87 protein-coding genes (1 of these 87 cut by a window edge) are annotated in these 98,900 nt (G+C 60.2%); 40 read left to right on the forward strand and 47 right to left on the reverse strand.

The genetic code is table 11. The features are described from left to right. The 4 genes from ACIQV9_RS11825 to ACIQV9_RS11840 all read left to right on the forward strand — a co-directional run. Positions 1 to 737 carry the end of an efflux transporter outer membrane subunit gene (locus ACIQV9_RS11825; RefSeq protein ID WP_403101310.1) on the forward strand. It extends 775 nt beyond the left edge of the window, so 737 of the gene's 1,512 nt are visible here — the last part of the coding sequence; its start codon lies beyond the left edge, outside the window; the stop codon is at positions 735 to 737. A 204-nt stretch (positions 738 to 941) separates the two neighbouring features. Next, on the forward strand, positions 942 to 3,134 hold the full coding sequence (locus ACIQV9_RS11830; RefSeq protein WP_403101312.1) for an FUSC family protein: 2,193 nt from the start codon (positions 942 to 944) through the stop codon (positions 3,132 to 3,134). Beyond that, complete coding sequence (locus ACIQV9_RS11835) at positions 3,124 to 3,324, forward strand: DUF1656 domain-containing protein (RefSeq protein ID WP_403101314.1); 201 nt, start codon at positions 3,124 to 3,126, stop codon at positions 3,322 to 3,324. Before ACIQV9_RS11830 ends, ACIQV9_RS11835 begins: the two co-directional genes overlap by 11 nt. Before the next feature lie 11 nt (positions 3,325 to 3,335). Continuing rightward, a complete protein-coding gene (locus tag ACIQV9_RS11840; protein WP_403101316.1) occupies positions 3,336 to 4,199 on the forward strand; it encodes an efflux RND transporter periplasmic adaptor subunit in 864 nt (287 codons plus the stop codon). Between the two features lie 46 nt (positions 4,200 to 4,245). Here ACIQV9_RS11840 and ACIQV9_RS11845 read toward each other — a convergent pair whose 3' ends face one another. The 3 genes from ACIQV9_RS11845 to ACIQV9_RS11855 all read right to left on the reverse strand — a co-directional run bounded on the left by ACIQV9_RS11845 (position 4,246) and on the right by ACIQV9_RS11855 (position 6,101). Further along, positions 4,246 to 4,644 (reverse strand): DUF4440 domain-containing protein, encoded by a 399-nt coding sequence (locus ACIQV9_RS11845; RefSeq protein ID WP_403101318.1) that lies wholly within the window; start codon positions 4,642 to 4,644, stop codon positions 4,246 to 4,248. A 134-nt stretch (positions 4,645 to 4,778) separates the two neighbouring features. Further along, positions 4,779 to 5,603, reverse strand: coding sequence for an SDR family oxidoreductase (locus ACIQV9_RS11850; protein WP_403101320.1), 825 nt, complete (start codon positions 5,601 to 5,603; stop codon positions 4,779 to 4,781). Between the two features lie 33 nt (positions 5,604 to 5,636). After that, entirely contained in the window at positions 5,637 to 6,101 is a 465-nt protein-coding gene (locus tag ACIQV9_RS11855; protein WP_403101322.1) for a multidrug transporter, read from the reverse strand. Positions 6,102 to 6,267: 166 nt separating this feature from the next. Here ACIQV9_RS11855 and ACIQV9_RS11860 point away from each other — a divergent pair, with 166 nt between their 5' ends. Then, positions 6,268 to 9,018: an RHS repeat domain-containing protein gene (locus tag ACIQV9_RS11860; protein ID WP_403101324.1), complete on the forward strand. Its 2,751-nt coding sequence runs from the start codon at positions 6,268 to 6,270 to the stop codon at positions 9,016 to 9,018. 84 nt (positions 9,019 to 9,102) lie between these two features. Here ACIQV9_RS11860 and ACIQV9_RS11865 read toward each other — a convergent pair whose 3' ends face one another. The 13 genes from ACIQV9_RS11865 to yaaA all read right to left on the reverse strand — a co-directional run bounded on the left by ACIQV9_RS11865 (position 9,103) and on the right by yaaA (position 27,264). Next, the gene (locus ACIQV9_RS11865) at positions 9,103 to 10,554 is read right to left on the reverse strand and encodes a mannose-1-phosphate guanylyltransferase/mannose-6-phosphate isomerase (protein WP_403101326.1); all 1,452 of its coding nucleotides are present in this window, start codon (positions 10,552 to 10,554) and stop codon (positions 9,103 to 9,105) included. A gap of 209 nt (positions 10,555 to 10,763) precedes the next feature. After that, on the reverse strand, positions 10,764 to 11,417 hold the full coding sequence (locus ACIQV9_RS11870) for an alginate O-acetyltransferase AlgF (protein WP_042932354.1): 654 nt from the start codon (positions 11,415 to 11,417) through the stop codon (positions 10,764 to 10,766). 17 nt (positions 11,418 to 11,434) lie between these two features. Then, positions 11,435 to 12,610 (reverse strand): alginate O-acetyltransferase, encoded by a 1,176-nt coding sequence (locus tag ACIQV9_RS11875; RefSeq protein ID WP_403101329.1) that lies wholly within the window; start codon positions 12,608 to 12,610, stop codon positions 11,435 to 11,437. 11 nt (positions 12,611 to 12,621) lie between these two features. Next, positions 12,622 to 14,187 carry an MBOAT family O-acyltransferase gene (locus ACIQV9_RS11880; RefSeq protein ID WP_403101332.1) on the reverse strand — a complete coding sequence of 522 codons (1,566 nt, stop codon included), beginning with the start codon at positions 14,185 to 14,187 and terminating at the stop codon, positions 12,622 to 12,624. A 213-nt stretch (positions 14,188 to 14,400) separates the two neighbouring features. Beyond that, on the reverse strand, positions 14,401 to 15,525 hold the full coding sequence (locus tag ACIQV9_RS11885; RefSeq protein ID WP_403101334.1) for a mannuronate-specific alginate lyase: 1,125 nt from the start codon (positions 15,523 to 15,525) through the stop codon (positions 14,401 to 14,403). 7 nt (positions 15,526 to 15,532) lie between these two features. Continuing rightward, positions 15,533 to 16,981, reverse strand: a complete 1,449-nt coding sequence (locus ACIQV9_RS11890) for an alginate O-acetyltransferase (RefSeq protein ID WP_403101335.1) — start codon at positions 16,979 to 16,981, stop codon at positions 15,533 to 15,535. 10 nt (positions 16,982 to 16,991) lie between these two features. After that, the gene (gene algG, locus ACIQV9_RS11895; protein ID WP_403101336.1) at positions 16,992 to 18,581 is read right to left on the reverse strand and encodes a mannuronan 5-epimerase AlgG; all 1,590 of its coding nucleotides are present in this window, start codon (positions 18,579 to 18,581) and stop codon (positions 16,992 to 16,994) included. A gap of 26 nt (positions 18,582 to 18,607) precedes the next feature. Next, positions 18,608 to 20,095: an alginate export family protein gene (locus ACIQV9_RS11900; protein ID WP_403101338.1), complete on the reverse strand. Its 1,488-nt coding sequence runs from the start codon at positions 20,093 to 20,095 to the stop codon at positions 18,608 to 18,610. Next, on the reverse strand, positions 20,092 to 21,498 hold the full coding sequence (algK, locus tag ACIQV9_RS11905; RefSeq protein ID WP_403101340.1) for an alginate biosynthesis TPR repeat lipoprotein AlgK: 1,407 nt from the start codon (positions 21,496 to 21,498) through the stop codon (positions 20,092 to 20,094). The genes ACIQV9_RS11900 and algK overlap by 4 nt, the downstream gene beginning before the upstream one ends. Positions 21,499 to 21,507: 9 nt before the next feature. Next, on the reverse strand, positions 21,508 to 22,677 hold the full coding sequence (locus ACIQV9_RS11910) for a PilZ domain-containing protein (RefSeq protein ID WP_403101342.1): 1,170 nt from the start codon (positions 22,675 to 22,677) through the stop codon (positions 21,508 to 21,510). Positions 22,678 to 22,713: 36 nt separating this feature from the next. Further along, positions 22,714 to 24,195 (reverse strand): mannuronan synthase, encoded by a 1,482-nt coding sequence (gene alg8 / locus ACIQV9_RS11915; RefSeq protein ID WP_403101344.1) that lies wholly within the window; start codon positions 24,193 to 24,195, stop codon positions 22,714 to 22,716. A 163-nt stretch (positions 24,196 to 24,358) separates the two neighbouring features. Then, a complete protein-coding gene (locus ACIQV9_RS11920) occupies positions 24,359 to 25,675 on the reverse strand; it encodes a nucleotide sugar dehydrogenase (RefSeq protein ID WP_219095791.1) in 1,317 nt (438 codons plus the stop codon). 809 nt (positions 25,676 to 26,484) lie between these two features. Further along, positions 26,485 to 27,264 carry a peroxide stress protein YaaA gene (gene yaaA, locus ACIQV9_RS11925; RefSeq protein ID WP_403101346.1) on the reverse strand — a complete coding sequence of 260 codons (780 nt, stop codon included), beginning with the start codon at positions 27,262 to 27,264 and terminating at the stop codon, positions 26,485 to 26,487. A gap of 254 nt (positions 27,265 to 27,518) precedes the next feature. On the opposite strand from yaaA, the gene ACIQV9_RS11930 reads away from it, so the two are divergent. The 6 genes from ACIQV9_RS11930 (at position 27,519) to ACIQV9_RS11955 (ending at position 32,877) form a co-directional block, all read left to right on the forward strand. Next, positions 27,519 to 28,643: a polysaccharide deacetylase family protein gene (locus ACIQV9_RS11930; protein WP_403101348.1), complete on the forward strand. Its 1,125-nt coding sequence runs from the start codon at positions 27,519 to 27,521 to the stop codon at positions 28,641 to 28,643. Between the two features lie 348 nt (positions 28,644 to 28,991). Beyond that, on the forward strand, positions 28,992 to 30,386 hold the full coding sequence (locus ACIQV9_RS11935; RefSeq protein ID WP_109628080.1) for a PhoH family protein: 1,395 nt from the start codon (positions 28,992 to 28,994) through the stop codon (positions 30,384 to 30,386). A gap of 239 nt (positions 30,387 to 30,625) precedes the next feature. Continuing rightward, positions 30,626 to 31,099, forward strand: a complete 474-nt coding sequence (gene moaC, locus ACIQV9_RS11940) for a cyclic pyranopterin monophosphate synthase MoaC (RefSeq protein WP_403101350.1) — start codon at positions 30,626 to 30,628, stop codon at positions 31,097 to 31,099. Then, the gene (moaD, locus tag ACIQV9_RS11945) at positions 31,096 to 31,338 is read left to right on the forward strand and encodes a molybdopterin converting factor subunit 1 (protein ID WP_403101352.1); all 243 of its coding nucleotides are present in this window, start codon (positions 31,096 to 31,098) and stop codon (positions 31,336 to 31,338) included. The genes moaC and moaD overlap by 4 nt, the downstream gene beginning before the upstream one ends. A gap of 1 nt (position 31,339) precedes the next feature. Then, positions 31,340 to 31,792 (forward strand): molybdopterin synthase catalytic subunit MoaE, encoded by a 453-nt coding sequence (moaE, locus tag ACIQV9_RS11950; RefSeq protein ID WP_403101354.1) that lies wholly within the window; start codon positions 31,340 to 31,342, stop codon positions 31,790 to 31,792. 308 nt (positions 31,793 to 32,100) lie between these two features. Next, entirely contained in the window at positions 32,101 to 32,877 is a 777-nt protein-coding gene (locus ACIQV9_RS11955) for an ABC transporter substrate-binding protein (protein ID WP_403101356.1), read from the forward strand. A gap of 133 nt (positions 32,878 to 33,010) precedes the next feature. Here the strand turns inward: ACIQV9_RS11955 and ACIQV9_RS11960 are convergent, their stop codons facing one another. From ACIQV9_RS11960 to ACIQV9_RS11980, 5 genes are all read right to left on the reverse strand, one after another. Beyond that, positions 33,011 to 33,652, reverse strand: a complete 642-nt coding sequence (locus ACIQV9_RS11960; RefSeq protein ID WP_403101358.1) for a transcriptional regulator — start codon at positions 33,650 to 33,652, stop codon at positions 33,011 to 33,013. A gap of 90 nt (positions 33,653 to 33,742) precedes the next feature. Then, complete coding sequence (locus tag ACIQV9_RS11965; RefSeq protein ID WP_403101360.1) at positions 33,743 to 34,870, reverse strand: NAD(P)/FAD-dependent oxidoreductase; 1,128 nt, start codon at positions 34,868 to 34,870, stop codon at positions 33,743 to 33,745. A 137-nt stretch (positions 34,871 to 35,007) separates the two neighbouring features. Continuing rightward, positions 35,008 to 35,955, reverse strand: coding sequence for an ornithine cyclodeaminase family protein (locus ACIQV9_RS11970; RefSeq protein ID WP_403101362.1), 948 nt, complete (start codon positions 35,953 to 35,955; stop codon positions 35,008 to 35,010). Positions 35,956 to 36,082: 127 nt separating this feature from the next. Continuing rightward, on the reverse strand, positions 36,083 to 37,570 hold the full coding sequence (gene rhlB, locus ACIQV9_RS11975) for an ATP-dependent RNA helicase RhlB (protein ID WP_403101364.1): 1,488 nt from the start codon (positions 37,568 to 37,570) through the stop codon (positions 36,083 to 36,085). Positions 37,571 to 37,655: 85 nt separating this feature from the next. Beyond that, complete coding sequence (locus tag ACIQV9_RS11980) at positions 37,656 to 38,312, reverse strand: alpha/beta hydrolase (protein WP_403101365.1); 657 nt, start codon at positions 38,310 to 38,312, stop codon at positions 37,656 to 37,658. Positions 38,313 to 38,781: 469 nt separating this feature from the next. Here ACIQV9_RS11980 and ACIQV9_RS11985 point away from each other — a divergent pair, with 469 nt between their 5' ends. The 4 genes from ACIQV9_RS11985 (at position 38,782) to ACIQV9_RS12000 (ending at position 42,940) form a co-directional block, all read left to right on the forward strand. Further along, a complete protein-coding gene (locus ACIQV9_RS11985) occupies positions 38,782 to 39,810 on the forward strand; it encodes an amino acid ABC transporter substrate-binding protein (protein WP_403101367.1) in 1,029 nt (342 codons plus the stop codon). 65 nt (positions 39,811 to 39,875) lie between these two features. Further along, positions 39,876 to 41,057: an amino acid ABC transporter permease gene (locus ACIQV9_RS11990; protein WP_403101369.1), complete on the forward strand. Its 1,182-nt coding sequence runs from the start codon at positions 39,876 to 39,878 to the stop codon at positions 41,055 to 41,057. Between the two features lie 10 nt (positions 41,058 to 41,067). After that, positions 41,068 to 42,165, forward strand: a complete 1,098-nt coding sequence (locus ACIQV9_RS11995) for an amino acid ABC transporter permease (protein ID WP_403101371.1) — start codon at positions 41,068 to 41,070, stop codon at positions 42,163 to 42,165. 10 nt (positions 42,166 to 42,175) lie between these two features. Further along, positions 42,176 to 42,940: an amino acid ABC transporter ATP-binding protein gene (locus tag ACIQV9_RS12000; RefSeq protein ID WP_007944823.1), complete on the forward strand. Its 765-nt coding sequence runs from the start codon at positions 42,176 to 42,178 to the stop codon at positions 42,938 to 42,940. A gap of 142 nt (positions 42,941 to 43,082) precedes the next feature. On the opposite strand, the gene ACIQV9_RS12005 is transcribed toward ACIQV9_RS12000, so the two are convergent. Continuing rightward, entirely contained in the window at positions 43,083 to 43,541 is a 459-nt protein-coding gene (locus ACIQV9_RS12005) for an REP-associated tyrosine transposase (RefSeq protein WP_403101373.1), read from the reverse strand. A 210-nt stretch (positions 43,542 to 43,751) separates the two neighbouring features. Here ACIQV9_RS12005 and ACIQV9_RS12010 point away from each other — a divergent pair, with 210 nt between their 5' ends. Next, positions 43,752 to 44,411: a FadR/GntR family transcriptional regulator gene (locus ACIQV9_RS12010; protein WP_403101375.1), complete on the forward strand. Its 660-nt coding sequence runs from the start codon at positions 43,752 to 43,754 to the stop codon at positions 44,409 to 44,411. Further along, positions 44,401 to 45,702: a CynX/NimT family MFS transporter gene (locus ACIQV9_RS12015; RefSeq protein ID WP_403101377.1), complete on the forward strand. Its 1,302-nt coding sequence runs from the start codon at positions 44,401 to 44,403 to the stop codon at positions 45,700 to 45,702. Before ACIQV9_RS12010 ends, ACIQV9_RS12015 begins: the two co-directional genes overlap by 11 nt. On the opposite strand, the gene ACIQV9_RS12020 is transcribed toward ACIQV9_RS12015, so the two are convergent. The 7 genes from ACIQV9_RS12020 to ACIQV9_RS12050 all read right to left on the reverse strand — a co-directional run bounded on the left by ACIQV9_RS12020 (position 45,703) and on the right by ACIQV9_RS12050 (position 52,957). Next, complete coding sequence (locus ACIQV9_RS12020) at positions 45,703 to 46,353, reverse strand: DUF1120 domain-containing protein (RefSeq protein ID WP_403101379.1); 651 nt, start codon at positions 46,351 to 46,353, stop codon at positions 45,703 to 45,705. A 78-nt stretch (positions 46,354 to 46,431) separates the two neighbouring features. Continuing rightward, positions 46,432 to 47,055 (reverse strand): DUF1120 domain-containing protein, encoded by a 624-nt coding sequence (locus ACIQV9_RS12025; RefSeq protein WP_403101381.1) that lies wholly within the window; start codon positions 47,053 to 47,055, stop codon positions 46,432 to 46,434. A gap of 81 nt (positions 47,056 to 47,136) precedes the next feature. After that, the gene (locus ACIQV9_RS12030) at positions 47,137 to 48,279 is read right to left on the reverse strand and encodes a DUF1120 domain-containing protein (protein ID WP_403101383.1); all 1,143 of its coding nucleotides are present in this window, start codon (positions 48,277 to 48,279) and stop codon (positions 47,137 to 47,139) included. A gap of 10 nt (positions 48,280 to 48,289) precedes the next feature. Next, a complete protein-coding gene (locus tag ACIQV9_RS12035) occupies positions 48,290 to 50,755 on the reverse strand; it encodes a fimbria/pilus outer membrane usher protein (RefSeq protein ID WP_403101385.1) in 2,466 nt (821 codons plus the stop codon). A 117-nt stretch (positions 50,756 to 50,872) separates the two neighbouring features. Continuing rightward, on the reverse strand, positions 50,873 to 51,589 hold the full coding sequence (locus tag ACIQV9_RS12040; RefSeq protein WP_403101387.1) for a fimbria/pilus chaperone family protein: 717 nt from the start codon (positions 51,587 to 51,589) through the stop codon (positions 50,873 to 50,875). 51 nt (positions 51,590 to 51,640) lie between these two features. Further along, a complete protein-coding gene (locus tag ACIQV9_RS12045) occupies positions 51,641 to 52,261 on the reverse strand; it encodes a DUF1120 domain-containing protein (RefSeq protein WP_403101389.1) in 621 nt (206 codons plus the stop codon). Positions 52,262 to 52,327: 66 nt separating this feature from the next. Then, positions 52,328 to 52,957, reverse strand: a complete 630-nt coding sequence (locus ACIQV9_RS12050; RefSeq protein WP_403101391.1) for a DUF1120 domain-containing protein — start codon at positions 52,955 to 52,957, stop codon at positions 52,328 to 52,330. A gap of 354 nt (positions 52,958 to 53,311) precedes the next feature. Between ACIQV9_RS12050 and ACIQV9_RS12055 the strand changes: the two genes are divergently transcribed. From ACIQV9_RS12055 to ACIQV9_RS12070, 4 genes are all read left to right on the forward strand, one after another. Further along, positions 53,312 to 53,944: a response regulator gene (locus ACIQV9_RS12055; RefSeq protein WP_403101393.1), complete on the forward strand. Its 633-nt coding sequence runs from the start codon at positions 53,312 to 53,314 to the stop codon at positions 53,942 to 53,944. 110 nt (positions 53,945 to 54,054) lie between these two features. After that, positions 54,055 to 54,525 (forward strand): nuclear transport factor 2 family protein, encoded by a 471-nt coding sequence (locus ACIQV9_RS12060; protein ID WP_403101395.1) that lies wholly within the window; start codon positions 54,055 to 54,057, stop codon positions 54,523 to 54,525. Between the two features lie 40 nt (positions 54,526 to 54,565). Continuing rightward, complete coding sequence (locus tag ACIQV9_RS12065; RefSeq protein ID WP_403101397.1) at positions 54,566 to 54,877, forward strand: GIY-YIG nuclease family protein; 312 nt, start codon at positions 54,566 to 54,568, stop codon at positions 54,875 to 54,877. A gap of 88 nt (positions 54,878 to 54,965) precedes the next feature. Further along, positions 54,966 to 55,901, forward strand: a complete 936-nt coding sequence (locus ACIQV9_RS12070; protein WP_403101399.1) for a glutathione S-transferase family protein — start codon at positions 54,966 to 54,968, stop codon at positions 55,899 to 55,901. A gap of 157 nt (positions 55,902 to 56,058) precedes the next feature. On the opposite strand, the gene ACIQV9_RS12075 is transcribed toward ACIQV9_RS12070, so the two are convergent. Continuing rightward, positions 56,059 to 56,409 (reverse strand): glutaredoxin family protein, encoded by a 351-nt coding sequence (locus ACIQV9_RS12075; RefSeq protein ID WP_403101401.1) that lies wholly within the window; start codon positions 56,407 to 56,409, stop codon positions 56,059 to 56,061. Further along, entirely contained in the window at positions 56,409 to 57,413 is a 1,005-nt protein-coding gene (gene yejK / locus ACIQV9_RS12080) for a nucleoid-associated protein YejK (RefSeq protein ID WP_010463075.1), read from the reverse strand. The genes ACIQV9_RS12075 and yejK overlap by 1 nt, the downstream gene beginning before the upstream one ends. A gap of 394 nt (positions 57,414 to 57,807) precedes the next feature. Between yejK and ACIQV9_RS12085 the strand changes: the two genes are divergently transcribed. Further along, the gene (locus ACIQV9_RS12085; protein ID WP_007905514.1) at positions 57,808 to 58,089 is read left to right on the forward strand and encodes an HU family DNA-binding protein; all 282 of its coding nucleotides are present in this window, start codon (positions 57,808 to 57,810) and stop codon (positions 58,087 to 58,089) included. A gap of 203 nt (positions 58,090 to 58,292) precedes the next feature. On the opposite strand, the gene rlmF is transcribed toward ACIQV9_RS12085, so the two are convergent. The 5 genes from rlmF to ACIQV9_RS12110 form a co-directional block, all read right to left on the reverse strand. Continuing rightward, complete coding sequence (gene rlmF / locus ACIQV9_RS12090) at positions 58,293 to 59,315, reverse strand: 23S rRNA (adenine(1618)-N(6))-methyltransferase RlmF (protein WP_010463074.1); 1,023 nt, start codon at positions 59,313 to 59,315, stop codon at positions 58,293 to 58,295. 229 nt (positions 59,316 to 59,544) lie between these two features. After that, positions 59,545 to 62,391 carry a valine--tRNA ligase gene (locus ACIQV9_RS12095; protein ID WP_403101404.1) on the reverse strand — a complete coding sequence of 949 codons (2,847 nt, stop codon included), beginning with the start codon at positions 62,389 to 62,391 and terminating at the stop codon, positions 59,545 to 59,547. Positions 62,392 to 62,668: 277 nt separating this feature from the next. Next, a complete protein-coding gene (locus ACIQV9_RS12100; protein ID WP_403101406.1) occupies positions 62,669 to 63,055 on the reverse strand; it encodes a DNA polymerase III subunit chi in 387 nt (128 codons plus the stop codon). An 8-nt stretch (positions 63,056 to 63,063) separates the two neighbouring features. Then, positions 63,064 to 63,492: a DNA polymerase III subunit chi gene (locus ACIQV9_RS12105; RefSeq protein ID WP_403028546.1), complete on the reverse strand. Its 429-nt coding sequence runs from the start codon at positions 63,490 to 63,492 to the stop codon at positions 63,064 to 63,066. A gap of 60 nt (positions 63,493 to 63,552) precedes the next feature. Then, on the reverse strand, positions 63,553 to 65,043 hold the full coding sequence (locus ACIQV9_RS12110) for a leucyl aminopeptidase (RefSeq protein WP_403101408.1): 1,491 nt from the start codon (positions 65,041 to 65,043) through the stop codon (positions 63,553 to 63,555). Positions 65,044 to 65,350: 307 nt separating this feature from the next. Here ACIQV9_RS12110 and lptF point away from each other — a divergent pair, with 307 nt between their 5' ends. From lptF to pdxJ, 8 genes are all read left to right on the forward strand, one after another. After that, positions 65,351 to 66,469 (forward strand): LPS export ABC transporter permease LptF, encoded by a 1,119-nt coding sequence (lptF, locus tag ACIQV9_RS12115; protein ID WP_403101410.1) that lies wholly within the window; start codon positions 65,351 to 65,353, stop codon positions 66,467 to 66,469. Beyond that, positions 66,462 to 67,523: an LPS export ABC transporter permease LptG gene (gene lptG / locus ACIQV9_RS12120; RefSeq protein WP_403101412.1), complete on the forward strand. Its 1,062-nt coding sequence runs from the start codon at positions 66,462 to 66,464 to the stop codon at positions 67,521 to 67,523. Before lptF ends, lptG begins: the two co-directional genes overlap by 8 nt. A gap of 170 nt (positions 67,524 to 67,693) precedes the next feature. Continuing rightward, on the forward strand, positions 67,694 to 69,493 hold the full coding sequence (gene lepA, locus ACIQV9_RS12125) for a translation elongation factor 4 (protein WP_219095818.1): 1,800 nt from the start codon (positions 67,694 to 67,696) through the stop codon (positions 69,491 to 69,493). Positions 69,494 to 69,498: 5 nt separating this feature from the next. Further along, complete coding sequence (gene lepB, locus ACIQV9_RS12130; protein WP_403101415.1) at positions 69,499 to 70,353, forward strand: signal peptidase I; 855 nt, start codon at positions 69,499 to 69,501, stop codon at positions 70,351 to 70,353. Between the two features lie 184 nt (positions 70,354 to 70,537). Beyond that, positions 70,538 to 71,227 carry a ribonuclease III gene (gene rnc, locus ACIQV9_RS12135; RefSeq protein WP_010463056.1) on the forward strand — a complete coding sequence of 230 codons (690 nt, stop codon included), beginning with the start codon at positions 70,538 to 70,540 and terminating at the stop codon, positions 71,225 to 71,227. Continuing rightward, positions 71,220 to 72,122, forward strand: coding sequence for a GTPase Era (gene era, locus ACIQV9_RS12140; protein ID WP_008151577.1), 903 nt, complete (start codon positions 71,220 to 71,222; stop codon positions 72,120 to 72,122). The genes rnc and era overlap by 8 nt, the downstream gene beginning before the upstream one ends. A 166-nt stretch (positions 72,123 to 72,288) precedes the next feature. After that, positions 72,289 to 72,972 (forward strand): DNA repair protein RecO, encoded by a 684-nt coding sequence (gene recO / locus ACIQV9_RS12145; RefSeq protein WP_010463052.1) that lies wholly within the window; start codon positions 72,289 to 72,291, stop codon positions 72,970 to 72,972. A 47-nt stretch (positions 72,973 to 73,019) separates the two neighbouring features. Further along, a complete protein-coding gene (gene pdxJ, locus ACIQV9_RS12150; protein ID WP_403101418.1) occupies positions 73,020 to 73,766 on the forward strand; it encodes a pyridoxine 5'-phosphate synthase in 747 nt (248 codons plus the stop codon). A gap of 128 nt (positions 73,767 to 73,894) precedes the next feature. On the opposite strand, the gene mltF is transcribed toward pdxJ, so the two are convergent. Next, positions 73,895 to 75,355 carry a membrane-bound lytic murein transglycosylase MltF gene (gene mltF / locus ACIQV9_RS12155; protein WP_403101420.1) on the reverse strand — a complete coding sequence of 487 codons (1,461 nt, stop codon included), beginning with the start codon at positions 75,353 to 75,355 and terminating at the stop codon, positions 73,895 to 73,897. A gap of 274 nt (positions 75,356 to 75,629) precedes the next feature. Here mltF and purL point away from each other — a divergent pair, with 274 nt between their 5' ends. Both purL and ACIQV9_RS12165 read left to right on the forward strand, forming a co-directional pair. Beyond that, positions 75,630 to 79,526, forward strand: a complete 3,897-nt coding sequence (gene purL / locus ACIQV9_RS12160) for a phosphoribosylformylglycinamidine synthase (RefSeq protein ID WP_403101422.1) — start codon at positions 75,630 to 75,632, stop codon at positions 79,524 to 79,526. 5 nt (positions 79,527 to 79,531) lie between these two features. Continuing rightward, positions 79,532 to 79,843 (forward strand): NGG1p interacting factor NIF3, encoded by a 312-nt coding sequence (locus ACIQV9_RS12165; RefSeq protein ID WP_403101424.1) that lies wholly within the window; start codon positions 79,532 to 79,534, stop codon positions 79,841 to 79,843. 191 nt (positions 79,844 to 80,034) lie between these two features. Here the strand turns inward: ACIQV9_RS12165 and nagE are convergent, their stop codons facing one another. The 7 genes from nagE to ACIQV9_RS12200 form a co-directional block, all read right to left on the reverse strand. After that, on the reverse strand, positions 80,035 to 81,750 hold the full coding sequence (nagE, locus tag ACIQV9_RS12170; protein ID WP_403101426.1) for an N-acetylglucosamine-specific PTS transporter subunit IIBC: 1,716 nt from the start codon (positions 81,748 to 81,750) through the stop codon (positions 80,035 to 80,037). Positions 81,751 to 81,796: 46 nt separating this feature from the next. After that, complete coding sequence (gene ptsP, locus ACIQV9_RS12175; RefSeq protein ID WP_403101428.1) at positions 81,797 to 84,310, reverse strand: phosphoenolpyruvate--protein phosphotransferase; 2,514 nt, start codon at positions 84,308 to 84,310, stop codon at positions 81,797 to 81,799. 150 nt (positions 84,311 to 84,460) lie between these two features. Continuing rightward, positions 84,461 to 85,483 (reverse strand): SIS domain-containing protein, encoded by a 1,023-nt coding sequence (locus ACIQV9_RS12180; protein ID WP_403101430.1) that lies wholly within the window; start codon positions 85,481 to 85,483, stop codon positions 84,461 to 84,463. Further along, the gene (gene nagA / locus ACIQV9_RS12185; protein WP_403101432.1) at positions 85,464 to 86,570 is read right to left on the reverse strand and encodes an N-acetylglucosamine-6-phosphate deacetylase; all 1,107 of its coding nucleotides are present in this window, start codon (positions 86,568 to 86,570) and stop codon (positions 85,464 to 85,466) included. The genes ACIQV9_RS12180 and nagA overlap by 20 nt, the downstream gene beginning before the upstream one ends. A gap of 31 nt (positions 86,571 to 86,601) precedes the next feature. Beyond that, entirely contained in the window at positions 86,602 to 87,333 is a 732-nt protein-coding gene (locus tag ACIQV9_RS12190) for a GntR family transcriptional regulator (RefSeq protein ID WP_403101434.1), read from the reverse strand. A 468-nt stretch (positions 87,334 to 87,801) separates the two neighbouring features. Next, positions 87,802 to 88,305, reverse strand: a complete 504-nt coding sequence (locus tag ACIQV9_RS12195) for a murein L,D-transpeptidase family protein (RefSeq protein ID WP_403101437.1) — start codon at positions 88,303 to 88,305, stop codon at positions 87,802 to 87,804. 69 nt (positions 88,306 to 88,374) lie between these two features. Further along, positions 88,375 to 88,926: an NUDIX hydrolase gene (locus tag ACIQV9_RS12200; protein ID WP_403101440.1), complete on the reverse strand. Its 552-nt coding sequence runs from the start codon at positions 88,924 to 88,926 to the stop codon at positions 88,375 to 88,377. A gap of 146 nt (positions 88,927 to 89,072) precedes the next feature. Here ACIQV9_RS12200 and ACIQV9_RS12205 point away from each other — a divergent pair, with 146 nt between their 5' ends. The 5 genes from ACIQV9_RS12205 to purT all read left to right on the forward strand — a co-directional run bounded on the left by ACIQV9_RS12205 (position 89,073) and on the right by purT (position 92,453). Next, positions 89,073 to 89,672 carry a CoA pyrophosphatase gene (locus ACIQV9_RS12205; RefSeq protein WP_403101442.1) on the forward strand — a complete coding sequence of 200 codons (600 nt, stop codon included), beginning with the start codon at positions 89,073 to 89,075 and terminating at the stop codon, positions 89,670 to 89,672. A gap of 54 nt (positions 89,673 to 89,726) precedes the next feature. Then, complete coding sequence (locus ACIQV9_RS12210; protein ID WP_403101445.1) at positions 89,727 to 90,251, forward strand: gamma carbonic anhydrase family protein; 525 nt, start codon at positions 89,727 to 89,729, stop codon at positions 90,249 to 90,251. Then, entirely contained in the window at positions 90,248 to 90,460 is a 213-nt protein-coding gene (locus ACIQV9_RS12215; RefSeq protein ID WP_403101448.1) for a DUF1289 domain-containing protein, read from the forward strand. Before ACIQV9_RS12210 ends, ACIQV9_RS12215 begins: the two co-directional genes overlap by 4 nt. 244 nt (positions 90,461 to 90,704) lie before the next feature. Then, positions 90,705 to 91,172 carry a preQ0 transporter gene (locus tag ACIQV9_RS12220; RefSeq protein WP_010463021.1) on the forward strand — a complete coding sequence of 156 codons (468 nt, stop codon included), beginning with the start codon at positions 90,705 to 90,707 and terminating at the stop codon, positions 91,170 to 91,172. 99 nt (positions 91,173 to 91,271) lie between these two features. Then, positions 91,272 to 92,453 (forward strand): formate-dependent phosphoribosylglycinamide formyltransferase, encoded by a 1,182-nt coding sequence (gene purT, locus ACIQV9_RS12225; protein WP_403101451.1) that lies wholly within the window; start codon positions 91,272 to 91,274, stop codon positions 92,451 to 92,453. Between the two features lie 112 nt (positions 92,454 to 92,565). Here purT and ACIQV9_RS12230 read toward each other — a convergent pair whose 3' ends face one another. The 3 genes from ACIQV9_RS12230 to ACIQV9_RS12240 form a co-directional block, all read right to left on the reverse strand. Next, the gene (locus ACIQV9_RS12230) at positions 92,566 to 93,882 is read right to left on the reverse strand and encodes an MFS transporter (protein WP_403101453.1); all 1,317 of its coding nucleotides are present in this window, start codon (positions 93,880 to 93,882) and stop codon (positions 92,566 to 92,568) included. 490 nt (positions 93,883 to 94,372) lie between these two features. Then, positions 94,373 to 95,605 carry a transporter associated domain-containing protein gene (locus ACIQV9_RS12235; RefSeq protein WP_403101455.1) on the reverse strand — a complete coding sequence of 411 codons (1,233 nt, stop codon included), beginning with the start codon at positions 95,603 to 95,605 and terminating at the stop codon, positions 94,373 to 94,375. A 12-nt stretch (positions 95,606 to 95,617) separates the two neighbouring features. Beyond that, on the reverse strand, positions 95,618 to 96,430 hold the full coding sequence (locus tag ACIQV9_RS12240) for an inner membrane protein YpjD (protein ID WP_403101457.1): 813 nt from the start codon (positions 96,428 to 96,430) through the stop codon (positions 95,618 to 95,620). Positions 96,431 to 96,640: 210 nt separating this feature from the next. On the opposite strand from ACIQV9_RS12240, the gene ffh reads away from it, so the two are divergent. The 3 genes from ffh to rimM all read left to right on the forward strand — a co-directional run. Continuing rightward, positions 96,641 to 98,017 carry a signal recognition particle protein gene (ffh, locus tag ACIQV9_RS12245; RefSeq protein WP_003209589.1) on the forward strand — a complete coding sequence of 459 codons (1,377 nt, stop codon included), beginning with the start codon at positions 96,641 to 96,643 and terminating at the stop codon, positions 98,015 to 98,017. Positions 98,018 to 98,267: 250 nt separating this feature from the next. Continuing rightward, positions 98,268 to 98,519: a 30S ribosomal protein S16 gene (gene rpsP / locus ACIQV9_RS12250; protein WP_010463010.1), complete on the forward strand. Its 252-nt coding sequence runs from the start codon at positions 98,268 to 98,270 to the stop codon at positions 98,517 to 98,519. Between the two features lie 5 nt (positions 98,520 to 98,524). Beyond that, positions 98,525 to 98,900: ribosome maturation factor RimM (gene rimM, locus ACIQV9_RS12255; RefSeq protein WP_403101460.1), on the forward strand; the 376-nt coding region annotated here is incomplete at its 3' end.

The following is a 98,900-nucleotide window of genomic DNA, read 5'->3' on the forward strand; positions in this document are numbered from 1 at the left end:
CAGCCCTCGCCGGGAAAGGCCCGGGCGAGGGTGCGCAGTTGCAACGACCCACGCTGTCGTTGGCCGCACCACTGAAACTGCCGTCGGCGCTGCCCGCACAATTGCTCGGTCAACGCCCGGACGTGGTTGCCAGTCGCTGGCAAGTGGCGGCGCAGGCGCGTGGCATTGATGTCGCCCACGCCGGTTTCTACCCCAACGTCGATCTGGTCGGCAGCCTCGGGTACATGGCCACCGGCGGCGGTGCGCTGGAGTTTTTGACCGGCAAGAAACTCAATTACAGCGTCGGCCCGGCGATCTCGCTGCCGATCTTTGACGGCGGTCGCTTGCGTTCGGAACTGGGCGAAGCCTCGGCCGGGTATGACATCGCCGTGGCCAGGTACAACCAGACGCTGGTCAACGCGCTGAAAAACATCTCCGACCAGTTGATCCGCCGCGAGTCCATGGACAAGCAGCAAACCTTCGCCGCCGAGTCGGTGGCCACTGCGCAGAAGACCTACGACATCGCGATGATTGCCTGGCAGCGCGGCCTCACCGACTACCTCAACGTGCTCAACGCCCAGACTTTGTTGTTCAAGCAGCAGCAGGTTCAGCAGCAGGTTCAGGCGGCGCGGCTGAGTGCGCATGCCGAACTGGTGACGGCGCTGGGTGGCGGGCTGGGTGCGGGGAACGATGTGCCGGAAGACAGCCGTACCGCCGCACCGAAAACCCCGGTCCTGCTTAAGAACCTCTCGAATTGAACACGATGTTTCAGATTCATCGGCCTTTGTGGCGAGGGGGTTTACCCCCGTTGGGCTGCGCAGCAGCCCCAAAAACTGCCATCGCGTTTTTTCAGGCACAACGCATTCACCGGTTTCGCGACTGCTGCGCAGCCGAACGGGGGTAAATCCCCTCGCCACAGGATTTCGCTTGATTGAAATTTCATAACTAATGAGCAGGATCTAATGACTCCCTCGCCCGCACCTCTGCGCTGGCTGTATTCCCTTGAGTGGCGCCGGGGTTTCTTCGACTGGGCACGCAGCGACGGCGTGACCTGGGTCTACATTTTCAAGGTGCTGATCGCCGCGTTCCTGACCCTGTGGCTGGCGATGCGCCTGGAATTGCCGCAGCCGCGCACGGCGATGATCACCGTGTTCATTGTCATGCAGCCGCAAAGCGGTCAGGTATTTGCCAAGAGTTTTTATCGCTTTCTGGGGACTTTGGCCGGGTCGGCGGTGATGGTGGCGCTGATTGCCCTGTTCGCCCAAAACACCGAACTGTTCCTCGGCTCGCTGGCGATCTGGGTCGGCCTCTGCTCGGCCGGTGCCGCGCGATATCGCAACTTTCGCGCCTACGGGTCTGTGCTCGCCGGGTACACCGCCGCGATGGTCGGCTTGCCTGCGTTGGCCCACCCGGACGGCGCGTTCATGGCGGCGGTCTGGCGGGTGCTGGAAATCTCCCTGGGGATTCTCTGCGCCACCGTGGTCAGCGCCGCCATCCTGCCGCAAACCGCCAGCGCGGCGATGCGCAACGCTTTGTATCAGCGCTTCGGCGTGTTCGCTTTGTTCGTCACCGATGGCCTGCGCGGTCGCAGCAAACGGGAGGCTTTCGAAGCCAGTAACGTGCGCTTTATCGCCGAAGCTGTCGGGCTGGAGGGGCTGCGCAGCGTCACCGTGTTCGAAGACCCGCACATGCGTCGACGCAACGGACGACTGAGTCGCTTGAACAGCGAATTCATGGGCATCACCACTCGGTTCAACGCCTTGCACCAATTGCTCGAACGCTTGCGCAGCAGCGGCGCCGACCATGGGGTGGCGGCGATCAAACCGGGGTTGCAGGACCTGGCGGAATGGCTCGACGGCTTCAGCGGTCGCGCCTTGACCAGCCCCGACGCTGCACGTCTGGCCAGCGCATTGGCGACCTACAAGGAAAACCTGCCTGCGCGGGTTCGCAGCCTGCGGGCAAGCTTTCAGGAAAGCGATCCGAGCGACGCCGAGCAGCTCGATTTCCACACCGCCTACGAATTGCTCTATCGCTTCGTCGACGAGTTGCACAGTTATGCACAGACCCACGCTTCGCTGGCCGATCACAGCCATGCGCGGGAACAATGGGACGAGCCGTTCACCCCGCAAACCAACTGGATGGCCTCGGCCGCATCGGGGATTCGCGCGGCGTTCATTCTGGTGGTGCTGGGCAGTTATTGGGTGGCAACGGCGTGGCCGAGCGGGGCAACGATGACCTTGATCGCCGCTGCCACTGTCGGCCTTTCCGCCGCGACGCCGAACCCGAAACGCATGGCCTTCCAGATGGCGTGCGGGACGTTCCTTGGGGCACTGATCGGCTTCGTCGAGATGTTTTTCATCTTCCCGTGGATCGACGGTTTTCCATTGCTGTGCGTGATGCTCGCACCGGTGATCGTGCTCGGTTCGTTCCTCACTTCACGGCCGCAATACGCCGGTGTCGGACTCGGCTTGCTGATCTTCTTCAGCACCGGTTCGGTGCCGGACAACCTCACCGTCTACAACCCTTACGCGTTCATCAACGACTACATCGCCATGGTGCTCGGCATGCTGGTGTGCGCGGCGGCCGGGGCGATTATTTTGCCGCCGAACAGCCGCTGGTTGTGGCGCCGACTCGAACAGGATTTGCGCGGGCAAGTGGTGTATGCGATCAGCGGCAAGCTCAAGGGCCTGGCGTCGAGTTTCGAAAGCCGTACCCGGGACTTGCTGCATCAGGCTTACGGCCTCGCGGCAGGTCAGCCGCAGGTGCAACGGGACTTGCTGCGCTGGATGTTCGTGGTGCTGGAAGTCGGCCACGCGATCATCGAATTGCGCAAGGAACAGGCGATTCTGCCGGTGCATCCGGCCTACGCCGAATCCCAGCCGTGGCGCCAGGCGATCCGCGTGATGGGCCGCTCACTGGTGCGGCTGTTTCTGCAACCGAGCCAGAGCAATCTGGAGCGCGGATTGATCGCGGTCGACCATGCCATCAGCCGCGTGCAAGCCACCGACGAACCGTTCGCGCCGCACTTCGACACCTCCGCGTTGCGTCGGGTGAAGAGCTACCTGCACTTCATTCGCACCTCGCTGCTGGACCCGCAATCACCGCTTGCCGCATATGTGGAAACCAAACCCCAAGGACTTGAACATGCCTCGTGAAATCGCCTTCCACGGCGTGTACATGCCCACCATGACGCTGATGTTTTTCATCGCCGCAGCGCTGGCCTGGACGCTGGACCGATTCCTGTCCGGGTTCGACCTGTACCGTTTTTTCTGGCACCCGGCGCTGCTGCGCCTGAGCCTGTTTACCTGTCTGTTCGGCGCCCTGGCGCTGACTGTCTACCGTTGAGAACGCTCCTCATGAAAAAGCTTTTCAGCCTGCTTGCCACCCTGCTGGTGCTGGCTCTCGCGATATGGATCGGCCGCACCCTCTGGGTGCATTACATGGACACGCCGTGGACCCGCGACGGTCGGGTGCGCGCCGACATCATCAACGTCGCCGCCGACGTCACCGGGGAAGTGGTGGACGTGCCGGTACGCGACAATCAACAGGTGAAGAAGGGCGACTTGCTGATGCGCATCGACCCCGAGCACTACCGCATCGCGGTCAAACAGGCGCAGGCGCTGGTGGCCTCACGCAAGTCAACGTGGGAGATGCGCAAGGTCAACGCCCATCGCCGCGCCGACATGGATGCGTTGGTGATCTCTAAAGAAAACCGCGACGACGCCAGCAATATCGCCGACTCGGCTCTGGCCGATTACCAGCATGCCCAGGCGCAACTGGAAGCCGCTGAACTGAACCTCAAGCGCACCGAGGTCCGTGCTGCGGTGGACGGCTATGTCACCAACCTGAATGTGCATCGCGGCGACTACGCGCGCATCGGCGAAGCGAAAATGGCCGTGGTCGATATGAACTCGTTCTGGGTGTATGGCTTCTTCGAGGAAACCAAACTGCCGCACGTGCGCGTAGGTGATAAGGCCGACATGCAGTTGATGAGCGGCGAAGTGTTGAAGGGGCATGTGGAAAGCATTTCTCGCGGCATCTACGACCGGGATAACCCGGAAAGTCGCGAGCTGATTGCGGATGTGAACCCGACGTTCAACTGGGTACGCCTGGCGCAGCGAGTGCCGGTGCGGATTCATATTGATGAAGTACCGGAGGGGGTGCTGTTGGCGGCGGGGATTACCTGTACCGTTGTCGTTAAATCTGCGGCTGGCGAGTAACCCTGTGGCGAGGGAGCAAGCTCCCTAGCCACATCAGGCGACCGTGTCAGCCCTTGCAAAACGTCTCATGCAAATGCCGCCAAATCACCTTGCCACCGGCCTGCTTCTCAAACACCACCGTCGACCGGCGATCAGAGTGCAAGCCGCTCGCATCTTTCTGCTGCTCGCGATAGCCAACCACCGCGCCACCGTCGTACAGCGCGACACCCCGTAAATCGCTGAGCTCAATCCTGAAGCCGAGCTTCCTTCCGCCTGCCAGCAGGAACAACTCGTTCAACGCCGCAAAATCCAGCACCCGGCCCAATGGCGAGATCATGGAAAACTGTGGCGAAAAACGGGTCAGCAGGCGTTCAAGCGCGGACTCGTCCTGGTCCTCGGCCAGCCATTGTTCGATGGCGACATGGGCCTGGATCACTTCGTCGAAGTATTCGGTGTAGTCGGTCATGGTTGTTTCCTGAATTTATGCAGCGTCTGGTCCGACGTCTTCGCGGGCAAGCCTCGCTCCTACAGGGATGGGCAAATATTGCGAACGACGCGAGCCTGGAGCGAGGCTTGCCCGCGAAGAACGATAACGCGGTCCTAGAGTTGCCCCTTTAACCCGAACCGCTTCATCAACCCCGCCTCCAACAACCCTTTAGGCAGCAACCCCGCCAACAACGGCAACGCCCGGCTGCCGTTGCCCAGGCGTATCAGACGCGGTGGTTTGCCCTGCTGCACAGCCTTGAGCAAACCTTCGGCAAACTCCTTGGCCGGCGTCGGTTTGTCCTGAGAGGCCTTGGCCCGCGCACGAATGCCTTCGCGCAGTGGAAACCACGGTGATTGCTCGGTAATCAGTTGCTCTGCCTCATGCCCGGCATTCTTGGCGAAGCTGGATTCGATCGCACCCGGCTGCACTTCCATTACGTGCACACCAAATGGTGCCAACTCCATGCGCAATGCGTCGCTCAATGCATGGACAGCGGCTTTCGAGGCGCAATACGCACCGGCGAACGGCGTGACCAACACCCCGGAAACGCTGCCGATGTTCACCACAATCCCTTTGGCCCGACGCAGCACCGGAAACAGTGCGCGGGTCACACCGACAATCGCAAACACATTGGTTTCGAACTGCCGCTGCATGGCTGGCACACCGCCGTCGAGCAGCGGCCCCATGGCGCCATAACCGGCGTTGTTGATCAGCACATCAAGGCCGCCATGTTGCTGATTGATGCGTTCGCTCAACTGTTCAAGCGCCGCGCCGTCATTGACGTCCAGCTGCACGGCAGTGAAACCGGCGGCGGCTAACGCGGCCACGTCTTCAACCTTGCGGGCGCTGGCCCAGACTTCGTAGCCGGCACCTTTGAACACATCGGCGAGGGCGCGGCCAATGCCGCTGGAGCAACCGGTAATCAACGCAACGGGCATGGCGCGGTCCTTGTGCAAAAAGAAGTAAGGGGATCAGTCGGAGAAACTACCCTGCAAACGCTCGGCGCGAAACTCCAGGGTTTGCGGGCGATAGCCGGGGCGCAGCGGCGGCAGGGGCAAGCAGTCTTCCCAATTGGCGCCGGCCTGCAATTCGCCGGGGCCGCGATAGCGTGGGGCGGCGTATTGATTGTCGGCCAGATTGACCGTATCGCCCGGTGCATACGCGGCGACACGCCAGCGCAACTCGGTCAGCGGCACATCGTTGCCGTTGTTCATGGTCAGCTGCAATGGCCGGTCCGCCGGGCAGTGTTCGGGCGCGTAGATGATGCGCAACTCCAGGCGCGCCAGTTGCTTGACCTCGCGGTTGTCCATCCAGATCACCCACGTCGCCACTAGACCCAGGCCGATGGCGGCCGCCACAGAGACGGGCAACGCCTTGGCCGGGTAGCGCAGTAATAAAATCAGCCAGGTGATGACCAGCAGCACGCCGATGAACATGTTTGAACGCTCCTTGAACTCATGGCCACCATCCTACCGAACGGCTGCGGGAATGGACATTCACGGATCAACCGCGATCACCATTGGTCGGTACTGTAATTTCTGACAGTAGCGGTGCCTGACCACGAGCGGTTAGATAAGTGCAGGCAAACAGAGACGAACCGGCATGCAGACTTCGGCAGTAGGAATGCACTACAACACACCCCGATTGTTCGCCGTCGATCCGCGAGGGCTGCCGGTTCGTTCGGTTGATTATTGGCGCGAGGTCGAAGGTGCCCCGGCCCAGGCTCGCATCAACCGCACCTTGCACAATGCCGCTGGGGTCGCGGTAAAACAGTGGGACCCACGACTCTGGCGGCTACAGCAACAAGATCCGATGACGCCCGCCAATCTCACGACCGTGCATTCGCTGACCGGTCATCCTGTCTGTACGGTCAGTGTCGATGCCGGCTCACAGATCAGCCTTCTCGGCCAGGCCAATGAAGTGCTGCAAGGCTGGGACAGTCGCGGTACCCGACGCGAGATTCGCTACGACGACCGGCTTCGTCCCGTGGCAGTGTTTGAGCATGTCGCCACGCAACCATCCCAATGTGCCGAACGTATGGAATATGGTGGTGCCGATCCGGCTAACCGCGATCGTAACCAATGCGGGCAGTTGATTCGTCAGGACAGTCCCGGCGGGACCGTGCTGTTTGAGGCGTTTGCGATCACCGGTCAATGCACCCGGCACATTCAGCACTTCACCCTCGACGCCGTTGCACCGGATTGGCTGGAACCGATAGCCGATCGACAAGAACTGCTGGAGCCGGGCGAGAGTGCCGTTTCGACGTGGCGTTACGGTCCGCAGGGAAATGTGCTGGAAACGGTCGATGCCCGGCAGAACTGCCAGGCCTTCGCCTTCACTCTGGATGGCAGGCTGCACCAAAGCGCCTTGAAGCTGGCCGGCAAAACCACTTGGCAAACACTGGTCAGCGAGATCGAGTACAACGCCGACGGACAGACCCTCAAAGAAGTGGCGGGTAACGGCGTACGAACAACGCTCACGTATGACCCCGAGGATGGTCGGCTGATGGAGCGGCTAGCGGACAGTGATCGAGCCGGACTGCTGCAGCATCTGTTCTACACCTATGACCGGATGGGCAACGTGCTGAGTATCGAAGACAAGGCGCTGCCGGTGCGTTACTTCAACAACCAGCGTATCGATCCCGTCAGTCGCTTTATCTACGACAGTCTCTATCAGTTGATCCAGGCGTTTGGCTGGGAGGCGGGCGGTCCCAACCAGGGGCCCGAATCGGTCGGTCGCACTGATCCGGCGGCGGTCAGCAATTACCAGCAGCACTACCACTACGACGAGGGCGGCAACCTGCTGAAGCTGATACATGTCGGCGCACAAACCCCCGGCCGTGAACTGACCGCCGCGCGTTACAGCAATCGCTGCCTGCCCTGGCGAAACGGCGTGCCGCCGACCGAAGCAGATATCGCCGCCGCATTCGATGCCAACGGCAATTTACTGGAGCTGGATCAGGGGCGCTTACTGACCTGGGATTTGCGTAATCAGTTGCACTCGGTCTGCCCGGTGGAACGCGATTCCGGACGCAACGACTGTGAACACTATCTCTATGATGGTGCTGGCCTGCGGGTGCGCAAAATTCGCTCGTTGCAGACCAATGCCCGAACCGTAGTGGCTGAAGTGCGTTACTTAAAAGGATTGGAACTTCGCACCAACAGCAGCACCGGTCAGGTGCTTCAGGTCATCACCGCGCAGGCCGGTCTGAATACCGTACGGGTGTTGCATTGGGAAAGCGCTCCGCCGTCCGGCGTCAACGATCAGTACCGCTACACCCTGGTCGATCACCTCAACTCCTGCACCGTGGAACTGACCGACGATGCGCAAAGCATCAGCCGGGAAGTCTTCTATGCCTTCGGTGAGACAGCCTGGTTTGCCGGTGCGGACGTGATTGACGTCGACTATAAAACCATTCGCTATTCCGGCAAGGAGCGGGATGCGACGGGGCTTTATTACTACGATTTTCGGTACTACGTGCCCTGGTTGTTCCGTTGGCTTAATCCGGACCCCGCGAGGGATGTGGATGGAGTAAATCTATATCGAATGGTACGTAACAACCCGATAACGTTTTTTGACGAACAGGGTAAAGAATCCAAGTCCAAAACCTCCTTGGACAGCGCTGGGGCTATCTTTGAAAGTTACAAAGATGGCTATAGCGAAACGGACAGAAACCTTCCTTTTCAGATGATGGCCGATATCACGGATAACAAATTGAAATTCAAAACGACTAAAGCATCACCAGGAGTGCTTGAAAAGACTAAAACCAGACGCTTCACATTGAGGCATTACACCGTCTCTGGAACTCAAGGCGACGCGCCCCCGTTTACGGAAATATCGTCAAACTTTTCGCTCGTACATAAACAAGTGAAGACTTTAGGTGGAAAGGGAGGGAATACAAACGAAAAGGACTGGACGAAGGCCGGAAATAGCGCTTTTACCTTTTTTCTCCTGGCGATAGATGGAGAGGTGAACGAGCGTAAATTCCTTGGAGGCATGACTCATTATGCCGATTACGATCTTGAGGATGATGAGGCGATGAAAGCTGCACTGGGGGCAGATTTCGAGAAAGTAGAGTTTTTTGCTTCCCCTGATGTGCTGGATCCCAAGCATTCTTCGGACCTGTCCAAGGTTCCGATGGTGAAAGGACGTTTGAAAGATTTGAAGGCGCTACTGTTGGGGAATTCGGAGATTTCTCCCGTACAAGTAGGAAGAATGGATTCGAAGGCGTTACTCAATCAAATTGATAACGCGTTTGGTGGAAGCCTTGAGATAAAGATTCCGGGCTCGATAAAAGTCAAAACGTGGCATAGAAAAACAACTATGCCAGCGATTGGTAAAAAGGCAGCATGATCAAGCAAAAAAGCCCCCGCCCAACCCGCTGCGGATAGGGAAAACGCAGCGGACTGGACGAGGGCTTCTGGTTTCACTTAACGATTATTGCGCGATGGTTTTCACCGACACGCCGCGTTCAACCGGGGTGGAGCGACCGTAGATATCTTCAAACCGCTCGATATCGTCTTCGCCCAGGTAGCTGCCCGATTGCACTTCGATGATCTCGAGCGGAATCTTGCCCGGGTTGCGCAGACGGTGAACCGAAGCGATCGGGATGTAGGTCGACTGGTTTTCGCAGAGCAGGAACACGTTTTCGTCGCAGGTCACTTCGGCGGTGCCGCTGACCACGATCCAGTGTTCGGCGCGGTGGTGGTGCATTTGCAGGGACAGGCACGCGCCCGGTTTGACCGAGATGTGCTTGACCTGGAAGCGGCCGCCCATGTCCACCGAGTCGTAGGAACCCCACGGACGATAGACTTCGCAGTGGTTCTGGGTTTCGCTGCGGCCCTGTTCGTTGAGGGTGTTGACCATCTGTTTCACGCCTTGGACCGAGTCCTTGTGGGCGATCATCATGGCGTCCTTGGTTTCGACGACCACGATGTTTTCCAGGCCGATAACCGACACCAGTTTGCCGTTGCCGTGAATCATGCAGTTTTTGCTGTCCTGGATGACCACGTCGCCTTTGGTGACGTTGCCGTTGAGGTCTTTTTCATTCACTTCCCACAGCGACGCCCAGCAACCGACATCACTCCAGCCGGCAGTCAGCGGTACGACGCAGGCGCGCTGGGTTTTTTCCATCACCGCGTAGTCGATGGAGTTGTCCGGGCAGCAGGCGAAGGTGGCTTCGTCGAAGGTGATGGTGTCGGCATCTTGCTCGCTGCGCTCAAGGGTCAGTAGGCAGGTGTCGTAGATGTCCGGGTCGTGCTTTTTCAGCTCTTCCAGGAAACGGCTGGCGCGGAACAGGAACATGCCGCTGTTCCAGAAGTAGCCGCCGGACTGGACGAACTCGGTGGCGCGTTTGACGTCAGGCTTTTCGACGAAGTGCGAGACACGGCTGACGCCTTCGGGCAGCAGCGAGTCGGCGGTCGACTTGATGTAGCCGTAACCGGTTTCCGGTTTGGTGGCCGGTACGCCGAACAACACCATTTCGCCATTTTCCGCAGCGACGGTGGCCAGGGCCAGCGCACGTTGCAAGGCTTTCTGGTCATCCAGCACGTGGTCGGCCGGCAGCACCAGCATCAACTCGTCACGACCTTCGTTGACCAGCATCATCGCGGTCAGGGCCACGGCCGGCGCCGTGTTGCGGCCGAACGGTTCCATCAGGATGCGCTGGGTTTCCAGTTTACGGTTGCTCAGCTGCTCATTGACGATGAAGCGGTGGTCTTTGTTGCAGACCACGATCGGGGTGTCCATGCCTTCAAACACCAGGCGTTCCAGGGTTTGCTGGAACAGCGTGTGTTCGCCGGTCAGGGCGAGGAACTGTTTAGGGAATTGCTTACGCGAAAGCGGCCAAAGACGTGAGCCGCTACCACCTGACAAGATCACCGGAATCATGTTGTTACTCCTTGAAAATCGAATGGTTCAGAGCTACTGCGTTCTGTCGTTTCACTCTTGTTCTTATTCCGTATCCCGACTGACACCTCGGTCCCTGTGGGAGCTGGCTTGCCTGCGATGGCATCACCTCGGTCTGTCTGCTGCACCGAGTCGTCTGCATCGCGGGCAAGCCCGGCTCCCACAGGGAAATGGTCAACCGGGCAAATGTGTTAGCGCGTCGAAACCGGGCGTTTTACCCAGACTGGCGACAGGCTGCTGCCTTTACCGGTGACGTACAGCACGGCGGCTTCACCGCGTTCCAGGGCAACCGGTTTGACGTCGCCGACTTTGGTGGCGCCGTCGTACAGGGCCAGGCTGACTTTGACCGGGTTGATTTCACGTTCGCCACGGCCTTTGGCCGCTACGGACGGAACCACTTCGGTCTTGCCATCAGCGGTTTTCAGGGTCAGGGCCTTGTCGCTGAGGTTCTGTACGCGAACCAGGGATTTCTGCTTGTTCTTGAACGGCGGCTCTTCGATCAGTTGTGGCGCGCCGCTGGCGTTGTTGACCAAGGTGTAATAGTGGTCGCCGGCCAGTTTCACCGGCAGGGTCTGGCTACCGACCTTGGCGCTGTAGTCGCCGCCCGGCATGAAGCTGAAGTCGGTGCTGGACAGCGGCGCGACTTCGGCCAGGTTGGTGCTGCCGACGGTGGCGCTGACTTCAGCGTTACCGGCGTTGTAGACACGTACGAAGCTCGAACCTTTCGGTGCGGTCGGGCCGTAGAGTGCGGCGTCGCCAGCGAAGGCGGACATCGACAACACGCTCATGCCAGCAACGAGTGCGAAGGTCTTGGCGAGACGGCGAGGAGTAGTAGTGAAAGTCATGGTAGTACCTCTCTCTTTCAGTTTTGCGCCCGGTCGGGCGTCTCGGATTTAGTGTTTGCGGCTACGTTTTGTTGGCGGGCGCCGGCTTCTTTGAGCTCTGCGACCCACTGCGGGTCGGCGTCGCCGATTTCGTTGTTCACAGGCAGATAACGTTCAGGAAACTCCCAGATCAGCACCTGTGGCGGGCTGTTCTTGAAAGCATCACTTTTCAGGTAGCTGAGCATCGGCAGAATCGGGCCGTGGCCGTCTTCGGCGTAATTGACTACGTCGCTGTTCAGCGCTTGTTTCAGCGCGCCGACGAAGTTCCAGTTTGGGTTGGCGCTATAGCTGGTGCCGATCAGGGCCACCGGCACTTCGGTATTGGCGAACAGCGCGTCATCACCGGCAGGCTGGTCTTGCGCCACCACGGTGTTGCGCTTTTGCAACGGTTCAGTCTTCGGCATCAGGTTTTCGAACAGCGGGTCCAGCGGCAGGAACAACCGCAGGTCGCCCTTGTGCGTGACTTTCTCCGCAGGTTCGGTGACGAAGCGTTGCGGCTCGCCACTGAGCGGGGTTTTCTCGGCAATGGTTTTGGCCAGGGTCTCGGCGGCGATTTGCGCGCCTTCCGGGGTCCAGTGGGTGTCGGTGCGCAGGAACACCTGCTGACCGTCGAGCTTGGCTTTCAACATCGGGCCGAACAGGTCGGGTGCGATGATCTTGTTGGCCGCCACACGAGCGTGGAAGTCTTCATAGAGGTTGGCGTGAATGCTCGAAGGCTTCACTTCACCCAGGTGTTCCGGGTACAGGCGGGTCTTGGCCGGCACGATCGCCATCACCAGTTTCACGCCTTTGGCTTTGAGTTCCTGGCGCACGCCTTCGACCAGCGCGTAGTTGCCTTGCAGGTTCAACTCTTCGTTGACGATCGGGTTGAACTCTTCATCGCTGTACAACCACTGATCGCGACCGAGCACGACGCCCGGACGACCTTCGTTGAACAGTTTGAAATCCAGCGCGGCCCAAAGGTTGGTGCCCAGGCGCTTGATCGGGAACTCTTCGTCGTAATGGGTTTCCACGGCTTTGGCCCAGCGGCCGTTGAGCACCGTCGCATCGGCGTTCGTGCTGAAGCCGAAGAAACTGCGCGTCGACCACAGGCCCAGCACCAGCAGGGTCACCATGAACAGGGCGATGTAGAAGATACGTAATGAGCGGGTCATGGTCAGATCCCTCAGAACTGGAAGTAAAGGAACGGCGAGAAGCTTTGCGCCGAGAGTTTGAAAATCGAGGCAATGAACAGCACCAGTACCAGCGTGCGCATCACGTAGCGCGACCAGTCCGCCGTCCAGTAAGCCGGTTGCACGGTGGCTTCAACGCCGACGGTGTAGCCAGGCTCGTGGATGCTGGCCGGGTTGTCGCCCGGTACGGCTTTGATCATTCCAGGCTGGGCAGCGGCCGGGCCATCGGCCTCGACGTTCACCGCAGGCTTGGTCTTCTCAGGCGGCAGGTTGCTGTAGAAGTCGCGGATGCCGAAGAACGCCAGGGTCATGTACGCCACCACCAGGGTCGCCACTTGCAGGCCGGTGAGGCTGGCCGCGTTGAGTTCCGACAACGACCATTCGCCGAAGCTGAACATCGCGCCGTACATGCGACCGGCGACGTGCAGGTTTTCCGAGCGGAAGATCACCCAGCCCATGACCACGAGCAGGAAAGTCAGTGCCCAGCGGATCGGGTTGATGCTGCGTGGCGAGGTGTTCAGGCCCAGCGCTTTTTCAATTGCCAGCCACATGCCGTGCCAGGCGCCCCAGATGATGTAGGTGATGTTCGCGCCGTGCCACAGACCACCGAGCAGCATGGTCAGGAACAGGTTGCGATAGGTCATCAGCGTACCTTTACGGTTGCCGCCCAGCGTGATGTACAGGTAGTCACGCAACCAGGTCGACAGGCTGATGTGCCAGCGACGCCAGAACTCGGTGATCGACTGGCTGATGTACGGCTGTTTGAAGTTTTCCATGAAGCGGAAACCCATCATCAAGCCCAGTCCGATGGCCATGTCGCTGTAACCGGAGAAGTCGAAATACAACTGCGCGGTGTAGGCGAGTGCTCCGAGCCAGGCATCCCCCGTGGTCGGGTTCTGCAAGGCGAAGCAATGGTCGGCCACCACCGCCAGTGTGTCGGCGATGAAGACTTTCTTGATGAAACCCTGCATGAACCGCGTGGCACCTTCGGAGAACTTGTCGAGGGTGTGGGTGCGGTTGTTGAACTGGTCGGCCAGGTCACGGAAACGCAACACAGGGCCGGCGATCAAGTGCGGGAAGATCGCCACGAACGCCGCAAAGTCGATCAGGTTGCGGGTCGCCGGGGTGTCACCACGGTAGACGTCGATGATGTAGCTGATGGACTCGAAGATGTAGAACGAGATCCCGATCGGCAACAGCACGTGGGTCAGGATGAACGGCGACAGACCAACGGAGGTCATCATCGCGTTGATGCTGTCGACGCCGAAGTTGGCGTACTTGAAGTAGCCGAGGATGCACAGGTCGACGCCCACGCCCAGGAGCAACCAGCGTTGAGCCGGTTTGGTCCGAACGCCTGCGGCACCGACTTTGAGGCCGATCCAATAGTTCCACAACGTGACGGCTGCGAACAGCGCAAGGAAGTCCACACGCCACCAGGCATAGAACACGTAGCTGGCGAGCAGCAGCAGCAGGTTGCGATAGCGTATTCCGCTTAAGTAGTACATGCCGAGAAAGATCGGCAAGAACAAAAACAGGAACACGTTGGATGAAAATACCATCCCGGTCTCTCCATGTTTAACCAACAGTCAAGGGCCAACGGCCCCCCCAAACCCCCCACCGAAAACTGGGGGATGTATTGCATTCAAATCCACGCGCGGTCCCTGTAGGAGCGAGGCTTGCCCGCGAAGGCGGAGTGTCAGTCGACATCATTGGTGAATGTCAGACCGCCTTCGCGGGCAAGCCTCGCTCCTACAGGGGTTCTGCGTTTGGCTCTAGGAGCCTTTTTTGCCTTTCTCATTCGCCGGGTCGTAGACCTTGGTCAGGTCACCCCCGAGTCGGAAGGTCTTGAACGGCTGCATCTCGTGTTTTTTCTCGAGCACATCCGGCGAGCAGGTGTAGAGCGTGCAGAACGGTTCGAGCCAGGCGAATTTCGAGTCCTCTTTCAGGTCGGTCATGTCCTGTTCTTTACCGTTCTTGTTCTCGAAGCTGCTCGGGTCTTCGACACCCGCGAGCACTCGATCACCCAGGCGTTTCAATGCGCCGTTGTTTTCCTGACGCAAGTCCACACCGTTGACCTGAGCGAAACTGGCGATCATCGCCAGCGGCGGCAGGGCGTAGTTGTGGTAGGCGAGGGCGCGTTGCTGGCGCTTCAGTTCGTTGGGCAGGAAACCCTGGGCGTCAATCTGATTGGCGCCGACCTTGTATTCCTTCACCGCCCAGTCGAACAGGTCGCGGCGGTTGGTGGCGATGGACGTTGCCATCACCGACCAGGCGGACCAGTACGAGTGGTTGTTGGTTTTTTCCAGCGGCAGGTTGTCCCAATCGCTGACCACCTGATCGGCCATTTTGCTGAACCAGGCTTCGATCAATTGCGACTCTTGCTGATGGTTCGCCAACGGATGCGAGTCGGAGAACTTCAGGCGAATGTAGGAAGACGCCATGCTGCCCAATGCCCATTTGCGCATGGACTTACCGGTGTGGTTGAAGTCCTTGGACATCAACGCATCGGCCTTGGCCCAGGCGGTCAACCAGTTCAGCGTGCATTCCAGTTGTTCCGGACGACCGTCACGCATGTACTGCATCACGCGCTTGCTGGTGCCGCGCTCAATCTTGGTGATGTCGGCCGTGGTGTCGCGGAAGGCTTTTTCCGAGGCTTCGTTCAGGGTCGAACGGGCCTTGTCGGAGCCTTCGTATTTGCTGCGAAATTGCAGCGAGCCGGTGTACGGCGTCGGCATGGCGTCACAGCCTTCGCTCTTGTCGCCGGTTTTGACTTTTTCAATCGGCGCGAAGTACCCCTGTGGCGGGCGCAGTGGCGCGGCGGCCTGAGTCGCACCGGCAAACATGGCCAGGCTCAACAGGGACGGTGCGATCAATCTTTTCAAAGTTCGGGTTTGCATAGTTGCCTCATTGCCCGGTCTGGGCGGTACGCTGCCCAGCGCCAGGGAACACGTTGCGTTTGCAGATTTTCGCTTCGACTTTCTGTGGCGTGGCACCCGCTTCAGGGCCCTGGATTTCGACGGCCAGCAGATTCTGCGTGGCCCAGTCTTCGTCCGTACGCAACTCAAAGGCAAAGCGCCCGTCGGTGTCGGAAGTTTCCGGTTTTTCGATTTTGATGTCCTCGTGGCGACCGTTCATGTACCAGAGGGTGGCTTGCAGAGTTTTCACCGACGGATCGGCGAAGCGGATGTCGACCTGGTGACTGCCGTTTTGCAGGTTCAGGTTCTTGCTGTTGACCATCAATTCGTTCTTGCCCGGTTTCAACGTGGTGCTGCCGGTCATCTGTGCATCCTTTCCTTCGCAACCGTTGTCCAGCAGCGCCATCATCTGGCGGTAGATGGTTTCCTGGTCGAGGCGATAGAGCGGCGAGAATTCCCAGATCAGAATCTTCGGCGGCTTGGTCTGGAACTCTTCGCTGCCCAGGTACTGCAGCATCGAACCTTCCAGGCCACCGCCGGGGAACGCCACGTTGAGGATGTCGGCGCCGATGGCCTCTTCGAGGAAACCGGCGAAGTTGTAGTTCTTGCCACTGTGGCTGGTACCGACCAGGGTGATCTCTGGATTGCCGGAGTCACTGAACAGGTCGCCGTCAGCTGCTTCGCCCTTGGGCTCGGTGGTGAACTGATCCATGTACTGGATCGCGTAGCTGGTGCCACAGAGTTGACCGGCCATGTTGTGTAATGTTCCGGTCTTGCCCATGCGACCCGACTTATGGCTCTCGAATTCGCGCTTGGGAATGTCAGCGAACTCAGGCAATTGCTTGATTTTCTCGCCGACGATTTTCGCCGTGCGCTGGGCGCCATACGGCGTCCAGTGTTGGTCGCCGCGGAAGTAGAAGTCGTGGGCCGGCAAGGTGTCGGGCAGCGATTCGTTGGTCAGCGGCGACAGGTCCGGAACCACATAACCCATGGCGGCAAAACGCCCGAGCATGGTCTTGTAGTTCTTCAATGCCTTGTCGAAATCGAATTTGGCTTTGTCTTCCGGATTGAGCTTGTTGCGGTTCACCAGGCCACGGGTCGGCTGGTAAACGACGACCAGTTCGATGCCTTTGCTCTTGAACGCATCGTGCAACTCTTTCATGCGTTTGTAGCCGGCGGGCGTGGTGTCGAATTCGGTGCGCAAGTCTTCCTGGGTACGGAACAACCAGTCGCCCTGAGCCTGCACCAGCGTGGTGAAGTTCTGCTGATAGCGCGTGGTGTAGTTCTTCGCGTCGTGGGCTGCGGGGCACAGGTTGCAGCACGGTTCGGCACTGAAGGCCGGTGCTTTGGCTTCATCGGCACGGACGCCGGCGCTGGCCGCGAGAATGCCGGCGGTCAGGGCCGACAGGCTGAGTAATTTGATCAAGTGTGGGTGCATAAAATTATCCTCAGTCCTGCATTTCGGTCTGGCGTTCGACAGGGTCGATCAGCACGGCTTTCTGCTGGCGCACCAGCAGGTCGAGAATTTCATCCTGGCGCTCGCCAAGAATCCCGTTGAAGCTGATGCCACTGGATTTGGTCGGCGCGAGCATGGACACGCGATACAACTCGACGCTCAGCGGCGAGTCGATGGACAGCGGTCCGCTGCCGTTGCCGGCCAGTTCGCCGCCGACGATGATCAGCGAGACCTGGGCGTCGAACGGGTCGAGCTTGATGTCCCGATCGGTGTCGCTCAGGTCCTTGATGTGGCCGTAGACTCCGGTCAGGCCGTTGGCCATGGCGAGGTTTTCGTAGAGACGGATGTTCACGCTGTTACGAATACGGATGCCGTGGCGACGGTTGCTGATCACCTTGTTGCCGTAAATCAGATTGTCGCCACTCTCGTAGAGGGTGATGCCGTCCGTGTGGTTCTTGTAGATCTCGTTGTAGGCGATCAGGTTGTTGACGCTGTTACGGTCGATCACCAGGCCCGACAACTTGTTGTCGTAGCTGCGGTTGTTGAAGATGAAGCTGTCGTTGACCTCACGGGAAATAATGATCCCGTGCTTCTTCTTGGTCCCGAAAACGGTGTTGTCGGCGATGATCAGACCGTGGGAACGGTCATGCGGGTCAATGCCGTAGACGATGTTGTCTTTGTAGGTGTTGCCCTTGACCACGAAGTCGCGGGTTTCGTAGCAGTAGAAGCCGTACCACATGTCCAAGAACTCGGAGCCGACGATCCAGCCGGTCGGTTCAGGGCGCTTGAGCACCTTGGCCATGTTCGGCGTGTATTGGGAAATACTCACGCCGTAGGACTTACTGTTGGCGTAGCCGAAGCTGGCGATCTTGCTGTTGGCGATGTAGGTCTCGGTGCCGCCCCAGGACAGCATGAACGGACGGAATTCCTTCGGCGACTTGAAGGCCGCCGGGCCGTTTGCCTTCTCGCTCCAGCCAGTGATTTTGGTATCGCGCACAAACAACTGGCCGTCGTTGACCAGGAACGAACCGGCCTCTTGGGACAGGCGCAGCTCCTGGGTCTGCTTGTCGATTTCCAGGATGCCTTTCTCGCCCACCACGATTGGCAACTTCGCCAGGAACACGCCCGGCGAGGTTTCGCTGAAGTACTGCTTGGGCAGCTTCTTGGCCAGATCCTTGAGGTTCATGTAGCCGTCGTCGACGAAGATCGCCTGCGGGATGCCGTGCTGACGCACCACCCATTCAGCCATCTTGTTGTCGCCGCCGATGAAGTCCTTCAGGGCGTTTTCCTGCATCATCCGGCGCACGCTGATTTTGCCAGCCTTGGTGCGCACGATTTTCGCGGCGATGGCTTCGGCGGTGTATCCGGAGGTGTCCGGCAGTTTCGGCGCAGCCAGTTCCAGTGGCTCGGTCGGTGCGCTGCTGACAGTGTAGGTCTTGGCCTGTTGCAGACCTTTGGCAATGGTCGCCGGCTGCCCTTTCTGCACGGGTGCGGCCGGCTCCGCGGTGGCGAAGGCCGCCGAGCTGGCCAGCAGCATCGCGCCGGCCAGCAAGGTCAACGAGCCTCTCTTCGGACTGGTCATGTGAGGAACTCCCTTCGCGGTTCGCATCAGAAGCGCCAGATCACGTCGATAAACGCGCGGTGCATGTACGAGTCGACGCCTTTGCCATACGCGTCGCCCGGCTTGAACACACCGCCACGCAAACGCACGAGGGCCGAAGGCTCATCGATCGACTGACTCAGGGAGGCCGGCAGCAGGCCTTGCTTGAAGTACTTGGTGACGACCACGTCCATTTCCTGGCCGAGGTCTTTGTTGCCATCTTCCAGCGGCAGGGAGGTGCTGGAGAGCACGGCGCCGGTCACGTCGTCGGTGTCGTTCTGCACGGCATTGATGCCGTTGCTGCCGACTGGCTTGTTGCCGTCGACACGCCAGAATTTGTGGTAGATCACACTGGCGTCGTATTCGTCGTTGAGCATCCACGAACCGAACAACGTCGCGGTCTGCATGTTGTTCATTTCGCCGCGGAAGGCTTCGCCGAAACGGTGAACACGGGAACGGGTACCGGTGTAGTTCGAGCGGTTACTTTCCAGGCCGTTCTGTTCGTAATCGGCACTGGCGCGGGCATAGGCTGCACCGACTTGCCATTGCGGATCGAGGCGCAGACGCACGCCCAGGTCAGTCGCCCAGCCATCGACGTTGCCGCTGGTCTTGGCTTGGGCTGGTGGGGTGCCATCGGCGTTCAGCGGGTTGACCGTGTCGCGGTCGCCGCTCATGCCGGTGACGCTGCCCCAGTAATTGACGGTGTTGGTGTTGCGCCAGTTGTAGGCATCGCTGTCGGCGGTCAGGCCGATCCAGCTGATGTCGCCGTTCTCTTTCTTGTCCAGAGAATCGGCGGGAACACCTGGCTCTGGATAGTCAAGCTTGCCGTCATCGTGGGTGTGATGACCGCGAATGCCGACCCAGTTGCCCGGCGTCCACTGATACGCCGCATCGGCGTAGGCGTGCAGGCGATCCTTGTCTTTGGGCGCGAGTTCGGTGAGGTCGGTGCGGTACTCGCTGAAGCGTTCGGCGACACCGGCGTTGGCGCGCAACAGAGTGGTGTCGAAGGTCCAGTTCAGGGCTTCGATGTTGGTGTCGCGCCATTGGCCGTCGTCGTTGCGCAGGCGCTGGCGACCGAGCTTGAGGATCTCGCCAGGGTACGGCGTCAGGCCGCTGTAGCCGACCCAGAACTCGCGCATCGCCAGGTAGTTTTTCTTGCTCTTGCGATCACCGTTGTCGGTGGCCTGGGTGCCGTCGCTGTCGGACTGCTGCAGGGTATCGGTCTCGATGATGTCGGTAGACGTCACGGCCTGACCCATCGCATAACCGCTCCACGCGCCGCTCTCGCCGTAGATCCATGGACGCAGGTCGAGACCGACGCCATTGACGTCGCCGCCGCTCGCCGTACCCAGGTCGGTATCGTCTTCGGACTGGGCGGTGATTTTCACGTCAAGGCCGTAGTTCTTGCTTTCAGTCAGGGCCGCCAGGGTCGGGCACGACCACAAGAGGGCGAATGACAGGCCAATACCGGCCTTCACGAATGGATTCAACTTCATAGGGATTCCTCGCCGTCTTCTTCTTGCAGGGCATGCAGTTCCAGCGTGTTCTGGCTCAAGGCACCACGAACGTCCTGTTCTTGTTTCAACAGGCGTTTGGCCTCGGCGAGCTGGGCAGGCGGCAGTTGGGCTTCGAGTGTTTGTGCAAGCTCGGTGGCTTGCGGGGTGTTCTGCGCCTTGGCCAATTGGCTGAAGACGTAAGCGTTAAGCGGGTCGGGCCGGGTGCCCTTGCCTTGGGAGAACAGTTGGGCAATGGCGAAGTCGGCGCTGTTCTGGCCGTTACGCGCAGCCTTGAGCAAGTGGTCCAGTGCTTTCTGCGAATAGACCTGGCCCAGGTAACCGCGACGGTAGATCTGGCCGAGGTAGTAATCGGCGGCCACTTCTCGGTCGACGGCTTTCTTGAAGTGTTCTTCGGCGGCCTTCGCGTCGGCCGGCACCATTTTGCCTTCGTAGTAGAGCTTGCCCAGCAACAGTTCGGCGCGCGGCTGGTCGGCGGCGCGGCCGTTGTCCAGGTACTTCATCATCGTGTCGACGTCGCCCAGTTCCGGGAAGTCGTAGAGCAATTGCGCGAGGCTGACCCAGGAAGCGGGGTAGCCCGGAGCGATGCCTTCGAGCAGCGACTGAGCGGTTTTCTCGTCGGTCTTGCCCAGGTTCGCATCGCCCAACACGCGAGCCACACTGTCGACACGTTGAGCGGTCACCGTGCCGCGAGCGTGAGCGGCTTGCATCTGCTTGATCAGTTCGGCCTGTTGCTCAGGCTTGGCCTGTTTCTGATAGACCGTGGCCAGTTCGACGTAGCAGATGTCCGTGGTGTTCAACGCGGCTTTGCAGATGGTTTCCACTTCGTCCAGGTGCTGGTCGTAAGTGCCCTGGGTGCGATAGAGCAGCACTTGGGCCAGGCCCGCTTCCGGCTTGCCTTCGGCGCGCCATTGGCTGATCTGCTGTTGCGCGTTGACGTTGGGGAAACTGTGCGGGTATTGCAGGTACAGCATCGCCAGCGGGATCAGGGTGTTGCCTTCGCCTGCGGCAGTGGCTTTCTTCAACAGGCCTTCGGCTTCGTGCTGTTCGGCTTCGGTGGAGCCGGGTTTGGCCACCAGCAGACGACCCAGGCGAGCCTGGGCCCGCGGCGAGACGCTGGCCGCGGCGCGGTAAGTCGCCTCGGCCTGCTTGATCTGCGCCGGATCACGGCTATCGACCTGGATATCGGCCAGGCCAACCTGTGCTTCGCTGTAACCCAGGTCTGCCAGTTGCTGATAGTTCTGCGCCGCCAGCGCGGTGTCGCCGCGCTTGAGGGCTTCGTTGGCCAGACGCTGGTCGGGCAGGCCGGCGCATCCGGCCAGGGCGATTGCCATGGCCAGAGTCAGCGGGACTGGCAGGATTCTGAGTGGGCTAGTCACGGGCATGTCCTCTGCTTAAATACCGGCGGCCATGGCTTTGTCGATCAGCCAGTTCAGGTTCGGACCACGGGTGCTGTTCACTTCAACCGGGCGACCGGCGAACTTGCTGTCGAGCGGCTCGTCTGGCTGGATCAGCACGCGGATGTCGGAGGAAAGGTCGGCGCTTTTCAGGCTGGTGCTGCTGACGATCTTGCCGCTGCGGGTTTTGTCTTCGCCGGCGATCTGGAAGCTGACCGTGCTGCCTGGCAGCACATCGCCGAACTGGCGATAGGAGAAGCGCGCTTCAACATTGGCTTCGCTGTTGCGCGGCACCAGTTGGAAGATCACGTCGCCTTTGCTGGCGTACTGACCGTTGGCGACCAGTTGCTGGGCCACGGTGCAATCGCACGGCGAGGTCAGGGTGCCGGTCATTTGCTTGCCGAACAGCTCTTCGACCTTGGCCGGTTGCAGTTGATTGTCGTCAAGATGACCCTTGAGCACATCGAGCATGCTGGTGCTGAACGTTGCAAGCGGCGCGCCTTTGGCGGCAACGCCGTCAGCCTTGATCAGGCTTTGCACGGTGCCGTCGCGCGGCATGGTGATGTTCATGCCTGCCACGCTGACCAGGCCTGCCTGGGCGTGGCTGACGAAGTACATGCCGTACACCGACTTGAAGATGAAACCGAACGCCGCCAGGCCGACGAGGAAAATCGCGAAGCTGAAGGTCACGGCACGCAGACGACCGAACGCGGTCATGCCGTGGCCGCCGTCCTTCATCTTGCGCGCCTTGGTGAAGTTGTCCCGCTGCAGGGTGGCCAGCACTTCACCCATGCTGACGATGTCGCCGGCCAGGTGCGAGGTGATCAGGTGACGCAGGGTGGAAATATCCTGGGGCTCCAGGTTCTGGAACTGGCAACCGATGCGGCCGGTCTGGCGGTCGACGGAGCGGATCAGCAATTCCACGTCCATGGCCAGACCGAGGTTATCGATGACGAATTGCAGGCGCGCCTTGTACACATCGCCGGTTTTCAGCGGCAGCTGACCGGCATTGAAGGCCAGGCCGCCAGCGGAGAGGTCGATCACTCGAGCTTCAACCGGGGTCCGGTCAGGACCATAGAAACGCAGCTTGGCCGGGATTTTCACTCGGGCGTGTTGGCGCTGGGCTTCTGACTCATGCACTACGTTGGCGTTGACGGCGGTATTCATAGGGGCGTTTTCCTGGTTAATTCAATAAGGGGGCGGTCAGACCATCATCAGCAGCACGGCAACAAAGATGCTGCCGGCGGAGAAGGTCATGGTCCGAGACGACCAAGTGTTGAACCAACGTTGAAAGCTGGCGAGATCACGGGTCAGGGAAGTGGGCTGGCGAGTCCAGGACTGTTGGTCGAGGCGGAAGAACACGTAGATCTTCACCAGCGCGCCAACGATCTGGTTGTAATAGAGAATCGCCGGGTAGGCCGGGCCGATCCGGTGACCGGACAACGACAGCAGCACGGTCAGGATCAGGCGGGTAATGCCGATCCACAGCAGGTACACCAGGATGAACGCGGTGCCGTACTTGAAGGACGCGATGATCGCGACCGTCAGGCCCAGCAACGAGGTCCACATCGACACGCGCTGATCGAACAGCACCACCGAGGTAAACAAGCCGAGGCGTTTAACCCCCAGGCCCAGGGCGCGGGCGTTCTGGCGCAGGTTGTTGCCGTACCAGCGGAACATCAGTTTGCGACTGGCCTTGATAAAGCTTTTTTCCGGCGGGTGTTCCACGGTGTGGATCGCGGCATCCGGCACGTAGAACGTGTCGTAGCCCAGGCGCATCAGGCTGAACCAGCTCGACTTGTCGTCACCGGTCAGGAACTTGAAGCGGCCCAGGCGCCAGTGTTGCAGCGAGTCGCTTTCCACGTCGGCGATGAAGTCCGGGTTGGTGACCACGGTCGCGCGGAATACCGACATCCGGCCGGTCATGGTTAGCACGCGCTTGGACAGGGCCATCGAGCACATGTTGATGTGGCGCTGGGCGAATCGCAGTTTGTGCCACTCGCTCATGATGTAGCCGCCGCGCACTTCGCAGAACTCGTTGGTGGTCAGGCCGCCGACATTGCCGAACAGCTGGAACCACGGCACGGTTTTGAGCACGGTGCCCTCGGCGAGCACGGTGTCGCCATCGATCACGGCCACCACGGCGCGGTCGTCCGGCAGGTGGCGGGAGATGGCGCGGAAACCGTAGGCCAGGCCATCACGCTTGCCGGTGCCGGGAATGCGCACGAAGTCGAGCTTGACCCGATCCGGCGGATTCATCTTCGTCCAAAGGCTTTTCACCAGCTTCTCATCGGACATTTCCACGATGGAGCAGACCATGGTGGTCGGCAGGCCGCAGTCGATCGCTTCGCGGATGACGGAGGCGTAGACCTGTGCGGTGGTCAGCGCGTCGATACGAAAACTGGTGACCATCAAGAACACATGGGACGGGTCTGCCGCTTTACCCAGCTTGCGCACTTTGCGCCGCAGGTGCGGGTAGACCACGTACAGAAACAGCATCCCACGCACAAAGTGCGTGGCGCCCATCGAGTAGCGCCAGATGCCGATGAAACCGATGAGGAAGATAAAGTCCTTCGAATCGGAATCGAATGTGGACGCAGGCAACGCCATGGCGATGCCCATCAATAAACTTAAGTAAAACAGCCAACCGGCGACCTGAAGTAGGCCGTGCTTTAGCCTGTGCATAATCTGCATCCGTCTCTATCTCGGGCGAGCCTGTGGGGTGGCCCGATGGGGTTAAGGCAGGCATAAAAACCGTAGGAGCGAGGCTTGCCCGCGAAGGCGGTGTGCGAGACACACCGCGTTGCGTGATTCGCCGGCAAGCCTGGCTCCTACAGGGAGCGGCTTGTTACCAGCAGATGCCTTCGGTGCGGCCGCTGACGCTGGTGGCTTTGGACATGAAGCCAACCAGGTCGACGACTTGCTTGCCGTGTGGAGCGTTCTGCGCCAGGGCGCGGAATTTCTCGTCACGGTTGCCGAGGATGATCACGTCGGAGTTGGCGATCACGTCGTCGAAGTCGGCGTTGAGCAAGGACGAGACGTGAGGGATCTTCGACTCGATGTAATCCTTGTTCGCGCCGTGGACACGGGCGTATTCGACGTTGCTGTCGTAAATGCTCAGGTCGTAACCCTTGCCGATCAGCATTTCCGCCAGATCCACCAGCGGGCTTTCGCGCAGGTCATCGGTGCCGGCTTTGAAGCTCAGGCCCAGCAGGGCGACTTTGCGTTTGTCGTGGCTGGAAACGATGTCGAAGGCGTTCTGCACCTGAGACTCGTTACTGCGCATCAGCGAATTCAGCAAAGGCGATTCCACGTCCAGAGCACCGGCGCGGTAGGTCAGGGCGCGCACGTCCTTCGGCAGGCACGAACCGCCGAACGCGAAGCCTGGGCGCATGTAGTACTGGGACAGGTTGAGGGTCTTGTCCTGGCAGACCACTTCCATCACTTCGCGACCGTCGACGCCGCACGCCTTGGCAATGTTGCCGATCTCGTTGGCGAAGGTCACTTTGGTGGCGTGCCACACGTTGCAGGTGTACTTGATCATTTCCGCAACAGCGATGTCCTTGCGGATGATCGGTGCGTCGAGCTCTTCGTACAGCGATTGCAGAACGTCGCCCGAGGCTTTGTCGAACTCACCGATGACGGTCATTGGCGGCAGGTCGTAGTCGGCGATCGCGGTGCTTTCACGCAGGAACTCAGGGTTCACTGCAACGCCGAAATCAACGCCGGCTTTCTTGCCGGAGCAGTCTTCGAGGATCGGGATGACAACGTTTGCGACAGTGCCCGGCAAAACGGTGCTGCGAACCACGATGGTGTGGCGGGTGGTCTTGTCACGCAGGACAAAACCGATCTCGCGGCACACGGCTTCGATGTAGTTCAGTTCCAGGTCGCCGTTCTTCTTGCTCGGCGTACCGACGCAGATCATCGACAGGTCGGTGTCGCGAATCGCTTCGGCGAAGTTGGTCGTGCCGCGCAATTTGCCCGTCTCGATACCCTTCTTCAGAAGTTCGCCCAGACCCGGTTCAACGATCGGCGAACGGCCGGCGTTGATCATATCGATTTTGTCTTTGGCAACATCGACGCCAACGACGTCATGGCCCCGTGCAGACAGGCAACCGGCACATACTGCGCCGACGTAACCCAAACCAAATATGCTGATGCGCATCGCAATTACCTCTGTGTTTATCAAGCCATTACATGGCCGGAGTTAATGGTGTCCAGCGGTATAGTGCACTCGCAAAGTGCGGCCTTACAGGCGCCACAGTGCCGCGTGCAGGCATACAAAGTTCCGAGTGTCTAAATAAGTGCACTCAAGATGTGCGCAACTAGGCCTTATTATTCTGATGTGCCCTGTTATGCAGCCGATCTTCTGGTCAGAAGACAGAATGCAAAGGTCTTGCGCGCTCGATGCCAGGCCAGAAGCCCGTAAATCAAGCGGTTGGGTGCTCAGGTGAGCACGTTTATAGGGGCGCTGCCTTGGCCTTGAAGGGGATATTGATCAGCGTATCTCCTGTCCTTTCTGTGTTGCCCAAATTAGAGACCCAGTCTGCAAAAGTTAATGTGACAACTTCGCTACGTGACGCTCTTCTCTGCGTAAGTTATCTCGTACATGCATTGAGAGAATCGTTACCGGTGGTATGAGCTACGCATTTGGACATAGTTCCAGTCCGCCCATCGCGAATTCTGAAATTTCTTGAAATATTGAGAAAGATGGCACTGCTTTCAGATTGATAGCACTTGCCGTTTGGCCCTTTATATATAGGCTTATTATCGCGTCAGATAGTTTTGTGCCACTACCGATAAAAATTTTCAGTGCCACTACTGAAAAAAATCATCACAGTCGAGTGAAACAATAGTTAGAAAATTGTGCGATGTTTTTTTGGCGCCAATATATCGGCGAATAAGGCGGGGAATTGTTGGACGATCAGACGGCGGCGCACGACGATTTTTCGCTGTCGTGCACCAACCGGGTGCTTATTCTGGCGCGTGATCGCGCAGGAATACCAAATGGTCCGGTTTGGACTGCTCGGCGCTGTAACGATAGCCTTGAACATCGAACTGTTTGAGGTCTGCCGGGTCGTTGACGCGCTCTTCAATGACAAAACGACTCATCATTCCGCGCGCTTTTTTCGCGTAGAAGCTGATGATCTTGTATTGGCCGTTCTTCAGGTCCTTGAAGTCGGTATTAATGATGCGCGCGTTCAGGGCATTGCGTTTGACCGCCGAGAAGTACTCGTTGGAGGCCAGGTTCAACAACACGTCGTCGCCCTGATCGGCCAGGGCTTCGTTCAGCCATTCGCTGATCCGGGTGCCCCAGAACGCATACAGATCCTTGCCACGGGCATTCGCCAGTTTGGTGCCCATCTCCAGACGATACGGTTGCATCAGATCCAGAGGGCGCAGCAGGCCGTACAGACCTGAGAGCATGCGCAAGTGCTGTTGCGCGTAATCGAAATCGGCTTCGCTGAAGGTTTGTGCGTTGAGGCCGGTGTACACGTCACCCTTGAAGGCGAGCAATGCCTGCTTGGCGTTTTCCGGTGTGAAGGCTGGCGTCCAGCTGCCGAAACGCGCGGCGTTGAGGCCGCCGATCTTGTCGGAGACGTGCATCAATTCACTGATCTGCGCTGGCGTCAGGTCGCGCAGCTGCATGATCAGCTCCTGGGAATGGTCGAGGTATTGCGGCTGGGTGAAGCGCTGGGTCGCCGGCGGTGTTTCGTAGTCGAGGGTCTTGGCGGGGGAAATCACCATCAGCATGAAGTCGTCTCCTTTAATCGTGGGCGCGATTCTAGGGGGTTGGGCCGGTTGACTCCAGCTATCAGCGTCATAGGTGATCGGTGGTTTTGCATAAACCCCTGTAGGAGCGAGGCTTGCCCGCGAAGGCGGTTTGTCAATCACTGATGATTAGACTGATACACCGCCTTCGCGGGCAAGCCTCGCTCCTACAGGAGATCGTGGGCAGCACCGGATCAGCTATAGTGCCGCGCGGGTTTTGTTATGGAGACATCCCATTGCGTATCGTTTTTCTATTATCGGCCTGGTTCTTGAGTTTCGGCGCCATGGCGGCACCGGGCGATGTGGCGACGCTTGATCGCAGCACCTGGCCGGAGCAGCTCAGCAGCCCGACGCTGTTCGACGTGGCCTCGCGTGCCGAAATCCTCATGTTCGCGCGCGTACTGCTCGCCAGCGAGTCGCTGGATGAAGCGAGCCTGGCCCAAGGCCTGGGCCTGCGCAAGATCAATCTGGAGGCCGTCAACAACCTGCGCCAGCGCCTGTGGCAGCGCCTGCTCACCAACTACAACTTCGCCCAGCAGAGCTGTGATCAGGATGCCTCGTTCTGTTTCCTCGTTGAGGACATGGACACCCTGCGTCAGCAAGCGGCCAAGTTTCAGGTCAGCGACGACAGCTATTACATAAAGTGGTCGGAGCCGAGCCGGTTGTTCCACGCCCAATACCTCGACGAGCAACTGCGCAAGGCTGCGCTGTTTCCACAGAGCAGCAGCGAAGTCGATCGTTTTGGCGACTATGAGCGCAACGGCGACGAGATGCATGACCGGCTGTTTTTGCTGACGTTCGACAGCGCCGCCAATGTCACGCCGGACAACACTGGCTGGGTTACGGAGTACCTGCGCAAGTCCAACATGAGTGGCACCTTCTTCGTGCTGGGCAAAGACATCCAGGCGCGTCTGGCCGAGCGCTCGGTGGCCAGTCTGCAAGCGACGTACTCAACGCAGTGCATCGGCGTGCAAGGCTGGGAGTTTCGCTCCCACAGCCACTGGCAGGACTGGCAGGACTCGGTGCGCCGTAGCGTCGAGCTGGTCAAAAGCAAACTGCCGGAGAATTACATGCCGCTGTTTCGCCCGCCCGATGGCCAGCGTCGTTCGGATGCCGAAGGCTTCTTCAAGGCTCAGGGTTTGCAGGTGGCGTTGTGGGACATCGATGCCCAGGATGGCGCCGGCAAGCTCAAGGGCAACCCGAGCGCGCAGCGCGTGTTGACGCTGATGCTGCTGTGGCGGCACGGGGTAATCAACTTCAATGTGAAGCAGGATGCCGTCAAAACGGCGATGCCCTGGCTTATCACGCAAACGGCGCAAAGCGGGATCGGTTGGGAGGACTGTCAGGACGCGTTTCGTTGAAACCGTAAAAAGCCCGGAATCATTGGGGAGGAGGGGAAGTCGGGGTGATTTTCGAGCAGATTTCGATGCAGGCGGACTTCCGACTTTAACGGGGTGATGGCCATCCGCCTAGTGCTATTGGTCACTCTGAAAAATAAACTTCAAAAAAACGTCAAAGTACTTTTTTCTGTCATGGGTTTTGGAGTATTACGAAGACAGACCGCCGAAACCTGCAACACAGGTGGCGTCTTCCAAGACCCAGCTATGGATGCAGTTCACTTGAGTCCCAACAGGTGAATTCGGTGGCCACATCGAGGCGCAGCACTGTCACGGTATTGCGTCGACTGGCTCCCACAAAGGTGACCGAGTATGGATGATCACGGACGTAGTTCTTCCTCCAACCAGCCAATCCTTTATGTACTCGATACCAACGTATTGATTCACGATCCAAACGCCCTGCTTAACTTCGAAGAACACCACGTTGCCATCCCGATGACCGTGCTTGAGGAGCTGGACAAGCTCAAGAGCGGGCATCACAGCGTGGCTGCGGAATGCCGTCAGGCGATTCGCCTGATCGACAAGACCCTGGGCGATGCCAGCCCTGAAGACGTCGAGCTTGGCGTACCGATCCAGCGTGGCAAAAGTGGGCCAAAGGGTTTGCTGTCAATTCTGATGAGCAAGCGTGCCGAGCCGAACATCATTCTTCCTGAACACCTGAACGACAACATCATCATCAACCAGTTGATCGACTTGCACGCGCGCGAACCCAAGCTGCCCGTGGTGCTGGTCACCAAAGACATCAACATGCGCCTCAAGGCCCGGGCGTGCGGGATCGCGGCCGAGGACTACAGCACCGACCAATTGGTCGATGACGTATCGCTGCTGCCCAACGGTTACCACAACATGGACGGCTCCTTCTGGGATCGCGTGAAGAATGTCGAAACCCGTCAGGACCACGGTCGCACCTGGCATCAGGTGCAACTGATCGACAACCTGCCGGCTGTGCATATCAATGAGTTCATTATCGACGAACAGGGTTTTGTCGGCTGGATCAAGGAGATCGAGGAAGACCGCCTGCTGATTCTCGACCTGCATCAGGAACCCCTGTTGCACCAGGAAGCCTGGGGCCTGAAACCGCGTGACATCTATCAAAGCCTGGCGCTGTATGCCTTGCTCGATCCGGATATCCACCTGGTCAACCTGACCGGGGCCGCCGGCTCGGGTAAAACCATCCTGGCCCTGGCGGCGGCGATCGAGCAGACCATGGTCAGCAAGCGCTACCGCCGGATCATCGCGACGCGCAGCGTGCAGGGCCTGGACCAGGAGATCGGTTTCCTGCCCGGCACCGAAGCGGAAAAAATGGAGCCTTGGCTGGGCGCCATCACCGACAACCTCGAAGCCTTGCACATGGATGACGAAAACACCCATGGCAGCGTCGATTACATCCTCAGCAAAGTGCCGTTGCAGTTCAAATCCCTCAACTACATTCGAGGCCGCAGCTTCCAGCAAAGCCTGATTTTGATCGATGAATGCCAGAACCTGACACCGCACCAGATGAAAACCATCATCACCCGTGCCGGCGCAGGTTCCAAAGTGGTGTGCCTGGGCAACCTGGCGCAGATCGACACCCCTTACCTGTCCGCGACCAGCTCCGGGCTGACGTACCTGACCGAACGCTTCAAGGATTTCCCCAACGGTGTGCACATCACCCTGCAAGGGGTGCCACGTTCGATTCTGGCCGAATACGCCGAATCGCATTTGTAAGCGCGTCACCAGAACCGGGCGGCCGCAAAAGCCGCCCGGTTTTTTATGCCCAACCCAAAACCCTTGTAGGAGCGAGGCTTGGCCGCGAAGACGGCGGCACATTCAACATCAATCTGTCTGACACGCCGCCTTCGCGGGCAAGCCTCGCTCCTACAGGGGAATGCAGTAATCCGATAATCAAGCGTGCGGAAAATTGACCCGCAGGTTTACAATCGACGCTCCTGATCAGGAGTAACCCTGTGCTGACTCATCTCGATTCCCAAGGTCGCGCCAACATGGTCGACGTCACCGAAAAAGCCGTGACGTTCCGTGAAGCGACGGCCCAAGCGCTGGTGCGCATGCTGCCTGAAACCCTGCAGATGATCGTCAGCGGCGGTCACCCCAAGGGTGATGTGTTCGCCGTGGCGCGCATTGCCGGCATTCAAGCGGCGAAGAAGACCAGCGATCTGATCCCGCTGTGCCATCCGCTGATGCTCACCGGCGTCAAGGTCGAGCTCAGTGCCGAAGGCGATGACACCGTGCGCATCGTCGCGCGTTGCAAGTTGTCCGGGCAGACCGGCGTCGAGATGGAAGCGCTGACGGCCGCAAGTGTCGCCGCGCTGACGATCTACGACATGTGCAAGGCCGTGGACCGCGGCATGACCATCGAAAGCGTGCGGCTGCTGGAAAAACTCGGCGGCGAGAGCGGCCATTTCCAGGCAGATCAGCCATGAACGTCACCGTGAGGTTTTTTGCCCGCTACCGCGAAGCGCTTGGCGTGGATTCGGTCAAGGTTGAAGGCGATTTCACCACGGTCGACGATGTGCGTGCGCTGCTGGCTCAGCGTGACGGTGCCGAGGTGCTGAGCGAGCAGAACCTGATGTGCGCCCGCAACGAGGACCTGTGCCAGCTCGACGAACCGGTGACTGACGGCGATGAAGTGGCATTCTTTCCGACCGTGACCGGGGGCTGACATGGCGATTCGCGTGCAGTCCACGTCCTTCGATCCGGGTGCTGAAGTCAATGCCATGCACGCCGCCAATGTCGGCGTTGGGGCGGTGGTGAGTTTTGTCGGCTACGTGCGCGACTTCAATGACGGGCTCGATGTGGCCGGAATGTTTCTCGAACACTATCCGGGCATGACCGAAAAGGCCCTCGGCAAAATCGCCCTTGAGGCTGAACAGCGTTGGCCGCTGCTCAAGCTTGAAGTACTGCACCGGATCGGCGCCCTGGAACCGGGTGAACCAATCGTCTTCGTCGGCGCCGCCAGCGCCCACCGCCAGGCAGCGTTCGATGCCTGCGCCTTTGTCATGGACTACCTGAAAACCCGTGCGCCGTTCTGGAAGAAGGAAAACACCCGTGACGGGCCGCGTTGGGTGGAAGGGCGTGACAGCGATCATGCGGCGGCGGATCGCTGGAAGCCGTAAACAACCTGTTGTTTTGTTGTCGACAGGTCTGGCCCCATCGCGAGCAGGCTCACTCCCACAGTTGATCTCCATGAACACAAAATCTGTGTACGACATAGATCCCTTGTAGGAGCGAGCCTGCTCACGAAGGGCCATTCGCATCACCCAATATCTTCCTGACACACCACCCGACCATCGGCCATAACCCCGATTGACGACTTATACATAAAAGTCCAGTATGGAATTACAAGTACAAAAAAAGGCGGTTCCCCCGCTTCAGCTCTTTCTTCTGTCTTGCCAAACCAACAACAACCCGCGAGAGAACGAACATGAAGAAACTCCCCCTCATCACCGGTCTGGCGCTGAGCCTGTTGGCGTGCAGCACGCTGTTCGCCGCCGACAAAACCTTGCGCATCGGCATCGAAGCTGCTTATCCGCCCTTCGCGTCGAAAACCGAAAAGGGCGAGATCGTCGGTTTCGACTACGACATCGGTAATGCCCTGTGCGCGCAGATGAAGGTCAAGTGTGTGTGGGTCGAGGGCGAATTCGACGGTCTGATTCCTTCCCTGAAAGTGAAGAAAATCGACATGGCGCTGTCGTCCATGACCATCAATGAAGACCGCAAGAAGTCGGTGGATTTCTCCCACAAGTACTACTTCACTTCATCGCGTCTGGTGATGAAGGAAGGCGCGGCCGTGGATGACCAGTACGCCAGCCTCAAGGGCAAGACGGTCGGTGTGCAGCGTGCAACCACCACCGACCGTTACGCCACCGAGGTGTTTGAACCTAAGGGCATCAACGTCAAGCGCTACAGTAACAACGAAGAAATCTACATGGACCTGGCAGCCGGTCGCCTCGATGCCATTTTTGCCGACACCATTCCACTGAGTGACTTCCTGGCGATGCCGCGTGGCAAGGGCTATGCCTTTGTCGGGCCGGAGTTGAAGGATCCGAAATACGTGGGCGAGGGCGCCGGGATTGCGGTGCGCAAGGGCAATAGCGAGTTGGTCGCTGAATTGAACACGGCCATCGACGGTATTCGCGCCAGCGGCGAGTATCAGAAGATTTCCGAGAAGTACTTCAAGTCCGACATCTACGGCGACTGATCAATTGCTTTCGCGGGCAAGCCTCGCTCCTACAGGGTTTCGCGACGTTCATCCATCGAATGAACAACACTGAAACTGTAGGCGCGAGGCTTGCCCGCGAAGAGGCCCGTTCAGCCAGCGCACATCTCAGGCGTTAACCCTTCAATTCCTTCAAATGCTTGTAAACAGTCGCCCGTCCCATGTTCAGCACATTGGCCACATAGTTCGAAGCGCTTTTACCCTTGAAGGCCCCTTCGGCGTGCAAAGCCAACACCAGTTCGCGTTTGTGGTCGCGCGTCAGCAGGTTCAGGCTCAGCTGACGCTCGCGCAGCCAGGCGTGCAGAAACGTATTGATGCGCTCCTGCCAGTCATCGCGAAACAGTGAGTCCGGCTGCGGGATCAGCTTGCTCGGCGACAGGAACAGATCCAGCGCCGCCTTCGCGTTTTCGAACAACGAAATATTCAGGTTGATGCACAGCACCGCCAGCGGATGACCTTCGCTGTCGCGCAAGACACTGCTCAGGCTGCGAATCTTCTGGCCATCCCAATTGAGCTTTTCGTATGGCCCGATGTTTCGTTCGCTGACATCGTCGCTGAGCATGTCCTCCAGTGCCGAATCATCACCGATTTCCCGCTTGGACAGGTTGTTGGCGATGTAATCGACCTTCTGCGTGCGCAGGTCATGCAGCACCACTTCGGCGTGGGGGAAGAACAGCGTTGCGATGGCGTCGGCGATCGCACGGTAGTTGTCCAGAGAGGTGTTATCCACAGCCGGGTCTTTTTCAGGTGCGTTCATACAGTGGAACTCCAGGCAGCGTCAGCGCCCTGCAAAAAGGGCGCTGGAAGTTTGCCGCAATCGTGTCGACACGTCACCTGAGGGCGACAATCAGCCCAGGCGAGCAGGGGAGAGCATCTCGGCGTCCAGGCCGAAACGGCTGAGCTGATCCGGCAAGGCTTCACCGCGTACCAGCGCAGCGCTGGCCTGGCCCATGGCCGGTGAAGTCTGGATGCCGTAACCGCCCTGTGCCGCGACCCAAAACAGCCCCGGCACTTGCCGATCGAAGCCACTGATCAAATCGCCATCGCTGACGAAGCTGCGCAGGCCAGCCCAGGTGCGGGTCGGGCGGCGGATGGTCAGGGTGGTGGCTTCTTCGATCTGGTAGATGCCCATGGCGATGTCCAGCTCTTCAGGTTGCACGTCGTGTGGTTCCACCGGGTCGGCATTGGCCGGCGAGCCGAGGAACATCCCGGCATCGGGTTTCATGTAGAACGATTCGTCGAGGCTGACCAGCATCGGCCAATGGTGGATATCCACGCCCTCGGGGCCGGCGAAAATGAACGCCGCACGCCGTTTCGGTTGCAGTCCCAGCGGTTTGGCGCCGGCCATCTCGCCGATCTTGTCGGCCCACGCGCCTGCCGCGTTGATGATGACCGGTGCGCTGAAGGTCTGACCGTTGGTTTGGACCTGCCACAGGCCTTCGGCGTCACGGTTAAGGCCCAGCACTTCGCAGTCGGTATGCACTTCGCTTTTGTTGCGCCGGATGCCACGCAGGTAACCCTGGTGCAGGGCGTCGGTGTCGATGTCGCTGGCGGTCGGATCGTAGATTGCGCCATGGACTTTTTCCCGGCGCAGGATCGGCAGGCGCGCACAGGCTTCGTCGGCACTGAGCAGTTGCATCTCTGCCACCGTGGCCTTGGCGCTCAGGTATTGATTGTTCAGCTCGGCGGGGTCGCCGGTGAAATCCACGGTCATCTCGCCGCGCGGGGTCAGCAGCGGGTGTTCGCAGAAACCGCTGGGCGGCGCGTCGAAGAAGTCGCGACTGGCCTGGGTCAGCGCCCGAACCTGCGGTGTGCCATACGCGGCGGTATAGAGCGCGGCGGAGCGTCCGGTGGAGTGATAGGCCGGATGGGATTCGCGTTCGAGCACAATCACACGGGCGTGCTGCGACAGCCAGAAACCGGTGGAAGCGCCGGCAATCCCGCCGCCGATGATGATGAAATCTGCCTGGCTCATGAACGTCTCCTGTCGAGCGCAAATAAAGATCCCCTGTAGGAGCGAGGCTTGCCCGCGAAGGCGGTGTGTCAGGAGGCATAATTTAAACTGACAGACCGCCTTCGCGGGCAAGCCTCGCTCCTACAGGATTTGTGGTGTCAGGGGTGTAGGCGGTAGATGGCATTGGCCAGTGCGATGTCTTCCAGGCCCAGGCCGATCGAGCGGAAGAACACATGACGGTCGTAGTCAGGGCGTTTTACCTTCTCGCTGAGCAGATCCGGCAGGTCGCCAACGATCGCGCTCTTGTCCCAGCCATGTTGTTCCCCCGCAATCAGCATTTCACCCGCCGAACCCGGGGTGGTCTGACGATAGTCGCAGAACACCTGCATGTCATTGAGGCTCTGCGGCGGGACTTCATGGGCGCGCGGGGCGTTGGTGCTGATGGAGGTGATCAGCGCCGGTTTGCTCAAGCTGGAGGGATCGATCACCGGGCCGGCGGACGAGGTGCAGAGCATGATCACGTCGGCGTCCTGAATCGCCGCTTCGCGACTGTCGGCGATGGTCAGGCGTGAATCGAGGCGTTTGAGCTGTGCCAGCGTTTCAGGGTTTTTATCGCTCAGGCTCGGCGAATAGAGGCTGATGCTCTGCCAGTCACGCAGATCTTTAACGTAATGCAGGTGTGCCTGAGCCACCTTGCCGCTGCCGATAATCGCCAGGCGCTGCGCCTTCAACGGGGCGAGGGCATCGACGGCGACGGCGGTGGTCGCGGCCGTGCGTGCGGTGGTCAGTTCGCCGGCATCGCACAGCAGCAACGGTTGACCGGTTTGCATCGACATCAACAACGTCCAGGCGGTCACCAACGGGCCTTGTTCGCGCACGATGTAAGGCGAAGTCTTGACCCCGTAGACGCCGTCTTCGGCCAGCACGCCCAGGTAGTTGATGAAGTCGCCAGCGCCCTGAGGGAACTCCACCAGCTGCTGCGCCGGTTGCACCGCTTGCCCGGCCGCCAGGTCGCGGAACAGCTTGCGCAGGATCTGCGGCACGTCGACCTGCGCCAGCAGCTCGCGGGCCTGGGGTTGGGTGATCACATAAGGCGTACTGGACATGGTCGGCTCCGAGCGCTGCAATTAAACTAATTTGTCCATTATGGACTTTTAGTTGTCTTGGGCAACATCGGGACGAAAAAAAAGCGCAGTCCGTTTCCGGCTGCGCCTCTTCCTGCAAGGGCCCGAGTTACGGGCGCTTGCGCTCAACCGCCCGCAGCAGATGCGTCGGCGGCGTTTCACAGCTGATTTTCCGACCCAGCAACGCCTCGATGGACGGTAGCTGGTAGGAGTCATCTTCACCGGCAAAACTGATGGACACGCCATCCGCGCCGGCACGACCGGTACGACCGATGCGGTGCACGTAATCGTCCGGGACTTCCGGCAGGGTGAAGTTGATCACGTGGCTGATGCCGTCGATGTGGATGCCGCGACCGGCCACGTCGGTGGCGACGAGCACGCGTATCTTGCCTTCGCGGAAACCTTCCAGAGTCTTGATGCGCTTGTGCTGCGGTACGTCGCCGGACAGTTGCGCGGCGTTGACGCCGTCACGCACCAGGCGTTCTTCGATGCGCCGCACTTCATCCTTGCGGTTGGCGAACACCATGACCCGCTCCCAACCGTTGTCGTTGACCAGGTTGTAGAGCAGTTTGTATTTGTCGGCACCGGCGACGGCGTAGATGTGTTGCTCGACGTTTTCGCTGGCCACGTTCTGCGACTCGATCTCGACGATCGACGGGTCGGTGGTCCATTGCTTGGCGAGGTTCATCACGTCTTCGGTGAAGGTGGCGGAGAACAGCAGCGTCTGGCGCTCGTTCTTCGGCGGCGTCTGGCGAATGATCTGACGCACTTGCGGGATGAAACCCATGTCGAGCATCCGGTCGGCTTCGTCCAGCACCATGACTTCGACCATGTCCAGATGCACGTCGCCGCGCTGGTTGAAGTCGAGCAGGCGACCCGGGGTGGCCACGAGGATGTCGCAGTGACGGGCTTCGAGGTGCTTGAGCTGCTTGTCGAAGTCCATGCCGCCGACAAATGTCATGACGTTGAGGCCGGTGTACTTGGTCAGGTCGGCGGCGTCCTTGGCGATCTGCACCACCAGTTCGCGGGTCGGCGCGATGATCAACGCCCGCGGTTCACCCATGTAGCGTTCCTTGGGTGGCGGGGTTTCCAGCAGTTGGGTGATGATCGAGATCAGGAACGCAGCGGTTTTGCCGGTGCCGGTCTGGGCGCGACCGATGGCGTCTTTGCCCGCGAGGGTGAAGCCGAGCACCTGCGCCTGGATCGGCGTGCAATACGGAAAGCCCAGATCCTGGATGGCGTGCATCAGTTCCGGGGCGAGTTTGAAATCGTGGAAACGGGTTTTGCCTTCCTGGGGTTCGACGGCGAAGTCTTCGAGTTTCCAGGGAATGACCGGCGCTTTCGGTTTCGGTTCGCGCCGCGGTTTTGCAGGTTTCGGCGTTTCGCTGCGCGGTGGCTCGGCGGCGAAAATCTCGACAGGTTGGGCGGCCGGTGTGGCCACAGGCTCGTGTTTCGGTGCCGCTACGGTTGCGGTCCGGCCAGGCTGATTACCGTCGGTGCGGTGGCTGGGGATGTGAGACGGAGCGCTGGCAACTGGCGCGAGCTGCTCAGTCTCGCTTTTACCGAACATTTTCTTGAGTGCTTTGAGCACGGTCATCTCATCAATTGGTTAAGGAATATACGCCGGCCAGTGTAATGCAAGAATCGGGCGCGGCGTAGTGGGATGGATCAATGGGTCGGGATTAGCGTAAACGCTCGGCCAGCCAGACGCCGATGTCGCGAATTTCCTCGGGTAACACTTCGTGACCCATTGGGTATTCCTGCCATGTCACGGTGACACCACGCTGCTTCAAATGCTCGTAGGCGCTGCGACCCATGGCGTTCTGAACCACGTCATCGTACTGGCCATGCATAGACAGCACGGGAATGCGCTGCTGGCTGGCCGAAAGCTCCAGTTCATCGCTGAAGGTCGGTGCATAAGTGGAGAGGGCAAGTACGCCACCCAACGGCCCCTGCCATTTCAGGAAAGCGGTGTGCAAGACGACAGCGCCGCCCTGGGAAAAACCTGCCAGGAAAATCCGCGAGGCGTCTATTCCGCTGGCGCGCTGCTCTTCAATCAAATCGAAGACTCTCTGCGCCGACGCTTCCAGCTGCTCACGACTGATCGCGCGCGCCGGGCTCATGGCCAATATGTCGTACCAGCTCGGCATCTCATAACCGCCGTTGATGGTCACGGCGCGGGTCGGTGCCTGCGGGAGAACGAAGCGAGTGGTCAGCAGGCTTTCCTGCAAGGCTTCGGCCACTGGCAGGAAATCGTAGCGGTCGGCGCCCAGGCCGTGCAGCCATATAACGCAGGCGTCTGCGGGCTTAACGGGTTGAAGAATCAAGGGCTCGGTCATGGCTGCTCCAATTTTGTGCGTGCGCTCTCAATGAGTGCGTGAGGTGAGTGCGCGTCTGGTTGATCCGTTAAGAAGATGTCGCAAGGCTACAAGTTTTGCTATTGACCTGTCGTCGAACGGCTTCGGCGAGCGGTCTGGTACGGGCTTTGCTATAGGAAAGCCTGTACTGAAAATCCCACGCCTGTCGGTAACACTATCAGGCCATTGTGGTTGGTGGGATAGCAAAAGAATCCGGTGATGGATGTTCGCCAGTGGCCGCTACGGGCTTCGCGAACGTGAAAGGGCTACCGCCCGTTCGGCCGATTGGTGAGAAGTGAGTGGTCCATGATGTGGATTTTCTCCTACTAGACTCATAGCGCAGGTCCTGCGTCGGTTGACCCCAAAAAAAGCCAACACGGGTCGACTACGCCTCATAAGGGTGCGACAGGACTCAAGCTCCGACACAACAAGAGCAAAACTGGAGGTTTGAATGAAGATGTTGAAATCCACTCTGGCTATCGTGACTGCAGCCGCAGTACTTGGTGTCAGCGGGTTCGCTCAGGCGGGTGCAACCCTGGATGCAGTGCAGAAGAAAGGTTTCGTACAGTGCGGTGTCAGTGACGGTCTGCCGGGCTTCTCGGTTCCAGACTCCACTGGCAAGATCATCGGTATCGATGCTGACGTCTGCCGTGCTGTGGCCGCTGCCGTATTCGGCGACGCGACCAAGGTCAAATTCAGCCAGTTGAACGCCAAAGAGCGCTTCACCGCGCTGCAGTCCGGCGAAATCGACGTGCTGTCGCGTAACACCACCTGGACCAGCTCCCGCGATTCGGGCATGGGCCTGGTGTTTGCCGGCGTGACTTACTACGACGGCATCGGCTTCCTGGTGAACAACAAGCTGGGCGTGAAAAGCGCTAAAGAGCTCGACGGCGCCACCATCTGCATTCAAGCCGGTACCACCACCGAGCTGAACGTTTCCGACTACTTCCGTGGCAACGGTCTGAAATACACCCCTATCACTTTCGACACCTCCGATGAAAGCGCCAAGTCGCTGGAATCCGGTCGTTGCGACGTGCTGACCTCCGACAAATCCCAGCTCTACGCACAACGCAGCAAGCTGGCGACCCCGACCGACTACGTCGTTCTGCCGGAAACCATCTCCAAGGAGCCTCTGGGCCCGGTCGTGCGTAAAGGCGACGAAGAGTGGTTCAGCATCGTGAAGTGGACCCTGTTCGCCATGGTCAACGCTGAAGAAATGGGCATCACCCAGAAAAACGTTGAAGCTGAAGCCAAAGCCACCAAGAACCCGGACGTTGCTCGTCTGCTGGGTGCTGACGGTGAATACGGCAAAGACCTGAAAGTGAAGAAAGACTGGGTCGTGCAGATCGTCAAGCAAGTGGGTAACTACGGTGAAGTGTTCGAGAAAAACCTCGGCAAGAGCACTCCGCTGTCCATTGACCGCGGGCTGAACGCTCTGTGGAACAACGGCGGCATTCAATACGCACCACCAGTGCGCTGATGGTTCTATCACCCGGTGGGCCAACCACCGGGTGATGTTCTGTTCCATTACATCCGGGGCACTTCATGCAAAATTCAATCGGCGCACCAAAGCAGAGGCTCAGCCTCAGCGATCCCAAAGTGCGTGCGTGGCTATTTCAGATCATCACCATTGTGGCGGTGGTCTCGATGGGCTGGTACCTGTTCGACAACACACAGACCAACCTTCAACACCGGGGCATTACCTCCGGTTTCAGCTTTCTGGAGCGCAGTGCCGGTTTCGGCATCGCTCAACACCTGATCGACTACACCGAATCGGACAGCTATGCCCGGGTGTTTGTCATCGGCCTGCTCAACACGCTGCTGGTGACCTTCATCGGCGTGATCCTGGCGACGATCCTCGGGTTCATCGTCGGTGTGTCACGGCTGTCGAAGAACTGGATCATTGCCAAGCTGGCGACTGTTTATGTGGAAGTCTTCCGCAACATTCCGCCGCTGCTGCAAATCCTGTTCTGGTACTTCGCGGTGTTCCTGACCATGCCAGGGCCACGCAACAGTCATAACTTCGGCGACACCTTCTTCGTCAGCAGCCGCGGTTTGAACATGCCCGCAGCGCTGGCGGCCGACGGTTTCTGGCCGTTTATGGTCAGCATCGTCGTGGCCATTGTCGCCATCGTGCTGATGACTCGCTGGGCCAACAAGCGCTTCGAAGCAACCGGCGTACCGTTTCACAAATTCTGGACCGGCCTGGCGCTGTTCCTGGTGATCCCGGCACTGTGCGCGCTGATCTTCGGCGCACCTGTGCACTGGGAAATGCCGGAACTCAAGGGCTTCAACTTCGTCGGTGGCTGGGTGCTGATCCCGGAACTGCTGGCGCTGACCCTGGCCCTGACCGTGTACACCGCGGCGTTTATCGCCGAGATCGTGCGTTCGGGTATCAAGTCGGTCAGCCACGGCCAGACCGAAGCGGCGCACTCGTTGGGCCTGCGTAACGGTCCGACCTTGCGCAAGGTGATCATCCCGCAAGCCCTGCGCGTGATCATTCCACCGCTGACCAGCCAATACCTGAACCTGGCGAAGAACTCTTCGCTGGCGGCCGGTATCGGTTATCCGGAAATGGTGTCGTTGTTTGCCGGTACGGTGCTGAACCAGACCGGGCAGGCGATCGAGGTGATTGCCATCACCATGAGCGTGTACCTGGCGATCAGTATCAGCATTTCCCTGCTGATGAACTGGTACAACAAGCGCATTGCGCTGATCGAGCGGTAAGGAAAAGCGCATGAGTACTCATACTTTCAAACCTGACATGCCGCCACCGAGCAAAGTCTTCGGGCCGATGGCGTGGATGCGCGCGAACATGTTCTCCAGCTGGCTGAACACCGCGCTGACCCTGTTCGCGTTCTACCTGATTTACCTGGTGGTGCCGCCGATCCTGCATTGGGCGATCCTGGACGCCAACTGGGTCGGCACCAGCCAGGCCGACTGCACCAAGGAGGGCGCCTGCTGGGTGTTCATCCAGCAGCGCTTCGGCCAGTTCATGTACGGCTACTACCCGCCGGAACTGCGCTGGCGCGTAGACCTGACCGTGTGGCTGGCGGTCATCGGTGTCGCACCGTTGTTCATCTCGCGCTTTCACCGTAAAGCGGTGTACGGGCTGAGCTTCCTGGTGCTGTACCCGATCATTGCCTGGTGCCTGTTGCATGGCGGCGTTTTCGGCCTGACTACCGTGGCGACCAGCCAGTGGGGCGGCTTGATGCTGACCCTGGTGATCGCCACCGTCGGTATTGCCGGTGCGTTGCCGCTGGGGATCGTGCTGGCGCTGGGCCGTCGCTCGAACATGCCGGCGATTCGAGTGGTCTGCGTGACCTTCATCGAATTCTGGCGTGGTGTGCCGTTGATCACGGTGCTGTTCATGTCCTCGGTGATGCTGCCGTTGTTCCTGCCCGAAGGCATGAACTTCGACAAACTGCTGCGGGCGCTGATCGGCGTGATCCTGTTCCAGTCGGCCTACGTCGCCGAAGTGGTGCGTGGCGGTCTGCAAGCGATTCCCAAAGGTCAGTACGAAGCGGCTGCAGCGATGGGCCTCGGCTACTGGCGCAGCATGGGCCTGGTGATTCTGCCGCAAGCCCTGAAGCTGGTAATCCCCGGCATCGTCAACACCTTCATTGCGCTGTTCAAGGACACCAGCCTGGTGATCATCATCGGCCTGTTCGACCTGCTCAACAGCGTCAAACAAGCCGCCGCCGACCCGAAATGGTTGGGCATGGCCACCGAAGGCTATGTGTTCGCGGCCCTGGTGTTCTGGATTTTCTGTTTCGGTATGTCGCGCTATTCCATGCATCTGGAACGCAAGCTCGACACTGGCCACAAGCGTTAGGAGTTCTGTAATGAGCGAAGCAATCAAAAAGCCTGTGAGCCCTGAAGGCATTATTCAGATGCAGGGCGTGAACAAGTGGTACGGCCAGTTCCACGTGCTGAAAGACATCAACCTGAACGTCAAGCAGGGCGAGCGAATCGTGCTGTGCGGCCCGTCGGGTTCCGGCAAGTCGACGACCATTCGTTGCCTCAACCGTCTGGAAGAACACCAGCAGGGCCGCATCGTGGTCGATGGGGTGGAACTGACCAACGACCTCAAGCAGATCGAATCGGTCCGCCGTGAAGTCGGCATGGTGTTCCAGCACTTCAACCTGTTCCCGCACCTGACCATCCTGCAGAACTGCACGCTGGCGCCGATGTGGGTGCGCAAGATGCCCAAGCGCCAGGCTGAAGAAATCGCCATGCATTACCTGGAGCGTGTCCGCATTCCAGAGCAGGCGCATAAATTCCCGGGGCAACTGTCCGGCGGTCAGCAACAGCGTGTGGCGATTGCCCGTGCCTTGTGCATGAAACCAAAAATCATGCTGTTCGACGAACCGACTTCGGCACTCGACCCCGAGATGGTGAAAGAGGTTCTGGACACCATGATCGGCCTGGCCGAAGACGGCATGACCATGCTCTGCGTGACCCACGAAATGGGCTTCGCCCGCACCGTGGCCAACCGCGTGATCTTCATGGACAAAGGCGAAATCGTCGAGCAGGCTGCGCCGAACGACTTCTTCGATAACCCGCAGAATGAGCGGACTAAGATGTTCTTGAGCCAGATCCTGCATTGATCGACGCTTGGCAGTGAAATAAACCCGGACAGTGTTCCGGGTTTATTTTTGCCCAATCAAACGCTCCACCTGCTGCACGCTAACCCTGTAGGAGCCGGCTTGCTGGCGATGGCGGCATAACAGCCGCCACCGAGTATTCCGGCTATAGCCATTTGGCATCCCACAGTGGGTAATCGTGCACGCGTGTGACAAGCCCCGCACGCAATGGATTGGCAACGATGTATCTGGCGACCGCTTGCAGATCCTCTTCACGGCGAATCGCACGGTCATGGAAACCTCGCTGCCATACCATCCCTCTGCGCTCAAGCCGCGCGTTTACCGCCCGCGCGCTGCGCGATTTGGTTGCTAGCACCAACGCCGACAACGAGTTGTTCTTCAGTTCTACCAGCCAATGAAAATGGTCGGGCATCACCACCCACGCGAGGGAATCAACCCATTCTTCTGTATGCGCCTGACGAAAGTGGTCTACCACCAGACGTCCTGCCCGCCAGTCAGTAAAAAACGGGGTGCGATTCCAGGTGACAGCCGTCAGCAGATAGATTTGGCCGGTTTGGGAGTAGCGGCCGGCGCGCAAGCGATTGGCATGGGGAAGATCTGGCATTCCATTACCCTCCTGTGTTTTGAGAGAAACAGAAGGCTAGTGCGCAATAGTGTGAGGCGTGGCCAAAGTTAAGTTCTGAATGTGTCGGCACGATCGCCATCGCCAGCAAGCCGGCTCCTACAGATGTGCGGTGGATCCGTTGCCTTGTCCGGCTAAGCTGACTAACATGTCAGAAAATTCATCCTATGATTGGATGAAAGGGCGAATCGTATGTCAGACATTTCTCCACTCGTTAAGCGATCCCTGGTCGATCAGGCCCTGGATCAACTGCGCCAACGCATCAACAACGGCGCCTGGCAGGTCGGCCAGCGTTTGCCTACCGAGCCAGAGCTGTCCGCCGAGTTGGGCATCAGCCGCAACACCGTGCGTGAAGCCATGCGTGTATTGGCGTTTTCCGGTTTGATCGAAATCCGTCAGGGCGACGGCAGTTACTTGCGGGCGGTGATCGATCCGCTCGACACCCTGAAAGCCTTGTCGCGCTGCTCCCATGAACAGGCCCGCGAGACCCGGCACATCCTTGAAGTCGAAGCCATCGGCCTCGCTGCCTTGCGCAGAACTGACGAGGACCTGGTGGCCTTGCGCGAAGCGCTGGGCGTCAGCGGCAGTCACTACCACGGCGATCTCGACAGCTACATTGCCTGCGATCTGGTGTTCCACCGCCGTCTGGTGGACGCCGCGCACAACCCGACCCTCAGCGAGCTGTATCGCTATTTCTCCAGCATCGTCGGTGCGCAATTGCGCCAGACCCTGAACATCTCCCCGCGACGCCAAGAGGTGTTCGACCTTCATATCGAACTGCTTGATGCCGTCGAACAACGCGACCCGGAACGGGCCAAAGCCCTGTCGAGGCAGTTGATCAATGAACCTTGAAACCGAGAATTCCATGTCCAGCCAAAACATCACTCAACCCAAGCGCACAGCAGAACTCGAAGAGCTGCTGATCGACGCCGAGGCCGATGACGAAGAGGTCCAGCAGCATCATCCAATCCTGCGCCGTCCGTGGCTGTTGCTGCTGGGTTTGATTCTGGTGGCGTTGAACCTGCGCCCGGCGTTGTCGAGCATGGCGCCGATGCTCAGCGAAGTCTCGAAGACCCTCGGCTTGTCGGCGGCCGAGGCCGGGTTGCTGACGACGCTGCCGGTCCTCTGTCTCGGTTTGTTTGCTCCGCTGGCACCCTTGCTGGCGCGACGCTTTGGTGCCGAGCGGGTGGTGCTGGGGATTCTGTTGTTGCTGGCCGGCGGGATCATCCTGCGTAGTTCGTTCGGTGAAATCGGCCTGTTTGCCGGCAGTGTGCTGGCCGGCGCGAGCATCGGTGTGATCGGCGTTTTGTTACCGGGTATCGTCAAGCGCGATTTCCCGAAACAGGCCGGGACCATGACGGGCGTCTATACAATGGCCTTGTGTCTGGGCGCAGCCATGGCGGCCGGGGCGACGGTGCCGTTGAGCGAACATTTCGACAAGAGCTGGGCCCTGGGCCTCGGTTTCTGGGTGGTGCCCGCGCTGGTCGCGGCGGTTTTCTGGTTGCCGCAAGTCGGGCAGAAACAAGGCGCACATAACGTCGCGTATCGGGTTCGCGGCCTGTTGCGTGATCCGCTGGCCTGGCAAGTCACGTTGTACATGGGCCTGCAATCATCCCTGGCGTACATCGTCTTTGGCTGGTTGCCGTCGATCCTGATCGGTCGCGGCCTGACACCGACCCAGGCCGGTCTGGTGCTCTCGGGTTCGGTGATTGTCCAGTTGGCCAGTTCTCTGGCGGCGCCCTGGCTGGCGACGCGCGGCAAGGATCAGCGGCTGGCGATTGTGGTGGTCATGCTGCTGACACTCGGCGGACTGTTCGGCTGCCTCTATGCACCGATCGAAGGCCTGTGGGGCTGGGCGATCCTGCTCGGTCTGGGGCAGGGCGGTGCATTCAGTCTCGCATTGACACTGATCGTGCTGCGCTCGCGCGATTCCCATGTTGCGGCCAACCTGTCGAGCATGGCCCAGGGCTTCGGTTATACCCTGGCGTCGATGGGGCCGTTCGCGGTCGGTATCGTGCACGACTGGACGGGGGGCTGGACCGCGCTGGGCTGGATCTTCGGCGTGATCGGCCTCGGCGCCATCATTGCCGGCCTCGGCGCCGGGCGTTCGCTGTACGTTCAGGTTGAAAGCGAAAAGGTCTGACTACAGGTAAACAACATCCAGCGTCGCCGAGCCGTCGAGTTGCACTTCGGCGCTCAGGTCCAGCTCGGAGGTTGGCGCGATGACTGTTTCGACAGTCACCCGGCTGGTCAGAGTGCGGAGGACAATCGGGCCCGCGGTGCTGCCTGCACTGTCGGTAAAGCCGAGATAGCTATTGGCGCCAATCGGAATGACCTGGCTATTCGACGAACTCCAGGCTTTGCCGCCCGTGGTCGAATCGGTTCGATAGACCCGCGTCAGGTCGTCCACCACGGTGCTGGCCGGATCGAAGTTGAGCGAATACAAGCCGATTTTGTTGTTGCTGTGGTCGTGGTTCAGGCCGTAGTAAATCTCGCTATTGACGATCGCCGAGCCGTCGCGGTTGTCGCGCATCAGCAGGGCAAAACGCGCGGGCGCATTGCACTGAATGTTGAGGTCGAGTGTCTGGTCGCGCAGTCGCGTGCGTTTGTCGACGCTGAGGTCCTGCCGGGAGATTTTCCCGTAGTCGACGAGGCCGTTGTTGGACAGCATCGGGGTGCAGGCGAGTGGGGTGATGAGGCCAGTGACCGTCAGGTCTGTCGACGAACTGGCGAAGGTAAGCGGCGACGTCAGGACGATGAACGCCATCGTCAGAGCGTGTGGAATCTTTTTCATGGGACAGGTTTCGCTTTGTCTGGTGAGCGGCATCAGTCCTTGCCCGAAGCGTGACCTCGGGCAAGGTTGGCTACGGGGTTATGGGTAGGCGATGGTGATGGTGGCCGAGCCGTCGAGAGCGACTTCGTTGGTCAGGTCCAGTGAGTCGGCGCGGGCAATTTGAGTCGATACCCTAAGGTCTGCCAGCAGATCCTTGATGGCAATCGGCGTGGTCGGGCCCCCTACAGCGCCGAATGCCGAGAGTTGGTTAGGCGACACCACGGGGCTGGCGAACCAGGTATTTCCATTGGTAGCGGACAACAATGACTGGACGGCGACACCATCTCCAATCGGAGTCCTGATGCGTACGACGTAACCGCCAAGCTTGCGATCACCATTGACAAAGCCCAGGCCGAAATCGTTGCTGTCATCACTCGTGCCGGACCTGTTATCGGTCGGTAACAACCTGAACGCGGTCGCTGCGTCACAGCTCACGGTGAGCTGCAATGTCTGCCAAGGCAGTGTCGTGGGTTTGTCCTGATTCAAGTCTTTGGCTGAAAGCTTGCCATGATCGATGATCCCGCCACCGGAAAGCGTCGGCGTGCACGCCGACGGAGTGATAGCGCCAGTCACCGTCAAATCAGTGCTCGAAGCCGCCAGTGCATGAGGTGCAACGCCAATCAGCGCAGTGGCGGAGAGTGCTGCAAAGTATTTTTTAATCATTGTTTACTCACTTCTATGTTGTGCCCTGTCTGTCCCGAGGCGCTCAAGTGCGCCCCGGATCCAGCAGGATCGGGTTGGGTGTTACAGGTAAATAATCTCGATCGTCCCCGCGCCATCGAGGTCGATAGCGCTGCTCAGGTCCAGGCTGTTGGTGGGGGCGATGACGGCGTCGACGGTCACCGTGGTGCTGAGGTTCTGGATCAGCACCGGGCCGGCACCGCTGCCGGCGTTGTCGGTGAACGCCAGGTAACGGCTTTTGCCGATGGCGATCGGATTGGCGCTGCCGGTACTCCAGGCCGTGCCGGCGGTGCTGGAGTCGGTTCGATAGAGGCGGGTGAAGCCGTCGGCATTGGCGTCGGCCGGGTCCACGCGCAGTGAAAAACGACCGATCCTGTTGCCGCGGCTGTCCTTGCCCAGGCCGTAGTCGATCTCACTGTCGAGCGTCGCCGAGCCTGAGCGGTTGTCATGCATGATCAAGGCGAAGTACGCCGGCGCGTCGCAGCCGACCATCAGCGTCAACGACTTGGGCGGCAGGTGTGTGTCCTGGTCTGCGTGCAGGTCTTTTTTCGACAGGGTGCCGAAGTCGACCACACCGCCGTTGGACAGCACCGGTTCGCAGGCCGCCGGGGCGAAGCGGGCGCGCAAGGTCGCCTCGTGGGTGCGTCCGGCGGCGACGGCGTCGAACACCCCGAAGGCTTCCCAGGTCACCGCGTCACGCACCTGCATGCCTTGCTCTTGAACCCAGGCCGTCAGCTCAAGTTGCGCCGAGAAACGGCGCCCCTGCACCGGGACGCCGGCCTGCACCGGGACGACCCCGTGCTCCGGCCGCCAGATCAGGCTCGACGCTGTTTCTGCCGGCGGCTGCCCGAACCCGGCAATCAAGCCGATATCGACCGATTGGCCATCCAGAACGGCATCGCGAATACGCATCTGATAGCTGCCGCGTTCGGCAAAGTGAAAGCGTTCGGCGGTCGCGGCCATCGCCCGATAGAACAGGCTCATGTCGATGGGCTGCGCACAGCTCAAGGTCAGGCTGAGCTGGCGTTCACCGAGGTTGCGCTCCGGTGCGGCATCAGGCCGTATCGCCCGGTTCATCAGCCCGTAATCGAGCACCGGCTGGCTCAGGTTGACCTGGCAGTCGGCCTCGGACGCCGAGGCCAGTGGCGTGAATCCACTCAGTGCCAGGAGCGCGAGGGTCAATAGCAGAAAGCGCAACAGGTTCATGAAGTCATCCTCAGAGGGCTCGGCACTTGGCGGGGGCGGTTTCGTAGTACGCGTCGGCGTCGGCGTCGGTGGGCAGTTCGAAGCGCAGTTCGCAGCGCTCCAGCCCGGGCGCGCTGATCCACAGCGCGCGGCGGTCGAGAGCGTTGGGCAAAAACACCAGGCCGCCGTCCTGCACCAGGGTCACGAACTCGCCATCCTCGGTGTTCACGGAGGCACCGCGCGGCAGGGGCGCGCCGTTGGCGGTGGTGGCTTTGAGCAAGGCCCGACGGGTCATCGTGATGCCGAACTCAACGTTGTCGACGGTGCCACGACCGGCCGAAATCACCGCCAATCCGTTGTGAATGTCGGCGTTGCGCGGCAGGGTTTTGGTGTCGACTTCCACCGGACTTTTGCCGTAAGCCGTCACTTGCGGGATCACCGCCTGACCTTGCCAGTCGGTCCACACCGGACCGCTGGGCGTCGACACTTTGATGGACCCCATGTCACCGACCGACAGCAACGCAAAGGTGTCGCTCACCGGGTACGGCGACAGCGTCACGCCACCGCCGTGCAGCACGGCACCACCGCGAGCGCTGGCCTGGTAGCTGGAGCGCTCGGCATCGGCGCGGGTGTAATTGAGATCGAGCTGGGTGTAGCGCGGCAGCAGCGACACGCCGGCCGTGGACTGCACCTGTTTATCGCGCGTGTCGTGTTCGACGCCAACCCGGTAACCCAGTTGATCGTTCACCCGTTCGCTCAAGCCCACGCCGCTGCGGTATTCGCCGGCGGAACGGCGTACCCAGCTGCGTGCCCGGCGGTTCTCGCCCAGCGGAATGCTGAGGTTCAGGTAGACGCTGTCATCGTTGCCGTTCGAACCGCTGAGCTGCCATTCGGCGGTCGCCGAGACGGATACGCCAGCGATGCTGGTGCCCCAGGATGCGAGGGCGCGGCTACTGCTTTGGCCGTCGAACGAACTGGACCGGCTGAAGCCGCTGCTGAAGGCACCGAGCCATGGATGCGACCATGACAGGGCCGCACTTTGCTGATCGCGGTAACGGGACTGGTTGTTGTCGGACGTGCTGGCGAACACCGCCTCTTCCAGTTCCCGGTAGCCCAGGGTTCGGTAAGAACTGCCGGCATTGAGCGCCCACTGCTCGTTCAGCCGATGCGAGACACTCAGGTCGGCTTGAAGCCCCTGACTGGCTTGGCTGCCGCCGGTGTCCGCACCAGTCAGCGAGGCTTGCAGCTGGGTGACAGGCGAGGGCAACAGGCCGACGCTGGCACCCGCCGCGCGATAGTCGGCGGCGCCGGTGAGGCCGGCGCTGAGCAACACTTGCGGTGTGAGCGCACCGCTCCAGCCGCCGCTGATGACCCAGGGATCGCTTCCCTGAGCGTCACCGACACTGCGCACCTGACCGGCACCCAGCGAATAACCGGGCGCAGGCAAGCCGATCCCCAACATCGCGGCCGGCACGGTAAAGCTGCGCTCGCTGCCATCGGTCTCCTTGATCGTTACTTCCACGTCGGAACGCGTGTTGAGCCGTCGCACGTTGGTGAGCGCGAACGGGCCGGCGGGCACCACCGTGGAATGGATCAGTGAACCGTTCTGGCGGACCTCGACCTGGGCCTGACTGTTGGCGATCCCTTCAATGACCGCGCTTTGCCCTTCGACCTGCAGCGCTTGTTCATTCAGCACTTGCACGCCGGTGATCTGCGCACCGGCGAGCACCGGGTTGTAGAGGTTGATCTGACCCGCCTGCAACACCGCTTCCTGGCGGGCGAAAGTACGCTGGGCGTAGGCCGCGATATGAGTCGTTGTGGACACGTCGTCCTGCCAGGTCTGCACCTGACGGCTGCGCACGATCCAGTCACCGGCATTGAAGCCGAGTTCGGTGTTGGCCGAGGCGTAGCGGCTGGTGCTGTCGGCAGAACGGCTGTGCAAACCGGTGACGTCGTAGTTGATCAAACCGGCGACGCCACCGGTTTGATAGCCGGAAAAATCCCGGGCAGTGGGGCGTATCGCGTCGGTGGGCACGATCAACGACAGGGCAAGGCTGGCGGGGTCCGGCTCGATGACGGTCTGCGGCGCGCTGCCAAGAAAGTCGTGGCATGGGCCATCGTCCAGCAAACGAGTGGGCACCGTCAGGTTCGCCGCATCGAGCAGCGCGGGATCGAAACACAACGCCCCTTCGCGATTGAACGTGACGTCGACCCGTCCATGACGCTGGCCGTTGACGCTGAGCGTGACCGGGTGGCGGCCGGCCGTGAACTGCGGTGCCTGCATCAGCAGCGTCGCCAGCGCCGGATCGATGCCGCGCTGCAGCAACGTGTCTTTGTCGAACGACGCTGGCATCGACACATCACCGTAGGCGTCGAGCATCATCAGCGCGTTGCTCAGCAGCAACGCCAATGTGGTTCGCTGCCATGGATGAGGGCGAGCGCCGTCCCGAGTAACGGGCACGGCTTCGCCATCACGGTAATTCGATACTGTGTTCATCAGGATCACTTGGGTTATTGCGGCGTGCGGTTACAGGCACGCCTGTGGCAACGACCAGGTAGCCGTCGCCTCGAAACATGGGCGCTCATCGTTCCTTGATGACGCCGTCAGGGTGGTTCAGGACTGGATGGGCGCCTCGTAATGCGGCACTGCAAAGCCGTAGACCGTCGCCGGTTGAAAACGCACCTGCGTGGCGGCGCCCTCGGCGACCTTGATGCTGATGTGCTCACCGGGCAGCACGTAGGTTTTCGGCAGCATCGCGTTGCCCGCCGCCGGCAACAATTGCACTTCCTGGCCCAGACGCACCACATAAGGCGTGTCGTTGCGCACGGTCAGTTGACCGTCCTTCAGCGACCATTGCAGGTCGGTCCATGGCGTGCGATTGGGGGCCAGGCCTTTGGGGTGCAGAATCACCGGCAAATTCTGCCGCACAGTCACGCCGACCCGTGCCTGACCGGCCTCGGCGGGGGCTTTGCCCTGGGGGATGCCTTCAAAGATCACCCGTTTCAAACGCTGAGTGAGCAGGGGCTTTTCCGATTGCAGAATGAACCGCACCAATTGAGTTTTGCCCGCTTCGACGCGCGCCAGGGGGGGCGTCACGAACACCAGCGATTCGCTGTCTTCGGCAATGTCTTCGAGGGTGACGTGCATCAACGCCAGGTTGGCATCGGTGTTGGTCACGGACACGGACGCTTCGCCGTCGGCCTCGTTGACGATGACCACCGAAGTGTTCGGCACCATGCCGTCGGCCTGGGCGTGTGCGGTCAGCAGCAGGGCGAATGCGCCGATGCCCGAATGGAACAGATGACGGGTGACACTGGAAAACATCGTCATGACGTGTCTCGTTGAATGTTCGAAAAAAAAGGAGTCGGGAACACCGGTCGATCAGTAGTTCAGTTGCACTGTGACGTACCCGTCGATGGGGATTTCATCGGTGAGCGTCAGGTCGTTGGCGCGCACGATGGTGGTGAACGCCGTGAGCCGTGCGCGCAAATCCTTGACGGCGATCGGTGTGCCGAGGTCGTTCAATGCCGCGAACGCGGTCCGGCCAGCGTGCCCCAGGTAGGAGGACACTCGCCAGGTGGCACCGTCGTTGAGGGAAATGATGGTTTTCACCGCAACCCCATCGGCCACCGCATCGAACAGGCCCAGTGCAACGCTGCCCAGGTTCTGGTCATCGTTGATGGCGCCCAGGCCGTGACTATTGGGATGGAAGGCGGAAGTGCCTTCGCGGTTGTCGATCGTCGTCAGGGTAAATGGCGTGGCGGCATCGCAGTTCACCTCCAGATACAGCGTGCCGTTTTCCAGGGCCGTGGGCTGGTCCGGTCTCAGGTCTTTCAACGTGACTTTGCCGTGGTCGACGATACCGCCGCCGGACAGGCTGGGTGTGCAGGCGCTCGGGGTGATCAGGCCGGTGACGCTCAAGTCGGTGCTGCTGGAGGCGAAGGCCGCGGGGGCGCAGGCGATCAACAGTGGGGCCAATAGAGCCAAGGAGCATCGTTCCATGATGGGTCGTCCTTTGAGTGAGCGGGCAACGTTGTGTGCCGGGTGTTACCCGTTGATGGCGGAGGGTTACAGGTACTTGATCTGAAGGGTTGCAGAGCCGTCGAGTGTGACTTCGTCGGTCAGGGTCAGGCCGTTGGTGGGGGCGATACCGGTACGCACATGTAGATTGAGGCTCAGCTCCTTCACCGCGATTGGCGCAATGTCGGCCCCCAGGGCGCCGACACTCCAGATGTTGTTGACCCCCCAGAATGCGACAGACCCTTCCTTTATCCAGGTCTCGCCGCCATCCGTGGAGAGAATGGCTTGAGCGTTGGTTGAGTCCGCCATCACATTGCGCGGAATAACGCGAAAGTTACCCAGCTTTTCATTGGTGTTGATCAGCCCCAGGCCAAAGTAACTACCCGAAGTGCTTGTGCCTGCACGGTTATCAATCGGGTTTATGGCAAACGGCGTAGCCGCATCGCAGTTCACTGTCATTTGCATGACTATTTCAGGCAAGTAAGTGTGTTTGTCGGGATGGAGGTCTTTTGCGGAAAACTTGCCGTGATCGGCTATGCCGCCCCCGGCCAGTACTGGCGTGCATGCATTCGGAGTGATCAGACCTTTCACGGTCAGGTCCGTGCTGGAGGCGGCAAAAGTGGATGAGGCACCGGTCAGCAGCAAAGCAGCGGTCAGGAGGGATAAACGTTTGTTCATGTGCAGGCTCTTCCTTGATGAAAGATTGTTGGGGATTTGCCCTGTACGGACAGGGCGCAATCTATCGGTCGAAGTAGCCTGGCGGAATGCAACTAATACGAAAACGGAGGGGCTGGTGTATGAAAGCGTATCGCGGACTACAAATCGCTCTCCTGCGTTGCGTTGTCTGTAGTCTTTCTGTGCGGCCGATGTAGCTTGTAAATGTAGGGCGGTTCTTTTTGTTGCATAGGAGAAAGACCAGGCCCCCGATTACATTGGCTGAGGTCGTTTTACGTTCGGGAAAGGGCGTTGTCGCAGGACCCGGACAGCGCTATTTTTCGCGCATTCCGGCCACCAAACAGGATAAATCCGACAATGCGCGTAATCATTGCTGACGACCATCCGGTCGTTCGTATCGGCATGCGAATGCTCGTCGATCTGAACCGGACATGTGTGGTGGTAGGGGAGGCGGATGGTCCCGACAGTCTGTTGAGTCTGCTGTGCACGACGCCTTGTGAGCTGTTGATCACCGACTTTTGCATGCCGGGCAACTTGCAGGCCGATGGGCTGAAGATGCTGAGCCGGGTGCGACGTGGCTACCCGACGATGCCGATCATTCTGGTCACGATGTTTGCCAGCGTCACCACGCTGAGGGCGGCGTTCGCACTGGGCGTGGTGGCGATCATCGACAAAGGCGCGTCGGCAAAGGAACTGCCCCTGGCGATCAAATCGGTGGGTGAAGGGCGCAGTTATATCAGCCAGTCGTTGCGCTCCGCGCTGCTTCAGGCAGACGCGCAGGGTCAGTCAAGTTCCGCTGTGCTTTCCGCAAAAGAGCACGAAGTGGTCAGAATGCTCGCCAGTGGCATGACCGTCAGTGAGATCGCTGGCCACTTCAAACGCAGCGTTTCGACCATCAGCAAACAGAAAAGCATGGCGATGCAGCGGCTGGGCATTTCCACGGATGTCGACCTTTTTGCCTATGCCCGTGAGAGTGGCATGGTGCATTAGGTTCGCCATGCGCTCGGGCAGTCCCGATATTCCCGCCACGAATGCCCATGGTCTTCCCCGTGTTTGCAGACTATCGTGCAGGCAATCCTTCAAACGTCCGGAGCCTGCCCATGAGTGATGCCAACCGCGCATTGATCACCCAGTTCTACCAAGCCTTCCAGCGGCTGGATGCCGAGGCCATGAGCGCCTGCTATACCGATGATGTGGTGTTCAGTGATCCGGCGTTCGGCGAACTGCGCGGCCGCGATGCCGGCGACATGTGGCGCATGTTGACGACTCGTGCGAAGGATTTTTCCCTGACGTTCGACAACGTTCGAGCCGAGGACCGCACGGGCGGCGCGCATTGGGTCGCGACCTACCTGTTCAGCCAGACCGGCAACACGGTGGTCAATGATATTCAGGCGCAGTTCGTGTTTCGTGACGGCAAGATTTGCGAGCACCATGACAGCTTCGATATGTGGGCCTGGTCGCGTCAGGCGCTGGGTTTCAAGGGGCTGCTGTTGGGCTGGACGCCCGCGGTGAGAAACGCCGTTCGCGCTCAAGCGTTGAAGGGGTTGAAGGCATTCCAGGCCAGTCGCTGATAAGATCGCGGCTTGTTTCCTTTCAAGCCTTGATCGTTACGTGACTACCCTCAGCGAAATCCCCGTCGACGCCGACACGCCGGTGAGCAAACCCTGGTTCGTCTACCTCGTTCGCGCGGCCAATGGTTCGCTGTACTGCGGGATCAGCGACGATCCTGTGCGTCGCTTCGCCACCCACCAAAGTGGCAAGGGCGCACGCTTCTTCCTCTCCAGCCCTGCTGTGGCCCTGGTCTACACAGAAGTCTGCCGCGACAAAAGCGAGGCCTTGCGTCAGGAACGCTTGATCAAAAAACTCAGGAAAAGCGCCAAGGAATGCCTGGTCGCAAGCGCCGCCGCGGGCTTATCAATCTGACTGATAAGTGCCCATCAGGCAGACCTGTAGGCTGCCCCCGGATTGCGCGCTAAGCTGCAGATTCCTGATCCGTGCGGCGGAGCCGAGCATGTCCGAGTTGATTCTTCATCATTACCCGACGTCCCTTTTTGCCGAAAAGGCCCGCTTGCTCCTGGGTTTCAAGGGGTTGTCCTGGCGCTCGGTGAAGATCGCGCCGATCATGCCAAAACCTGATCTGACCGCCCTGACCGGTGGCTACCGCAAGACGCCCGTATTGCAGATTGGCGCGGATATTTATTGCGACACGTCGCTGATTGCCCATCGTCTGGAGCAGGAGAAAGCCTTGCCGGCGTTCTTCCCGGAAGGTCAGGAAATGATCGCCGCGACCTTTGCCGCCTGGGCCGATTCGGTGGTGTTCCAGCATGCGGTCAGCCTGGTGTTTCAGCCGGAATCCATCGCCGTGCGCTTCGGCAATATGCCTCCGGAAGCGATCAAGGCATTCCTGGCTGATCGCGCCGGGTTATTCAGTGGCGGCAGCGCTGCCAGGTTGTCGGCCGAGCAAGCGCGGCATCAATGGCCGACGATCATGGGGCGCCTTGAGCAACAGCTTCAGCGCGAGCAGGGTGATTTCCTGTTCGACGAGCCGTCGATTGCCGATTTTGCGTTGGCGCACTGCCTGTGGTTCCTCAAGGCGACGCCGGTGACTGCACCGTTGGTCGATGCTTATCCGGCGGTTTCTGCGTGGTTAGGGCGGGTGATGGGTTTCGGTCATGGCGCATCCAGCGAGATGACGTCCGAGGAAGCGTTGGCGGTGGCGCGCAATGCCACACCGGCCGCGTTGCCGGATGAGCAGTTTGATGAACCGAATGGGTTTGAGGCTGGCCAGCAGGTGGTCATCGCGGCAACGGATTACGGCGTTGACCCGGTGGCGGGTGAGTTGCTGTTTGCGGGGAGAGAGGAATTGATTCTGCGTCGGGAAGACGAGCGTGGCGGCGTGGTGCATGTGCACTTTCCGCGGTTCGGGTTTCGTATCGACAAACGCTGATGAGCGTCACACACCTGTGGCGAGGGGATTTATCCCCGTTGGGCTGCGAAGCAGCCCCGGCGTTTCAATGAGCGAACCGCTTTCACAGGATTTGCGACTGCTTCGCAGCCGAACGGGGACTAGCCCCCTCGCCACAGGGATTGAGTGAGGCAATGATTTACTTCAGGGCAGCGAGGATTTCATCCGGGTCATACCCGCGAATCAACGTCCCGTTCACATCGATAATCGGAATCCCGCCGCCACCCAACGCCTCATAGGCCTTGCGTGCCTCGGCGTCTTTCTCGATATCGAATTCCTTGTACGGAATGCCTTTCTGATCGAGAAAGCGCCGGGTCAGTTTGCAGTAGCCACACCACTCGGTCGCATAGAGCACCACGTTGGCCTTGGTCTGGGTCTGCTCCGACACCACTTGGCCCGGATTGAACACCCGCTCGATCTTGCCCCAGTTCTGGTAAACCACGACCACCAGCAGGATCAGCAGGCATTTCTTCAGTACGTTGCCGAGCATCAGTTGCGTCGCTTGAGCTGGTCAGTCAGCTGAGTGGGCAGGCCTTTGATGATAAGCGTGCCGGCTTCTTCGTCGTATTCGATCTTCGAGCCCAGCAGGTGCGCTTCGAAGCTGATGGACAGGCCCTCGGCACGGCCGGTGAAGCGGCGGAACTGGTTCAACGTGCGCTTATCCGCCGGGATCTCCGGAGACAGGCCGTAATCCTTGTTGCGGATGTGATCGTAGAAGGCTTTCGGGCGCTCTTCGTCGATCAGTTCGGAAAGTTCTTCCAGCCCCATCGGCTCGCCGAGCTTGGCCTGGCTGCTGGCGTAATCCACCAGGGTCTTGGTTTTCTCGCGGGCAGACTCTTCCGGCAAATCTTCGCTTTCAACGAAGTCACTGAAGGCCTTGAGCAGGGTACGGGTTTCGCCCGGGCCGTCGACGCCTTCCTGACAACCGATAAAGTCGCGGAAATACTCCGACACCTTTTTCCCGTTCTTGCCTTTGATGAACGAAATGTACTGCTTGGACTGCTTGTTGTTTTGCCACTCGGACACGTTGATCCGTGCGGCCAGGTGCAACTGGCCCAAATCCAGGTGTCGGGACGGAGTCACGTCCAGCTGATCGGTCACTGCAACGCCTTCACTGTGGTGCAGCAGGGCGATCGCCAGGTAGTCGGTCATGCCTTGCTGATAATGCGCAAACAGCACGTGGCCGCCCACAGAGAGGTTCGACTCTTCCATCAGCTTTTGCAGGTGTTCCACCGCCACCCGGCTGAACGCCGTGAAATCCTTGCCGCCCTCGAGGTATTCCTTCAGCCAGCCGCTGAACGGATGCGCCCCGGACTCGGCATGGAAAAACCCCCAGGCCTTGCCTTGTTTGGCGTTGTAGCTCTCGTTGAGGTCGGCAAGCATGTTCTCGATGGCGCTCGACTCGGCCAGTTCGGAGTCGCGGGCGTGGAGAACTGCAGGTGTGCCGTCGGGTTTTTTGTCGATCAGGTGGACGATGCAATGACGGATCGGCATGGGCTTCTCGGCTGATTGAAGAGAGGAGGGCGTGCTCCCCGAAAAAGCGCCCAGTGTACCGCAACCACTGGTTTTGGCGCGGCTCGAAGGGTAATTCGCAGCCGTGCGACGGCCCTTATGCAGTTTTTTCCCGTTTTAGAGCAATAAAGCTGACCAAATGGGTAGCTAGAGGCGGATATTTCCCCGTCTCTGTGCTAGTTTTGCCCCGTCTTACGCGAAGTCACTGCGTTAAGCGTGCATTCAGCATTTGTCAGGTCGAACCAAACCCTGATTTCGGTATCTATAACCCCGATCCCGTGGTTATTGGCCGAGGGTGCCAGATCCAGAAGATCGGGCTCGATGGCTGACACTGCACTCTGCAATCCATATGAATTTGATAGGGAAGGAACACTACATGGCTCTTACTAAAGACCAACTGATCGCCGACATCGCTGAAGCTATCGACGCGCCAAAAACCACCGCGCGTAACGCTCTGGACCAACTGGGCCAAATCGTTGCCGATCAGCTGGAAAACGGCGGCGAAATCACTCTGCCAGGTATCGGCAAACTGAAAGTGACTGAGCGTCCAGCCCGTACCGGCCGTAACCCTTCGACTGGCGCTGCCATCGAAATCGCTGCCAAGAAAGTTATCAAGCTGGTTGTGGCCAAAGGCCTGACCGACGCTGTTAACAAGTAAGACGCAGTAAAAAAAGCCGTGCTCCGGAGCAATCCGGGCACGGCTTTTTTGTGTCCGCGATTTGGCGATTGAGTTGCAACACCACTAAGTCAATGTAGGAGTGAGCCTGCTCGCGATGGCGGTGCATCAGTCGACATCATCGTTAACTGACACGCCGCCATCGCGAGCAGGCTCACTCCTACAGTTGATCTGCGGTGGTCAGCTCAGCTTTTGCGGGCCCAGCGCTCACGCCACACCTGCTGCTCGGACTTGGTCTGGAAGGTCCAGGCGACGAAGCGGCTTTGCTTCTGGCCCTGGGACATTTCCACGACCTGGCTTTCCAGTACGCCGGCCTTTTTCAGCGCCGTCTGGATCGAAGGCAGGTTCGAAGCCTTCGACACCAGCGTGCTGAACCACAAGACTTTGTGCTGGAAGTGCGCACTCTCGGCGATCAACTGCGTCACAAAGCGTGCTTCGCCACCTTCACACCACAGTTCGGCCGATTGACCGCCGAAGTTCAGCACCGGCAGCTTGCGTTTCGGGTCGGCCCGGCCCAGGGCGCGCCATTTACGCTCGCTGCCCTTGGTCGCTTCGTCCATCGAGGCGTGGAACGGCGGGTTGCACATGGTCAGGTCAAAGCGTTCGCCGGGTTCGAGCAGGCCCAGCAGAATGTGCTTGGGATTGCTTTGCTGGCGCAACTGGATGGCTTTGTTCAACCCGTTGGACTGCACGATGGCTTTAGCCGCAGCCACCGCCGTCGGGTCGATTTCCGAGCCGAGGAAGTGCCAGCGGTAGTCGCTATAGCCGATCAACGGATAGACGCAGTTGGCGCCCATGCCGATATCGAGCACTTTGACCGGCGCACCGCGAGGGATTTCACCGTCGTTGACGCTGGCCAGCAGGTCAGCCAGGAAGTGCACGTAGTCGGCACGGCCCGGAACCGGTGGACAGAGGTAATCGGCCGGTATGTCCCAATGGGCGATGCCGTAGAACGACTTGAGCAGCGCCCGGTTGAACACACGCACCGCGTCGGGGCTGGCGAAGTCGATGCTTTCCTTGCCGTACGGGTTGATGATCACGAACTTCGCCAGTTCCGGCGTGGTTTTGATCAGCGCCGGGAAGTCGTAGCGACCCTGGTGGCGATTGCGCGGGTGCAGGCTGGCCTTTTCGCGCGGCTCAACGGCTTTGGCCGGGGTCGCGGTGTCGGGCTTCTTGCGCGCTGGTCTTGGTGTGCGGGGGGCGTTCATGGGCGTTGTCGATTCGGGTATGGCTGAAAGTGGCGGGCATTGTCCCACAGACAATGGCTGCGCGGGGATCCCGTAGGAGCGAGGCTTGCCCGCGAAGGCCGCGACACGGTCAATCAGGTACACCGCGTTATCGTTCTTCGCGGGCAAGCCTCGCTCCTACAGAAAGCGAAAAGGGCAGGCACAAAAAAGGGAGGCCGCATTGGCCTCCCTCTTTCATTGCGATTTGCCGTTACAAACTGGCAATCCGCGCATGCTGCTCCGCCAACTTGCCCAAAGCCTGTTCAGCTTCAGCCAGTTTGGCGCGTTCTTTCTCGATGACTTCGGCCGGAGCCTTGTCGACGAAACCGGCATTGGACAGCTTGCCGCCCACGCGCTGGACTTCCCCCTGCAAACGCAGGATTTCCTTGTCCAGGCGCGCCAGTTCGGCGTCTTTGTCGATCAGGCCGGCCATCGGCACCAGCACTTCCATCTCGCCGACCAGTGCGGTAGCGGACAGCGGTGCTTCTTCGCCGGCAGCTAACACAGTGATCGACTCCAGGCGCGCCAGTTTCTTCAGCAGAGCTTCGTTCTCGGTGAGACGACGCTGATCTTCGGCGCTGACGTTCTTCAGGAACAGGTTCAGCGGCTTGCCCGGGCCGATGTTCATCTCGGCGCGAATGTTGCGCGTGCCGAGCATCAGCGACTTCAGCCACTCGATGTCATCTTCAGCGGCCGGATCGATGCGCTCTTCATTGGCCACTGGCCACGGTTGCAGCATGATCGTCTTGCCTTCGATGCCGGCCAGCGGCGCGATGCGCTGCCAGATTTCTTCGGTGATGAACGGCATGAACGGGTGTGCCAGACGCAGGGCAACTTCCAGCACCCGAACCAGGGTGCGGCGGGTGCCACGCTGACGTTCCACCGGCGCGTTTTCGTCCCACAGCACAGGCTTGGACAGTTCCAGGTACCAATCGCAATACTGGTTCCAGATGAACTCGTACAAGGCTTGTGCGGCCAGGTCAAAACGGAACTGGTCGAGCTGACGGGTTACTTCGGCTTCAGTGCGTTGCAGCTGCGAAATGATCCAGCGATCCGCCAGGGACAGCTCGTAAGCCTCGCCGTTCTGGCCGCAGTCTTCGCCCTTGTCCAGCACGTAGCGCGCGGCGTTCCAGATCTTGTTGCAGAAGTTGCGATAGCCTTCGACGCGACCCATGTCGAACTTGATGTCGCGACCGGTGGACGCCAGCGAACAGAAGGTGAAGCGCAGGGCGTCGGTGCCGTAGCTGGCGATGCCGTCGGCAAACTCGTCTCGGGTCTGCTTCTCGATCTTCTTCGCCAGTTTCGGCTGCATCATGCCGGAGGTGCGCTTCTGCACCAGCTCTTCCAGCTCGATGCCGTCGATGATGTCCAAGGGGTCCAGGACGTTACCCTTGGACTTGGACATCTTCTGGCCCTGGCCATCACGCACCAGACCATGAACATAAACGGTCTTGAACGGAACCTGTGGTGTGCCGTCTTCGTTTTTCACCAAGTGCATGGTGAGCATGATCATCCGGGCAACCCAGAAGAAAATGATGTCGAAACCGGTGACCAGCACGTCGGTGGAGTGGAATTTCTTCAGGAATTCGGTCTGCTCAGGCCAGCCGAGCGTGGAGAAGGTCCACAGGCCCGAACTGAACCAGGTGTCGAGAACGTCGTTGTCCTGTTGCAGCGCAACGTCCGGGCCGAGGTTGTTTTTGGCACGTACTTCGGCTTCGTCGCGGCCGACATAGACTTTGCCCGACTCGTCGTACCAGGCCGGAATCCGGTGGCCCCACCACAGCTGACGACTGATGCACCAGTCCTGGATGTCGCGCATCCACGAGAAGTACATGTTTTCGTATTGTTTTGGCACGAACTGAATGCGGCCGTCTTCAACCGCAGCGATGGCCGGCTCGGCCAATGGCTTGGTGGAGACGTACCATTGGTCGGTCAGCCACGGCTCGATGATGGTGCCGGAGCGGTCGCCTTTCGGCACTTTCAGGGCGTGATCGTCGACGCTGACCAGCAGGCCGGCTGCTTCGAATGCAGCCACGATCTGCTTGCGCGCTTCGAAACGGTCCAGGCCGGCGTATTCGGCTGGAAGCTTGCCGTCGACTTCGCTGTTCAGCGTGCCGTCCAGGTTGAACACCTGGGCTGCGGACAGAACATTGGCGTTCTTGTCGAAGATGTTCAGCAGTGGCAGGTTGTGGCGCTTGCCGACTTCGTAGTCGTTGAAATCATGGGCCGGGGTGATTTTCACGCAGCCGGTGCCGAATTCAGGGTCGCAGTAATCGTCCGCGATGATCGGGATGCGGCGGCCGACCAGCGGCAACTCGACAAATTTGCCGATCAGGGCCTGGTAGCGTTCATCGTTCGGGTTAACCGCGACGGCGGAGTCGCCGAGCATGGTTTCCGGGCGAGTGGTCGCGACGATCAGGTAATCGTTGCCGTCAGCGGTCTTGGCGCCATCGGCCAGCGGGTACTTCAGGTTCCACAGGAAACCTTTCTCGTCGTGGTTTTCCACTTCGAGGTCGGAAATCGCCGTGTGCAACTTGGTGTCCCAGTTGACCAGACGTTTGCCGCGATAGATCAGACCGTCTTCGTGCAAACGAACGAAGGCTTCTTTAACGGCTTCCGAGAGGCCGTCGTCCATGGTGAAGCGCTCGCGGCCCCAGTCCACGGAAGAGCCGAGGCGGCGGATCTGACGGCTGATGTTGCCACCGGACTGATCTTTCCATTCCCAGACTTTCTCGAGGAATTTTTCGCGGCCCAGATCGTGGCGATTCTGGCCTTGGGCTTCGAGTTGGCGTTCCACCAGCATTTGTGTGGCGATACCGGCGTGGTCGGTACCCGGCTGCCACAGGGTGTTGCGACCCTGCATACGGCGGAAACGGATCAGGGCGTCCATGATCGCGTTGTTGAAGCCGTGACCCATGTGCAGGCTGCCGGTGACGTTCGGCGGCGGGATCATGATGGTGTAAGACTCGCCCGCGCCTTGCGGGGCGAAGTAATTCTCTGACTCCCAGGTGTTGTACCAGGAAGTTTCAATGGCGTGCGGCTGGTAGGTCTTATCCATGCGCGGCGGGACCCTATTGGCATTTGTTCAGGAAAAGCCGGCAAGTATAGCGGGGCATGGGGCAGAGGGCGAGCAGGGGCGGACGGCGCGCAGGTCAAATGTGGAATGATCCTGTGGCGAGGGAGCTTGCTGTGGCGAGGGGGCTTGCCCCCGTCGGAGCGCGAAGCGGTCCCGCTGTTATACAGGCCCATCGCATACCCAGATTTACGACTGCTTCGCAGCCGAACGGGGGTAAACCCCCTCGCCACAAAGGCTCGCTCCCACATGGGGGATTGGATTACTCGTACTGGCTGAGCAACCGCTCCATCCGCGCATCCAGCCGGCGTTTGATCTCGGTTTCGATGTGCGGGGCGAAGTCGTCGATCACGTCTTGCATGATCAACTGCGCTGCCGCACGCAGTTCGGTGTCCAGGTGCAGCAAGGCGTCGGGGCCTTTGCTGGCCGCGGGTGCCGGTTGCGCGGCAGGGGCGGGCGGTGTCGGTTCGACGGTCTGCGGTGCAGCGCTGACGGAATCGAACAGCATCGGAATCTGTTCCTGGTCACCGTCATTGACCGTGTCGGTCAGCAGCGGCGGTTGCAGGTTGTCATCGCCGAGCAGTTGGCGGATCGACTCGAGGTCATCCAGCAGATGCGCGGACTTTTGTTGCGGTTTTGGCGTGTCCATCGGAGTGCTCAGAGTCGCTGTAAACGGTGATCTTGCAGAGGATAGCCCTGTTCGCGATAGAAACGGAAACTCTCGCGCGCGGCTGCACGAATCGTCGGGTCTTCCACCACCACTTCCGCCACGCGGGCGAACTTGTTGGCAAAGGCCGGGACTTTCAGGTCAAGGTTGACCAGCAGATCCTGATGCTGACCGCAGTCATCGCCAAGACCCAGGACAATCAAGCTGTCCGGCTCGCTTTCGGCGGGGCCGTGGGGTACGAAGCTTTCACCCTTGAAGGCCCACAAACGCGCATCGAGATCCTCGCGCTGGGCGGCATCGCTGCAATGCAGGTAGATGCGGTGACCCATGCGCCAGGCTTTTTCGGTGAGCTTGCAGGCGAAATCCAGCCGCGCCGACGGATCGGCGCTGGGCAGGATATAGAAGTCGACTTTGGTCATTGCGGTTCCTGAGCCACGAACGGCGTCACCCGAAGGTGACGCCGTCCGGGGTCATCGGTTTCAGGCTTTGGCGCGGTCCAGCAGGTATTGGGTCAGCAACGGAACCGGACGGCCAGTGGCGCCCTTGTCCTTGCCGCCGCTGGTCCATGCGGTGCCGGCGATGTCCAGGTGCGCCCAGTTCAGGTTCTTGGTGAAGCGCGACAGGAAGCAGGCGGCGGTGATGGTGCCGGCTTTCGGGCCGCCAATGTTGGCGATGTCGGCGAACGGGCTGTCCAGCTGTTCTTGGTACTCATCGAACAGCGGCAGTTGCCACGCGCGGTCGTCGGCGGACTTGCCGGCGCTCAGCAGTTGGCCGATCAACTCGTCGTTGTTGCCCAGCAGGCCCGAAGTGTGGGAGCCCAGCGCGACAACACACGCACCGGTCAGGGTTGCAATGTCGATCACCGCTTGCGGCTTGAAGCGCTCGGAGTAGGTCAGGGCATCGCACAGCACCAGACGGCCTTCGGCGTCAGTGTTGAGGATCTCCACGGTCTGGCCGCTCATGGTGGTGACGATGTCGCCTGGGCGCGAAGCATTGCCGCTCGGCATGTTCTCGGCGCAAGCCAGGATGCACACCAGGTTGATCGGCAGTTTCAGTTCGAGCACGGCACGCAGGGTGCCGAACACGCTGGCCGCGCCGCCCATGTCGTACTTCATTTCATCCATGCCGGCGCCCGGTTTCAGGCTGATGCCGCCGGTGTCAAAGGTGATGCCTTTGCCGACCAGTGCGTAAGGCTTCTCGGATTTCTTGCCCCCGTTGTATTGCATGACGATCAGGCGCGGTGGCTGGGCGCTGCCCTGGCCCACGGCATAGAACGAGCCCATGCCGAGGTCCTTGATCTTCTTCTCATCAAGGACTTCGACTTTCAGGCTCTTGAATTCCTTGCCCAGGTTCTTGGCTTGTTCGCCGAGGAACGTCGGGTGGCAGATGTTCGGTGGCAGGTTGCCCAGGTTGCGGGTGAACGCCATGCCGTTGGCGATCGCAGTGGCGTGCGCCACGGCGCGCTCGACTTCAGCCTGTGCAGCCTTGATGGTCACCAGGGTGATTTTCTTCAGGGAACGAGGTTCGGCTTTCTGGCTCTTGAACTGGTCGAAGGTGTATTCGCCATCCACCAGGGTTTCGGCCAGCAGGCGGGTCTTGCCGTAGCTGTCGCGGCCTTTGACCACGATTTCGTCCAGCGCCAGCACGGCGTCGCTGCCGCCCAGGCCTTTAAGGGTGTTGAGGACGCCGGCGATGATCTTGCGGAACGGGCGGTCACCCAGTTCTTCGTCCTTGCCCACGCCGACCAGCAGAACGCGTTCGGCCTTGAGGTTCGGCAGGCTGTGCAGCAACAGGCTCTGGCCGACCTTGCCGGCCAGGTCGCCGCGCTTGAGTACAGCGCTGAGGGCGCCGCCACTCAGTTCGTCGAGTTGTCTGGCAGCGGCACCGAGCTTGCGGCCTTCGCCGACGGCGACCACCAGAGTGGCGGTCTTCAACGTTTCTGGGCTAACGCTCTTTACAACCAGTTCCATGTCCGGGTCCCTGAATGAATGGTCAACGTGCGCGGGCAAAACGGCGGCGCACAGACGCTTGCTTATAGATAGAAAGACGCAGGTCACGGCCCGCGACAAAGGCCGCAGTTTGAACCTCGCTCACTGCGCCTGACAACCCTCGGTCGTACGATCTTCAACGCATTACCCGCCTGCTTGAGCATGCGCAGTGACAGGCGCACCCAATCACAGGATAATGCGCCAACTTTTTCGGCGGCTCTGCCCTGCGGGCCGTCTGATACGTTTGCTTGTTTGGCCGCCTTAGCCTGACAACCCTGGAGTGTCTGGTTTGATTGTCTTCCGTTATCTGTCCCGCGAAGTCCTGTTGACCTTGAGCGCCGTCAGCGCCGTGCTGCTGGTCATCATCATGAGCGGTCGCTTCATCAAATACCTCGCCCAGGCGGCCTCGGGTCTGCTGGATCCGGGCTCCCTGTTTCTGATCATGGGCTTTCGCCTGCCGGGTTTCCTGCAACTGATCCTGCCGCTGGGCCTGTTCCTCGGGATCCTGCTGGCCTACGGTCGCTTGTACCTCGAAAGCGAAATGACCGTGTTGTCGGCCACTGGCATGAGCCAGCAACGTCTGCTTGCCATGACGCTGTTTCCGGCCACGCTGGTTGCGCTGGTCGTGGCCTGGCTGAGCCTGAGCCTGGCGCCACAAGGTGCCAATCAGTTCCAGCTGCTGCTGAACAAGCAGGATGCGCTGACCGAGTTCGATACCCTGGAGCCGGGTCGCTTCCAGGCCCTGCGCGACGGCACCCGGGTGACCTACACCGAGCAGCTATCGGATGACCGCATCAATCTGAACGGTGTGTTCATTTCGCAAAAAAACATCAGCTCCGACAAGAAGGATCGCGGGATTTCCGTGCTGGTGGCCGAGAAGGGCCGTCAGGAAATCCGCCCTGACGGCAATCGCTACCTGATTCTCGACAACGGCTATCGCTACGACGGTAACCCGGGGCAGGCCGACTACCGGGCGATCAAGTACGAGGAATACGGCGTATTGCTGCCCAAGCCGGACGTCAGCGACGAAGTCACCGACCGCGATGCAATGACCACCCGTTCCTTGATCGGCAGCGATGACATTCGTTCGCGCACTGAACTGCAATGGCGCCTGTCCCTGCCGTTGCTGGTGTTTATCGTGACCTTGATGGCGGTGCCGTTGTCGCGGGTCAATCCGCGTCAGGGCCGTTTCCTCAAGCTGTTGCCGGCGATTCTTCTATATATGGCTTACCTGTCCATCCTGATTGCCGCTCGCGGCGCCCTTGAAAAGGGCAAAATCCCGCCAGCTCTGGGGTTGTGGTGGGTGCATGCAATCTTCCTGGCCATCGGCCTGGGCTTGCTCTATTGGGAACCCTTGCAGTTGAAGCTGGCGAGTCGTCGCAGCGCGCTGGAGGTGGCTCGTGGATAAGCTCGATCGCTACATTGGTAGCAGCGTGTTCGTGGCGATTCTGGCGGTACTGGGGATCATTCTCGGTCTGGCCACCCTGTTCGCGTTCATCGATGAAATGAGTGATGTCAGCGATACCTACACCCTGGTCGACGTGTTGAGTTATGTCCTGCTGACCGCGCCGCGTCGTCTTTACGACATGTTGCCGATGGCTGCACTGATCGGATGCCTGATCGGCCTCGGCAGTCTCGCCAGTCACAGCGAGCTGACCATCATGCGCGCTGCGGGCGTGTCGATCGGACGGATCGTCTGGGCAGTCATGAAGCCGATGCTGGTGCTGATGGTGGTGGGTGTGCTGATCGGCGAATACGTTGCGCCGGCCACCGAAGTCACCGCTCAGGCCAACCGTTCCCTGGCTCAGGGCGGCGGCGATGCGCAGAGCGCCAAGCATGGTTTGTGGCATCGCCAGGGTGACGAGTTCATTCACGTCAACTCTGTGCAGCCGAACGGTCTGCTGTATGGCGTCACCCGTTATCGTTTCGACAATGAGCGTCATATGCTGTCGTCCAGCTTCGCCAAGCGGGCGAAGTTCGATCAGGATCACTGGCAGTTGAGCGACGTCACCACCACGCTGTTCCATGAAAAGAGCACCGAAGTGGTCACCACCCCGGTCGAGCGTTGGGATGTCGCCTTGAGTCCGCAACTGCTGAGCACGGTGGTGATGTCACCTGACACGCTGTCGATCAGCGGTCTGTGGGGTTATATCCACTACCTGGCTGACCAGGGCTTGAGCAACGGCCGTTACTGGCTGGCGTTTTGGGTCAAGGTGTTGCAGCCGCTGGTGACCGCCGCGCTGGTACTGATGGCGATTTCCTTCATCTTCGGCCCGTTGCGCTCGGTGACCCTTGGTCAGCGGGTCTTCACTGGCGTGCTGGTCGGCTTCACCTTCCGCATCGTCCAGGATTTGCTGGGGCCATCGAGCCTGGTGTTCGGTTTCTCGCCGCTGTTTGCGGTGCTGGTTCCGGCGGGTGTCTGTGCCCTGGCCGGTGTCTGGCTGTTGCGCCGAGCCGGCTGATCAGGGGGTTTCCCCGACTTCGCTGGTGATAAAAACGCCCCTGTCGCAAGACCGGGGCGTTTTTGTAGGTGCCGTCTGACCTGCGAACGTGACGCTTGCGTCGTGGATCAGGTACAATTCCCGGCTATTTTTCGGCGGGCTATGCCTGCAGCCTTTTTGAGTGTTGATCCGTGAGTGATTTGAGTCATATCCGCAATTTCTCCATCATCGCCCACATTGACCATGGCAAGTCGACGCTGGCCGATCGCTTCATCCAGATGTGCGGCGGCCTTGCCGAGCGCGAAATGGAAGCCCAGGTGCTGGACTCCATGGACCTGGAACGTGAACGCGGGATCACCATCAAGGCCCACAGCGTCACCCTGTATTACACCGCCCGCGATGGCATCAAGTACCAGCTGAACTTCATTGACACCCCGGGCCACGTTGACTTCACCTATGAAGTCAGCCGATCGCTGGCGGCCTGTGAAGGTGCGTTGCTGGTGGTCGATGCCGGTCAGGGCGTTGAAGCGCAGTCTGTTGCCAACTGCTACACCGCGATCGAGCAGGGCCTGGAAGTCATGCCGGTCCTGAACAAGATCGACCTGCCACAGGCCGATCCGGACCGCGTTAAAGAAGAAATCGAAAAAATCATCGGCATCGATGCCACCGATGCGGTCGAGTGCAGTGCCAAGACCGGCCTGGGCGTCGACGAAGTACTCGAACGCCTGGTTCACACCATTCCCGCGCCGACCGGCAACTACGAAGATCCGCTGCAAGCGTTGATCATCGACTCCTGGTTCGACAACTACCTGGGCGTTGTTTCCCTGGTGCGCGTTCGTCACGGTCGTGTGAGGAAGGGCGACAAGATCCTGGTCAAATCCACCGGCAAGATCCACCTGGTGGACAGCGTCGGTGTCTTCAACCCGAAACACACCGCCACCGTTGACCTGAAGGCCGGCGAAGTGGGCTTCATCATTGCCGGCATCAAGGACATTCACGGTGCACCGGTCGGTGACACCCTGACCTTGAGCTCCACGCCGGACGTTGACGTGCTGCCAGGCTTCAAACGCATTCAGCCGCAGGTCTACGCTGGCCTGTTCCCGGTCAGCTCCGACGACTTCGAAGATTTCCGTGAAGCCCTGCAAAAGCTCACGCTCAACGACTCGTCCCTGCAGTACACCCCGGAAAGCTCCGACGCTCTGGGCTTCGGCTTCCGTTGCGGGTTCCTCGGCATGCTGCACATGGAAATCATCCAGGAGCGCCTGGAGCGCGAGTACGACCTGGACCTGATCACCACGGCGCCGACGGTAATCTTCGAGCTGTTGCTGAAAACCGGTGAAACGATTTACGTCGACAACCCGTCCAAGCTTCCAGACCTGTCCTCGATCGAAGACATGCGCGAACCGATCGTGCGAGCCAATATTCTTGTGCCGCAAGAGCACCTGGGCAACGTCATTACCCTGTGCATCGAGAAGCGTGGCGTGCAGCACGACATGCTGTTCCTCGGCACGCAGGTCCAGGTGACCTACGATTTGCCGATGAACGAAGTGGTCCTCGACTTCTTCGACCGTCTGAAGTCCACCAGCCGCGGCTATGCTTCGCTGGATTACCATTTCGACCGTTACCAATCAGCTAATCTGGTGAAACTGGATGTGCTGATCAACGGTGACAAGGTCGACGCCCTGGCGCTGATCGTGCACAAGGATAACGCGCACTACAAAGGTCGCCAGTTGACCGAGAAGATGAAAGAACTGATTCCGCGCCAGATGTTCGACGTCGCGATCCAGGCCGCCATTGGCGGGCAGATCATTGCGCGGACCTCCGTCAAGGCACTCAGAAAGAACGTATTGGCCAAATGCTACGGCGGTGACGTTAGCCGTAAGAAAAAACTGCTTGAAAAGCAAAAGGCCGGTAAAAAACGCATGAAGCAAGTCGGCAACGTGGAAATTCCACAAGAAGCCTTCCTTGCGGTGCTCAGGTTGGATAGTTAGGTCCTATGTCACTAAATTTCCCGCTGTTGCTGGTCATCGCCGTGTTCGTCTGCGGCTTGTTGGCGTTGCTCGATCTGCTGTTCCTGGCGCCTCGGCGCCGGGCTGCCATCAACTCCTATCAGGGGAGCGTCAGCCAGGCTGACATGGTGGTCGTCGAGAAACTGAACAAAGAGCCGCTGCTGGTTGAATACGGCAAGTCGTTCTTCCCGGTGTTGTTCATCGTGCTGGTGCTGCGTTCGTTCCTGGTGGAACCGTTCCAGATTCCTTCCGGCTCGATGAAACCTACCCTGGACGTCGGCGACTTCATTCTGGTGAACAAGTTTTCCTACGGGATCCGCTTGCCGGTGATCGACAAGAAAGTCATCGAAGTCGGTGATCCGCAGCGCGGCGATGTGATGGTATTCCGCTACCCGAGCGATCCGAACGTCAACTACATCAAGCGCGTGGTGGGCCTGCCGGGTGACCAGATCCGCTACACCGCCGACAAGCGTCTGTTCGTCAACGGCGAATCGATTGCTGAACAACTGGTCGGCTCCGAGCCGGGCACGCTGGGCAGTGCCGAACTCTACAAGGAAAAACTCGGCGCGGCCGAGCACCTGATCCGCAAGGAAATGAGCCGCTATCGCGCATCGCCGGACCGTTCGTGGACCGTGCCGGCCGGGCACTACTTCATGATGGGCGACAACCGCGACAACTCCAACGACAGTCGCTACTGGGACGATCCGAGCATTCCCAAGGATCTGCTGGGCATGGTTCCCGACAAGAATATCGTCGGCAAGGCCTTCGCAGTCTGGATGAGCTGGCCGGAACCCAAACTCAGTCACCTGCCGAATTTCTCGCGGGTTGGCCTGATCAAGTAATCAAACACGGCGCTGTTGAACACAGCGCCGAATGCATTTCTGGAGTCGACACAATCGGCGCCGAAAGCATGAAAACAATGATATTCAGGACGTAATTTTTGAACACAGCGTTAATTGTCCCAAGCCTGCGCCGTCTCTCGGCCATGGCGGTGGAATCCAGCCACGAACTCAGCGTGGGTAAACCGTGAGCGTCTCCTTAAGCCGTCTAGAGCGTCAGCTCGGCTACACCTTCAAGGATCAGGAACTGATGGTCCTGGCCCTGACTCACCGCAGTTTTGCCGGGCGCAACAACGAACGCCTGGAATTCCTCGGTGATGCCATCCTCAACTTCGTCGCAGGCGAGGCGCTGTTCGATCGCTTCCCGCTGGCTCGCGAAGGCCAGTTGTCGCGTTTGCGCGCACGTCTGGTGAAAGGTGAGACGCTGGCCGTACTGGCCCGCGGTTTCGATCTGGGCGAATACCTGCGCCTGGGCTCCGGTGAGTTGAAAAGCGGCGGGTTCCGTCGCGAGTCGATTCTGGCCGATGCCCTCGAAGCGCTGATCGGTGCGATCTACCTGGACGCCGGCATGGACATGGCGCGCGAGCGCGTGCTGGCCTGGCTGGCCGGTGAGTTCGAAGGCCTGACGCTGGTCGACACCAACAAAGATCCAAAAACCCGTCTGCAGGAATTCCTGCAATCGCGTGGTTGCGAGCTGCCGCGTTACGAAGTGGTGGATATCCAGGGTGAGCCGCATTGCCGGACGTTCTTCGTCGAATGTGAAATCACCTTACTGAATGAAAAAAGCCGAGGTCAGGGTGTGAGTCGTCGTATTGCCGAACAGGTAGCGGCCGCCGCAGCACTGATTGCCCTGGGTGTGGAGAATGGCAATGACTGATTCAACTGCAACTCGCTGTGGCTATGTTGCCATCGTCGGCCGTCCCAACGTGGGCAAGTCCACGCTGCTGAACCACATCCTGGGTCAGAAACTGGCGATCACCTCGCGCAAGCCGCAAACCACCCGCCACAACATGCTGGGCATCAAGACCGAAGGCGCCGTGCAGGCGATCTACGTCGACACCCCGGGCATGCACAAGGGCGGCGAAAAGGCCCTGAACCGCTACATGAACAAGACCGCTTCGGCGGCGTTGAAAGACGTCGACGTGGTGATCTTCGTGGTGGATCGCACCAAGTGGACCGACGAAGACCAGATGGTCCTCGAACGGGTCCAGTACGTGACCGGCCCGCTGATCGTGGCGCTGAACAAGACCGATCGCATCGAAGACAAAGCTGAACTGATGCCGCACCTGACCTGGTTGCAGGAACAGCTGCCGAATGCGCAGATCATGCCGATCTCGGCCCAGCACGGGCACAACCTCGAAACGCTGGAGCGTGTGATTGCCGGCTACCTGCCGGAAAATGATCACTTCTTCCCGGAAGACCAGATCACCGATCGCAGCAGCCGCTTCCTCGCCGCAGAACTGGTGCGCGAGAAAATCATGCGTCAGATGGGTGCCGAGCTGCCGTACCAGATCACCGTCGAAATCGAAGAGTTCAAGCAGCAGGGCAAAACCCTGCACATCCATGCCTTGATTCTCGTGGAGCGTGACGGCCAGAAGAAAATCATCATTGGCGACAAGGGCGAGCGCATCAAGCGCATCGGCACCGAGGCGCGCAAGGACATGGAGTTGCTGTTCGACTCCAAGATCATGCTTAACCTGTGGGTGAAAGTGAAAGGCGGCTGGTCCGATGACGAACGCGCCTTGCGTTCGCTGGGTTACGGCGACCTGTAACACCGGATCCAGATACACCGAAGAACCCCTGTGGGAGCGAGCCTGCTCGCGATGAGGACCTGAAATTCAACATCACTGTTGACTGACAGACCGCAATCGCGAGCAGGCTCGCTCCCACATTGGTTTCTGGTTGTTTATAAGATCGCGTTTCTTCATTGAGAACTCCATGTCCCAGCCCATCGGCCAACCTGCCTACGTCCTCCACTCCCGCGCCTACCGCGAAAGCAGCGCATTGGTGGACTTCCTCACGCCGCAAGGTCGGCTGCGGGCGGTGTTGCGCAGTGCGCGGGGCAAGGCCGGGACACTGGCCCGGCCATTCGTGCCGCTGGAAGTGGAGTTTCGCGGGCGGGGTGAACTGAAGAACGTTGGGCGTATGGAAGCCGCCGGTGTTTCCACCTGGCTCAACGGTGAGGCGCTGTTCAGCGGCCTCTATCTCAACGAACTGCTGATCCGCCTGCTGCCCGCCGAAGACCCGCACCCCGGTGTATTTGATCACTACGCTGCGACGTTGCTCGCGCTGGCCGAAGGCCGACCACTGGAACCGCTGCTGCGATCCTTCGAGTGGCGCCTGCTCGACGACCTCGGTTACGGTTTCGCCCTGACCACCGACATCCACGGCGAGCCCATCGCCCCGGACGGCCTCTACCGTTTGCAAGTGGATGCTGGCCTGGAGCAGGTCTACCTGCTGCAACCCGGCCTGTTCAACGGCACCGAACTGTTGGCTATGGCTGAGGCTGACTGGACCGCGCCTGGTGCGTTGTCCGCCGCCAAGCGTCTGATGCGTCAGGCACTGGCCGTTCACTTGGGTGGTCGTCCCTTGGTCAGTCGCGAACTGTTTCGCAAGCCGTAGTCTCCCCGTATGCTGTGCGCCGAATCTTTAAATTCAGGAGCGCTTCCGTGACCACCAGCAATCGCATTCTTCTTGGCGTGAACATCGACCACGTTGCCACCCTGCGTCAGGCCCGGGGCACTCGTTACCCGGATCCGGTCAAGGCAGCACTGGACGCGGAAGAGGCGGGCGCTGACGGCATCACCGTGCACCTGCGCGAAGACCGCCGACACATCCAGGAACGCGACGTGCTGTTGCTCAAGGACGTGCTGCAAACCCGCATGAATTTCGAAATGGGCGTCACCGAAGAAATGATGGTGTTCGCCGAGCGCATCCGCCCGGCGCACATTTGCCTGGTCCCGGAAACCCGTCAGGAACTGACCACCGAAGGTGGCCTGGACGTGGCGGGGCAGGAAGCACGCATCAAGGCTGCGGTGGATCGTCTGTCAAAGATCGGCTGTGAAGTGTCGTTGTTCATCGATGCGGACGAGCGACAGATCGAAGCGTCCCGTCGTGTGGGTGCGCCGGCTATCGAATTGCACACCGGTCGTTATGCCGATGCCGAGACACCGACCGACGTGGCTGAAGAGCTCAAGCGTGTGGCGGATGGCGTAGCGTTTGGCCTGGCTCAGGGGCTGATCGTCAATGCCGGCCACGGCCTGCATTATCACAACGTTGAAGCGGTGGCCGCGATCAAGGGCATCAACGAATTGAACATCGGCCATGCGCTGGTGGCGCATGCGTTGTTTGTCGGGTTCAAGTCGGCGGTATCGGAAATGAAGGCGCTGATTCTGGCGGCTGCGTTGAAGGGCTAAGGCCGAGGCGCTGCCATCGCGGGCAAGCCACGCTCCCACAGGTACGAGTTGAGCCACAACATTGTGTTCGGCGCGGTCCTGTAGGAGCGAGGCTTGCCCGCGAAGCCGTCATTGAAAACAACACAGAGTTAAAGCTGCGGGGTTTCCTGATTCGGCTTGGTCTTGTCGACCCCCGGCACATGCAGGTTGCCTTCGGCCACCTGATTGCCCTCAAGCTGCGGCTGCGTGACCCACGTCAGGATGTCGTAGTAACGACGAATGTTCGCCACGAAGTGCACCGGCTCGCCGCCTCGGGCGTAGCCATAACGCGTCTTGCTGTACCACTTCTTCTCTGACAGCCGCGGCAGGATCTTCTTCACGTCCAGCCACTTGTCCGGGTTCAGGCCTTCTTTCACCGCCAGTTTGCGCGCGTCATCCAGGTGACCGCTGCCGACGTTGTAAGCCGCCAGGGCAAACCAGGTGCGATCCGGTTCCTGGATTGACTCGTCCAGCTGATCCTTCATGTAGGCCAGGTATTTGGCGCCGCCCATGATGCTCTGCTTGGGGTCGAGGCGATTGGACACGCCCATGGCCTGCGCCGTGTTCTGGGTCAGCATCATCAGCCCGCGCACGCCGGTCTTGGACGTGACCGCGGCTTGCCATAACGACTCCTGATAACCGACGGCCGCCAGCAGGCGCCAGTCGACTTTCTCTTTCTTGGCGTATGCCTTGAAGTGCTGCTCATACTTGGGCAGGCGTTGCTGCAAGTGCTGGGCGAAGGTGTAGGCGCCCACGTAGCCGAGGACGTCGACGTGCCCGTAGTAACGATCTTTCAGGCGTTGCAGGGTGCCGTTCTTCTTGACCTTGTCGAGGTAGGCGTTGATCTCGTTGAGCAGGCTATTGTCGTCACCCATCGCCACGGCCCAGCTTTGATCGCTGGCTTCACCGAGGTCGAAGGCGACCCGCACTTTAGGGAAATAGACCTGGTTCATCGCCACTTCGTTGGAGTCGACCAGGGTCAGGTCAATCTGGCCTTCATCGACCATGCGCAGCAGGTCGACGACTTCAACCGCGTCGGACTCTTCGTATTCAATGCCGGGGTATTTCTTTTTCAGCTCCGCCAATTGTCCGGCGTGAGTGCTGCCCTTGAGCACCATGATCTTCTTGCCGACCAGATCGCCCGCGTCGGTCGGCCGTGACTGGCCGTTGCGGTAGATGATCTGTGGGGTGACTTCCAGGTAAGAGTGGGAAAACCGCACCTGTTGTTTGCGATGCTCGCTGCTGACCAGGCCGGCAGCAGCCAACACCGGGCCGTTAGGCTTGCCCACCTGATTGAACAGGTCGTCGAGGTTGTCGGCGGTCTCGATCTTGAGTTCGACCCCCAGATCGTCGGCGAAGCGCTTCACCAGCTCGTATTCGAAGCCGGTTTCACCGTTGCGATCCTGAAAGTAGGTGGCGGGGCTGTTACGGGTGACCACCCGCAGCACGCCATCCTCCTTTACGCGCTCCAGCGTGTTGGGTTTATCAACACAGCCATTGAGCACCAGGAAGAGTCCGGTTGCGATCAGCCATTTGGCGTACCGCGGACGCAAAGCCGTTGGGGAAAACATCTGCGCAGTATACGCAAAGGACCACGACCGCCATATCTCGACAGCGAAGGGCTTGTCTGCTAGGGAGCGAAAATCCCGCGTGGAGCCCGCAGGAATGGGCCCGAACGCTAATTTGTGACATAAAAAATAACCCTCGACGCACCGCTGGATGAGCTCCAAATACCCGGCCCGACGTTCGGGTACGGCCGCGCGCACCGTTTCGGGTGATGTCGCGGGCGGTTTAGGCTAGAATGCACGGCCTCAAAGCACACCCCTTCCCGAGGCTGTCCCGAAGATGTTGATCCTGCGCGGCGCTCCTGCCCTTTCTGCCTTTCGCCACAGCAAACTCCTTGAGCAACTGAGCCAGAAGGTCCCGGCTGTCAGCGGCTTGTATGCTGAATTCGCTCACTTCGCCGAAGTTACCGGCGTCCTGACCGGCGACGAACAGCAGGTGCTCGCGCGCCTTCTGAAGTACGGCCCAAGTGTTCCGGTACAAGAGCCGACCGGTCGTCTGTTCCTGGTGTTGCCACGTTTCGGCACCATCTCGCCGTGGTCCAGCAAGGCCAGCGACATCGCTCGCAACTGCGGCCTGAGCAAGATCCAGCGCCTGGAGCGCGGCATCGCGTTCTACGTCGCCGGCCAGTTCAGCGACGCCGAAGCGCAGCTGATCTCCGATGCGCTGCACGACCGTATGACCCAGATCGTCCTCGGCAACCTTGAACAAGCCGCCGGCCTGTTCAGCCATGCCGAGCCGAAACCGCTGACCGCGATCGACGTGCTGGGTGGCGGCCGCGCCGCGTTGGAAAAAGCCAACACCGAGCTGGGCCTGGCCCTGGCCGAAGATGAGATCGACTACCTGGTCAACGCCTTCGTCGGCTTGAAGCGCAACCCCCACGACATCGAACTGATGATGTTTGCCCAGGCGAACTCCGAGCACTGCCGTCACAAGATCTTCAACGCCAGTTGGGACATCGACGGCCAGAGCCAGGAAAAAAGCCTGTTCGGCATGATCAAGAACACCTACGTGATGCACAGCGAAGGCGTTCTGTCGGCTTATAAGGACAACGCTTCGGTGATCGTCGGCAACGTCGCCGGTCGTTTCTTCCCGGACCCTGAAACCCGTCAGTACGGCGCGGTGCAGGAACCGGTGCATATCCTGATGAAAGTCGAAACTCACAACCACCCGACCGCGATTGCTCCGTTCCCGGGCGCATCCACCGGTAGTGGCGGCGAGATTCGCGATGAAGGCGCAACCGGTCGTGGTGCCAAGCCAAAGGCTGGCCTGACTGGCTTCACCGTGTCCAACCTGCAAATCCCTGGCTTCGAACAGCCGTGGGAAGTGCCGTACGGCAAGCCTGAGCGCATCGTTACCGCGCTGGACATCATGATCGAAGGCCCTCTGGGTGGCGCCGCGTTCAACAACGAATTCGGTCGTCCAGCCCTGACCGGTTACTTCCGTACCTTCGAACAGTCGATCACCACCCCGCGTGGCGACGAAGTTCGCGGTTACCACAAGCCGATCATGCTGGCCGGCGGTATGGGTAACATCCGTGCCGAACACGTACAGAAAGGCGAGATCACCGTTGGCTCCAAGCTGATCGTCCTCGGCGGCCCGGCCATGTTGATCGGCCTGGGCGGCGGTGCGGCTTCCTCCATGGCTACCGGCACCAGCTCGGCCGACCTGGACTTCGCTTCGGTACAGCGCGAAAACCCGGAAATGGAACGTCGCTGCCAGGAAGTCATCGACCGTTGCTGGCAGTTGGGTGAACACAACCCGATCAGCTTCATCCACGACGTCGGCGCGGGCGGTCTGTCCAACGCCTTCCCGGAACTGGTCAACGATGGCAACCGTGGCGGTCGCTTCGAGCTGCGCAACATTCCAAACGACGAGCCGGGCATGGCCCCGCATGAAATCTGGAGTAACGAATCCCAGGAACGCTACGTTCTGGCGGTCGGCCCGGAAGACTTCGAACGCTTCCAGGCGATCTGCGAACGTGAGCGTTGCCCGTTTGCCGTCGTCGGCGAAGCCACTGCCGAGCCGCAACTGACCGTCACCGACAGCCACTTCGGCAACAGCCCGGTGGACATGCCGCTGGAAGTGCTGCTGGGCAAAGCCCCGCGCATGCACCGTTCGGCCGTTCGCGAAAACGAACTGGGCGACGATTTCGATCCGTCGACTCTGGAGATTGCAGACTGCGTCGAACGCGTTCTGCATCACCCGGCCGTGGCGAGCAAAAGCTTCCTGATCACCATCGGCGACCGCACCATCACCGGCCTCGTTGCCCGTGATCAGATGGTCGGCCCGTGGCAGGTTCCGGTGGCCGACGTTGCCGTCACCGCCACCAGCTTCGACGTGTACACCGGTGAAGCCATGGCCATGGGCGAGCGCACTCCGCTGGCACTGCTGGACGCTCCGGCGTCGGGCCGCATGGCCATCGGCGAAACCCTGACCAACATCGCGGCTTCGCGCATCAACAAGATCTCCGACATCAAACTGTCGGCCAACTGGATGTCCGCAGCCGGTCACCCCGGCGAAGACGCGCGTCTGTACGACACCGTGAAAGCGGTCGGCATGGAATTGTGCCCGGACCTGGGCATTACCATTCCGGTGGGCAAGGACTCCATGTCCATGGCCACGCGCTGGAACGACGAAGGCGTCGACAAGACCGTGACCTCGCCGATGTCCCTGATCGTGACCGGTTTCGCGCCAGTGGCTGACATCCGTCAGACCCTGACGCCGGAACTGCGCATGGACAAGGGCACCACTGACCTGATCCTGATCGATCTGGGCCGCGGCCAAAACCGCATGGGCGCCTCGATCCTGGCCCAGGTTCACGGCAAGCTCGGCTCGCAAGCGCCAGACGTCGACGATGCCGAAGACCTCAAAGCCTTCTTCGCCGTGATCCAGGGCCTCAACGCCGACGGTCACCTGCTGGCCTACCACGACCGTTCCGACGGTGGTCTGCTGACCAGCGTGGTGGAAATGGCATTTGCCGGCCACTGCGGCCTGAGCCTGAACCTCGACGGTCTGGCAGAAACTTCCGCCGACATCGCCGCGATCCTGTTCAACGAAGAACTGGGCGCTGTGATCCAGGTTCGCCAAGATGCTACTCCAGACATCCTCGCGCAGTTCAGCGCGGCTGGCCTTGGCGACTGCGTGTCGGTGATCGGTCAGCCAATGAACAACGGCGAGATCAGCATCACTTTCAACGGCGACACCGTCTTCGAAGGTCAGCGTCGTCTGCTGCAACGTCAGTGGGCTGAAACCAGCTACCAGATCCAGCGCCTGCGTGATAACGCCGACTGCGCCGAACAAGAATTCGACGTGCTGCTGGAAGAAGACAACCCGGGCCTGAGCGTCAAGCTGAGCTACGACGTCAACCAGGACGTCGCCGCGCCTTACATCAAGAAAGGCATCCGCCCACAGGTTGCCGTGCTGCGTGAGCAGGGCGTCAACGGTCAGGTGGAAATGGCGGCCGCGTTCGACCGCGCCGGTTTCAACGCGATCGACGTGCACATGAGCGACATTCTGGCCGGCCGTGTCGACTTGAACGAGTTCAAAGGTCTGGTCGCTTGCGGTGGTTTCTCCTACGGCGACGTACTGGGTGCCGGCGAAGGCTGGGCCAAGTCCGCGCTGTTCAACAGCCGCGCTCGCGATGCGTTCCAGGGCTTCTTCGAACGTAACGACAGCTTCACCCTCGGCGTGTGCAACGGTTGCCAGATGATGTCCAACCTGCACGAGCTGATCCCGGGCAGCGAGTTCTGGCCGCACTTTGTGCGTAACCGTTCCGAGCAGTTCGAAGCGCGTGTGGCGATGGTTCAGGTCCAGGAATCGAACTCGATCTTCCTGCAAGGCATGGCCGGTTCGCGCATGCCGATCGCTATTGCTCACGGTGAAGGTCATGCCGAGTTCGCCAGCGAAGAAGCGTTGCTGGAAGCCGATCTGTCGGGTTGCGTGGCGATGCGTTTCGTCGACAACCACGGCAAGGTCACCGAAAACTACCCGGCCAACCCGAACGGCTCGCCGCGCGGGATCACCGGTTTGACCAGCCGCGACGGTCGCGTAACGATCATGATGCCGCACCCGGAGCGTGTGTTCCGCGCGGTGCAGAACTCGTGGCGTTCGGAAGACTGGAACGAAGACGCACCTTGGATGCGTATGTTCCGTAACGCGCGCGTCTGGGTTAACTAAGCGCCGTGTACAAGCTCAGCTTTTTTGTTCCGGCCAGTCATGTGGAGCAGGTCAAAAGTGCCGTATTCGCTGCGGGTGGTGGGCGGATCGGTGCTTACGACCATTGCGCGTGGCAAGTACTCGGCCTCGGCCAGTTTCGCCCGTTGGACGGCAGTAAGCCGTTCATTGGTGAAGCGGGGCAGGTCGAGCAGGTCGAGGAATGGAAGGTTGAGCTGGTGGTGGCGGATGAATTGATCGTGGCCGTGGTGGCTGCGCTGAAGCTCAGCCATCCCTATGAGACGCCGGCTTATGAAGTATGGCGGTTGGAGGATTTCTGATCTTCCGGTGCTGAAATGAGAAACCCGCTGATGAAGATCTGCGGGTTTTTTATTGCCTGAAATGATCGTTCCCACGCTCTGCGTGGGAATGCATCCCCGTGACGCTCTGCGTCACATTCTGAAGCGGAACGCGGAGCGTCCCTGGCGGCATTCCCACGCAGAGCGTGGGAACGATCGGAAACCCTGTAGGTTTAAACCTTGGCACTCACCTCACTGCGATTCACCAACGCCTCCAGCGCATCACTCAAACTCGATGCCTTGTCGCCAATCAGCAGATGCCAAACCCCACCGTCCAACTGACTGACACCCTGGCAACCCAACGCCTTCAAATCACACTCCGACAACGCCTTACCATCCGCCAGTTGCAGCCGGATCCGGGTCATTGCGATGCAGTCCATCTGCAACACGTTCTCGCCGCCACCCAAGGCATTCAGCCATTGCTGCGCTTCTGATTTCGCCACTGCCACAGGTTTCGGTGCATCGATCACCGCGGGAGGAGAGGACACAAGCGCGCGACCCAACGCCGGCATCGCCAAGCGAATCTCATCGGCAATGCTGTCCGCCATCGGCCCGACCACTACCTGCAAACTTCCACCCTTGCCCGGACGCACAACCGCCATCGCCCCCAGCGCTTTCAACTCTGCGTCGTTTACCTTGTTGCGATCCACCATGTCCAGCCGCAACCGTGTCGTACACGCCCCGACGGTAATTAGATTCTGCGCCCCACCCAGCGCCTTGATGTACGCCCCAGCGCGTTCATTCTCGGTGACCACCACCTTCTCACCCGCCGGCACTTCTTCACGTCCCGGTGTCTTGAGGTTGAAGCGGCGGATGCAGAAATCAAACACCGCGTAGTAGATCACCGCATACGCCAACCCCACCGGCACCACCCGCCAGCCGTTGGTGGATTCACCCCAGCCGAGCACCATGTCGATGAAGCCGCCGGAGAAGGTGAAACCCAGATGGATGTTCAGCGCATTGGTGATTGCCATCGACAACCCCGTCAGCAGCGCATGGAGCAAAAAGAGGAACGGTGCGAGGAACATGAACGCAAATTCGATGGGCTCGGTGACGCCGGTCAGGAAGGAAGTCAGCGCCATGGACAGGAAGATTCCGCCCATGACCTTGCGGCGTTCCGGCAGGGCGTTGCGGTACATCGCCAGGCACGCGGCGGGCAGGCCGAAGATCATCACCGGGAACATGCCAGTCATGAACTGGCCGCCCTTCGGGTCACCGGCGAAGTAGCGCGACAGGTCGCCGGTGACCATGGCGCCGGTGGTCGGGTCGGTGAAGTTGCCGAAGACGAACCACGCCATGTTGTTGAGGATGTGGTGCAGGCCGGTGACGATCAGCAGGCGGTTGAACACGCCGAAGACGAAGGCGCCGATGCTGCCGCTCTCCATCATCAATGTGCCGAAACCGTTGATGCCGTGCTGGATCGGCGGCCAGATCAAACCAAACACCACGCCCAGACCGACGGCGGCGAAGCCGGTGACGATCGGCACGAAACGCCGGCCACCGAAGAACGCCAGGTACTCCGGCAGCTTGATGTCCTTGAAGCGGTTGTACAGCGCGCCGGCCATCAGACCGCTGACGATCCCGGCGAGCATGCCCATGTTGATGCTCGCATCGAGCACCTTGAGCGTGGAGATCATCACCAGGTAGCCAATCACCCCGGCCAGCCCTGCGGTGCCGTTGTTGTCCTTGGCGAACCCGACTGCGATGCCGATGGCGAAGATCATCGCCAGGTTGGCGAAGATCACTTGGCCGGCGTCATGGATGATCGCGATGTTCAACAGGTCGGTGTCGCCCAGACGAAGCAACAGGCCGGCAATCGGCAGGATCGCGATCGGCAGCATCAGCGCGCGGCCGAGGCGCTGCAGGCCTTCGATGAAGTATTGGTACATGGCGGATCTCCCTGTGTTCTTTTTGTTTTAGAGCTGTAGTTGTTGTTCAGCTCAGAGGCCATTGCTGGTGACAGGCGTGACGCACCGCGCCCGCGCTGCTCAGCTTGAGCAGGTCGTGGCTGATGCGTCGGCATTCGGCCGCGTCGAGGTGGCGCACGCGGTCCTTGATTTCGCCGATCTGCACCGGGCTGACCGACAGCTCGCTGACGCCCAGGCCGATCAGCACCGGAGTGGCCAGCGGGTCGGAGGCGAGTGCGCCGCAGACGCCGACCCAACGGTTATGCACCGCCGCACCGGCGCAGGTTTGGGCGATCAGCCGCAGCAGCGCCGGGTGCATCGCGTCGACTCTCGAGGCGAGACCCGCATGGTCGCGGTCCATGGCCAGGGTGTATTGCGACAAGTCGTTGGTGCCGATGGACAGGAAGTCCGCGTGTTCGGCCAGTTGCTCGGCCAGCAGCGCGGCGGCCGGGACTTCGATCATCACGCCCAACTCCGGGCGCTGGGTCAGTTCCAGTTCAATGCACAAGGCATCGAGGCGCTGGCGGATGTGCAGCAACTCATCGACCTCGGTCACCATCGGCAACAGGATCCGGCAGCGTGACAACGGGCTGACGTGCAACAGCGCGCGCAGTTGCTGGTCGAGCAATTCCGGCCGCACCTGAGCCAGGCGAATGCCGCGCAAGCCGAGCACCGGATTGGCTTCGACCGGTAACGGCAGGTAATCGAGTTGCTTGTCGCCGCCGACGTCGATGGTGCGGATGATCACCGACTTGTCACCCATGGCGTCGAGCACGGCTTGATAGGCGAGGCGCTGTTCCTGTTCGTCCGGCGCGGTGTTGCGGTCGACAAACAGAAACTCGGTGCGCAGCAGGCCGACGCCATCGGCGCCATTGGCCAGCGCGTCGGCCGCTTCAGCGCTGGAGGCGACATTGGCAGCGACTTCGATGTGCACGCCATCGAGTGTCTGTGCCGAGGTGTGTGCCTGAGACTGTTGAAGCGCGCGGCGTTCTTGATGATCGAGTTGAGCCTGATGCACCTCGGCAAGGCGTTCAGCAGTCGGTTTCAATTCGAGACGGCCACCATCGGCATCCAGCACCACCGCATGGCCTTGCGGCTGATCCAGAAGCGCCGAACCCAATGCAACCAGACAAGGCAAGCCTTTGCCGCGAGCCAGAATGGCGACGTGGGAAGTCGCGCCGCCCTCGGCCATGCACAACCCGGCGACCCCTTGCTCGCTCAGTTGCAGCAAGTCCGAGGGCGTCAGTTCATGAGCGGCGACGATGGCGCCGGCCGGCACGTCGTAATGCCAGGCTTCGCCGAGCAAGGCACGCAGCACCCGTTGCTTGAGGTCGCGCAGATCGTTGGCGCGTTCGGCCAGCAACGCGCTACCGAGTTGTTGAAGGACGTCGCACTGCGCGTCGATCGATTGGCTCCAGGCGTGCGTCGCGGCCATGCCTTGTACGATGCAGGCGTTGGCCGCGTCCAGCAGCGCCGGGTCTTCGAGCAAGGCGAGGTGCGCGGCGAAGATCGCTTCTTCGTCAGTGTTTTTGTGTTTCCTCGCCTGGGCCAGGGTGTGGTCGATTTCGCCGCGCACAACGGTCAGCGCGGTATCGAGTGCGTGCAATTGTTGCTCGGGATCGTGGCGGCCGGCATCCACCGGCAGGCTGATGGCGTTCAAGCGAAACAACGACCCACAGACCAGACCGGGCGCGGCGCACACACCGTGCAGTACGCCGGCTTCGGCCGCCCGATGGCGCCGGGTCATCGGCGGCGCGGCGGCATGGCTGTCTTCGGCCAGCGCGGTGGACAGGGCGATCAGCAACGCTTGCAACGCCGCTTCGGCATCCGGACCCTGGCAGCTGACCTGAACCTCATCCTGCTCGCCGACGGCCAGGCTCATCAGCCCGATCAAGCTGTCGCAGGTCGCCGATTTTCCGGCGAAATGCAGCTGCGATTTGCTCTTGAACCCTTGCGCGGTCTGACGAATCAGCGCGGCCGGGCGAGCGTGCAGACCGCCACGATGAGCGATGCGCACATGGCCGAAATGCGCTTCACCCGAAAGGTCCACCTCTGCCTGGGCGCCCGGCGCCGCTCGACGAATGATGTGCAGCAGCGGGTCGCCGACTTTTACCGATTTCAGTGTGATGGGCCGCGCCTGAAACTCTTGGCTGTTGGTCAGGATCATCAGGCTGACCAGGCTTTTGCACTGCTGCGCGACCTTGTCCAGGTCGAAGCGCAACAGCGGTTGGCCGTTGCTGACGCGCGCGCCTTCCTTGACCAGCATCGAGAAGCCTTCGCCCTGCAACTCGACGGTGTCGAGGCCCAGGTGCAAGAGCAATTCCGCGCCGTTGTCGGCACGCAAGGTGACGGCGTGACCGCTGCGGGCAACGTGCACCACCACGCCAGCGCACGGGGCGTGAAGGGTGTCGTTCAGTGGGTCGATGGCGATCCCGTCGCCCATCGCGCCGCTGGCGAACACCGGGTCCGGGACTTTGGCGAGCGTGAGCACCGGACCGCTGAGCGGGGCGCTGAGGGTCAGCTCTTTATTGTTGTTATGCATGGCTCGGTCTCATCAGTAAAAACGACGGTTCGGATCAGATCGCCTGTAGCAGCTGTCGAGTGAAACGAGGCTGCGATCTTTTCAACGCAGAATCAAAAGATCGCAGCCTCGCTTCACTCGACAGCTGCTACAGAGTTATTCCTATTAGGCTCAGTGGGTTCGTGTGACTTTGCTGAGGTGCCGGGGCTGGTCCGGGTCCATGCCACGGGCCACGGCCAAACCGGCGGCCATGACGTAGAAACTCTGGATCGCCAGAATCGGATCAAGGGCCGGGTGCTCGGCGCGGGTCAGCGTGAGGTCACGTTCGGCAATATCATCCGGTGCCGCCAGCAGAACGCGAGCGCCGCGCTGGCGCATGTCCGCGGCAAGACTCAGCAAACCGGCCTGCTCGGCACCGCGTGGTGCAAAAATCAGCAGCGGATAATTCTCATCGATCAGCGCCATCGGGCCGTGACGGACTTCGGCGCTGCTGAAGGCTTCGGCCTGAATCGCCGAGGTCTCCTTGAACTTGAGCGCCGCTTCCTGAGCGATGGCAAAACCGGCGCCACGGCCGATCACCATCAAACGCTGGCAATCGCGCAGGGCGTCGATGGCCAGGCGCCAATCCTGTTGCGCCGCTTCGCGCAGACCTTCCGGCAAGGCGTTGCCGGCTTCGAGCAATTCCACGTCTTCTTTCCAGTGGGCGATCAGACGGGCGCTGGCGCTGAGGGTGGCGATAAAACTCTTGGTGGCTGCGACGCTGCTTTCAGTGCCGGCGCACAGCGGCAGGCTGAATTCGCAGGCGGCTTCCAGTGGCGAACTTTCAGCGTTGACCATCGAAATGCTCAGGGCGCCGCGCTTGCGCAACAGACGCAGGCTGTTCACCAGGTCCGGACTTTGCCCCGATTGCGAAAACGCAAACGCCACCTGGCCGCTGACCTTCAATGGTGCTTGCAGCATGGTCACCACCGACATCGGCAACGACGCCACCGGGAAGCCCAGTTGCTGCATGGTCAGGTAGGCGAAGTAACTGGCAGCGTGGTCTGAACTGCCGCGGGCGACGGTCATCACGACTTGCGGCGGCTGACGGCGCAGGCGCCCGGCGATCTCGATCATCTGCGGGTCGAGTTGCTGCAGTTGGGCTTGCACGGCCTCGAACGAGGACAGCGCCTCTTCAAGCATTTTTGAAGTCAATGTCTTCTCCTTCGACCATGACGGCGGTGAGTGTGAGTGATCGATCCAGCCGCACGCAGTCGGCCCAGCTGCCGGGTTGCAGGCGGCCGCGTTCTTCAAGTCCGAGGTAGTCGGCGGGAAATTCCGAAAGACGTTGCGACGCCTCGGCGATCGGCAAACCGATCTTCACCAGATTGCGCAGCGCCTGATCCATGGTCAGCGTGCTACCGGCCAGGGTGCCGTCGGGCAAGCGCACGCCGCCCAGGCACTTGGTGACCGTGTGGCTGCCGAGCTTGTATTCACCGTCCGGCATGCCGGCGGCGGCGGTGGAGTCGGTGACGCAATACAGGCACGGGATCGCGCGCAAGGCCACCCGCATGGCGCCGGGGTGAACGTGCAGCAAATCCGGAATCAGCTCGGCGTATTTGGCGTGCGCCAGTGCCGCGCCGACGATGCCCGGCTCGCGGTGATGCAGCGGGCTCATGGCGTTGTAGAGGTGAGTGAAACTGCTGGCACCCGCCGCCAGCGCGGCGACGCCTTCCTCATAACTGCCGAGAGTGTGGCCGATCTGCATGCGGATACCGCGCGCACTGAGGGTGCGGATCAAGGCATCGTGGCCAGCGATTTCCGGGGCGATGGTGATCACCCGGATCGGTGCCAGCGCCAGGTATTCCTCGACTTCGGCCATCAATGCGGTGTGGGCGAAGTTCGGCTGGGCACCGAGTTTGCCGGGGTTGATGTACGGGCCTTCCAGGTGCACGCCGAGCACCCGGGCGCAGCCTGTTGGCCGCTGCTCGCAGAACTCGCCGACGGCTTTGAGCACGCTGGAAATCTCTGCCGGCGGCGCAGTCATGGTGGTTGCCAGCAGCGACGTGGTGCCGAAACGCACGTGGGTCTTGCTGATGGTTTCGAAGGCGGTTGCGCCTTCCATGATGTCTTTGCCGCCGCCTCCGTGAACGTGCAGGTCGATGAAGCCGGGCAGCAGATAGGGCAAGTCGTTGGCAGCCGGATCGCACGGCACGCCTTCGATGGACACGACCTTGCCGTGTTCGTGAATCAGCCGGCCGCGAACCCAGCCGTGGGCGGTGAGGATGTTGTCTTCGGACATGATCGGTTCTCGGTTTTAGCGGCGAAGCTCTTTATCTACGCAGCTCTGCGACAAAGTCGTAGTAGTCGTTGCGGCAGTAGGTGTCGGTGACTTCGATCGGTGTGTTGTCTTCCAGATAGCCGACCCGGGTCATCAGCAGCATGGCGGTGCCGGGGGCGATGCCGACGAGGGTGGCGAATTCGTCCGAGGCGTTGATCGCCTGGATGTGCTGCAGCGCGCGGACGATCGGTTTGCCGATGCCGTCGAGGTATTCGTAGAGGGAATCGCCCACCGCCTGTGGCTTGGGGATGATCGAGGCGGGCAGGGTGCTCATCTCGATCGCCATCACCGTGTCGTCGGCTTTGCGCAGGCGTTTGAGCCGCGCGACTTTGTCGTTGGGCGAGAGGCCGAGGCGGATCAGTTCTTCGTGGGTCGGCGGGGTGATCTCGCGTTCCAGCCATTGCGAGCCGGGCACGAAGCCCTTGAGGCGCAGCATTTCGCTGAAACCCGAGAGGCGCGACAGCGGTTGTTCCAGGCGTGGCGTGATGAATGTGCCGGAACCTTGGTTGCGGCGGATCAGGCCTTGCTCGAACAACACTTCCAGTGCCTTGCGGGCGGTGACGCGGGAGATGCCCAGCAGCTCGCTGAGGTTGCGCTCCGAAGGCATGGCCTGCTCGGCTTTCCATTGGCCGGCATGGATCGCCGCTTCCAGATTGCGCGCCAGTTGCAGGTACAGCGGCGTGGGCTGGGTGTCGTCAGGGCGTAGGGCCTGGAGGTCATTCATATCAGGGATGTCCGATGCGGATATTGGAGTGTTGTGTTCCGCGAATGGCCGAAAATTAATACCACTTGAATACCATGTCAATGCCAGTACTTTGCCATTGGCGTCGGAAAGCCTGCCCTGTTGAGTGCGGGAAATTTGGTTTGGTATTAAGTGGTATTAGAGGTGGGGGTTTTGAACGCAAAGATCGCAGCCTGCGGTAACGCTTGCCCGGGTGATTGGTATCTTCCCGGCAGTCATTACCGCAGGCTGCGATCTTTTGAATTTATTTTTCGAGGAGCGACCGAAGGTAGCCGTCAAAAGGAGAAGTTGCGACTGGCGCGGTTCATTGTGGCGAGGGGATTTATGATCGTTCCCACGCTCTGCGTGGGAATGCCTCAACGGACGCTCCGCGTTCGGCTTTGGAAGGGGACGCAGAGCGTCCCGGGCTGCATCCCCACGCTGAGCGTGGGAACGATCATAGGAGGGGCGTTACGGGCGAATCTCGATCATCGTGCCATCCGGCACCAGCCCCCAGACCTCGCGCATGTCCATATTGCGCATGGCAATGCAGCCGTCGGTCCAGTCCAGGGTGTGGAACAGGTCTTCCGGGTTTTCTTCGGTGTCCGGTGTGCCGTGGATCATGATCATGCCGCCAGGCTCGACGCCTTCACGCCGGGCGCGGGCAGAGTCGCTGATGTTCGGGTAGGAGATGTGCATCGACAAATTGAATTTATCGCTGACCTTGCGCCAGTCCAGCCAATAGAAACCCTCAGGCGTGCGCTTGTCGCCTTCCATCAGCTTCGGCCCCTTGGGACGTTTGCCCAGGGATATGCGATAGGTCTTGAGCGGCTTGCCGTCATTGATCAATTGCAATTGATGGGCGGACTTGAGCACCAGAACTTTTTCGATGACTTTGCCGTTCAGGGTTTCCGCAACGGAAGCCTGTGACATGGCGACGAACGACAAGCAAAACACGGCAAGCAACCAGCGCATTGAAACGATATCCCTGAAAGGTGTCGCGACTATTTAGTTAGTTATAGGTGATTTTGGAGCCAGGAGCTTTTAGGTGATGGCAGGCTGGACAAGCGGCGGGATCGACTCGGACCGCACGGGGTAGACCTCGGTCCGCCGGTCAGCGAAGAAGTATTCTAAGGTACGGCCCACCGTGCGGAAAGCCAACTCGGACCACGGGATGTCGGCTTCGTCGAAAAGCTGCACTTCGAGGCTCTCGGGGCCGGCGGAAAAATCCAGGTCCACCAGCTCTGCGCGAAAGAACACATGCACCTGACTGATGTGTGGCACGTCGATCAACGTATAGATGCTCAGGTTGCGCACCCGCGCGCAGGCTTCCTCTGCGGTCTCGCGAATGGCCGCCTGCTCGATGGTTTCACCGTTCTCCATGAAGCCGGCGGGCAGGGTCCAGTAACCGAGCCGAGGCTCGATGGCGCGACGGCACAGCAACACTTTCGAGCCCCAGGTCGCCACGCAGCCGGCGACGATATTGGGGTTCTGGTAGTGAATCGCCTGACAGCTGTCACAGACGAAACGCAGGCGCGAATCGCCTTCGGGGATGCGCTGGGTGACCGGGTTGCCGCACTGACTGCAAAATTTCATGCTGGGGTTCCTGAATGCTGCGCCTATCTTGGCGTGCGGCGGTGCCTGTCGGCAAGTTGTCGTTTAGCGACATGCAGTGGTTATGGGGTTGGGTGGCCGGTTCGATTGGTGCATGATGCGAGGTAGAGAACAAATCGAGAAGACTCATGCTGGACGAGCTACTCCACCGGGTTAGCAACCACACGCCGCGTACCCTGGAAACCGATCGACGTTTCCCTGAAGCCGCGGTATTGGTGCCCATCACCCGCAGTGACGAACCGGAACTGGTTCTGACCCTGCGCGCCAGCGGGCTCTCGACCCATGGCGGAGAAGTCGCCTTTCCCGGCGGGCGGCGCGACCCCGAAGACCCGGACCTGATTTTCACCGCGCTACGGGAGGCCGAAGAAGAAATCGGCTTGCCACCGGGGCTGGTCGAAGTGATCGGCCCGCTGAGCCCATTGATCTCCCTGCACGGCATCAAGGTCACGCCTTATGTCGGGGTGATTCCGGATTTTGTCGAATACCTGGCCAACGATGCCGAGATCGCGGCCGTGTTCAGCGTGCCTCTGGAGTTTTTCCGTGAGGATCCTCGGGAACACACCCACCGCATCGATTATCAGGGGCGCAGTTGGTACGTGCCGAGTTATCGTTACGGCGAGTATAAAATCTGGGGCCTGACGGCGATCATGATTGTCGAGTTGATCAACCTGCTCTATGACGCCGACATCAGCCTTCACCATCCGCCCAAAAGCTTTATCAATACTTGAAGCCATCGTTCGTATGGCGTGAAACGCGGCTGCCTGAGCCTTGAGGACAACAAGATGAAATATCGCCTGGGCGATGCCTGCGTCGAAACCCATCCGCAGAGCTGGGTCGCACCCAATGCCGTGCTGGTGGGCAAGGTCAAACTGGAAGAGGGCGCCAACGTCTGGTTCAACGCCGTGTTGCGGGGCGACAACGAATTGATCCTGATCGGCAAGAACAGCAACGTCCAGGACGGCACGGTGATGCACACCGACATGGGCTACCCGCTGACCATCGGCACCGGCGTGACCATCGGCCACAACGCCATGCTTCACGGCTGCATCGTGGGCGATTACAGCCTGATCGGTATCAACGCAGTGATCCTAAACGGCGCGAAAATCGGCAAGAACTGCATCATCGGCGCCAACTCGCTGATCGGTGAGGGCAAGGAGATTCCCGACGGTTCGCTGGTCATGGGCTCGCCGGGCAAGGTGGTGCGTGAGCTGACCGAGCCGCAAAAGAAGATGCTGGAGGCCAGCGCTGCGCACTATGTGCACAATTCGCAGCGTTATGCCCGCGATCTGGCTGAGCAGGAAGAATGAACACCGAACGGCCGGTGCTATCGCCGTGCGTGAACATCTGTGCGCTGGACGAGGATGATATCTGCACCGGATGTCAGCGCACGGTCGAAGAGATCACGCGCTGGAGCCGGATGGACAACGAAGAGCGCCGCAAGGTGTTGGGGTTGTGTCATGAGCGGGCGAAATCGAGCGGGTTGCTCTGGATGTTGCCTTCCAAATCCGACTCCTGAGCCTTGTGAGTTTCTCTGGTCGACGAGGTCCCCTGTAGCGAGGGGGCTTGTCGGAACGCCGCATCGCCCCGTTCGGCTGCGCAGCAGTCGTGAAATCAGCAGTCTCGGTGTATCAGGCCGAATGCGATTACAGGTTTTGGCACTGCTTCGCAGCGCAACGGGGACAAGCCCCCTCGCCACAGGTCATTTGTGAGCTCAAGATAAAGTACCCTATGCGCCAAATTGACAGGTATCCCGCCACCTCATGTTCTTCCTGATCGCCTACATCAGCAGCGTCGTGCTGATCAACTACGCCTTTTCCACCGCCCCTCACCTGGACATCATCTGGTCAGCCTGGGGCGGGTTGGTGTTTGTGTTACGCGACATGGTGCAAACCCGCTTCGGCCACGGTGCGATCGCGGCGATGCTCGCGGCGCTGGTCCTGTCCTATGTCACTTCCGACCCGTCCATCGCACTGGCCAGCGCCACGGCCTTCGCGGTGTCCGAATGCATCGACTGGCTGGTGTTCAGCATTACCAAACGCCCGCTGCACGATCGCCTGTGGATAAGTTCGGCCCTGAGCATTCCCCTCGACACCTTCATCTTCTTCGGCATGATCGACGCCTTCACTCCGGCCGTGATCCTCACCGCCATGGGCTCGAAGTTCGCCGGCGTGACGGTTGTGTGGCTGATCATGGCCTGGCGCTTGCGCAAACAGGCCGTCGCCAGCTGAAGCCAAACCCTGCGGTTCATGTAAAATGCCGCGCTTTCTCCCCATGGGAAGCGCGCCAGGCGCTGCGACCCTCGATGATCCGCTTCTTGAGGACCTGAGATGACCCGTATCGGAACTCCATTGTCGCCAACCGCGACCCGCGTATTGCTGTGTGGCTGTGGTGAGTTGGGCAAGGAAGTGGTGATCGAGCTGCAACGCCTGGGCGTTGAAGTGATTGCCGTCGACCGTTACGCCAACGCACCGGCCATGCAAGTCGCGCATCGCAGCTACGTGATCAACATGCTCGACGGCGCCGCCCTGCGTGCCGTGATCGAAGCCGAGAAGCCGCACTTCATCGTGCCGGAAATCGAAGCCATCGCCACCGCGACCCTCGTGGAGCTGGAAGCCGAAGGCTTCAACGTGATCCCGACTGCTCGCGCCACGCAGCTGACCATGAACCGTGAAGGCATCCGTCGCCTGGCCGCTGAAGAATTGGACCTGCCGACCTCGCCGTACCACTTCGCCGACACCTTCGAGGACTACAGCAAGGCCGTCCAGGACCTGGGCTTCCCGTGCGTGGTCAAGCCAGTGATGAGTTCGTCGGGCAAAGGCCAGAGCCTGCTGCGCAGTGCTGATGATGTGAAAACCGCTTGGGATTACGCTCAAGAAGGCGGCCGCGCCGGTAAAGGTCGCGTGATTGTCGAGGGCTTTATCGACTTCGACTACGAAATCACTCTGTTGACCGTGCATCACGTCGGCGGCACGACCTTCTGCGCGCCCGTCGGCCACCGTCAGGAGAAGGGCGACTATCAGGAATCCTGGCAGCCACAAGCCATGAGCCCGATTGCCCTGGCGGAATCCGAGCGTGTTGCCAAAGCCGTCACTGAAGCCTTGGGTGGCCGTGGTCTGTTTGGTGTCGAGCTGTTCATCAAAGGTGATCAGGTGTGGTTCAGCGAAGTGTCGCCGCGCCCGCATGATACCGGTCTGGTGACCCTGATTTCCCAGGACCTGTCGCAGTTCGCGCTGCACGCACGGGCGATCCTGGGCCTGCCGATTCCGCTTATTCGTCAGTTCGGTCCATCGGCTTCGGCGGTGATTCTGGTGGAAGGGCAGTCGACCCAGACCGCGTTCGCCAACCTGGGTGCTGCGTTGAGTGAGCCGGATACGGCGTTGCGCCTGTTCGGTAAGCCTGAGGTCAATGGCCAGCGCCGGATGGGCGTGGCGTTGGCGCGGGATGAGTCGATCGAAGCGGCTCGTGCCAAGGCTACCCGTGCTTCTCAGGCTGTCGTAGTCGAGCTGTAACCGAGGCGCGGCCATCGCGGGCAAGCCCGCTCCCACAGGGTTTTCGGTTGATCACAAATTTTGTGCACACCTGAAATTCTGTGGGAGCGGGCTTGCCCGCGATGGCGTCTTATCAGGTCACCCGATTCAAATCGTTATGCCGCGTCTCCTTCAGGCACAGCACCGCAATCAAACTCAGCACCGCCGCCCCCGACACATACCCGCCGACATAACTCAAACCGCCCATCGCCACCAGTTTCTGCGCGAAGAACGGTGCCGCCGAGGCTCCGACGATTCCGCCCAGGTTGTAGGCTGCCGACGCGCCGGTATACCGCACATGTGTAGGAAACAGCTCCGGCAGCAGCGCGCCCATCGGCGCAAACGTCACGCCCATCAGAAACAGCTCGATGCACAGGAACAGCGCCACGCCCCAGGTCGAGCCTTGGGTCAGCAGTGGTTCCATCAAGAATCCCGACAGGATCGCCAGCACACCGCCGATGATCAGCACCGGTTTACGCCCGTAACGGTCGCTGGCCCAGGCTGACAGCGGTGTGGCCGCCGCCATGAACAGGACGGCGAAGCACAGCAGTCCGAGGAAGGTTTCGCGGCTGTAGCCGAGTGTCGACACGCCATAACTCAGCGAAAACACCGTCGAGATGTAGAAAAGCGCGTAACACACTACCATCGACCCGGCACCCAGCAGCATTGGCGCCCAGTACTGGCTGAACAGCTCGACCAGCGGGATCTTCACTCGCTCCTGACGGGCCATGGCGTTGGCAAACACCGGGGTTTCGTGGAGTTTGAGGCGCACATACAGGCCCACCATCACCAGCGCGGCGCTCAGTAGGAACGGAATTCGCCAGCCCCACGAGCGGAACTGCTCGTCATTCAGGGTCATGGCCAGCGTCAGGAACAGGCCGTTAGCCGCCAGAAAGCCAATCGAAGGGCCGAGCTGCGGGAACATGCCGAACCAGGCGCGCTTGCCCTTGGGCGCATTCTCCGTCGCCAGCAACGCCGCACCGCCCCATTCGCCGCCCAGGCCGAGGCCTTGGCCGAAACGCAGCACGCACAGCAAGATTGGCGCCCAGGCTCCGATGCTGTCGTAACCCGGCAGCACGCCAATCAGCGTGGTGCATACGCCCATCAACAGCAATGAAGCGACCAGTGTCGATTTGCGCCCGATACGATCACCGAAGTGCCCAAACAGCGCAGATCCCAAGGGTCGAGCCAGGAAGGCAATACCAAACGTGAGGAACGCCGACAGCATCTGGGCGGTGCCGGAGGTCTGCGGAAAGAACACCGGACCGATCACCAGTGCCGCAGCGGTGGCGTAGACGTAGAAGTCGTAGAACTCGATGGCGGTGCCGATGAAACTCGCGGTCGCCACGCGGGTGGCGGAGTTCGTCGGTTGCGCAGGTGTGGTTTCGCTGTAAGTCGTGCTGGTCGTCATGCGGTTATCCCTGACAGTCATGTGCCCCAGTGGAGCGAATTATTATGGTCGAACACCCAGGGATGTGGGAGTGAGGCGCGGCCACTGTTCAAGGTAGGAACAGTCGTCGGTGTAGTGCGGATAGTGCCGATGGTCTGGCCGGAACCTGCTGCGTGCGGGGTAAGCACGTGGTTCGGCGGGGGCTTGGGTAAGCGGATTTGATTATAGGAAGGTGGCTAACGATCAAACAAGGGCTTGGGCTGGCGATGACACTATTGAATAGGCTGACAAAGACAACAAAGACCAAGGGTTGGCAATGCAATTGTGGCGAGGGGATTTATCTGTGGCGAGGGGATTTATCCCCGTTGGGCTGCGAAGCGGCCCCAAGACTTCAGGTGAGGTTTATCAGGTAGCATCCAGTTGCAGATATTTTGGCGTTGCTTCGCAACGCAACGGGGATAAATCCCCTCGCCACAGATAAACCCCATGCCCCCAGGGCAGGTATCAGGGTTTAGGTCACTGCTGGTATCGAACTGGTATGCCAGATCAAAACCTGAGTAATCCGATTATCTTCCGTCTCCAGAATTTCCAGTCGATAACGCCCGATCTTCAGGCACACCGCGCTGTCCGGAATCGTCTCCAGCGCCTCGGTCACCAACCCGTTAAGGGTTTTCGGGCCGTCGCTGGGCAGGTGCCAGCCCAGGCTCTTGTTCAATTCGCGAATCGACGCCGCACCTTCGATCATCAGTCGCCCATCGGCCTGTGGATGGATATGCGGGTTGTCCAGGCTGTGCTGGCTTTCGAATTCGCCGACGATTTCTTCGAGAATGTCTTCCAGGGTCACGATGCCGAGCACTTCGCCGTACTCGTCGACCACCATGCCCAGGCGTCGCTGCTGTTTGTGGAAATTCAAGAGTTGCAGCTGCAACGGCGTGCTTTCCGGTACGAAGTACGGTTCGTGGCTGGCGGCCAGCAGCGCTTCGAGGGTCAGGCTCGCATCAGGTAGCAAGTGGCGGATCTGCCGGGTATTGAGCACCGCTTCGACCTGGTTGATATCGCTGTGAAACACCGGCAGGCGCGTGCGCTTGTTGTTGCGCAGTTGCTCGATGATCTCTGCGAGGGAGTCGTCGAGGTTGATCCCGTCGACATCACTGCGCGGCACCAGAATGTCGTTGACCGTGATGTTATCGAGCGCGTGGATGCCCGACAGCGGGTGGGGTCGGCAGACGGCTTCGTGATCGTCCTTGCGCTCGCTGGGGCTCTCGTCTTCGCTCTGTTGCACCACTTTGACTTTGCGGGCAAACGGTCGCATCAGCAGCCGAGTGAAGCCATTGAGCAGCCAGGCGGCCGGGTAGATGATTTTCAGTGGCGCGCCGAGCAACGTGTTGCCCAAGGCCAGCACGGCGTCGGGATAGCGCACGGCGAGGGAGCGCGGCAGGTAGTCGGCGAACATCAGAAGCGCGACCCCGGCGCCCAGGCAGGCAATCCATGGACCGTTTTCCGCCCAGATGAAGATCGCCAGCAAGGTGCTGATAACCACTGCCAGTGCGCGACACAGGGTATTGCAGAAGATCAGGCTGTTGAGCGGAAAGCTCAGCTTTGCGACCGGTTTGTCGCTGGAACGCGAGGCGGTGCGCTGGGCCAGCAAGTGCTGTTGTGCGGATTCGATGGCGGTAAACAGCCCCGACCATAAAATCAGCAGGGCCAATACCGCGAGCATCGGCCCTATGGGCAAGTCGTCCATTAATGCCGCCCGTCAGATGTGCAGGATGTATTCACGGACCAGCTTACTGCCGAAGTACGCCAGCATCAGCAGGCAGAAACCGGCGAGGGTCCATCGAATGGCTTTGTGTCCGCGCCAGCCGAGGCGGTTACGGCCCCATAGCAGCACGCTGAAGACGATCCAGGCCAGGCAAGCCAGCAAGGTTTTGTGCACCAGGTGCTGGGCAAACAGGTTGTCGACGAACAGCCAGCCAGACAGCAGCGACAGCGACAGCAGGGTCCAGCCGGCCCAGAGGAAGCCGAACAACAGGCTTTCCATGGTTTGCAGCGGGGGGAAATTCTTGATCAGGCCCGACGGGTGTTTGTGCTTGAGCTGATGGTCTTGCACCAGCAGCAACAAGGCCTGAAACATCGCGATGGTGAACATGCCGTAAGCGAGGATCGACAGCAGGATGTGCGCGAGGATGCCCGGCTCTTCGTCGATGACCTGCACCGTGCCGGCGGGGGCGAACTGCGCCAGCAGCACCGTGGCAGCACCGAGCGGGAACAGCAATATAAGCAGGTTTTCCACCGGGATCCGCGAACAGGCCAGCAGGGTCAGGGCGATGACCGCTGCGGCAATCAGGCTGGCGGCACTGAAAAAGTCCAGGCCCAGGCCGATCGGGGTCAGCAGGTGGGTGAACAGGCTGGCGCTGTGAGCCAGCACGGCCAGTACGCCGAGCGTGACCAACAGGCGTTTGTTCGCCTTGGCGCCACTGGCCAGACGAGTGCCTTGATAGATAGTCGCAGCGGCGTATAAGCAGGCGGCGGCGAGGGTAGTCAGCAAACTGGGTGACAAGGGGAGCATAAATCCTGTTAGGCAAGCCCGAAAGGCGCTGAGTTTGGCATAGAACCCCCGCAGCACGAAAGACCATGCAACCTGACGACGAGGTGTCCGCCAGACGCAGTCTTCGCTATAATCCGCGACCTGCCCACGCCGCAGGCTCGCCGAGCACATGTTTATTCCGGTCTGGGCCGCCATTATCCCGGTCTACACAGGGCCTGAAAGGATCGCGCAATGTTTGAAAACTTAACCGACCGTCTCTCGCAGACGCTGCGCCATGTCACCGGCAAGGCCAAGCTGACCGAAGACAACATCAAAGACACCCTGCGCGAAGTGCGCATGGCGTTGCTCGAAGCTGACGTCGCCTTGCCGGTGGTGAAAGACTTCGTCAATTCGGTCAAGGAGCGCGCCGTCGGCACCGAGGTGTCGCGCAGCCTGACGCCAGGCCAGGCTTTCGTGAAGATCGTCCAGGCCGAACTCGAAAGCCTGATGGGCGCCGCCAACGAAGACCTGAACCTGAGCGCCGTTCCACCGGCCGTGGTCCTGATGGCCGGTTTGCAGGGTGCGGGTAAAACCACCACCGCCGGCAAACTCGCGCGCTTCCTTAAAGAGCGCAAGAAGAAGTCGGTCATGGTCGTGTCCGCGGACGTTTACCGTCCGGCGGCGATCAAGCAGCTGGAAATGCTCGCCGGTGAAGTCGGCGTCACCTTCTTCCCGTCTGACCTGAGCCAGAAGCCGGTCGACATCGCGCAAGCGGCTATTAAAGAAGCCAAGCTGAAATTCATCGACGTGGTCATCGTCGATACCGCCGGTCGTCTGCACATCGATGAAGAGATGATGGGCGAGATCAAGGCGCTGCACGCCGCGATCAACCCGGTCGAAACCCTGTTCGTGGTCGATGCCATGACCGGCCAGGACGCCGCCAACACGGCCAAGGCCTTCGGCGACGCATTGCCGCTGACCGGTGTGATCCTGACCAAGGTCGACGGCGACGCCCGTGGCGGTGCCGCGCTGTCGGTGCGTGCCATCACCGGCAAGCCGATCAAGTTCATCGGTATGGGCGAGAAGAGCGAAGCGCTCGAACCGTTCCACCCTGAGCGTATTGCGTCGCGCATCCTCGGCATGGGCGATGTGCTCAGCCTGATCGAACAGGCTGAAGCGACCCTCGACAAGGACAAGGCCGACAAGCTTGCGAAGAAATTAAAGAAGGGCAAGGGCTTCGATCTCGAAGACTTCCGCGATCAGCTGCAACAGATGAAGAACATGGGCGGCCTCGGCGGCCTCATGGACAAACTGCCGAACATCGGCGGCGTGAACCTGGCGCAGATGGGCAATGCCCAGGGCGCGGCAGAGAAACAGTTCAAGCAGATGGAAGCCATCATCAATTCCATGACCCCGGCCGAGCGCCGCGACCCTGAGCTGATCAGCGGTTCGCGCAAACGCCGGATCGCCATGGGTTCCGGCACCCAGGTGCAGGACATCGGTCGCTTGATCAAGCAACACAAGCAGATGCAGAAGATGATGAAGAAATTCTCCGCAAAAGGCGGAATGGCCAAAATGATGCGCGGCATGGGCGGTATGTTGCCCGGCGGCGGCATGCCGAAGATGTAAAGAATTCGCGTCGGCATTTATGTCGGCGCTTACCCACAGGGACGTGGGATCAACAGCAAACCCGCACTTGGCGGGAGCTGACTGGCCGTTTTCAACGACGGCTCTATAGCAAATCTTGATGGCGGCCGATAGGCAGCCGGAAAAAGACATTTGCAAAAGTCCGGATATTCCTTAGAATATGCGGCCTTTCGGGCACCTATGCCCGCTGTGCCTTTAGATTTGCAGCACCGACTACAGGAACGATGTTCACATGCTAACAATCCGTCTTGCCCTTGGCGGCTCCAAAAAGCGCCCGTTTTACCACTTGACCGTAACCGACAGCCGCAACCCGCGCGACGGTTCGCACAAGGAACAGGTTGGTTTCTTCAACCCTGTTGCTCGTGGTCAAGAAGTCCGTCTGTCCGTGAACCAAGAGCGCGTAGCCTACTGGCTGAGCGTTGGTGCACAACCTTCTGAGCGTGTTGCTCAGTTGTTGAAGGATGCATCTAAGGCTGCGGCCTGAGCAATATGAACGCGACGCCTGCCATTGCTGATGATTTGATCGTTATCGGCAAGATTTATTCTGTTCATGGCGTTCGCGGCGAAGTGAAGGTTTATTCCTTTACTGATCCGACTGAAAACCTGTTGCAGTACAAAACCTGGACGCTCAAGCGCGAAGGCAATGTGAAACAGGTCGAGCTGGTCAGCGGACGCGGGAACGACAAGTTCCTGGTCGCAAAGCTCAAGGGTCTTGATGATCGTGAAGAAGCTCGTCTTCTGGCCGGTTATGAGATCTGCGTGCCGCGCAACCTGTTCCCTGAATTGACCGACGGCGCGTACTCCTGGTACCAGCTGGCAGGTCTGAAGGTTATTGATCAACTCGGGCAATTGCTCGGGAAAATCG

Origin of the sequence: Pseudomonas sp. NPDC099000 (genome assembly GCF_044759925.1) — a bacterium.
Classification (GTDB): Bacteria; Pseudomonadota; Gammaproteobacteria; order Pseudomonadales; family Pseudomonadaceae; genus Aquipseudomonas.

What these genes read in the sequence shown, in the direction of transcription:
- ACIQV9_RS11830 (WP_403101312.1), top strand. Translation starts at nt 942, where the DNA reads ATGACTCCCTCGCCCGCACCTCTGCGCTGGCTGTATTCCCTTGAGTGG.
- ACIQV9_RS11835 (WP_403101314.1), top strand. Translation starts at nt 3,124, where the DNA reads ATGCCTCGTGAAATCGCCTTCCACGGCGTGTACATGCCCACCATGACG.
- ACIQV9_RS11840 (WP_403101316.1), top strand. Translation starts at nt 3,336, where the DNA reads ATGAAAAAGCTTTTCAGCCTGCTTGCCACCCTGCTGGTGCTGGCTCTC.
- ACIQV9_RS11845 (WP_403101318.1), bottom strand. Translation starts at nt 4,644, where the DNA reads ATGACCGACTACACCGAATACTTCGACGAAGTGATCCAGGCCCATGTC.
- ACIQV9_RS11850 (WP_403101320.1), bottom strand. Translation starts at nt 5,603, where the DNA reads ATGCCCGTTGCGTTGATTACCGGTTGCTCCAGCGGCATTGGCCGCGCC.
- ACIQV9_RS11855 (WP_403101322.1), bottom strand. Translation starts at nt 6,101, where the DNA reads ATGTTCATCGGCGTGCTGCTGGTCATCACCTGGCTGATTTTATTACTG.
- ACIQV9_RS11860 (WP_403101324.1), top strand. Translation starts at nt 6,268, where the DNA reads ATGCAGACTTCGGCAGTAGGAATGCACTACAACACACCCCGATTGTTC.
- ACIQV9_RS11865 (WP_403101326.1), bottom strand. Translation starts at nt 10,554, where the DNA reads ATGATTCCGGTGATCTTGTCAGGTGGTAGCGGCTCACGTCTTTGGCCG.
- ACIQV9_RS11870 (WP_042932354.1), bottom strand. Translation starts at nt 11,417, where the DNA reads ATGACTTTCACTACTACTCCTCGCCGTCTCGCCAAGACCTTCGCACTC.
- ACIQV9_RS11875 (WP_403101329.1), bottom strand. Translation starts at nt 12,610, where the DNA reads ATGACCCGCTCATTACGTATCTTCTACATCGCCCTGTTCATGGTGACC.
- ACIQV9_RS11880 (WP_403101332.1), bottom strand. Translation starts at nt 14,187, where the DNA reads ATGGTATTTTCATCCAACGTGTTCCTGTTTTTGTTCTTGCCGATCTTT.
- ACIQV9_RS11885 (WP_403101334.1), bottom strand. Translation starts at nt 15,525, where the DNA reads ATGCAAACCCGAACTTTGAAAAGATTGATCGCACCGTCCCTGTTGAGC.
- ACIQV9_RS11890 (WP_403101335.1), bottom strand. Translation starts at nt 16,981, where the DNA reads ATGCACCCACACTTGATCAAATTACTCAGCCTGTCGGCCCTGACCGCC.
- algG (WP_403101336.1), bottom strand. Translation starts at nt 18,581, where the DNA reads ATGACCAGTCCGAAGAGAGGCTCGTTGACCTTGCTGGCCGGCGCGATG.
- ACIQV9_RS11900 (WP_403101338.1), bottom strand. Translation starts at nt 20,095, where the DNA reads ATGAAGTTGAATCCATTCGTGAAGGCCGGTATTGGCCTGTCATTCGCC.
- algK (WP_403101340.1), bottom strand. Translation starts at nt 21,498, where the DNA reads ATGCCCGTGACTAGCCCACTCAGAATCCTGCCAGTCCCGCTGACTCTG.
- ACIQV9_RS11910 (WP_403101342.1), bottom strand. Translation starts at nt 22,677, where the DNA reads ATGAATACCGCCGTCAACGCCAACGTAGTGCATGAGTCAGAAGCCCAG.
- alg8 (WP_403101344.1), bottom strand. Translation starts at nt 24,195, where the DNA reads ATGCACAGGCTAAAGCACGGCCTACTTCAGGTCGCCGGTTGGCTGTTT.
- ACIQV9_RS11920 (WP_219095791.1), bottom strand. Translation starts at nt 25,675, where the DNA reads ATGCGCATCAGCATATTTGGTTTGGGTTACGTCGGCGCAGTATGTGCC.
- yaaA (WP_403101346.1), bottom strand. Translation starts at nt 27,264, where the DNA reads ATGCTGATGGTGATTTCCCCCGCCAAGACCCTCGACTACGAAACACCG.
- ACIQV9_RS11935 (WP_109628080.1), top strand. Translation starts at nt 28,992, where the DNA reads ATGGATGATCACGGACGTAGTTCTTCCTCCAACCAGCCAATCCTTTAT.
- moaD (WP_403101352.1), top strand. Translation starts at nt 31,096, where the DNA reads ATGAACGTCACCGTGAGGTTTTTTGCCCGCTACCGCGAAGCGCTTGGC.
- moaE (WP_403101354.1), top strand. Translation starts at nt 31,340, where the DNA reads ATGGCGATTCGCGTGCAGTCCACGTCCTTCGATCCGGGTGCTGAAGTC.
- ACIQV9_RS11955 (WP_403101356.1), top strand. Translation starts at nt 32,101, where the DNA reads ATGAAGAAACTCCCCCTCATCACCGGTCTGGCGCTGAGCCTGTTGGCG.
- ACIQV9_RS11960 (WP_403101358.1), bottom strand. Translation starts at nt 33,652, where the DNA reads ATGAACGCACCTGAAAAAGACCCGGCTGTGGATAACACCTCTCTGGAC.
- ACIQV9_RS11965 (WP_403101360.1), bottom strand. Translation starts at nt 34,870, where the DNA reads ATGAGCCAGGCAGATTTCATCATCATCGGCGGCGGGATTGCCGGCGCT.
- ACIQV9_RS11970 (WP_403101362.1), bottom strand. Translation starts at nt 35,955, where the DNA reads ATGTCCAGTACGCCTTATGTGATCACCCAACCCCAGGCCCGCGAGCTG.
- rhlB (WP_403101364.1), bottom strand. Translation starts at nt 37,570, where the DNA reads ATGACCGTGCTCAAAGCACTCAAGAAAATGTTCGGTAAAAGCGAGACT.
- ACIQV9_RS11980 (WP_403101365.1), bottom strand. Translation starts at nt 38,312, where the DNA reads ATGACCGAGCCCTTGATTCTTCAACCCGTTAAGCCCGCAGACGCCTGC.
- ACIQV9_RS11985 (WP_403101367.1), top strand. Translation starts at nt 38,782, where the DNA reads ATGAAGATGTTGAAATCCACTCTGGCTATCGTGACTGCAGCCGCAGTA.
- ACIQV9_RS11990 (WP_403101369.1), top strand. Translation starts at nt 39,876, where the DNA reads ATGCAAAATTCAATCGGCGCACCAAAGCAGAGGCTCAGCCTCAGCGAT.
- ACIQV9_RS11995 (WP_403101371.1), top strand. Translation starts at nt 41,068, where the DNA reads ATGAGTACTCATACTTTCAAACCTGACATGCCGCCACCGAGCAAAGTC.
- ACIQV9_RS12000 (WP_007944823.1), top strand. Translation starts at nt 42,176, where the DNA reads ATGAGCGAAGCAATCAAAAAGCCTGTGAGCCCTGAAGGCATTATTCAG.
- ACIQV9_RS12005 (WP_403101373.1), bottom strand. Translation starts at nt 43,541, where the DNA reads ATGCCAGATCTTCCCCATGCCAATCGCTTGCGCGCCGGCCGCTACTCC.
- ACIQV9_RS12010 (WP_403101375.1), top strand. Translation starts at nt 43,752, where the DNA reads ATGTCAGACATTTCTCCACTCGTTAAGCGATCCCTGGTCGATCAGGCC.
- ACIQV9_RS12015 (WP_403101377.1), top strand. Translation starts at nt 44,401, where the DNA reads ATGAACCTTGAAACCGAGAATTCCATGTCCAGCCAAAACATCACTCAA.
- ACIQV9_RS12020 (WP_403101379.1), bottom strand. Translation starts at nt 46,353, where the DNA reads ATGAAAAAGATTCCACACGCTCTGACGATGGCGTTCATCGTCCTGACG.
- ACIQV9_RS12025 (WP_403101381.1), bottom strand. Translation starts at nt 47,055, where the DNA reads ATGATTAAAAAATACTTTGCAGCACTCTCCGCCACTGCGCTGATTGGC.
- ACIQV9_RS12030 (WP_403101383.1), bottom strand. Translation starts at nt 48,279, where the DNA reads ATGAACCTGTTGCGCTTTCTGCTATTGACCCTCGCGCTCCTGGCACTG.
- ACIQV9_RS12035 (WP_403101385.1), bottom strand. Translation starts at nt 50,755, where the DNA reads ATGAACACAGTATCGAATTACCGTGATGGCGAAGCCGTGCCCGTTACT.
- ACIQV9_RS12040 (WP_403101387.1), bottom strand. Translation starts at nt 51,589, where the DNA reads ATGACGATGTTTTCCAGTGTCACCCGTCATCTGTTCCATTCGGGCATC.
- ACIQV9_RS12045 (WP_403101389.1), bottom strand. Translation starts at nt 52,261, where the DNA reads ATGGAACGATGCTCCTTGGCTCTATTGGCCCCACTGTTGATCGCCTGC.
- ACIQV9_RS12050 (WP_403101391.1), bottom strand. Translation starts at nt 52,957, where the DNA reads ATGAACAAACGTTTATCCCTCCTGACCGCTGCTTTGCTGCTGACCGGT.
- ACIQV9_RS12055 (WP_403101393.1), top strand. Translation starts at nt 53,312, where the DNA reads ATGCGCGTAATCATTGCTGACGACCATCCGGTCGTTCGTATCGGCATG.
- ACIQV9_RS12060 (WP_403101395.1), top strand. Translation starts at nt 54,055, where the DNA reads ATGAGTGATGCCAACCGCGCATTGATCACCCAGTTCTACCAAGCCTTC.
- ACIQV9_RS12070 (WP_403101399.1), top strand. Translation starts at nt 54,966, where the DNA reads ATGTCCGAGTTGATTCTTCATCATTACCCGACGTCCCTTTTTGCCGAA.
- ACIQV9_RS12075 (WP_403101401.1), bottom strand. Translation starts at nt 56,409, where the DNA reads ATGCTCGGCAACGTACTGAAGAAATGCCTGCTGATCCTGCTGGTGGTC.
- yejK (WP_010463075.1), bottom strand. Translation starts at nt 57,413, where the DNA reads ATGCCGATCCGTCATTGCATCGTCCACCTGATCGACAAAAAACCCGAC.
- ACIQV9_RS12085 (WP_007905514.1), top strand. Translation starts at nt 57,808, where the DNA reads ATGGCTCTTACTAAAGACCAACTGATCGCCGACATCGCTGAAGCTATC.
- rlmF (WP_010463074.1), bottom strand. Translation starts at nt 59,315, where the DNA reads ATGAACGCCCCCCGCACACCAAGACCAGCGCGCAAGAAGCCCGACACC.
- ACIQV9_RS12095 (WP_403101404.1), bottom strand. Translation starts at nt 62,391, where the DNA reads ATGGATAAGACCTACCAGCCGCACGCCATTGAAACTTCCTGGTACAAC.
- ACIQV9_RS12100 (WP_403101406.1), bottom strand. Translation starts at nt 63,055, where the DNA reads ATGGACACGCCAAAACCGCAACAAAAGTCCGCGCATCTGCTGGATGAC.
- ACIQV9_RS12105 (WP_403028546.1), bottom strand. Translation starts at nt 63,492, where the DNA reads ATGACCAAAGTCGACTTCTATATCCTGCCCAGCGCCGATCCGTCGGCG.
- ACIQV9_RS12110 (WP_403101408.1), bottom strand. Translation starts at nt 65,043, where the DNA reads ATGGAACTGGTTGTAAAGAGCGTTAGCCCAGAAACGTTGAAGACCGCC.
- lepB (WP_403101415.1), top strand. Translation starts at nt 69,499, where the DNA reads ATGTCACTAAATTTCCCGCTGTTGCTGGTCATCGCCGTGTTCGTCTGC.
- era (WP_008151577.1), top strand. Translation starts at nt 71,220, where the DNA reads ATGACTGATTCAACTGCAACTCGCTGTGGCTATGTTGCCATCGTCGGC.
- recO (WP_010463052.1), top strand. Translation starts at nt 72,289, where the DNA reads ATGTCCCAGCCCATCGGCCAACCTGCCTACGTCCTCCACTCCCGCGCC.
- mltF (WP_403101420.1), bottom strand. Translation starts at nt 75,355, where the DNA reads ATGTTTTCCCCAACGGCTTTGCGTCCGCGGTACGCCAAATGGCTGATC.
- purL (WP_403101422.1), top strand. Translation starts at nt 75,630, where the DNA reads ATGTTGATCCTGCGCGGCGCTCCTGCCCTTTCTGCCTTTCGCCACAGC.
- nagE (WP_403101426.1), bottom strand. Translation starts at nt 81,750, where the DNA reads ATGTACCAATACTTCATCGAAGGCCTGCAGCGCCTCGGCCGCGCGCTG.
- ptsP (WP_403101428.1), bottom strand. Translation starts at nt 84,310, where the DNA reads ATGCATAACAACAATAAAGAGCTGACCCTCAGCGCCCCGCTCAGCGGT.
- nagA (WP_403101432.1), bottom strand. Translation starts at nt 86,570, where the DNA reads ATGTCCGAAGACAACATCCTCACCGCCCACGGCTGGGTTCGCGGCCGG.
- ACIQV9_RS12190 (WP_403101434.1), bottom strand. Translation starts at nt 87,333, where the DNA reads ATGAATGACCTCCAGGCCCTACGCCCTGACGACACCCAGCCCACGCCG.
- ACIQV9_RS12195 (WP_403101437.1), bottom strand. Translation starts at nt 88,305, where the DNA reads ATGCGCTGGTTGCTTGCCGTGTTTTGCTTGTCGTTCGTCGCCATGTCA.
- ACIQV9_RS12200 (WP_403101440.1), bottom strand. Translation starts at nt 88,926, where the DNA reads ATGAAATTTTGCAGTCAGTGCGGCAACCCGGTCACCCAGCGCATCCCC.
- ACIQV9_RS12205 (WP_403101442.1), top strand. Translation starts at nt 89,073, where the DNA reads ATGCTGGACGAGCTACTCCACCGGGTTAGCAACCACACGCCGCGTACC.
- ACIQV9_RS12210 (WP_403101445.1), top strand. Translation starts at nt 89,727, where the DNA reads ATGAAATATCGCCTGGGCGATGCCTGCGTCGAAACCCATCCGCAGAGC.
- ACIQV9_RS12215 (WP_403101448.1), top strand. Translation starts at nt 90,248, where the DNA reads ATGAACACCGAACGGCCGGTGCTATCGCCGTGCGTGAACATCTGTGCG.
- ACIQV9_RS12220 (WP_010463021.1), top strand. Translation starts at nt 90,705, where the DNA reads ATGTTCTTCCTGATCGCCTACATCAGCAGCGTCGTGCTGATCAACTAC.
- purT (WP_403101451.1), top strand. Translation starts at nt 91,272, where the DNA reads ATGACCCGTATCGGAACTCCATTGTCGCCAACCGCGACCCGCGTATTG.
- ACIQV9_RS12230 (WP_403101453.1), bottom strand. Translation starts at nt 93,882, where the DNA reads ATGACGACCAGCACGACTTACAGCGAAACCACACCTGCGCAACCGACG.
- ACIQV9_RS12235 (WP_403101455.1), bottom strand. Translation starts at nt 95,605, where the DNA reads ATGGACGACTTGCCCATAGGGCCGATGCTCGCGGTATTGGCCCTGCTG.
- ACIQV9_RS12240 (WP_403101457.1), bottom strand. Translation starts at nt 96,430, where the DNA reads ATGCTCCCCTTGTCACCCAGTTTGCTGACTACCCTCGCCGCCGCCTGC.
- ffh (WP_003209589.1), top strand. Translation starts at nt 96,641, where the DNA reads ATGTTTGAAAACTTAACCGACCGTCTCTCGCAGACGCTGCGCCATGTC.
- rpsP (WP_010463010.1), top strand. Translation starts at nt 98,268, where the DNA reads ATGCTAACAATCCGTCTTGCCCTTGGCGGCTCCAAAAAGCGCCCGTTT.